The organism is Lacimicrobium sp. SS2-24, from assembly GCF_002201535.1.
In the GTDB taxonomy this organism is placed as follows: Bacteria; Pseudomonadota; Gammaproteobacteria; order Enterobacterales; family Alteromonadaceae; genus Lacimicrobium.
On record NZ_NIWW01000001.1, the window covers coordinates 518,274 to 633,616 of the forward strand.

Sequence of the window (115,343 nt, forward strand, 5' to 3'; positions counted from 1 at the left end):
GTCGGTACGACTGTCTATCTGGGGTTGGTAATAAGGCACGAACTCACTTCGGATTAAAGCGTCACGGATCTCCCGCTCAACCTGTTTAAAGCGCACCACCTCCTGATTCAGGTCTTCACAATAGAACACATGTTGGTTCTCACCCCGCTTTTTGGCGCGGTACATGGCAATATCGGCCTGGTTGATCAGTGTTTCAGGCTCGGCGCTGGTATCAGGATACATGCTGATACCAATACTGGTACTGATGTAAACCTGCTGTCCTTTTATTAAAAACGGCTGCTCAAGACATTGATGGATTTTCTGTGCCACCCGTGACACCGATTCAGCGCTGCGCACATCCGTCACCAGAATAACAAACTCATCGCCTCCAAGGCGGGCGACCGTGTCACTGTTTCTCAATACGGTACAGAAGCGGCCGGCCACCTCTTTTAGCATCAGATCACCGGCATCATGTCCCATCATGTCATTAACAGGTTTGAATTTATCCAGATCCAAAAACATCAGAGCAAAGCCGCTCTCGGTTCGCTGACACTGACTGATCTGATGGGGTAATAACTGCATCAGCAACGCCCGGTTGGGCAACCCGGTGAGATCGTCGTGATAGGCCATTTCCTCAAGGTGCAGCATTCGACTGTCTTTACTGTCGATGTCTGTATAGACCCCGACGAAGTAGCTTGGCTTGCGATGTTCATCGACAATGGCACTCAGGCGAACCTGGCGGGGATTCTCTTCACCACTGCGACTTTTATCCCAGATTTCACCAGCCCAGAAGCCCTTTTCTTCGAGATTTTGACGAATCTGCTCATAAAAAGGCTGTTCATGTTTAGATGAGCGGATCAGCCTAACATGATTGCCGGCAAGCTCACTCAGCGAATAGCCCAGCATCTCGCTGAAGGCACGATTGGCGTAAAGAATGGTTTCATTCGTATCGGTAATAATAATGGCGTCAGCAGCGCCATCGAACATCTGTTGGTAGAGTTGCAACTGTACCTGTGCGCCCGGACCATGCTGTGAAACCTGCCGCAGGCAGCAGTGGACCAGCGGCTCAGGCGACTCACTCATTCGGGTTAAAAAGCACTCAGCTTCTATGGCCTTTTTTTCCGGTGTCAGCCAGATCCAGTTCGCTTTCCCTTGTCCTTTACGAGAGACATCGGAAAGGGTGAGCTCGGCGTTGTTTAACACCTCCACCGAAAGCCAGTCACGCAAATGCTGATGGCAGAGTTGCTCAGCACTATCGCACCCTAGCAAGTGTAGGGCTGCTGTATTGGCATCGACTATATTAAAGGCACTAAGCAGCAGCATCGGCTGCGCCGACGAGTGAAAAAAATTCGTAAACTGACTGGTATTTCCGGACTCGGCCATAAGTCCTCCCGGGATATCTTTTTATTATAGTCGCCAATCGGCTCCTGCACGGCTCTCCTTGTCTGCGCAAACCCTTTATTTCTGGTTTTACAAAACCAAATATAACTCTACTGGAAAGCCAATTGTTATTGAATGTTTTTCATACATTTTTTGCAAAAACTCTATATACCAATAGCGCCCCTTGTTTAAGACTGGCAGCCGTTTACTGAAGGTGGGACAGACACAGTAAAAAATCCGCTGAATTGATGCAGATCTTTATTGCGCAGATTTGAATTTTACCTCTACACTAGAGCTGACTGGTTGGATGGCATGGTTGCTATCCACACGACATCAGGTGATTCTGGCTGTTGGCTCCTTGATGACGTAGAAAGACAACAGCCGTGAGAAACGAAGCAATGAAACTATATGTAGGAAACTTGTCATACCAAATGACGGATGCGGATTTGGAAGCGGCTTTTGCGGCTTTTGGTGCTGTCAGCTCCGCCAAAATCATCATGGATCGTGAAACCAACCGCTCAAAAGGATTTGGTTTTGTCGAATTTGCAGATAAGGCTGAAGCAGAAGCGGCTATTGAGAATCTGAACGGTAAAGAAGTTTCCGGTCGTGCCTTGGTAGTTAACGAAGCCCGTCCGCCTAAACCCAGGACCGGCGGCCGCTACTAAGCGCTAAACGTACACTGATACTCGGTGTGAATGAATTCCTAAAGCCCCGCAATCGCGGGGCTTTTTTTTCGTACAAAGAGGTTTACTCACACTCTATCGCCCCCCTCCATGCTTTTACCAAGACAAAGGTTGCCGGCTGTCCTTCTCCCGTATTCTCAGCATTTTTAACTATACTGTGAGCAGCCATATCCCAAGAAGAAAGGCTATAAGCTTATTCCAGATTAATTGATGAATATTTGTGCATTACTGAGGTAACATTATCTTTCTGTAATTTTATTACATTTTTAGCCACCACCGGAGAAACCGTCATGAGCGTTAAAAAACAATACCTGAAATCAAAACCTGTATGTAAAGTCACCTTTAAATTGTCCAAAGAAGAGGCCAGAACGGCCCATCAGGTCCGTCTTGTAGGTGATTTCAATGACTGGAACACTCAGGCTCCACCCATGAAGCGGCTAAAAAACGGGGCATTCACCGCCACACTGGACTTGCCAAAAGGCGGACAGTACCAGTTTCGTTACCTGCTTGATGACAAAGAATGGGAAAATGACTGGTGTGCTGATGATTATGTCCCCTCTCCTCTGTCATGGGATGATAACTCGGTGGTTCGGGTATAAGCTTTCACTGATCATCGCTCTGCCCAGTCAGCCCGCTTTCACGCGGGCTTTTCTTTTTTTGATAAGAGGCCTTACTCAGATTATTTTCGACAATGCAGGTAATTCCTTGTATTGTAATAAAATTACATAAAGTATCGTAAGGACTCACAATCCCTGTTTACGGAGGCAAAGCATGACAGAGGCAATTGATCATCAGTTGATGGATACCGTGCGTCAACTTGGCAGTATTCTCGGGGAGACCATCGAGAACCAGCTCGGCCCGCAATGGCTTGAGCGCATTGAACAGATTCGCAAGCAAGGTCGCAGCTGTGCTCAGGGAGAAACGGCAGCGCGCAAGGAGCTACAGGCGTTATTCAGTGAAATGGATGACGAACAACTGTTAACCGTTGGCCGTGCGTTTGCGCAGTTTCTGAATCTGGCAAACATTGCCGAACAGGAATTCAACAGTTCACAACATAACCACGATCCGCTGGCTGAACTTAAAGACAAACTCGGGCAACACCCCCAACAAGCTACAGATTTCTCAACCGCGCTGAAACAATTGAAAATTGATCTGGTATTAACGGCTCACCCTACAGAAGTGACCCGCCGCACATTGATCCATAAATACAGTGAACTGGCGAGCTGTCTGGCGCAAATTCATGGTAAAGCGCCCACAGAGCAGGAACGTAAAGATCTGCTAAATCGTATCGCCGCACTCATTAGTCAGGCCTGGCATACAGAAGAGATCCGCTCGGTACGCCCCACCCCGGTTGATGAGGCGCAGTGGGGCTTTTCCGTCATTGAGAACTCCCTCTGGGACGCAGTACCTGACTGCCTGCGTGAAATGAACCGCAGTTTTAAAACCCATTTTTCGCAACAATTACCACTGGATGCCAGCCCCATTCGCTTCTCATCATGGATGGGTGGTGATCGTGATGGCAACCCCTTTGTTACTGCTGATGTGACGGCCAGGGTATTGTTGCTGGCCCGCAAGACGGCGGCACGTTTGTTCTATCGGGATGTGAACAAGCTCCAGGTGGAGTTGTCGATGAGCGATTGCAATGAAGAGCTGCGGGAACAGGCCGGTGATCACCGTGAGCCTTACCGGTATGTGTTGCGTCAGCTTAAAGACAAGCTACAAGCGACCCACGATGGCATTGAACAGTATCTGGCCGGAGAGCGGGTGGATCAATCTACCTGGATAAGCCGTCAGCATGAACTTATAGAACCGCTGATGCTGTGCTATCGCTCTTTAAACGAAACCGGGCTGGAAATTGTCGCCAACAGCGAATTACTTGATACCATTCGCCGCGCCCATTGCTTTGGCATCCACTTACTCAAACTCGATGTACGTCAGCATTCAGAGCGCCATAGTCAGGTGATCAGCGAAGTGACCCGCTATCTGGGATTGGGGGATTACCTGAGCTGGAGTGAGGACGACAAACAGTCTTTCCTACTCAGAGAGCTGGCATCCAAAAGACCCCTGTTACCGCGAAAATGGCAACCATCAGAGGAAGCCCGGGAAGTCCTGCAGACCTGTCGTGTACTGGCAGAGAACGATCAGCATGGCTTTGGTATTTACATCATCTCTATGGCCAGTCAGCCGTCCGATATTCTGTGTGTACAATTGTTGCTTCAGGAAGCGGGTATCGACTGGCCAATGCCGGTCGCACCGCTTTTCGAAACCCTCGAAGATCTTAATCACGCCCCTGAGGTGATTGGTAAGCTATTGGATATTGACTGGTATCGGGGCTACATTCAGAGCCAGCAATTTGTCATGATCGGCTACTCTGACTCAGCCAAGGATGCCGGTGCCCTGGCGGCTGGTTGGGCACAATATGAGTCTCAGGAAAAACTGGTGGCCCTGACCGATAAGATGGGCGTCAACCTGACACTCTTCCATGGTCGCGGTGGCACCATTGGTCGCGGTGGTCTGCCCGCCCATGCGGCCATCTTATCTCAGCCTCCGGGCTCCCTTAAAGGTGGCTTTCGGGTCACCGAGCAGGGTGAAACCATACGCTACAAGTTTGGCATGCCAGCGCTAGCCAAACGAAGCCTGAAACTGTATGCCAGTGCGATTCTTGAGGGCATGTTACTGCCTCCGCCAGCCCCCAAAGATGCATGGCGCGAACTGATTACCAACATGGCGGCAAAGGGCCGGGATAATTATCGCCAGGTAGTAAGAGATGATCCTGAGTTCGTGCCCTACTTCCGCGCAGCCACACCGGAAGAGGAATTGGGCAAGCTGCCCCTGGGCAGTCGTCCCTCCAAGCGTAAGCCTGATGGCGGCGTTGAGAGCCTTCGCGCGATTCCATGGATCTTTGCCTGGGCGCAGAATCGCATGGTATTGCCCTCCTGGTTAGGGGTCATGAAAGCCGTTGAAACCGCGATTGAAGAAGGACAACAAGACACGCTGGAGCAAATGATTGAACACTGGCCATTCTTTAAAACTCGTCTTTCAATGCTTGATATGGTTTTTGCCAAAGCCGAGCCCCGCATTGCCGAAGAGTATGACAAAAGACTGGTACCTCAAAAGTTACAGCACTTTGGTCAGGGCTTGCGTGATGAGCTGGCTCACAGTCAGGCGCTGTTATTGCAACTGATGAAACAAAGCAGCTCCATGGAGCAGGATCCGCAGGGTAAAGAATCCATGCAAATCCGTGCAGGATATCTTGAACCGTTGCATATGCTACAAATTGAGCTACTGAGTCGTGTGCGCCAACAGAAGACGGCAAATCCGCTACTGGAGCGGGCAATGATGGTGGCGATTGCCGGCATTGCGGTGGGCATGCGTAACACCGGTTAGCCTGCCGGGAATAAACGGACGTCGGTGGATTAATGCGATTGCAAAGCTACGTCTGGGATCAAAAAAGCCCCTGCAACCTTGGTTACAGGGGCTTTTTTACTTAGTTTAATCGTCTTAGTCAGTTCAGGTTCTCTTCAAACAACTGATAAATTCTGCGGTATTCATCCAGCCACGAACTGGGCTGGCGAAAACCATGGGGCTCCACCGGATAAATAGCGGTTTCAAAATCGGTCTTTTCCAGCTCGATTAAGCGTTGCACCAAGCGCACCACATCAACAAAAAATACATTGTCATCAATCATGGGCGCATTAATCAGCAGCGGCTTGTCCAGCCCTTCTGCATAGTAAATGGGAGAACTGCGGGTATACGCCAGTTCATCCACCTCGGGGGTGTTAAGGATATTGCTGGTATAGGGCGTATTATAATAGGCCCAGTCTGTTACCGGACGAAGTGCCGCGCCACACTGAAACAAATCCGGCTCGGTAAACAATGCCATAAACGTCATAAACCCACCGTAGGAGCCGCCGTAGGTACAAATGTTATCGCGGCCTACATTGGCGTGTTCTGTCAGCCAGTTTACGCCATCTTTGAGATCCTGTGTCTCCGGTGTTCCCATCTGACGGTAAATGGCAGTGCGCCAGTCCCGACCATACCCCTGTGAGGCACGGTAATCCATATCCATGACCACATATCCTTGTTGTACCAGCATACTGTGGAACATGAATTCACGGAAATATACCGCCCAACCAAGGTGCGAGTTCTGTAGATAGCCTGCGCCATGGTTAAAGATAACCGCTTTTCTTGGTTCGCCATTTTGATAGTCTTCGGGCAGGTACACCTTGGCATAAATAGGTTTGTCTGTATGACTCGAGGGAACCGGTACAATTTTTGGCGCGCTCCAGGGTAGCGCTTTAAAAGCCTCACTGACGGTGTCCGTCAGTTTAACCGGTCTGGCGCCGATTTCGGCTTTTTGTACGTATAGCTCTTCAGGCATGGTAACCGTGCCATGGGTAATGAGAAACTGGCTTTCATCGGGACTCAGCACATATTGATTGTTGCCGCCCATGTCGGTCAGTGCCTCAATATCACCGTTTTGCAGGTTGACCCGGTACACTTCATAAATGCCCGGATGCTTGATATTAGCGCGAAAATACATGTAGCGATCATCCCGGGTCAGGGTGAGATCATCGACTTCATAGTCGCCATAGGTCATTGCCAACTCTTTGGCACCAGGGGTTTTGGTATACAAGTGGGCATAGCCTGATTGCTCAGATATAAAGTACAGCGTTTCACTGTGATTGAGCCAGCCAAAGCTATTGAACTTGTAATTGATCCAGGCGTCGTCATGCAGACGATGCTCACTCACCAGTTGGTTATTGCGAAAATCGACCGTGGCTATCCAGCGATCTTTATTGTCCCAGGCTTTGAGCATGACTGCGACCTGCTCACCATTGGCATGCCAGTTAATGGCACTTTGTGTCCAGTACCAGTCTGTGATCAGACCAACATCCCGTGGCAACCTGTTGACCGTGTAGGTTTCTCCCCTGGCTTCGGCGTTTTCTCGTTTGACCTCGGCCAGCACATCCTCATTGTAGCCGGGTAAGGTTTCATATCCGAGCTTCGCCTGACTATGGTCAGATAAGTCCAGCAACCACAGCTGTTGGCTGCGGGGTTTGGCGTCCACCACCATCCGTCGCACCGACTCGGTTTTAATGCGCCCATCTTCACCTATGTAGTTGGGCATAATGTCGCCCTCATCACGGCTGGGTATATCTTTCTGGATTGCCAGAATCATGCGCTTACCATCAGGAGAAAGGCTCGCCTGAACGGTTTCGTAGGCTTCATCAAAATAAAAGGGTTCCGGCACCATCATTGTGTTTTTGGCGTTAAGGGCCTGCTTACGATCAAATTGGGCCTGACGCGCTTCACGCTCTTTCGCCACATATTGAATCAGCTCAAGTTGTTTCTTCGCCAGATAATCTGCCGGCGGCTTTACCGCTTCTGGGGCCTCAGCAAACTTCCAGCTGACCAGCTGCTGTGTCAGCCCGGTGTTCAGATCTATTGCCTGAATACTGTTATTACTTTGGTAAGCCAGGCGTCCATCGAGGAGGAAAACAGGCTGCTGCTTTGACTGCTCGGAGCGGGTTAGCTGTTGCACCTCACCGGAGACCAAATCCTTTAAAAACAAATTTCCTTCAAACAACCATGCGACTTTGCTGTGATCCTGGTTAAAAACCCGATTTTTATTATCGGCCAGATGATACTCCGCCAACGCAACCGGACTGCCGTTGCCGCCCTCAGCAACACTGGTTTGCCAGATATCCTTAACCGGCGAGCCCTGCTGCTTACGCAAATAGCGCACCGATACGCTGTCCAGCCCCCAATACGCTGACTCTGGCTGCCGGCCCAACCAATCCGGGTCGGCCATGATTTGCTCTAGGGTGATGGTATCACCGGACGTTGCAACCGCCGCAGCAGCTTCGACCGATTTGACCTGGGTAACAGGTGCAGTTGACGTGTCAGTGGTGGCAGGCTGCTGGGTCGCAGCGCAGGCGCTCAGCCCGGCCGTGATCATCACCACCAAAAGTGTTCTGGAGCTTTTCAGCATTCTTATTATTCCTCAATTGGCATGGTAAACCCGCACATTAAAGCGCAAACTAATTCGCTCGTGCAAATATGAACTGATCTTTGTTGCACTTCACGGCGTAAAGTCCGAACATACTTTTACCCTAAAGATTAAGGTTGTCCCATGAAAAAACGTTTTATTGCCCTGTTTATCAGTTTGATGGCAGCAAGCGCCCATGCCAATCAATGTCCGGATCTGTTGAAGTTCGTCAAACGTAAACTTAACTCACAGGAAACGGTTAATTTGTGCGAAAGCTTCCAGGGCAAAACCCTGCTGTTTGTGAATACCGCCAGCTATTGTGGGTTTACCGAACAATTTGAGGGCCTGGAAAAGCTGTATTCCCAGTACAAAGATCAGGATTTTGTTGTGCTGGGCTTCCCCTCTCATGACTTTAATCAGGAAGATGAAGACGAAGCCAAAACGGCAGAGTTGTGTGAACTCACCTATGGGGTGGAATTCCCGATGTTCGAACCCATGCCGGTAAGAGGCGATGATGCCGATCCCCTTTATCGAATGCTCTCGGAAAAATCTGGCACGACACCGAAATGGAATTTTTACAAGTATCTGGTCAATGCACAGGGCGAAGTGGTTGAGTCATATAGCTCGTTCACCAAGCCGCTGGATGAAGACTTGGTGAAAACCTTGGAAGAAACGCTCGCAGCCAATAAAAGCTGAAGACAAAAAAAAGCCCCACCGGGCGGTGGGGCATAAAGAGCACACTCAACTAGGAACACACTTTTGTAAGGGTAAAAACCCTCACTCACTGCAATAATTCAGGCAACATGTTTTTCGATAAGTTCAAAAATTTTTTCGTCGGCATTGGCAAAACTTTTTTGGGCTGATTCTTCGCCCATCGCCAATCCTTCCGCATAGACAAACTCCACCTCTGTCATGCCCAGAAAGGCCAGTACATTTTTAAGATAATGGGTCTGAGTGTCTCGTTCGGTGCCCTGATAAATACCGCCGCGCGCCGCCAACACATAAACCTTTTTGCCTTCAATCAGTCCTTGTGGCCCCTGTTCGGTATAACGAAAGGTAATGCCAGCCCGAGCAATACGGTCTATCCAGGCTTTAAACACCGAGGGAACACCAAAGTTATACATCGGCATGCCAATCACCAGAATATCGCTTTGCTTGAGCTCATCAATTAATTGCTGTGACCTTTGCGCCAACTCCTTTTGCTCCGGCGTGCGCTGCTGCGCATCTGTCATCCACGCCTGCATTTCTGCACCATCTAAATGGGGCAATGCATCTTCGCTTAAGTCCCGTTGCACAAGTTGGATAGGTTTTTTTTGCTGCAGTTGCTGAACAAACTTATCCGTCAGCTGATGAGATTTGCCGTCAGCACCATTGAGGCTACTGTTGATGACCAGAACATTTTTCATGTTATCGACTCCGTTATTCTCAGAAATTTGATAACTGAGATTTTAATACGGATATATAGAAATAAAATCGCAATAATTAGGCTTAAATGTTCGAATTTTTGCAGGAATGTAGATCCCGTGGGTGTTAAATAAATGTGATCCCCCCCATGGCCCTCCCCGTAATCGAAATTGCACTAACAACAACGAGGAAATAACCATGAAAGGGATCACGCAACTCTTTGCGATCTCAAGCCTATCGCTTGTACTGTCCGGCTGCTGGCTGGACAGTGACAATGATACCATAGAAACGCCCGAGCCAGCACCTGCACCACCGCCTGCAGCCGCTGACACCTTTGTACGGGTAACACATGCGGTATCTGACGCCCCCGGTGTCAATGTGCTCGCCGGTGGCGACATCCTGGCCGGGCTGGAAAACGTCGATTATCAGGTTTCTTCTCCCTGGATAACCCTGGAAGAAGGCAGTTACTCGGTTCAGGTCGATGCCATTTTGCCCGATCAGAGCACGACTGCCGTCATCGGCCCGGTTGATCTGGATCTTGTTGGCGACACCACCTACGACGTTCTGGCCATTGGTACGGTGGAAACCATCGAACCCTTGATCATTGAAAACACTTTTACCGAAGTCACTTCAGGCAGCGCCAGAGTGCAGGTGGTGCATGCCGCACCCAATGCGCCCATGGTCGACATTTATGTCACCGCTCCCGGCGATGACCTCAGCAGTGCGCAGGCACTGGCAACACTGTCCTATCGCGAGTTCACCGGTCAGGCAGAAGTGGCAGAGGGAGACTACCAGATTCGTATCACGCCAGCAGGCAGTGAAGATGTGGTGTACGACTCAGGCACGGTTAATCTGCCCGATGGCGCTGATCTGATGATTGCTGCGACCACCAATGTGGGCTCAGGTTCATCACCTGTCACCTTGTTAGCCGCAGACGGTGAAGGGTCGATGAAAATCTGGGACGCGCAAAGCGGGGCCAACTTACGTGTGGTTCACGGCAGTCCGGACGCCCCCGACGTGGATGTGCTGGTCAATAATGCCGATGCGCCCATTCATTATCAGTTAGATGGCCTGAGCTATCCCAACGCCACAGATTACCTGCCCGTAACCGCGGCAGACCTGCTCGTGGATGTGGTTGCGGATGCGGATAACAGCATCGTCGCGCTGGATGACATTCCGGTAAGCCCGGCTACCGGCATGAGCTATACCGCCATCGCCACCAACACCCTTGCCAATATTAATCTGGCATTGTTAGCCGATGACAACCGCGCACTGGCCACAGCGGCAAAGGTGCGTCTGATTCACAACTCACCCACGGCCGCTGATGTGGATATCTATGTGACGGCCACCGATGACATCAGCGCATCTGATCCCGCCTTTGCTGCGGTGCCCTATAATCCTGACGATCTGGCCACAACAGGCTACGTGCAACTGGATGCAGGGGTTTATTATGTCACCATAACCCCGGCTGGCAGTAAAGATGCCGCCATCGGCCCGCTGATGGTTGAGGTATCTGCAGGTGATGTGCTCAGTGCCATCGCCATGGACGCCAGTGGCGGCGGTGCTCCCCTGCAGGCGGTTATCGTCAATGATAAGGTGCCTGAACCGGTTATGCTGGAGGCAACAGAGACATTCAGTGTCAACTTAAGTGGCGCTCAGGAAGTGCCCGCTGTCATGACCGACGCCAGCGCTAGCGCAACCGTAGCGCTGGATGAAGACAACCGTCTGTTCAGTGTTTCTGTCGATACCAGTAACGTTGAAAATGTCACCGGTGTGCACGTGCATGATGGCGATATCGGCATGAACGGGCCGGTCGCCTTTGCCCTGTCCGAAAGCGCAGAAAACACTTACACCCTAGATGCCACGAACCTGCTGGATGACCAGGTTTCGGCCCTCAAAGGCGGTGAGTGGTATATTAATGTTCACACCGACGCCAACCCTGATGGTGAAGTGAGAGGTCAGATCCTACCCGATGGCGTAGCCATCGTGACCTTTCCACTGAGCGGCGATCAGGAAATTCCCCGGGTTGATACTGCGGCCACAGGCAGTGGTTATGCAACGCTGGATGTGAATACGCTTGCCGTTAAGTTGGTGGCGGTTACCTCAGGCGTTGAGGATGCCACAATGGCCCACATTCATGCTGGCTATGCTGGTGAAAATGGCGGAGTGTATGTGGCGCTGGAACAACATCCGGATAATTTCAATGTGTGGATGACACCAGATGGTGCCATGCTCGATGAGGCCAATGCAGCACAGTTACTGGAGGGCGGTCACTATGTCAACGTGCACACCCCGGCCAATCCCAGTGGCGAGTTACGTGGTCAAATCACGCCCGCCAACATTGAAGTCTATGGTGTGGTAGCCAGTGGCGATCAGGAGGTCCCCGCCGTTGAAACCGATGCCAGCGGCGTAGGCGCGATTACTCTCAATACCAGTACCATGACCATCAAGGCGATTCTGAATCTGTCAGACATCAGTCCCAACGCTGGACACATTCACGCTGGCAATGCGGGTGAAAATGGTCCCGTTGTGGTGGCGCTGGAGAATCCTGAAGCGGGTTTATGGACCCTGGATGCCACGCTGACCAGCGAGCAGATGGCAGTCATGCAAGCCGATGGCTTGTATACTAACTTCCATACTGACGCCTTTCCTGATGGCGAAATTCGCGGCCAGATTACCTTGGGCTTCGAATAACACCATCCTGATAAAAAAACCGGTCATCAATGACCGGTTTTTTTATGCATTAATACTGCGCTGCTCAGGCTCCCCGAATACCCAGGCTCATGATATTGCCCTTCTCATCCAGTTCTCTGACCGTCAGGATCACCTGGCCCAGGCGCAGACTGTCACCCACCACCACTCGCCGGTGATATTTAAGACTGAAATACTCGGAGAGGCTGAGGTCGGCCACTTTTTTCGCCAGATCCCCCAGCGGATAGAAGTTATTCACTTCGGTCAGGGTCAGGTCACCATGCAAACTAAAGTCACCAAAAAATTCACTTTCTTTAAGTTTTCGCCCTTCCCCACTGGCAGCCAGCACCCGGCTGATACTGTCTATATCGGCGTCTTTAGCCAGCACCAGCAAGACATCTTTGTCTAACAAACGGCTGTTGGGATCCGGTGGTATCCAGATATGTTCGCGGATAACACCGGCAAAGGCGATATCCGCACTGAAGTTAAGTTCAAACCACTTATGCTCAAAAGCCGGCACATCCGCACTGATAGGAAAAGACATCACCTCAAGGGGATCTTCACTGGCGATGCTCTCCAGTGGCACCCGTTCTTTGGGATGCGGTGTTTCCGGCACCTCTAAACCTAGCCAGCGTGCTATGGGCGCCATGGTCCACCCCTGAATAAACAGCGAGGTAAGGACAACGAAAAAAGCCACATCAAAGTACAGCTCCTGATCCTCCAGACCGGAGAGCCAGGGATACAAGGCGAGGATAATTGGCACCGCTCCGCGCAATCCCACCCAGCTGATAAAAACCTGTTCGCGCCACGGGAAGGAAAACGGCAATAAGCACACCAGCACCGCAATGGGCCGGGCAACGAATATCAGCACCAATGCTACAGAAATGGCCAGTGGTGCGTGAGCAATCAGGTTAGACGGCGTGACTAACAACCCCAGAATTAAGAACATCAGAATCTGTCCCAGCCAGGTCAATCCGTCCTGAACCTGCAGAATATGAATAAGATGTGGCAGCCGTGCATTGCCGATGAGATAACCCATCAAATACACCGCCAGAAAGCCACTGCCATTGATATGACTGGTCAGTGCAAACACCGTAATGGCACTGGCCGCGGCTAACAGGGGTAAAAAACTAAAATTAAGGGGGATTTTACGGGCCATAAAGACAAAACCCTTACCGCCCAGCCAGCCCGCAATCAGCCCCACCAGCATCTGCCAGCCCACATCCAGCAGCAGCGGATAAAGATGCAGTTCAACCCCTGACACCAGTGCACCAGTCAATGCCATAGTCAGGATAACCGCCATAGGATCATTGGTGCCGGATTCAATTTCCAGAGTGGAGGCAACACGTTGTTTGAGGACTACGCCCCGGGATTGAAATATACCGAACACGGCTGCCGCATCGGTGGAACTTAAGATGGCACCAATTAACAGTGCCGTTGGCCAGGGTAAGTCAAAGAAATACACCGCGCCGGCGGCGGTTAGCGAACAGGTGAGCGCAACACCGACGGTGGCCAGACTGATGGCTGGCCACAAGGCCACACGGAAGCGTTCTTTTTGGGTACGCATCCCTCCATCGAAAAGAATAATGGCAAGGGCGGCAGAGCCAATCAGAAAGCTCAGTTCCGGACTATGAAATTCAATGCCACCTATACCCTCTTCGCCTGCCAGCATCCCCATAATCAGAAACACCAGCAACAAAGGCGCGCCCAGTCTGTCTGAAAGCACACTGGCGAGTATGCTCAGTACCAGTAACGCACCAATAAAAAGCAGTATGGTATTAATTTCTGCCATCCGTGCTCCCAGAGCGTCTCAGGGTTTAAACAAAAGCCTCTTGTGAGCCTCTACCCGTATCATCCAAGAAGTTTTTTGCAGGTTACTTGGGCTGCAAAAAACCTGGACCGCAAAAACTTGCCGCCAGGCCCACTTCTGAGAAGCTTTTCACGAATACCGCAGCCAGAGCGCTGTTGACCTATTGACGGCGCCGGCCACGCTTATTATTCCTCTCACTGCATATCAGTATGCCTGAATACGGCAATTAAATCGCATCCAATGCCTGTTTAAAATCGTCAATGATGTCTTCGATATCCTCAATGCCCACACTCAAGCGAATCATATTATCGCTGATGGCCATTTTTTCACGCTGCTCGGCACCCATTTCATAATAAATGGTATGGGCCACAGGAATCGCCAGGGTACGGGTATCTCCAAGGTGCGTGGCATTGAGTACCAATTGCAGGTGATTTAAAAAGGCGAAACAATCCAGCCCTGGCTTCAGATCGATGCTCAGAATACCGCCGTAATGTTTGAACAACGCCCGCGACAATTGATGCTGAGGATGATCGGATAATCCCGGATAATAGACCTTGTCCACTTTGTCATGGCTGGCCAGGAAGGTGGCTAATTTTAGCGCGTTGGTACAGCACTTCTCCATGCGCAGGGCCAGGGTTTCCAGTCCGACGGAGATTAAATGGGCCGAATCTGGTGTTAAACACCCTCCCATGTCACGCAGGCCCTTTTTCTTAATTTGCGTGATTCCCCAAAGCTGGGCAGGCTGATTCTTGTACGCCGGGTTAATGTTATTGAACTGCTGCCAGTCATACAGGCCGGTATCAATGACAGCACCGCCCAATACATGGCCATGACCGGCGACATACTTAGTCAACGACCCTACCAACAAGGAAGCCTTGGCAGCACGAGCATCAAAAAGATAGGCCGGCGTCATCGTGTTATCCACCATATACACCAGTTGATGCTGCTCACACAGCTCACCAATGGCCTGCAGATCGGCCACCTGAGTAACCGGATTGGCGATAGTTTCCAGATAGACCGCTTTGGTGTTGTCTTGAATTGCCGAGGCGACCTGAGTAACATCGGTTACATCCACCAGCGAGACCTCAATACCGAATCCGCGCAGCGTATCGGCGAAACTATTGGTGTTACCAAACAAAAACTGGCTAAGGATCAGATGATCGCCTTGGCGCAACAGGGTCAGCAGCGTGGTGGTAATGGCGGCCATCCCGGTAGCAAAGGTCAGCGCACCAACACCGCCTTCCATTTCTGCCAGAATGTTTTGCAGCGCATTAATCGACGCCGAGGATTGTCTCGAGTAGGCATGCCCATTCTGGCGTCCCTGAAATACGTCAACCAGATCCTCAACCTTTGGATATTCAAACAGTACCGAATTCGTCGTTGCCTGATGCACCGCACCGTCTTCAGGCGTATTTAACAGCCGATCTGCATGCACCAATTTGGTGGTAAAGCCTTTAAAATCCAACACTATCCCCTTAATCAATCTGTTCACTGCCTGCTCTGAGGTAGCGATTTATCTGCTCTTTCGCGGATGCCTAACCGGCTTTCTCCGGGTGGCGCCCATGCACACCAGCATAAAATGCCCTTATTTTAGCCATCTCTGCGTCTATATCATCGCCGATTTTGTACAAAGGCCCAAATCCAATCACTTTGCGCTTATAATCAAAATAAATAAGCAATACGGGCACATCGGCAGCCCTGGCAATATGTAAAAAACCCGTTTTCCATCGCGTTACGCGTCTGCGGGTGCCCTCGGGCGCGACACCCAGCACAGTGGGTTCGGCCTTCAGCCTGGCACTCACCTGCTCCACCACACCATGCGCTCCCCGTCTGTCCACCGCAATGCCGCCCATTTTGCGCATCCACCACCCAAATGGTCCCACAAACAAACTGTGCTTTCCTAAGAACGACACCTTCAGTTGCAAAGCAAACACCGTTGCCAGACCCAGCACGAAATCCCAGTTCGATGTATGTGGCGCCACACACGCTACTATGCGCTGTTGATTAGGAAACTGACCTTCCATCGTCCAGCCCATAAGACGCAATACCCAGCGCCCTAGCCACTGGCTAAAGCGGTTGCCACGTCGTGGAACATCCTGACCGATAGTAATAGGGAGTGGGTCTTTTTTCATATTGGCTACCCTGACTGTCAAGGATGGGCATGATCCAACAAGCACGGGGGCCTGTCGAGCACTAATAACGATCGTACTTAAAAACTGTCGTGCTACTTTTCTCGCCATTCATCCCGGCTTTGCACTGACTCACAGCGGCTCAATTGTCTAAACCCATGGGGATGAGGCACAATAGAGCTCCTTTTGTTCTTTTGGTAACGTCATGCTGCTATCTGTTGTACTTCCACGAAGCCTGATACTTGGCATTGTCTCGCTTTTTTTCACCCTGCCCTCAGTGGCACAGGAGAATGCCAGAGAATTGTTCGGCCACTACCAGTCGGCGCTGTTTCAAATCCGGATGATCGAAGTGGAGTCAGGTAATAAATCATCAATCGGATCGGGCTTTCAGGTCAGCGCAGACGGGCTCATGGTAACGAATTATCATGTGATCGCTGACAAGGTGTTTTATCCGGAAAAATACCGCATTGAATATCTCACCGCGGATGGCGAGTCTGGACTGCTGAGCTTACAGCATATCGATGTGGTCAACGATCTGGCTCTGGTACGCCGGGAGACTCAGAATAGCGACTACCTCCCAGTCGCGCCCTACTTGCCTGCTCAGGGTGACAATATTTACTCACTGGGTAATCCTCATGATCTGGGCATGATTGTGGTGCCGGGGACCTTTAACGGGCTGAAGAAAAATAGTTTTAATCAAAAAATCCATTTTACCGGCAGTATCAATCCGGGTATGAGTGGCGGACCCACCGTCGATGCCCTCGGACAAGTGGTTGGAGTCAATGTGGCCACCGCCGGGAATCAGATTGGCTTTCTGGTGCCGTTGGCCAGACTCAGACATTTGCTGGCAAGAGCCGAAGACGCGCCGCCGGCAGATTTTATCGCAGAAATTGAGCAGCAGCTGTTGGCAAACCAGTCCCGTCTGTTAGAGCCTTTTATAGAATCATCCTGGCCTGTGGCCGCACTTGGCAGAGCCAATGTCGCCGCAGAGGTAGTGAATTTCCTGCCCTGCTGGGGTAACTCTAACGCCAACGACAAAGAGGCCCGTTATCTGACCGCACAAAAACGCTGTCGTCTGGAAGAGGAAATTTACCTGAACAATAAATTGCGCACCGGCAGCCTGGAAATTGAGTACGAGTGGATCTCCTCCGACTCGCTCTCCGATGCAGCCTTTTACAACCTCTACGAACAGAGCCTGCAGTCTGCAGGTCCGGGGAATAATTCTGCTAAAGAATTCAGTACCAATTATCAGTGTGAACAACAGCGGGTCTACAACCAACAGGGAATGAAAGTACGCTTATTATTTTGCATCAGAGCCTACAAGGACTTTGAACAACTCTATGACGTGTTGATGCTTGGAGCCAGTTACGATCAGAAAAACCAGGGGCTGATCAGTCACTTTACCCTTGCCGGTGTGTCACGCTCTCTGAGCCTGGCCTTTACCAAACGTTTTATGGAGGCTATGGCATGGCAATAGTCATCGAAAAGCTTTCTGCCAATAACAAGCAGGTGAAGCATTATCAATTTGATCAATCCACGGTGAGTCTGGGTCGTGGTTACGAGAACCACATCCGTCTGACAGACCCTTATGTCTGTGCCGAACATGCACTGATCAAGCAGGATCCGGATAGTCACAAGATAGAAATTATTGACCTGGATTCCATCAATGGCATGAGCGTCAATGGCAGAAAATGCGATCGCGCAGTAGTGGATAAACACGACGTCGTAGTGCTGGGAAAAACCCGCTTACGCTTGTTCAACAGCAATAATACCGTTCCGCCAGCCATTAAACTCAGTGCCATCGAAACCCGTCTGGATATTCTAACCCACTGGCGCTTTGCACTGTTTATGGGGCTTCTCTACGCCGCCACCCTGGTGTTTGAAAGTTATCAACATACGTACACGGAATTTGAGCTGGGCAAGGCCTTACCGCGATTGTTTAGTGAGTTTATTCTGCTCTCTGTCTGGCCGCTGTTATTTGCTTTACTCTCCAGACTACAGAAGCAGGATGTCAGGCTTTCCAGCCTGTTTTCGGTACTCTGGATCATCGCACTGCTCAGTGAGGGGCTGTCTGAGGTGAATCACTGGATAAGCTTCAACTTCCCGCAGTTACCGGGTTGGGGGGTGGCAGAACACCTCGGTCTGACGCTGGTATTTGCCCTGCTCTTGTGGCTGACTCTGCTGCTCGCCTTTCATCAGGCTGCCGCTAAACGCAACCGCATTACTTTGCTGTGTTCGTTAATACTGTTGGCAGGCGTAGTGGGTTGGAACCAGTTAAAACAAGGTGAATTTTCCCCCCGCCCCAACTACAGCTTCAGTTTACTCTATGAAGATGCGGCTGTGACTAACGGCGTCGATACCGAGCACTACCTTAAACAGCTGCCTGATATATATGACAAAGCCGACAGGCTCAGAAGCAAACCCTGATGTGTATTTTGTTTCTTGCCCTCAATCAACACCCTGACTACCCTTTGGTGATTGCGGCAAATCGGGATGAATTTTTTGCACGGCCAACCGCAAGTTCGGGCTTTTGGGCGGATACACCGTCAGTGCTCGCCGGTCGGGATCTTCAGGCCGGCGGCACCTGGATGGGCCTCAACACCGGAGGGCGCATTGCAGCACTGACCAATATTCGTGCCCCTCAAAGCGTGGTAGCTGACCGGCAAAGTCGTGGCAAACTGGTGACGGACTACCTTCGTCAGGTACCCCATGCCGAGTCATCGAAGACATATCAGGCCTGGTTAGCACGTCATAAACAAGACTTTAACGGATACAACCTGGTTTTTGGGCACTACACCAAAGAACAGGGGGTAAGACTGCACGTGTATAACAATCACCAGAATCGCCATGAAGCCCTCAAGGATGGCATTTATGGCCTTTCAAATGCGGATATTGACAGTCCGTGGCCTAAAACCACCCGCGGCATCAATGCACTGGCTGAGGCGCTGACAGATGAGGCGCCGGATGATGAACGGCTTTTCACTCTGCTCAAAGACACCCAGCAGGCCGATGACGCCCTATTACCTGATACCGGCATTCCCAGAGACTGGGAAAAACGCCTGTCTGCCATCTTTGTCGAAGGTGAAGACTATGGCACCCGCAGCTCTACGTTACTCTTTATCGACAACAAAGGAGGATTTCGCTGGGCAGAACGCACCTTCGACCAACAGGGCCAAGCGGTTAAAACGCTGGAGATACACAGTCACTTTCAGGGCTGTTAATCAGAGTTTTATCATATAACCCATTTGTCTCTCGAAATTAATTCTATGGCTGGCATAATAAGCGCTCTTGCCGATCAACCTACCTGGCCACAGGTACATTATTACAGAGGGATATCATGTTAGAAGTGCTCAAGCAGTTACCTGCTGATCCTATTCTTGGTTTGTCCAGCGCCTATAAACAGGACACCAATCCAAAAAAAGTGGATTTGGGTGTTGGCGTTTATAAGGATGAGCAGGGCCGTACGCCCATTTTAAGTTCGGTTGCCAAAGCACAGAAGATCCTGCTGGCCAACGAAGATTCAAAAACCTATATCACGCCTCAGGGCGTGCCCGGTTACATCAGCGGCATGCTGGACCTGTTGCTGGGTAAAGGTCATAAAACGCTGATTGAAGAGCGCGTGGCTGCAGTTCAGGCGCCAGGCGGCTGTGGTGCCCTGCGCATTCTTTCGGAGCTGTTGAAGCGGTGCAATGGCGAGCTCACGGTGTGGGTCAGCGATCCTACCTGGGCCAATCATATCCCTCTGATTGGCAGTGCGGGCCTGAACATTGAAACCTATCCCTACTTTGACAAAGATCAGGCCGGTATTCGCTTTGATGACATGGTTGCCTGTCTGGAAAAGGTCAATAAGGGTGACGTCGTGCTGTTGCATGGCTGCTGTCATAATCCGACCGGTGCCGATTTAACCAAGGCACAATGGCACAAGGTGCTGGAGCTGGCGCAGGAACGTGAATTTCTGCCCTTTTTAGATATTGCTTACCAGGGATTTGGCGACGGAATCGACGATGATGTCTACGGTTTACGACTTTTAGCTGATAATTTGCCAGAATTAATTGTTGCCGCATCATGCTCGAAAAACTTCGGGTTATATCGTGAGCGCGTCGGTCTGGCCGCTATGATCACGGCCCGTCGTGAGGTGCGCGACGCCATCCAGACACAAATTCAGTCCATTGCCCGTGGCATTTACTCTATGCCACCTTCATATGGGGGCGCACTGGTAGACATCATTCTTAATAGTGAAGAGTTGAAACAGGAATGGTTAGGTGAAGTCAGCAGTATGCGCGAGAGAATGCAGACCTTACGGCGCCTGCTGGTGAGTAAGCTGGAAGAAAAAGGCGCAAGCAAAGACTTTTCCTTTATTAATACACAAAAAGGCATGTTTTCCTATCTGTGCATCAGCCCGGAGCAGGTGCAGCAGCTACGCCATGATTACGCCATCTACTTTGTGGACTCCAGCCGTGTGAATATCGCCGGTATCAGCACCAGCAACGTAGATTACATTGCCGATGCACTGACTGCGATACTCTGATTCTGCCTACAGCACTGCCACGTGGCAGTGCTGTTTTAATTCCTTTTTTCTGCGCGCCTATCATTGTTTTTCCTTATTTCGTCATAAATGCTGACTACACTGTTGTAAACGCTCATGCATACCAAACCTGTTGTGATCACAACAGCGTGTTGTTAAGAACGAGGTAATAATGAAAACCCTTGTGGCTCATTCATGGGAACACCTGCAGGAACTGTTATTCGACGGTTCATGGGACCCACTTATTGCCCGCTATCGCTCCCCTTATGTATTTCGCGGTTTGCCTGATTGTCGCTTTGAACTAAAGACCTCGCTGGCGCGACTGGGTGGACATTACGCTCAGCTTGAACGCCATCTGCTCAGAAATTTTAAGAAATACGGCCACGACAGCTTTGATACAAACCGCTCAATCTGGCACTGGCTAACACTGGCACAGCACCATGGCTTACCTACCCGACTGCTCGATTGGACCTACTCCCCCATGGTGGCAATGCACTTTGCCACTGCGGATATTGATTTGAGCGAGCAGGATGCGGTGATCTGGAAAGTGAATTACCACGACTCCTTCCGGCAATTGCCTGAGAATATGGCGATACAGCTCGAACAAACTGGCGGCAACGTGTTTACGGTAGAACTGCTGACCCAACTGGTGGGCGAGCTGGACGTTTTTGACCGACTCGGTGAGTCAGATTTTTTCCTGTTTTTTGAGCCACCGGCTCTGGATGGTCGCATCATCAACCAGCATGCCTTATTTTCTGTCGCCTCCAATGCGCAACTGGCCTTGAAGGAGCTGATAGAACAGACCCGGATTGATGCTCAGAAACTGATTATTCCGGCCAAACTCAAGTGGGAAATTCGCGATAAACTGGATCAATCCAACATTACAGAGCGGGTTCTGTTTCCTGGTCTCGAAGGGTTAAGTCAGTGGCTTAAGCGCCATTACAGTCCGAGAGACAACTGACATAACCAAGACATGGGCGGTTTCACCAAACTTACGTCATCGCCGGGCATTCATGGCTTTTTTATTTGGACGTCTGGCGTTCTTCCTGCCATTGTTTCTCCAGATGTTCAATCATGGCTTGAGGATAGTCATGCTGATACAAGCGGCGCATGGTGCCATCCGCGTAGCTTTGCATCAGTGCTTCCTGCCAGCGGGCGACTCTTGCGCCCGGGATATCCAGCGAAAATGCCAGATACAAATAAGAACGATACAGGGGTTTCCAGCGCTCTAACCTGACGTCACCGTAATGAACAGATTCGCCGTAACGCAATGCATTCAGTGCAATAACATCAGCTCTGTTACGCTCCGCCATGGTGTGACACTCATGAGCATTGGCAACCATTGAAAGATTGCGCCCGACTTCAAAGCCCATCTGATTAAAATACCCCAGTTGTGCTGAACTCCGATAGGCACAGGCCCTGAGATTATCGGTCCCATAATCTTGTGGATTCGCCACGACCCTGGGTAAGGTGTACAACTGCATATCAAAATACTTAATCGGCCCGACCCACTGGAATAACGCTTCTCGCTCGGGGGTGCGTACGGTTTCAAAAAGTACTGTATTGGGTTGTTGCCGGGCCATTTTCATCGCCCGCGCCCAGGGCAATAAACTGAAGCGGATTTTTTCGTTTAAGCGGGCTTGTAAGTGACGAATCAACTGAATAGTGACACCGTCAATTTGCTCGACTTCGTTAATATATTGTGCCGGTGGGCTGTGTTCTGTAAGAAAGTGTAGTTCCGGATCCGGGGCCTGCCAGGCCAGGCAGCCTGAGCTGAATAATAGAAACAGAGCCCAGCCGATAAAGACTTGCATGAAGGATTCACCGCTACAAAAAAGAGAATGTCATTACACTATAGCAGTCTGCGACGCAGGTCGCGCAGACCGCAACGGGAAAGCTTTGTGCGCTCACACCTCGCCCTTTGCTATTGGTGCTTTTCCCAGTTGGGCTTTAGTATACAATTAGGGATTGGTCATCACTGTGACAAACACGCTAACCTGCAGCATACCCATAAAGGGCAAGAGATCATTAAGCATGCCATCACCACAGTTTCTCATCCGGTGGATTAGTTTTTGCCTTTTCCTGTTGGTACCTTCGGTCAGCGGCGCACAACCGGTGTTGGATTTAAACCAGCAACCCGCGTTGACCGCAGGTGAATACAGTAATTACTTCCAGGAATCCGGGGAGCCGCTATCCCTTTCACAAGCCATCACACAATTTAAGACTTATCCGGTCAACCTAGGCACAAGTCAGTCCATTTCGCTGGGGATCAGTGTGGCGCCGGTCTGGCTGAAAGTACGTCTGCATACTGATGGTGAAGCGGGAAAAAGCTATCGATTTAGTACTGAAACCCCCTGGCTTGATCATATTGACGCCTGGCTGGTACACGAGGGAAGAGTGATTGAACATGTGGTAGGAGGCGATGCGCTACCCTATGCGCAGCGCCCCATGCAATACCGCTACTTTGCTTTTGAAACCGAATTGCCAGCCGGTGAAACACAACTTTATCTCAGAGTAGATACCCTTGGCCCCATGGCCATTCCTCTTCGAATCTCCGAATCAACGCGGGCTATACAAAGAGACATTTCCAGCAGTTACCAATATGGATTTCTGTACGGCATCATGATTGCACTGGCGCTGTATAATCTGATGATCTATCTCGGTATACGACACAGTGAATATGGCTTGTACGCCCTATACCTGCTGGGTTTTGTGATCAACAGCTTATCCTATACCGGGCAACTGCATACCTGGTTTACGCCCGATTGGGGTCCCTACTTTCAGGATTGGCTAGATATCTTTCTCATGATCACCTATTCCATCGCCGGCCTTCATTTTGCGCGCATCCTGCTCAAGACGCGCCAATATGCACCCACATTAGACAGAATTACCATCGGCGTCACGGTATTCATTCCTGCAGGCATGCTCATCGGGGCACTGTTAAATAATCTCACCCTGTCCTTATTGCTGGCGTTTATCCTCAACACCAGTTTTGCAGTATTGTTTATTATATTGGGAATACAAGCCATCAGACACCAGGTTGCCACGGCCAGATTATTTGTGATCTGCTCGGTAACCGCAGCTACCTGCATCTGCATTTCAACAGCCGCTGTCGCCGGGCTGCTCCCATACAATGATGTGACCTTCAAACTCATTGAGGTGGGCATGGCCTTTGAGTCAATTTGCCTGGCTTTTTTACTGGCGCAACGCTTCCGCCTGACCGAAACAGAAAAACGGGTGGCGCTGCATACTGCCCGCGTCGATCCACTGACCGGACTGAACAACCGGCGCGGGTTTGAACACGCCGCCTACCCCTTATGGCATCAACAGCTCAGATCGAAGCGCGATGTCTCTGTTATCCTGATGGATATCGATCATTTTAAGAAAATTAATGACCGCTATGGCCATACTCTCGGCGATGAGGTGTTACGCAGTGTCGCTTCGCTATTAACCCATAGTGCCAGGCGAAGCGACATCATTGCACGCTGGGGTGGTGAAGAATTTCTGATATTGCTGCCAGACACCAACAAAGAACAAGCCCGCAAACATGCCGAGCAGTTACGACGCTTAATTGAATCAAGCAAAATCGACAGCGACAAGGGCGAGATTCACTTTACTGCCAGCTTTGGTGTCAGCGGCAGTGCGCCTGCTGCCCTCAGACAAAACGACAGCTTTGGTGATGGTTTGGACGATCTCATCAATGCAGCCGATAACGCCCTGTATCAGGTTAAAGAAACTGGCCGCAATCAGGTTCAACTGGGAAATGCTACAGGGTAGTCAGATAAAAGCTCTCAACGTTCTGAGAAAGCCACAAGCCCATCAGTTTTCATAAAAACAAGCCTCGATTGGTTGTGTCTCGTTTTGTCAGCGTTGCATCAACAATTCAGCGGTTAGTATTACAGCCTCATGCCCCTTATACTGGTGGATAGTAAAAGTGATTGAGATAGCAGATGAATTGGGTTTATGCGGTATTACTGCTGACGTTTTGTGTGACGGTAAAGGCAGCAGAGCTTACCGTTGCTTTTGGTCAGAGTCGGCCCCCTTATGTGGATGAAGTGCTGGCCGATGGTATCAGTGTAAGACTCTTCGACGCTGTGGCCCAGAAACTTGAATGGCAATACCAGGCCATTTTTGTCTCCAACCTGCGCATGGACAAGCTCCTCGAACAAGGTCAAGTGGATATTTCGGTGGAAGTTCAGCCCAACAACCCGTCACTGTTTTATTCTCAACCGTTTATTGCCTATTACAACTATGCTATCCATCGTCACTCTGCTGACCTGGCACTTAATGATATCAACGACCTGCAGCATTTCAGCCTGTGCGCCTGGCAAAGCGCCAATGAACATATCGGTATTTCAACCTGGACAGAGAATAAAGCAGATTACTGGGAGTACCCGGAGCAAAAGTGGCAGGTGGCGGACTGGTTGAATGGGCGCTGCGAGGTGGTGTTAATCGATGAAACCCTGCTGAGCTGGCATCTTCAGCAATTTAAAACACGCCCAGAGCACAGCGATAAAAAGATACAACTGGATCGCCTCGGCAAAGCTTTATTGCCCATTGAGCAAAACCCTCTGTGGTTTTATGTCGGCTTTAGCGAGGCCTCGCTCAGAGACGCGTTTGACAGGGAACTCACCCGTCTGAAAAAAAGCGGCCGTTATGACGACATCCGCAATCACTTTACGCAAACAAAAGCATCAGCGCACCCATAGCGAAACAGGAAGAACAGGAAGAACAGGATGCTATGATACGAGCCCTATCCTCTCCGCTCACCTTTGACGGCTTATTTCATCTGCAATGCGCTACTGTCCGAGTCTACGTAGCGCTGAATCACCTCAGGCACTCTGCCCTCATCAATAAACTTCAGTAAAGCCTGATTAAACTTGTCTCTGACCGCCTGGTCATGAAAAGCCGCGTAGGCTGGCACCACAGGAGTCAACGCATGGGCCCTGACACTACTCTGTTCGTAATCCGGCACGCGTTCTTCGGCATAATAATGGAAAATGTAGTAATCAAGCACCACCAAATCGGTGCGTTTTTTAAACAGCAAACTGGGCAACACTGACATGTCGTGCATCTCACGGTAATGACTGTTTTTTACCAGTTTGGCAAAAGCCGGGCCGAAATACCCCGTCGCTCCCTGAAACGTTGCAATGCGGGCCCCTTCAATGTCTGCCAGTGCAGAATATTCTAACTCTCTCTGTGCCAGAGAAAATACCGTCGGGCGGTATTAAATAATTTCTGAGGACACAAAATAGTCTTTTTCATCAGCCTGAAAAAAGGTTGGTACGATAACATCAGCCTCACCGTTCATGATCATACGCCTTGCCCGCGCCAGAGGCGACGTCCGCTCAGTTCGCCAATTTATGTCGTTATAGGCAAAAAGCTGCCTATGCACAGGTGCTGCATACATGTACTGATAAAATCAGCATGGGGTCAGGAGTACTTAACGGATGATTAGCATTTATGCTATATTCTGCGCCCTTTATTCTGGCTAATCCTACTTATTCATGAGTGATTTTGAACAGCGTTTCGGCGGCACCCAAAGGCTTTATGGGCTTGCGCAAACCCAGTGGCTACAACAGGCTCACTTCTGCGTTATCGGCATCGGTGGTGTCGGTAGCTGGGTCGCAGAAGCGCTGGCGCGAACGGCAGTGGGTACGCTGACGCTGATAGACTTGGATGATATCTGCACGACCAATATTAACCGCCAGATCCATGCGCTGACTAACACCGTTGGCGAAGACAAAACAGAGGCGATGCGTTCGCGCATTCAGTTGATTAACCCCCAGTGTGACGTGCGCTGCATTGAGGACTTTGTGACACCGGACAATGTGCATGAGTACCTCAATGACATGGATTATGTGGTTGATGCCACCGATTCGGTGAAAGCCAAAGCAGCTATCATCGCTCACTGTAAACGCCGCAAATTGCCGGTACTGACCATTGGCGGAGCCGGTGGTCAGACCGATCCTACGCAAATAGCCGTTACTGATTTGAGTAAGACAAAGCAGGATCCCCTGGCTGCTAAAGTACGTTCACTGCTGCGTCGGGATTACGGTTTTACCACCAACCCCAAACGTCGCTTTGCCGTTGATTGTGTCTATTCCACCGAGCAGCTGTGTTATCCGCAACCCGATGGTACGGTCTGTCAAAACAAGGAATTTGCCGGCGCGGGCGTCAAGCTCGACTGTAACTCGGGCTTTGGGGCCTCAGTGGCGGTCACCGGCAGCTTTGGCTTTGTTGCGGCGGCAAGAGTGATGGAAAAATACCTGCAACGCTGTGAACGCAAACATCAGGAAAAGGTCGGCACCGAATAAGCCGCCACTGAAATGCAGGTGCAAGATTATTCCTGCGCTTCTGATACCGAAACAGCGTTAACTCAGAACCGGCTCTGAATGGCCTGCATCACCTGATGCAAACCGTTATTACGGGACTGACTTAAATGCCGCTCCAGGTTAATCTCGGCCAGGTAGGCGGGAAGATCAAAGGCTTTCACCTGTTCTGACGTTTTACCGGCCAGCGCTTCGCACACCAACGCCAGCAACCCGCGCACAATTTTACTCGCGGAGAAAGCCTGTAACTGTATCTGCCCCTGATGAGTCGAAACCTGCAGCCACACCTGGCTCTCACACCCCTGCACTTCATGCTCTGCGGTGCGCAAGTCTTCGGGTAATATCGGCAGGTGCTTACCGGCCAGCATTAACGCCCTCAGCTGATTATCCCAGCCTCTGGCCTGTTGCACGGTGCTAGCCAGTGTCCGGGATGAGGGTGGGTGCGGTGTGCAATCTGCCATGGTCTGATTATCCGCGTTGCTCTTGTGCGATGGCCTGCTGCATTTCTTCGATTTTTACCACAATGGCGTCTTCTTCGCGCACCACAGGAAAGAGCATTAACATGACCTCATCAGGGGCCCATAGTCCGAACCAGCGATGTTGCAGTTCCTCCAGCGTCAACACCGCTGCCCTGGCTTGAGGGAAATGTACCTTAGCCCAGGCCATAGCCGATGTCTGGTCTGGAAACAGCGGTGTGCAGGCATCGCCCTCGGCACTGAGCATGGCCCAGCCCTCTTTTACCGACAAGCCCCACAGCTGTCCCTGTTCCAATAACAGTAAAAAAGTCTGCTCGGCACGTTGTTCCGCGTCCAGCGCAGTTAAATCAGGTTGTTGTTGTGTCATAACCGCCTCAGTTCAAAGCTCACGCAAATACTACTCCTGTGGTGCTGGTATTCTCTGCTTACCTTTACCCACTGCGGTCAGCATCGAGCCAATCATTACCATCCCTGCACCAATATATGCCCAGTGATCCAGTTCACTGGGACTAAAATGCATGGGCCAGATACGCACTGCCGCTTCCATGCTTAAAAACGTGAATAATGGCGCCAGCGCAATGACCGCACTGACCTTAGATGCATGCCATACATGCAGAGCTTCAGTGAAAGCACCATAGCCCACTATGGTATTGGCGCAGCAGAACATCAATGCCCAGAATTGCAGTGTGCTCAGGTGCAGTACGGTTTCTAACTCAGAAACAGGCAGCAGCACCAGACAGCCGGCACAGTACAGAATAAGCGTTAACTGTTTGGCCGTTATGGCCCTGAGCAGGACTTTTTGCGACAGGGCATATACCGCCCAGGTAATGGCGGCCACAATAATAAACAGCACACCCTGTGTGTAGAGTCCCAGCGAGCTGAACAACAGCGGCAGGCGCTCATTGAAAAACAGCAACAACCCGCTGATCAGTACCAGCGCGCCAAAACTTTCAAGGCGGTTAAAGCGCTCTTTGTATAACAGAATGCCACCGAGCATCAGCAAAAAAGGCGCCAGCTGAATCAGCACCTGCGCCGTTTCCGGATTCAGATAATCCACGCCTTGCAAATACAACACATAATTGGCGATCAGGCCCACCGCTGCCATCAGCAGCAAAAGATTATTGCTGCGACTGATAGAGCGCATGGGAGGCAAGGCTTTGGCCTTGTACAACATCAGCCCAACGACAAGTGCCGCGAGGGTAAAGCGAAACCAGGTGATAGTAACTGCATCCATAGCTTGCAGGCACAGCTTCAGGAAAACCGGCAACATGCCCCATAACAACGCGGTAAGCAATGACAGGCCAAAGCCATACCAATGTCTGACAGCCACTGTCTGCATAGGGGAATTCGCTTATTGTTTGTTTTTGATTTGATGTTTTCTGACGGCCCGGCGCATACGTGATATCTGCACGTGATCCAGTTGTTTTTTATCTTCCACTTTAAGCAAGGTTTCTGTTTCCGGGGCCAACTGGGCCAACTTACGCAGACCGTTTACGGCCTTAAGCTCCAGTTCAACCCAACCGCCCTGAGGCAAGCGTTTCTGCAGCTCCACATCGCCATAACGCACCCGAATCAGACGGCTGACGGTGACATCCTGAGATTCCCACATGCGTCTGACTTCGCGGTTACGGCCCTCAGACAGGGTCACATTAAACCAGTGGTTCATGCTGTCTTCATCACCGGGGTGGCGACGTATGCTGGTAAATTTGGCTTCACCGTCTTCAAGCTTGACCCCGGCCTTGAGGCGTTTCAGCATTACATCGGTGACTTTGCCGTACACCCGTACCGCGTATTCACGCTCTACTTCCTTGCTGGGGTGCATTAATCCGTTGGCCAGTTCACCATCATTGGTAAACAGTAATAAACCGCTAGTATTTATATCCAGCCGGCCAACCGCTATCCAGCGGCCATTTTTAATGCGTGGAAGACGATCGAATACGGTGGGCCTGCCTTCGGGATCTTTCCTGCTGCACAGCTCCCCTTCCGGCTTGTTGTACATCAGCACCCGACACACGGCTTTCTGATTTTGCGGGCCAAGCGGATTGCCATCCACCCGGATTTTATCTTCCGGCTCCACACGCAGGCCCAGCTCGGCCACTTTACCATTGACCGAAATCCGGCCGTCGCTGATCCATTTTTCCATCTCCCGACGGGAACCGATACCGGCATTCGCCAGTACTTTTTGCAATTTATCGCTCACCTGCGCTCCACTCTATGCGGCCAGAGGACTGCTATGCAGCCACTGGCACAAAATTCACTGAATAATCGGCGCTATTGTACGTGCAGGACGAGGCTAATACCAATAAATGGCTATCATCGATGTCAGTAAAATATCACCCTGGCAAAATACAGCTGTGCCAGCTCATTTTCACCGTCCAGATCGTGCCTTGTTGTGGCCATTGCTGCAATGCTGAGGTATATGCTTCCTGCCTGGCCTCTTCAGCCAGTTGAAAATCCCCCAACAGACGGATCTGGGTCGCCAGTACCTGGCGGGAATGTTGCCGATATAATTGACTGAGATAAAGAACAAATGACGGCTTCAACCTTGTAGTGCCTGTTTTACAAATAGCAGCACTGAGTCGAAGCGCCCCGGCTGAATTCGACATTAATCCATAATCACATTGCGTACCCTGGTGATATCCTGGTCATGAACCAACGCCCGCTCAGCGCGCTCCATTGCCTGTGCCGCATACTTTTCAGCCGCCTTGCGGGTGGCGCCATCCTTTGACTTCGACAAGGCCCGTAACGCTTTTTGCAACCGTATTGCGACCTCCACGTTAGCCGCACCATAACGGGCGACGGGCGTAAAGGCATCATCAAACATATCATCCACTGAGATCAGCGGTACCTCAATACGATCGTAGCTGACTTCAGCAGTCTGTTTTTTCTGTTCTGAAGAGTCCGGCTCACTGTCTGTTTTCCCCCAGAGCACAAAAAGACGCACCATACGGCCGATAATATCGATACCCGTGCCAGGATCGTTAACCGCCGGAGACAGAGCACGACTGGCGATCTCGGCGAGCACCACCAGCGCAAAACGCGGATCATCTTCAAAGGTTCGTGATGTGCCGAGCATAAAGGTTCCGCAAAGCTTTTGTTTTTGCTGCTCGTCAAGCTTGTTCTGTGAACCCTTAACATAAGCCAGAGGCCGGTCAGGGGTAATAAAGGTACCGGGCAGTGCCGCCAGCCTGACCCTTATCTGCCATTTTTCAGCGCACTTCTGCAATCTGGCCATATCAATATGTTGTATATAACCTACTTCATCACAGTAAAGCGGTACACCCTCAACACATCCGCCGGTGGCAATCACACCACCCAAAGCGGGGGCCTTGCGGCGGCGCAACAGTGCCTGAGCGGCAACATCCTCGACAGAGTCTATAGTCGTGCCGACCCTGCCTAATCGGGCTATCCTGTCTACCCAGCGCACAAAAGTCAGGATCACAATGGCGAACACCAGAACGGTCAACACCAACAAAGTAAACAGTCCGGCGTCCTGATAGAAATCATTTTCAATCGCAGTCAGCGCCACAATGCTGAAAATAAAGGCACCGATAAAAGTCGATAAGGCGTTTTGAGATAAGTCATCGGCAATCACCAGTTTAACTGCTCTGGGAGTGGCAGTACTGCTTGCCGAAGCATAGGCCGATACCATCGACGCTACCGCCAGGGTGGCAATCACCATCATGCTGGATGACATTACGGATAACAGGTGGGATACGGATTCAAAGGTCACCTGTGGCATCCAGTTTGCCAGCTCGGTTCCTTCGGCAAACTTCGCCAGAAAAGCTACCGAAACAGACAACAAAGAAATGACAAGGGGCTTGAGCCACAATTGCTTGCTTAGTTGTTGTAGCAAGAACCTGATTCTGTCGGCGGATATAAATGGCATGTTGCTCTCCTGCAATGATCTGATTTAACCATGCTGGTTTTCAGCTCTGAAGCCCCGATGACTTGCAGGGGCCATTGTCCAACTCAACCCGTTGTATTCGATGCCAGCGAAGGTCGGCAGCAGACACCATGAATAAAGACCATTGGCGCTGAATTAATGTAATAAATCAGTATCGGACTGATCATCCTCCACCATCGGTTGACGCTTAGACTGGGTATCTGATTGCGCAACAGCAGATTCAGTTTCACCCATGTGGTCAGCCTCCTGGTGTTCAAACAACCCCGTCGATGGCAGCTGCTCAAGACTGCTTAGGGCAAAGTAGTCGAGAAAAGCTTTGGTGGTAGCATACAGCGCCGGGCGTCCAGGCACCTCTTTGTGGCCTATCACCTTGATCCAGTCTCGTTCACTCAGGGTTTTGATGATATTAGAGCTCACAGACACCCCGCGGATATCTTCAATTTCGCCGCGGGTAATGGGCTGGCGATAGGCTATCAATGCTAGCGTTTCGAGCATGGCCCGGGAGTAACGTGGCGCCTGCTCCTGCCATAACTTACTCAGCCACGGAGACAGGCTGTCCATCGATACAAAGCGATAACCTGAGGCCAGTTTTAACAGGTTGATGCCGCGCGGACGATAATCAAGCATGAGCTCATCGAGCGCCTTTTGCAGCCGACGCTGACTGACATTCAGTTCCTGTAACACCGTGTCCTGCAATTTCTGCTCGCTGAGCGGTCCTTCTGCCACAAAAATAGCCGCCTCGAGCAACTGCTTTAACTGCGCATCAGAAATTTTCATCATCTGATTCCTCGTTATGATAACCCCCACCTTTGGCCTGAATATGGATATCGCCATAGGCTTCGGCCTGTACCAGATCAACCAGGGATTCTTTAACCAGCTCTAAAATAGCCAGAAAACTCACCACCACCCCGGCTTTACCCTCTTTCGGTTCAAACAAGTCAGAGAAGGAGACAAAACGCGCCGTGCTCAGACGCTGAAGAATGTCGCTCATGCGCTGACGGGTGGAGAGGGTCTCGGGACGAATATGGTGATGCTCAAATGCCGCCGCCCGCTTGAGTGCTTCTTGCAGGCTCAGCGCCAGTTCATTTAAGGTGACTTTTGGCAAAACCACACTGGGTTTGCAGTTGTCCGCCACATTGGCCGATGCCACAAATAACTCCCGCTCCTGACGCGGTATTGAATCCAGCTCGTGGGCGGCCTGTTTTATCTTCTCATATTCCCGCAAACGTCGAATCAGTTCAGCTCTGGGATCGTCATCATCCTCTTCTGCCTCCTGACGTTTGGGTAACAATACCCGGGACTTAATCTCTGCCAGAATTGCCGCCATAAGCAGGTATTCGCCAGCCAGTTCCAGCTTCACTTCCTGCATCAAATCCACGTATTCCATGTACTGACGGGTTATCTGCAATATGGGTAAGGTGGCAATATCGAATTTTTGTTTGCGAATCAGGTACAGCAGCAGATCCAGCGGGCCCTCAAAGGATTCCAGAATCACTTCCAGGGCATCGGGTGGAATATAAAGATCCTCGGGCTTTTCTACCAGCGCCTGACCATTAACAAAGGCCAGTGGCAGCGGCTGCTGCACCGGCTCTGGTGGTGAAACCGGAGGGGGCTGTTGTTCAGACAAAAGCGGAGATGTCTCCTTCCCCTTCGCGCAGGATCACACAATCGCCTTCAGACATATCCAGCACAGTAGTGGGATGTTCGCCGATATTCCCGCCATCTATAATCAGATCGACGCGTTTTTCCAGATTATCACGGATCTCTTCAGGGTCTGATTCGGCCATGACGTTGCCCGGCAGGATCAGCGAGGTGGACATGATCGGCGAGTCCAGTTCCTCCAGAATAGCCAGTGTAATGGGATTATTCGGTACCCGCAGGCCAATGGTTTTACGCTTTGGATTTTGCAGGCGCTTGGGCACTTCCTTTGTGGCTTTGAGAATAAAGGTGTAAGGGCCGGGCGTATTGTTTTTAATTTGTCTGAAGGCCTGATTATCGACTTTGGCATACAAAGACAATTCCGACATATCTCTGCACATCAGCGTAAAGTTATGATCTTTACCGATATCGCGGATACCACAGATACGTTCCAGCGCCGGCTTATTATCTACCAGACAACCGATGGCATAACCGGAATCTGTGGGATAAACCACCACACCACCGCTGCGAAACACCTCACAAGCCTGCTTGACCAGCCGGGCCTGTGGATTATCAGGGTGTATTTGAAAAAACTGACTCATGTTCTCATCCATCTTGTGCGTTACGTGCTACTTAAGCCAATGTCCAATGCTGCCATATTGGCACAAGGTCATCGGCAAGAGAAAGGTTTTTACCCAATTCGGTCCAGCGGCTGGGAAAATGAAAATCAGAGCCCACCGAGGCTTTAAGGGCATAGTCTTTGGCATATTGAGCCAATAATTTGCGGGTATCGGCAGCAAGCTGCGGATGGCTGACCTCCATGCCATCACCACCGGCCTCGCTAAAGTCGGTTAGCAGGCGCTTGAGCCACTTACTGGTCATATCATAGCGTGCCGGATGCGCTAGCACCGCCTCACCACCGGCCTCTTTGATCCAGGCTACGACTTCATGAATCTCCGGCCAGGCCGGACTCACAAACGCCCGTTTTCCTTTTGCCAGATAGCGCTTAAACGCCTGCTCAAAATCCTTCACCACCTGGCGTTTAACCAGCACCCGGGCAAAGTGAGAGCGGGTAAGTTGCCCCGGGCCAGCAAGGGTTTTAGCGTCTTCATAAACCCCTTCAATACCGCATTTGGCAAGTTTTTCAGCCATTTGTCTGGCGCGTAACTCACGTCGCTCTCCCTGTGTGGCAACACGCTGGCAAAACCTGTCATCCTGATAGTCCAGATTCAGGCCCAGAATATGAATATCAAAACCGTGCCAGCGGGTCGAAAACTCAATGCCCGGGACAATCTGTAACGCCCGTTTCTGGGTGGCCTGATAGGCCATGGCCTCTGGTAGCGCCGCAGTGGTATCGTGATCAGTAATGGCCAGCACATCCACTTGCATATTGTGAGCGCGATCAATCAGCTCTTTGGGCGATAACGCGCCATCTGAGTAGTAAGTGTGGCTGTGTAGGTCTATTTTCATCTTTTATGCCCGGGGGTATTGACAGCGAGGCGAATTACAGGCTGAATATTGTATCAAAATAACGACGCCAACATGTCGTCAAATTTATATTACCGGATTGAAGAAACATACCCATGCAACACATGACACACGCACACATTAACTGGTGGTGGCACATCCCGACATAGCGGGCTTGTGACTATTTGTGTTTGCTGCAAATTTCAAAAAGGCCCGCGTATGCGGGCCTTTTGCGTTTTAGCGCTGAAATAAAGGCGGCCCGGAAAACCCTACAGCAAAACACAGGTTAGCCGGCGGGCAAAGTCAAAAACAGAAATAGATATAACAGCATAATAAGAGTGGTATATGAGTCTAGCTGAGTTAAGTGAACAACCAGGCAAAGTGGAAACCCTGATCCGTCAGAGCCGTTATCAGGACGATCCGCTGGATCTGTATCAACGGCTTTGTCATAACCAGGCCAACAGCCTGTTGCTGGAGTCAGCCGAAATCGACAGTAAGGATAACCTGAAAAGCCTGATTCTGGTGGATGCGGCTTTGCGCCTGGTTTGTCGTGGTCATCAGGTAGAGGTGCAGGCCCTGAGCAGTAATGGCGAGGCCATTCTTCCCCTGCTTAAGGAAAAGTGTCCGGCGAGTACGATTCAATCTTCACAACAGGGGTTGGTACTTGAATTTTCCGCCCCGGATCCTTTGCTGGACGAAGATCGTCGCCTCAAAGCCCACTCTGTTTTTGATAGTCTGCGCACCCTGATACAGCACATCACGCCGCTGCGCGATCACCCACAAAGCTTATTCCTTGGCGGCGCCTTTGCCTATGACATGCTCGGTGGCTTTGAAGATCTGCCTGAAGTCGGTGAAGGCGCCAATCATTGTCCGGATTTTGTCTTTTACATGGCCGAAACCCTGATTCTGATTGACCATCAGCACCGTAGCACCGAAATCATTGGCAGTGTTTTCTCCGGCGCCAATGTGGCACAAAGCTACTTTACGGTGAGTCAGCGTATTGAAGCGTTGAACAAAGAGCTGCAAAGTGAACAACGTTATCAGCAACCGCCTGTCAGTCCCGTGGCTGACAGCGAACTTGCCGTGGACATCAGCGATAAGGCGTATCAACAACATGTTCTGGATCTCAAAGAGCATATTCTTGCCGGGGATATTTTTCAGGTGGTGCCTTCGCGGACCTTCAGCCTGCCTTGCCCCGACCCACATCTGGCTTATGCCAGGCTGAAGCAGCAGAATCCCAGCCCGTACATGTTCTTTTTACAGGATCAAGGCTTCTGTATGTTCGGAGCCTCACCAGAGTCAGCACTGAAATACAGTCATCAGGACAATCAGGTGGAGATCTACCCCATTGCAGGCACTCGTCCGCGCGGACGCTATGCCGACGGATCACTAAATCGTGATCTGGACAGTCGCATCGAACTCGACCTGCGCGAAGATGAGAAAGAAAAGGCTGAGCATCTCATGCTGGTTGATCTTGCCCGTAACGACATTGCCAGGGTATCCAAGCCCGGCAGCCGATATGTCAAAGACCTGCTCAAAGTCGACCGGTATTCACAGGTCATGCATCTGGTTTCGCGCGTGGTGGGTCAGTTACGGGATGATCTCGACGCCCTGCATGCTTATCAGGCCTGTATGAATATGGGCACACTGGTGGGGGCGCCCAAGGTAATGGCCGCGCGCCTTATCCGCGAGGTGGAAAAACAGCGCCGTGGCAGTTACGGCGGTGCAGTAGGCTATCTCAATGGATGTGGCGACATGGACAGCTGCATTGTCATTCGCTCCGCTTTTGTGAGTAATGGCATTGCTCATATACAGGCCGGTGCCGGGGTGGTACACGATTCTGATCCGGTGGCCGAAGCCAATGAGACGCGCAGTAAAGCGCAGGCGGTCATCCGTGCCATTGTTGATGCCCATCAGGATGGTGCAAACCAGGAGGCGGCACTATGAATACCGTTACAACGCCAAAACCCCATATTTTTCTTATCGACAACTTTGATTCTTTTACCTACAACCTGGTCGATGAAATGCGCTGTCTGGGGTTTACCCTTACCGTTTACCGTAACAGCCAAAATGCCGACTTTATTGTGCAACAACTTGAGGCCTGTACCGCGCCGGCGATTCTGATGCTCTCACCCGGGCCCGGTGCACCGGCTGACGCGGGCTGCGTACCGCAACTGCTCAAACGGGTACAGGGAAAGTTCCCTGTGCTGGGGATTTGCCTGGGCCATCAGGCCATCGTAGAGCACTATGGTGGTAAAGTAGGCCGGGCAGAACAGGTTATGCACGGCAAGGCCTCCGCTATCCACCATACCCAGGAGCATATGTTTGCCGGCTTGCCCCAGCCGCTGCCGGTGGCCCGTTATCATTCACTGGTCGCCACACAGGTACCCGAAGAGCTGGTGGTGCTGGCCGAGTATGAAAACATGTGCATGGCCCTGTATCACCCTGAACACAAAATGCTGGGGTTTCAGTTTCATCCCGAATCAATTCTGACCGCCCTTGGCAGCCAGTTACTGGCACAGAGCCTCACTTACCTAGGAGACGCCTGATGCATCATGAGTTATTGGAACAACTTTATGCACATCAACCGCTGACACAAGAGCAGACCCGCGAGTTCTTCACCTCGGTGATTAGTGGCGAAATGGAGCCGATTGTGCTGGCATCAGCCCTGACTGCACTGAAAATGCGTGGCGAAACCCCGGCTGAAATTGCTGGCGCGGCGAGCGCACTGGTGGAACAGGCCAAGGCGTTCCCCCGCCCCGATTATGCTTTTGCTGACATTGTCGGTACCGGTGGCGATGGCTTTAACACGCTGAATATTTCATCTGCCAGTGCCATTGTCGCTGCCAGTTGTGGGGCCAGGGTAGCAAAACATGGTAATCGCAGCGTTTCCAGCAAGTCCGGTTCGGCAGATCTGTTTCGGGAGTTCGGCCTTAATCTTGCGATGTCTGCAACCACCGCCAGAGCCTGTCTGGATAAAACCGGTTTGTGTTTCCTGTTTGCACCTGAGTATCACGCCGGAATACGCCATGCCATGAGTGTACGTACGGCGCTAAAAACCCGTACCCTGTTTAATCTGTTGGGTCCGCTGGCCAACCCCGCCAGACCCACTCATATACTGCTTGGTGTGTATTTGCCGGAATTAGTCCGCCCTATGGCAGAAACATTGTCATTGCTGGGCTATCAGCGTGCGCTGGTAGTACATGGTAGCGGTCTGGACGAGCTGGCGTTACATGGCCCGACACAGGTAGCCGAGCTGCAACAGGGTGACATTCGCGAGTATCAGCTCTCGCCCACAGATTTTAACCTAAAGGAGTACCCCATCAGTGCTATTCAGGGGGGCGAGCCTGGTGAAAACAAAACCCTCATTGAAGCGCTGCTGGCCGGCAATGGGACCGAAGCCCACCGTCAGGCCGTTGCCATTAACGCTGGCGCGCTCTTGAAGCTGTTGGGGCTGGCAGAGACTTATCAAAAAGGGGCGGAGCGCGTCATGGCGCAACTGGACACCGACCGTCCCCTGACACTGATCCAGGATACCGCCAGGGTATCCAGCTCATCTTCACATTAAGATTAGATAGAGAGTCCGCAATGGAAAACGTGCTGCAAAAGATTGTCGCTGATAAGAAACAAGAAGTGGAAGCCCTCAAGCGAGCGCGGCCACTGGATAGTTTTGTGAATACCCTGACCCCATCTAAAAAGAGTCTCTATGATGCTTTAAGCCAGCCCCAGGCCGGATACATTTTTGAGTGTAAAAAGGCCTCCCCGTCCAAGGGCCTTATCCGTGAGCACTTTGATCTGGATGAGATCCTCGCAGCCTATACCCCCTATGCCAGTGCCATTTCTGTCCTCACGGATCAGAAGTATTTTCAGGGCTGCTACGAGTATCTGCGCTACGTTACTGAGCGGGTCAGCCAACCGGTGCTTAACAAAGACTTTTTTATCGACCCCTATCAGGTGCACCTGGCCCGTTACTATCATGCCGATGCCATTTTACTGATGTTGTCGGTACTCGACGACGAGCAGTACCGTGTGCTGGCAGAGCTGGCCGAACACTACGGACTGGATGTGCTGACGGAAGTGAGCAACGAAGAAGAAGCCGAGCGTGCAAATCGCCTTGGTGCCAGAATTATTGGCATCAATAACCGTAATTTACGTGATTTAAGCACCGATCTGGCGACGACTTCGCGCCTGGCGCCCCTGCTGAATCAGGAGGCACTGATCGTCTCTGAATCCGGCATCTATACTCATCAGGATGTGCTCAAGTTAGCCCCCCACGCGGATGGCTTCTTAGTGGGCAGCGCGCTGATGGCGGAAAAAGATCTCTCCCGTGCCGTAACCAGACTGGTGTTTGGTGCCATTAAAATATGTGGCCTCACGCGAACACAGGATGCTGCCGCGGTAAAAGCATCTGGTGCCAGCTATGGCGGACTGATTTTTGCTGAAAAATCCCCTCGGGCAATTAGTGTTGAACAGGCCATCAAGATTGTTGAGCAGGTCCCTTTTCAGTATGTGGGCGTGTTTGTTAATGAGGACACTGACACTGTCGTGGATCTGGCCCGGCGTCTGGAGCTGTGGGCAGTACAGCTGCACGGTAACGAAGACAAGGATTACATTGCCCGGTTAAAAACCGAATTACCCACCGGCTGCAACATCATCAAAGCCCTGGGTGTTGGTGAGCAACGGGAGTTACCCGCCATGGACAATGGTGATGTGGATTATTACCTGCTCGATTGCCAGGTCAAAGACCAGTTTGGCGGCACCGGGCAGCAGTTTGACTGGGGCATACTCAAAGACCTTAGTGACACCTCAAGACTGATCCTTGCAGGCGGCCTCAACGTTGACAATATCAGCGAAGCCGCACAAACCGGTGCTGCCATGCTGGATGTGAACTCCGGCGTAGAAAGCGCACCCGGTCACAAAGACTCAGATAAAATCACCCAATTATTCAAGCAATTAAGAGACTACTGATGACAGAACATTTAGACAGCAAATTTGGCCAGTATGGTGGCATGTATGTCCCCGAATTGCTCATTCCGGCGCTGGACCAGCTAGAGCAAGCCTTTGTGGATGCTCAGAAAGATCCGGAGTTTCAGCGCGAGTTTATGGCACTGTTAAAAGACTATGCCGGACGCCCCACCGCAATGACCCTGACCCGAAATCTGGTCAGTAACCCAAAGGTAAAACTTTATCTCAAGCGTGAAGATCTGCTGCATGGCGGTGCCCATAAGACCAATCAGGTACTGGGGCAGGCCCTGTTGACTAAACGTATGGGTAAAGAAGAGGTGATTGCCGAGACCGGTGCCGGACAACATGGTGTGGCAACCGCGCTGGCCTGTGCCTTGCTGGGACTCAAAGCACGCATTTATATGGGTGCCAAAGATGTGGAACGCCAGGCGCCAAATGTATTTCGTATGCGTCTGATGGGGGCTGAAGTGATTCCCGTAGAAGCCGGCTCTGGCACGTTAAAAGATGCCGTTAACGAAGCCATGCGCGACTGGTCAGCCACCTATGATAAAGCCCATTACCTGTTAGGTACCGCCGCCGGCCCCCATCCGTTTCCCACCATAGTGCGCGAATTTCACCGCATGATCGGCGAAGAAACGCGAGAGCAGATGATGGAAAAAGAGGGACGACTGCCCGATGCAGTGGTTGCCTGTGTTGGCGGTGGCTCGAATGCCATCGGTATGTTTGCGGATTTCATCGATGAACCTTCGGTAAAACTGGTCGGCGTGGAGCCGGCAGGCAAAGGCCTGCATACCCATGAGCACGGGGCCGCCATCGCCAATGGTACCAAGGGCATATTGCACGGTGCCTACAGTTATATCATGCAAACCGAAGACGGTCAGATTGAAGAGTCGTACTCAGTATCGGCGGGCCTGGATTACCCTGCGGTGGGTCCACAACACGCCTATCTGCACGACATTGGCCGTGCCGAGTACGCCTCTGTCACCGATGACGAGGCCCTTAACGCGTTTAAACTGCTGGCCAGTAAAGAGGGCATCATTCCCGCGCTGGAGTCCTCTCACGCCCTGGCCCATGCCCTGAATATGGCCGATGAAGCAGAGCAAGAGACACTGATCGTCGTCAACCTTTCCGGCCGGGGTGACAAAGACCTGGCCCATGTACATCAGATTCTGACCGGAGAAAAACAAAATGGATAGATACGCACAGATGTTTGAACGCCTGGATAAATCCGGTGAGGGTGCTTTCGTGCCCTTCGTAATGCTTGGCGATCCGGACCCTGAAACCAGTCTGGCCATTATTGATGCCCTGATAAAAGGCGGTGCTGATGCCCTGGAACTGGGCATTCCCTTTTCCGATCCCATCGCCGATGGCCCCACCATTCAAAAAGCGGCTATTCGCGCACTGAAATCCGACGTCCACCCAAAGGATTGCTTCACCCTGATTGCCAAGGTTCGCCAGCAACACCCGGATATTCCAGTGGGTTTATTGCTATATAGCAATCTCGTTCTGGCACCTGGGATAGATAATTTTTACCGTCAGGCCAGTGAAGCCGGCGTGGATTCGATCCTGATTGCTGATGTACCCATTCGCGAATCGGCGCCCTTTGCAAAAGCAGCGGCAGAACAGGGTATACACCAGATTCTGATTGCCCCACCCAATGCCAGTGACCAGACCATGGCACAGATTGGCAAGCTCTCCAGCGGCTATACCTATCTGCTTGGTCGTGCTGGGGTAACCGGCGCAGAAACGGCCGCCACCATGCCCGCCTCTAAGCTCATCGATAAGCTCAGGCAGGTGGATGCCGCCAGGCCAATTCTCGGTTTCGGGATTTCAAAGCCAGAACAGGTTCGCGACGCCATTGCTGCCGGAGCGGCTGGAGCCATTGCCGGATCCGCCACCGTGAAGATCATTGAAGAGCATCTACAGGATGTGCCTGCGATGTTGCAGCGCCTGACAGATTACGTGTCCGGCATGAAAGCCGGTACCACCCATAGCTGAATAAAGCTCTCAGTTATCAGCTTTCAGTCTTCAGTTTGGGTGTACCACCTGACTGAAGACTGGGGAATGGTAACTGACAACTTAAATCAGTATTCCTCGGCGACGTTGCGCCTCTGCCACAATTTCTGCTATTCCTGTTGGTTGGTGGTAATCATTACCCTGTCTTAGGCGAACAAAAGTCGGTATTATCAGAGCTATCAACCGTTAGAGTGAGTCGTTATGCAGTTTTTGATGGAATTTCTTCCCCTGCTGATCTTTTTTGTCGTGTACAAAATGCAGGACATTTTCTGGGCCACCGGCGCCCTGATGCTGGCCACCGTGGTGCAAATGCTGATTACCTATCTGCAAACCAGGGAAATCCCCAGGAAACAATGGGTATTTCTGATCATGATCCTGGTGTTTGGCGGGCTCACCATTGGCCTTCGTGACGAACACTTTATCATGTGGAAACCCAGTATTGTCTATGTGCTGTTTGCGGTAATTCTGCTGGCCACGCAAATGATGAAGCGCCCTGCCCTCAAAGGCTTGTTGGGCAGTGCCATGGTGCTGCCGGATAAGATCTGGACACAACTGAATATCTGCTGGGCGATTTTCTTTTTGCTCAGCGCCGCCGCGAACCTCTATGTGGCCTACACATTCAGCGAAAGTGTGTGGGTGAACTTTAAGGTATTTGGTATGACCGGGGTCACACTGATCTTTACCATCGCCACGATCATGTATGCGTATAAGTATATGCCAGAGGAGCAAACCGACAGTGCCAACGATGAGAACAAAGGATAGTATCTGATGTGGTATATGATTTATTCTGAAGATGTGGATAACAGCCTGTCTCAGCGCAAAAAAGCACGTCCTGACCATCTCGCTCGCCTCGAAACCCTCAAACAACAAGGCCGTTTGTTGATTGCCGGGCCCTGCCCCGCCATTGATGCTGACGACCCGGGAGAAGCCGGTTTCACCGGGTCACTGGTGGTCGCCGAATTTGAGTCACTGGATGAGGCGCAGCGCTGGGCTGATGACGATCCCTACAAAGCCGCGGGCGTGTATGCCAAAAGTGTGGTGAAACCCTATAAAAAAGTGCTGCCTTAATACGTTTTCAGGGTTCAGCTGTCAGTCTTCCGCTTGAGATGCTGACAACTGAAGCTGAAAACTGATAGCGTAGAAAGTGTTATGTTAATTATCAGCAGCAATGTCAGTATCAGCGACGACGAAGTGGAACTGAGCGCAATACGCGCACAGGGCAGTGGCGGGCAAAATGTCAATAAGGTCGCCAGTGCCATTCACTTGCGCTTTGATATTCGCGCTTCCTCGTTGCCCGAATTTTATAAAGAGCGATTGCTAAAGCTCTCCGACAGTCGGATCACCAGTGACGGCGTGATTGTCATCAAAGCACAAAGCTTTCGCACTCAGGAGCAGAATAAAGAAGATGCTCTTGCCCGGCTGATAGCGCTCATTAAAGAGGCCGCTAAAACGCAAAAAGCCCGGCGCCCCACCAAACCCAGCAAAGCGGCCAAGCGTCGAAGAATAGAAAGCAAGAAGAAGCTGGGCAGCAAAAAAAGTTTGCGAGGCAAAGTAGACTTCTGAGGATTATCGCGGCGTGCGGGTGGCCTTCAGGTCATAATTTTTCGCCAGTCCCAAAAGCGCATTATCCGGACCGCAAATCTCGCCACTGTGCTCATCCTTGCAACGAAAATCCAGCTGACTCATGCCTTTGCGCAAACTCAGACAGTCAAAAAGCTGATGGATGTCGACATCAATGTGCATGCGATCACGCTCCCAGCCTTGTTCCAGATAGTCGCTGATGATCTGTCTCAACAGAGCCATTGGAACGGCCTGTATCACCTGCTTTTTTGCCATCCTGAGTCTGAAATGCTGCCAGCGCTGCGCTAATGAATACCCGCTCATGGGCATGCCTCGTAAGAGTTAAAACAACAGCATGCCCTGAATCACCCGCATCAATCAAATTTAATGCTGATCAGCACCGGATCGTGATCAGAAACCCGATAGCTGTCAGCAGCATACAAGGCCTTGAGCTGATCTGGGGTCTTATTTTCCGTGTTGTAATCCAGCGCCCGCGGTTCATCGGCGTTGATATGCCAGATACGGGTATCCGTCACGTGCTTTACCATGGAAGGTGAAGCCAGGGCGTGATCAATGTATCCGGATTGTCCGCGGTAAACATAACTGTATGGCTGGGCTTCGGAATATTTGCCAACCAGATCCGTATAGCCTTCGCCGGTTAACAGGCGGATGGGATCTTCCATCGCATAGGCATTTAAGTCTCCCAGCACCAGGTGACGGTCAGCCAGTTCCGGTTCAGCGGCCAGCCAGTTTATTAGCGTATCGGCCTGAGCGACCCGTTTGGCATTGAAACAGCCCTGGCCATCTTCCTGGTCTTTGTCCAACCCTTGCGCCTTATGACAACTGCCTTTGGACTTAAAGTGATTCACCACCACGGTAAAAGCGCTGTCTGAGCGACGATGCAAAAATCGCTGCGCCAGTGGCGGGCGGTCAAAGACCTCGCTGTTGTTCATATAAGCGGCTGACGCCAATGAAACGTGCTGTGGCTGGTACAACAAACCTACGGCAATATCGTCATCACCTAAGGGCATCCCGGCGTCAACAAAGGCATAGCGGGCATCACCACTGGCCTGATTTAATGCTGCGGTCAGCTGTGCAATAGCACTGTGCTCAGTAAAGCCATCGTTTTCCACCTCCATAAGGCCAATAACATGTGCGTCCATCGCAGTGATGGCGGTCACCAGTTTTGTCAGCTGGCGCTGATATTCCTGCAGGTTATCGGCCCCCCTTGGCGTGGGAAATGCCCCACCCTCGCCATTACCGTTAAACAGGTTCAGAACATTCAAGCTGGCAATTCGCAGGTCACTGTCTGACGCCAGAGGCACAGCCGGTCTGGGGTTGGTTCGCACAAATTGTGGCGCCGAAGTGGGAAGAAGACTCACCTGCTGCCCGGAAACGCTCAGCACACCGGTCAGTGATATAACCTGATCTCCAACCCGTACCGTGTTATCGGCAGCCAGCTGTGGTGGTGGGTAGATAATCTGTTGCGGATATTCCTGCTCACTCTGGTCAAGTAGCCGAATTTGATTAAGGGCATTGTTGCGCGCAACCTGTTTAGCCTGCTCCGAACCGGGTAAATAGCGGTTTGTTGGCGCAAAAAGCCGCTCACTGGCAAGGGTCAGATCACCAAAACGATGCAGGTTGTATGTGTCGACCACGGTCAGAGGCTGTTCAATGCGAACCAGACGGCCGTGCAAATGCGTCAGTTGCCGAATATCGGAAAAGGGTAAGGCCACCACCTCTGGTTGTGCCTCAGACGCAGCGCGTTGTTCAGCACAACCGCTACTGAGGAAAAATGCGCTTGTAACAACACCTGTCAGAAACACGAAAATCAGGTTTTTCATTTAATACTCGCTCTACAATGGGCCATCCACGACACTAGGAATCAGTAAACTATTGGCAGACGCAAATCCCACATGCAGCGATCCCACAATGGCAGCCGATACCCAGGATATGCTGGATTTTGTAATTCTATCCATTTCACCTTAGTGAAGCCTTTCAATACTGCCAAACGATCTGCTCGCCAATAAAGTCCACTAAATTGTGCAACCAAGCTTAGAAAGAAGGTAGGTGTTATAAACATTCATAACTTCTTATACATATAGCTTTATGATCAACGAGTTAGATGAGTCGGGTAAATTTATTTAAACCAATAAGTAAGCTGGATAGACAACATGAGGGATCAAACAGTAAGGTTATCGGTGTGTTTCCAGGCAAAACAGTAATAATGACAAGATAGTGCCAGATTTTTTTGAAAAATCAGTTTTATGACAACAATAAAAAACCGATGCTGCCCAAGTTGGAAAACAGCATCGGTGAAAGCGGGAGACGCTTTTAAAACAGTACAGCTGGGCACCTATTCAAAGGTGCCTTTTACACAAGGTTGGCCTTTTGTCACCATCAACCGCCCTTTAGCATAAACCGCATCGATAGCTAACGAATCCGCATCAGCAATGATCAGATCGGCATCGCAGCCAATCTCAACGCGGCCTTTATGTGCCAATCCGAGAATCTCGGCAGGGCTGCGGGTAACCGTTGCCAAGGCTTTTTCCAGCGGCGCCTGGTACTTTTTGACTGCGTCGCAGAACGCACCATACAGTGATTCCACTTGCCCGACTTCCAGTCCCACTAAACGGCCTTGATTGTCAAATACCGGCAGACTGGCATTACCGTCAGAGCTGATGGTGAGATGAGCGGCATCCACCCCCTGTTGCAGGCAATAGGCTACTGCCTCTGCGGCTGGGATCTCACCTTCATAGATAAACTGCGCATTGGTACTGCTGGTAAAATCAATTCTCCCCCCCACCCGGGTCCACGCAATACCGGCATCGAGCAAGGATTGATTGCGGTTCATGTGTGTGGGATAAAACTGCGAGGCAGGAAGGTCAGATTGCTCTACCACCTCATGTAACAGTCTCAGCTGACTGGGGCTATCACCCACATGGATGCTGACGATCCCGGCTTTGCCTGATAGCATGCCGCCGACCCGCGCATCTGAAGCGATTTGCATCAGCTCTCTGGCAGTAGGCTGCGACGAACGGTGATCGGCAATGGCCACCTCACCAATACCGATAAACTTATCGATAAGCACGATATCATCGGTCACATTGCCGGTTATGGTACGCGGCGGCAATTGATAAGAGCCGGTATAGCAATACACACTCAGGCCTTCTGTTTCCAGGCCCCGTGCTTTGGCAAGCAGGTCTGGTAAGGTGCGCGTAGTGGCATCGGTACCCAGCGCCCCGATCACCGTGGTGACACCGCCGCGGGTCGCATCAGTCAGCGACATCTGTGGCGTCCGGGTATGAAAGCCCCCTTCACCGCCACCGCCGGTAATATGCACCAGACTGTCAACCAACCCTGGCATCAGTAGTTTATTACTGCCATCTACCTCTGTAACCAACTCAGATTCAAGAGTCAGGTGTGAATCCATGGCAACCACTTTGTCGCCCGCGATCAGCACATCCAAGGTGCCTTTATCCTCAGGGCTAAGTACCCTGATATTCCTTATTAGAGTAAGACTGTTCATTGATAACCTATCATCACAGCCGCCACCATCGCCGCGGCTGACATTAACATAAGACCGAGCACCGGCTTCCAGGCAAACCTGGCCCACACAGACCAGTCAATGCGTGCCACACCCAAACACCCGATAAGCGACGCTGAGGTGGGAATAATGGTATTGGTCAGCCCGTCACCCAGCTGAAATGCCAGTACCGCTATCTGCCTGGACACCCCGACCAAATCCGATAAGGGTGCCATCAGCGGCATGGTGAGGGCCGCCTGACCTGAACCCGATGCAATAAAGAAGTTAAATACCGACTGAAATGCAAACATAAACAGCGCCGAACCGGTTTCAGACACCGATGCCATGCTACTGCCAGCATGATGCAGCAAGGTGTTGAGTACCGATGGGCTGGTCGCATCATCGCCCCCCAGAATCAACACAATGCCCTTGGCCATGCCCACGATCAGGGCGGCAGGCAACAGCTCTTTGGCCCCTTTCTGAAACGCCTCTGACGCACCGTTCATGGTCATGCGGCCACCGGCGATGGCTATCACCGCCACTACGATCCCCATGGCAAAGAACTGACTGGCAATCTCGGGAATGTAATACTGATGCAGGGTTACACCCCAAATGACCCAGATGATGCCGGCCAGCAACGTCAGTAGTATCGCCACATCAATACGCCCGAAGCTGTTACTCAGGGCTTGTTGCTGCTGGTTGCGAAAGTGCTCATCGGCAGACAAGCTAACACTGCTACCAGGATTGGCTTTTACCTTGGCCGCATAACGCATGGTAAAGATCATGCCCACCAGCGTGAAGATGGCCCACAAGGTGACCCGGTACCCTTTACCCGACATCAGGGGCACATCGGCAATACCCTGTGCAATCGCCACACTAAAAGGGTTCATCCACGAGGTGGCAAACCCGATCTGTGTGGCAATATAAGTAATAAGCACCGCCGTAATCGCGTTGTACCCCAGCGCCACCATCAGCGGCGTGAGCACGATACAAAAGGCGATGGCCTCTTCGCCCATGCCAAATACGGCGCCCCCGAAAGAAAACAGTAAGAACATCAGTGGCACTATCAGCTTGTCCGCTTTTTGCGTACGCCGGATCAGCGCCATAATGCCATTATTGACGGCGCCCGATTGCATGATGATGCCAAAGGCACCGCCGACAATCAGAATGAAGGCCACTACGCCGATGGCTGCCCCCCATTTCGAGCCTGATACCATGCCCTCGAAGGCATAGTTAAAAAAGCCCTGACCGCCACCACTGGCGAAAATTTTTGCCCCTTCATTACGCTCGTCCGCATACTGAAAGCTGTCGGGCTGAATCAGTGTTCGGCTTTGCTCCTGACCATCAACCACCTTGATAACCTCGGTGGTTTCAAAATAGCCGGCCGGAATGATATGGGTTAAGGCTGTGGCAATAAGCACCACAAAAAACAGGATCACAAACGCATCGGGCATTTTACTGGCCAGCGATAACGATTGTGGCTGTGAAGTTGACTTTTCAGCTTGCATAACACCACCTGACTGATAAATCAGTCATTACATGTATGAATAGTATGTTGGCGGGGCAGATGCCCCGCCGCCGCGTTGAGTTAGAAGAAGTAACTCAAGGATACACGGTAAGTGGTGCCAAAAGCATCATGGTTGATACTGTCGAAGCCACGGGCCGAGCCATAAGCGCGGGGTGGCTCGCGGTCAAACAGATTGTCGATTGACAGACTGACACTGGCATTTTCGAAGTCATAACCGGCACTCAGACGCACGGTAGTCCAGGCGCTCACATCACGCTCGCCGTTTTCGTCCAGTTCACCCAGGCTTTCCAGCTCATCAATTTCACGCCCACGCAAACGAATGATGTCATCGGCGTAGGAATCGGTGTAGTACGCTGTTACACCGGCAAACCAATCGTCTGTATCCCAGAACAGTCCAAGGCTGGCAATGTTCTCAGGGTAACGCCAGGTACCGATCAGCTCTTCGATCTCATCGGAGCCAGGCTTGTTACGCTCAAAGCTGATGTAATGAGTTGCGTCAAATTGCAGTGACAGATCGCCGCCGCTGAATTCAAATTTGTGATCAAAGGCCAGATCCAAACCACTGACCGTCTGCGTACCAGTGTTTTCCAGCAGCAAAACGTGGTCACGATACAACGGCAGTTCTTCGAAGCGAGGCTGGTCAAAGTCAATCCAGGCATCCAGAATCTCGCTCAGGTTTGCACCTTGTTCCTCGATGGTCAGACCGGCAGAGTCAGTGACCAGACACAGATCGGGATCATAGGAGATACCCGTCTCACCTTCAGGAACCAGACCACAATGGCGCAGTGAGGCATCGCTGATGGCTCTGTCCAGAACACCGGTCATATCTGTATCCACCAGTTTTTCATGGTCGAAGCGCCAGTAGTCCAGGGTGACCGTGGTGTAACGGGTTGGACTCCAGGCAAAGCCCAGGCTCACAGAGTCAGACTCTTCTGCTTTGAGCGCAGGATTACCCAGTTCCAGTACGTTGTTACCGCGTAAATCACCGAAACCTTCACAATACAGATCCGCCACTGCCTGGTTGGCAGAACAATCAAAAGACGCACGAGTGGTACGTAACTTCACACCGGCCTGCGTCAGAGACGGCGCACGGAAAGAGGTCGCCCAGGACGCACGCATCACCAGGTCATCCGTAGGACGGTAGATCATAGACACTTTAGGGTTAAAGCTGTCGCCGAAATCATCATAGTCGTCATAGCGACCGGCCAGCTGCATTTCCAGCTGTTCAGTCAACGGAATATGGAATTCTGCAAACGCACCCCACTGTGTACGATCCGCTTCAGACAAGCTCGAACCGTAACCAAACACATCCACCAGGTAATCGTTTTCAAAACGCGCGCGGGCGTTCAGAGAAGGAATGTCGGTGATTTCTTCTTTACGGAATTCCAGACCAAATGCAGAGCGAATCACATCATTATTGAATTCCATCAGATCGCCGGAGAATTTCAGATCCCAGCCGTACACGGTGCTTTCGCCGTCACGGGTAGGCATCTCCTGGGCAAGGGCCAGAATGGCGTCATTGGCGCCGTCATTCTGCGCGAATGGATTGTACATGCCCAGCAAGTCAGCACCGCCGCAGCTCAGCGTATCGGTATCGTCATTGTAATCGGCAATCTGACCGTTTGAGCACAGCTCACCGGCAATGGCAGCATGGTACTTATAACGGTTATAGATACCGGCTGTGGCCACCTGCTCAGATTCTGATTTAGATAAAGTAACGGCCGATTCCCATTCCCAGTCGCCAACCATACCTTGCAGACCCGAAACCAGACGGAAAGAATCGGTCTCGATTTCTACGGTGCGGGGATCTTCGAAACGGGCATCAAACTGGAAACCATACAGTCTGCGACCATTGGGCGTTGTGAAGGGGTCAATGTAGAGGTTATCTAACAGTTCGTTACGCAGATCATCGGGATAGATATCCAGTGCGGTTTCATCAACAAATGGCCCTTCAGAATCGTCAATCTGGTTAATCGGCGCAGGCGTTGAATACGAAGTCGACTTAGTGTTGGTATAGAAGAAGTCGGTTTTCCAGTTCAGGTCACCAAAATCTTTATTGTAGGTAAAACCTGCAGACAAGCTTTCCAGCGGCGTTTCCAGCCAATCATCGCCATTACCGTAATAGGCACAGATTTCTTCACCGAACTCCGTGGTGACAAATTCGGTTTTACAGTCCGGGCTGCCGATCTCATTGCCGTCACGGGCAGAGAAATAGTAAATATTGGGTGTGCCCTTGGGCAGGTAGGAGTAACTGCTTTCCAGCACCGGGTCGCGGGTATAGCTGCGATCCGTGGCTTTAAAGTCTTTGCGGTCATAATAATCGGCGAAAACCATCAAGTCGCCACCGCCGACTTCATCACCCCAGATGAAGTTGATATTGGCCTTGCCCTCATCAGAGCTGGCAGTGCTGTTGCCATAAGACACATTCACTTCAGCGCCCTGGTAATCTTTTTTCAGGATGTAGTTGATAACCCCAGCGACGGCATCGGCACCATAGGTTGCAGAGGCACCGGTGGCCAACACTTCAATACGCTCAATGGCTGCCAAAGGAATACTGTTAATATCCACAAAGTTTTGGGTGCCAGAGGCAAACGAGCTGGCCGCAATACGACGACCATTAACCAGCGTCAGGGTCGCTGATGGGCCCAGGCCTCGCAGTGATGCAGCGGCCTGACCAGCAGGTGTAGAGGTAGACGTCGCACCACTTTCTGAGGTGGAGAATGAACCTTCACCACCGCGAGTCTGGGAGATAGTACGCATCAGCTCAAATACACTGCTGGCACCGGATTTCTTGATATCTTCGGCACTGATGATGGTCAGCGGCTGCGCCCCTTCCATGTCCACCCCACGAATGTGAGAGCCGGTGATCTGAATTTTCTCAACTGATTGTTCGCTTTCCGTTTCCTGTGCGTTAGCAAATCCTGTCAGGCCCATGCCCAGGCCAATACAAATAGCAGTATGCAACTTGTTGATTTTCATGATAATTACCCTGTTGTTACCATGCCAGACAGATCGACGACGTACAAAAGACGGACGTACCCTGTTGGCAATTTTTTAATAGTTAATGGTGTTTTGGGATGGTGGTACCAGGCAGCAGTGCGCCGCTCCGATTCACCTGGAGAAAACGGGGGAGGCTATTCGTCGAACCACTCAGACAAATAGAAGCTGTTGTAATGATAACTGGTCAGGTTGACCGCTTTTTTCAACATAATGACTTCGTTTTGGTTAACTCGTTTTGACCAATAATTATGCGATTTCGCGCTTTTTTTGGCGTTTCACAATCTCATTGACACCCTAATAGAATTACCTTTAGCGTAAAAGCATGTCAACAAAAATTTAACCTTCTCACACAGGAATCTCCGTTATGCGAGTGTCTGCGCTGTTTGCAGTTTCAATACTTTCCCTCTCAACCTCTTTTGTCGCCAATGCCGTCGATAATGCAGGCAATAGCAGTGAAAAACATGAAAAAACCAGTGATAACTACAACCTTATATTGGTAGGTGGAGGGCTCTCAACCTGCTCAAGTTATAGCCAAAGCAATTGCCATGGCGAGCCATTTTCCGCGAGCACGAAACAGCAGTCTTTTTATCAAATCAACGAAAACACCCTGAGGGCATTGTTAAAATCCCCGCCCTTTTTGCAACAACCTGAAGCATACCGACATGATTTTGAACGGGTAATTAAGAATATTTATGCAAAGCAGAAGAATAAAGTCCTGAGCAGCGAAGCGCTCGGCGATGCTTTTGCCAGAATCAATTTTACCCACCTCAATGGTTCTGTGTTTTACCAGGAACTCCCTGATGCCCTTTACTACGCTATGCTCGATTTCTTCGAGATGCCCCAGACAGATGACAAGGGCAACAGGAAAAAGGAAGTCACCTCCCTTGAGCACAATCTAAACCCCCACTCTACTGCCATTTACCGCCGCTTTGTGGACATGGCCAGAAGTCGGTTAAACGCTCCGGCACAAAAACCCAAAGTAGCGGTCATTACAGCCTCCAGTCGCGATCCCTTTGAAGTAGCAGATTTCTATACCTCCGTGTTCGAAGATGCTGGTGCTGAGGTGATCTGGCTGCCACTGGACAAAACCTATCAACAGGCGCGGGCGTTAGAAAATAAAGGTTTAGATGGATGCAGCCGACTTAACGCTATTCGCGCTGACAATGGCAGCTTTAATCGCGAGGCAATCTATCCACTGCGTACGGCGTTGCAACAGCAATATTGTCAGCAGCCACAGCAACTTTTACAACAACTGAGTACTGTTCAGGGGATCTTTTTTAACGGCGGAGACCAGAGCCTCACATTAGCCTCATTGCTGACGCCGGAGGGCAAAGACAGCATCGAATTAAAGCGCATTAAACAGCGACTGCAAGCCGGAGAACTGGTAGTGGGTGGCACCAGTGCAGGTACTGCGGTGCAATCAGGCGGGGTATTTGAACAGCGCCCGGTTCCGATGATTTCCAACGGTGACTCTGCCACAGCCTTTGCCCGTGGTCCCTTCGCCACTCCACCACCGAGTATTCGCTGTAGTGCCGACAATCCCTGTCAACATGGTCTGCAAGGTGGCGACCTGACCTACCGCGCACGTGGCGGTTCAGGCCTGTTCACGCTGGGCATTATGGATACCCACTTTTCAGAGCGTAATCGTGAGGCGCGACTGGCACTTTTAAGCACCTATACCGGTACCCGCTTCGGTTTTGGTGTGGATGAAGCCACAGCCTTAATGGTCAATACCAACAGTGAACCGGTACAGATGGAGGTAATCGGTCAGGGCGGTGTATTTATCAGCGACAGCAAAAGCGGTATCTACAAGCTCCAGGATGGCAAACGACAACTGGTGGCCAGCAGCCACTTTTTAAACCACGGCGACAAACTCACTTATGCCAAAGAGACCGGCGAACTGACCTTTGAGCTTGCGGGCAAGGCTGCGAATGAAGTACAAAAAGTAGAACCGCCGCTCAAAGAAGGCGTCTGGCGCAGGCTGCTTAGCCATAACTGTGGCACCCGGGAGCCCCTTAACTGGACCCTGGACAAGGTGGCCTATGTGACCATGCCCACTGAAGACACCCGCTTTGCCATTGGCGCGGTAGCAGGCGAACCCCGTTGCAGTTATACCCATCTCGCCTTTGGCGCAGAGAACTGACAACTTTGCTCAGGTGGCCACTTCAGCGATAACGCCCTTATCCCTGGCCACCTGATTTTTGCCCCGTTGCTTGGCGTCATACATGGCCGCGTCGGCCCGCTGAATGGACGACTCCAGATCATCCAAATCTTTCACCTGGCTTACCCCAAGGCTCAGGGTTATCTGGTTGGGTATCTCAGGGTTGGACATCCTCTCAACAGCATGGCGCATGCGCTCAGCCACTTTTAATGCGGTGTTAAAATCGGTATTAGGAAGCAGCGCCAGAAACTCCTCGCCACCAAAGCGGATCAGAATATCTTCTTCTCTTAGCAGCATTTTCAGGGCGTCGGCCACTGAGCGAATAGCTTCATCGCCGCTCATATGTCCGTGGGTATCATTGAGTTGTTTAAAGTCATCAATATCCGCCAGAATGACACAAGTACTAAACCCGTAGCGCTGGGCGGACGAAAACACCCCGGAGGTGATCCGGTTAAAGAAACGACGGTTGCGCAGCCCTGTGAGCTTGTCCGTATAGGCATCGTTTTTTAGTTTCTCCACCAAATCATAGATATAGCTGATAGCCACCCCACAAAACAGCAAGCACTCCAGCACCATTGCCACCAGAGTGGCAATATTGGTCAGTTCATTGCTATCAGGCTTGTTCAGGACAATGTACGTGGGCAGAACCAGCGTAAGCACCAGCCAGATAGACACCAGCGCGAGTTTTACTACACGGTCGCCATAGTTGCTGCGCCGGGGATGCTGATGAATAAACACAATAGTCAGCCATAAGGGCAAAGACAAATTAAAAAAACTATTGATATCCCGTGTCCAGGAGGGCATTTCTAGGAAAAACGTCAGCCATTGGGCAGCAGCGAAGAGAACAATGTGCAGGGTTGCGGCCACCACATTGAGCCACGATGGCAAACAGGCGAACCGTGCGCGAATACCAAAATAAAACAGGTACATGGCACTGAGTAAAAACAGGTTGGTGAGCAGGACAGACAGGGCATCGTAACCGCTGAAGCGCAATACGAAGGCGATAAACGCCAGAAAAGGCATGATGAAGGAGTACTGGAAGCAATACAGGGCTATCTGTTGATTGGCTTTTGCCTGCTTAGGCAAAATAAACACCATAAAGTAGAACGCCGCGGTGACCACAAAGAGTACGGCAGCGTTAAAGCCAAACTGTTGCAATGACACCTCGGATTACAATATTTAACAAATTATTAGCAGTCTAATACCAAATATGATGATATCCCAACCCTGTTTTAGAATCATTTTCCCTAAATTCTATGGCTTATACCTCTTTGCTCATCGTTTTATCCCTGCTGCTTGTGATTGTTCTCGGCTACGCCAGTGCGATTGTGTTGTTGTATTTTCGGGTCAAACACCACTACCAGCGTAAGCAGTTACGCTTTTACCGGCTCAGTGTTTACCAGCTATGGCAGTTTTATCTGGAGATTGTGCATGCCGTGGTGGTGATGAGCTATTGGCTGGTGTTTAAAAGCAACAGAAATGGACGCCACCGGCTCGTTGACAAGACCCAACCGGCTGTATTGTGCATACATGGCTTTCACATGAACGGGAGTTGTTTCTGGGGGCTGCGCCAGGCGCTGGAACGCCAGGGGATGGCCACCTTCAGTGTCAATTTAGGTCGCCCCTACGTGGATCCTAAAAAGTATGTGGATAGTTTGCATACAGCACTGGAAGAGAGTTTTAACAGTCATCAGCAACAGCCTGTTCACCTGCTGGCCCATTCCATGGGGGGGCTAGTATGTCGTATGTTACTGCAACACTACCCTGAAGATATCCATCGCATCAAATCAGTGATCACCCTGGGCACACCCCATCATGGAACCCAGGCGGTGGGCGATTTCACCCTGCCCTGGCTCAAAGAAATGTTTCATCCTCACAGCCCACTGCTGCATCAATTGCCGGAATTCAGTGACATGGCTCCGCAGCTGCCGGTGATGACCCTGGCATCGGTAAACGATCTGGTGGTGTTTCCCATACACCGTGCCCTGCTCAACAACACCACCCAGGTGAGGCTGTGCACCATCAGTCATATGGGATTGCTGATGAATCCGCGCGTTACCCGGCGCATCGTGCGCTGGCTTAACTGTTAAGGCCCGACTGAGGAGCATCCTGTGCGTTAGCGGGTGACGAATTCTGAGGCAGCTCTTTGACAAAATCGTTAAAGGCTTTTTGCTGATTTTCGTCGAGCTTACTCTTGCTCAGTATCTCAAGGGTGCGTTCGGCCAGTTCGAGCTGATCCGCATCCAGCCCTTCGTCACGGTGAATGGCAACCAGCACCTTCAAAATACTCAGCGACACCCGTACATTTTTGGGTGTCAGTTGCAGCGCTTGCTCAAGGGATTTCAGTGCCGGTACCTTCTTGTTTTTCTTAAACAGTTCCACGGCCATGCTATTGAGTTGCTTAGGTGTAAAGTGCACCTCTTCACGCTCTGAGGTTTCCTGTTCAATATATTTACCCACCACCTGACTGGTCAGGCCGTCACCGCCGATTTGTTTCTTTACCTTGTCCAGCAAGCTAATGGCTTCTTCACGACGGCCCAGTTCGTGGAACACTTTTACTTTGTCCAGATTGTCTTCCACCGACCGGGTCGCCTTAAGCGACACATGAGCATCCACAATACGTTCGGCGCGGTCACGCTCTTCCCGGGCATTATGAATACGGGCTTTGACCACTACTAACTGCTCTTTGAAATCTTCGTTGGCACCGTAGTTATTCTCCAGATCGGTGACATAGCGCTCTGTTTGTTTGAGCACTTTCAGTGACGCTTCACCGGTCAGGGTGCAGGCCAGATCGATACCAGAGCGAATCACGTTAAACATCAGTGCCGGAGAATCATGAATGGAGTTTTTGGCATATTTGGCCATGGCCTGCGTGGCTTTATACTGGCCCTGGTGATCATGAGTAAGCCGGGCTAAATCCCACAGCTTTTTGTTACGTTCAATATTGCGCGGCGCCAGCTCTGCGGCCTTTTTGATTTCCTCGTACGCCTGCTCATAATCTTCACGTTCGATATAGTATTGTGCCAGCAGATCATAGGTGGCAAAGCGGGTCTCGACTTTGTCGGTCAGCTTTGCCAGCAGCTCTTTGATTTCCTGCATTTTGTCCTGTTTGAGCAAGACTTTAACAAAGCCCAGGTATACCCAGGATGCGGTGTATTTTTCCATCAGGCCGCGGTAATAAGCTTCGGCATCGCCCAGCTCGTTGATCGCCAGTAAGCTTTCCCCTTTCATGCGCAATAGCTGCATCTGATATTTAGCCAGTGCCGGATTGAGCAAATGCCGGTCGGCGTAATAAATCGCCTTGCCGTAGTCTTTGTTATCCACCGCCTGATAAATGTTGTACAGGGTCTTTTTTACTTCCAGCACATGAGGAAGACGCTTTTTCACCTGTGCTGGTGACAAGGGTTTAACCCAGAAGTCATCGGGTTGCAGTTCGGCAATGCTGTTAACCAGACTTTCATCGGTATCAGCACTGAGAAAAATCAGGATGGTTCGCTTGGTAACATGGCCCTTAAATTTGAGCTCCTCGAGCAGATGGAAGCCATCTTTGTCACTTTTTACGTTAAAAGCACAGATGACCACATGAAATTTTTGCTGATCACACAGACGAAGACCAAAATAGGCATTCTCTGCACTTTTTACGGTGCGGATGCCGAGGTCGTAGAAGGTGGACTTGAGAATGTCATGTACCAATGTCTGATCATCAATAATCAGTACATTGAGTGCGTCCAAATTACTTAAATCATCTTTATCCATGCAATCTTAACTGCCCGCCCAGCGCTTACCCATGCAGAATCATACAATTCTGCCCAAACTCATACCTCAATATATGGTTTATCCGGTTTAAATTCCACAACATGCGCAAATCTGCGCAGCGATTGCTAAGAATTTAGTCAGTCAGCTCCAGGTGAGCGACAGAGTTCAACCAATACGGCTATTTTTTAACCTTCCCCCCTGTGCTTTGTGCCGGCTTCAGGTATAATCCGCCCACTTTTTTTCAGGCCCTCCTGAATTTTTTATGATGCCAGCAGACAGCGAGAGACAATGAGCGCAGAGATCTTTACCCCCAACAAAACCACCACCCTGGACACCCCAAAAAAGGTGCTGAATGAACAAAGTGCCAAAGAAGGACAAACCATGGATGTTGCCGGGGGTAATCGCATCGGTTTTATCTCGCTCGGCTGTCCGAAAAACCTGGTGGACTCTGAACGCATTCTGACCCAGCTGCGCACTGAAGGCTATGACGTGGTGAATACCTACAATGATGCCGACCTGGTCATCGTTAACACCTGCGGGTTTATCGATTCGGCGGTGCAGGAATCGCTGGATACCATTGGTGAAGCCCTGAATGAAAACGGTAAGGTGATTGTCACCGGCTGTCTGGGTGTAAAAGAAGACGAAATCCGCGAAGTGCACCCCAATGTGCTTGCCATTACCGGCCCTCACGCCTACGAAACGGTGGTGGAACAGGTGCATGATTATCTGCCCAAGCCTGAACATAACCCCTTTCAGCATCTGGTGCCGGATCATGGCGTTAAACTTACGCCGCGACATTTTGCCTACCTGAAGATCTCTGAAGGCTGTAACCACCGCTGTACATTCTGCATCATTCCCTCAATGCGTGGCGATCTGGTCAGCCGTCCGGTTGGTGAAGTGCTGGACGAAGCTCAGCGCCTCAAAGCCGCAGGCGTTAAAGAGCTGCTGGTAATTTCCCAGGACACCAGCGCCTATGGCGTAGATGTGAAAAACCGCACAGGTTTCTGGAACGGTATGCCGGTGAAAACCGGCATGACCGAGCTGTGTGAAAAACTCGGTGAAATGGGCATCTGGGTGCGCCTGCACTACGTGTACCCCTATCCCTCAGTGGATAAGGTGATCCCACTGATGGCAGAAGGTAAAGTGCTGCCCTATCTGGATATTCCCCTTCAGCACGCCAGCCCCAGAATTCTTAAGCTGATGAAGCGTCCCGCAGCGGCAGAGCGCACCCTGGAGCGCATCAAAAAATGGCGCGAAATCTGCCCTGAGCTGGTTATCCGCTCAACCTTTATTGTGGGCTTCCCCGGTGAAACCGAAGAAGATTTTCAGATGTTGCTGGATTTTCTCGATGAAGCTCAGCTTGATCGTGTTGGCTGCTTTAAGTACTCCGATGTGGAAGGTGCTAAAGCCAACGAATTGCCCGATGCCGTTTCAGAACAAGTGAAACAAGAACGCTACGAGCGCTTTATGCTCAAACAACAGGCCATCAGCACCGCCAAACTACAAAAGCGTATCGGTCAGCAAATGCAGGTCCTGATCGATGAAGTGGACGAAGAAGGCGCCATTGGCCGCAGTTACGCCGATGCCCCCGAAATCGACGGCATGGTGTACTTAAACGGGGATACCGAGCTTAAGCCCGGCGATATGGTCACGGTTACCATCGAGCATGCCGACGAGTATGACCTGTGGGGCACGCGTGTAGGCTCACAGGCATAAAGCCGACGGCTTACGCCTTATCCAGAATCACCGGCCCCGGACCTTGCGGGGCCAGTTTATCGTCCGGGTTATACACCGGGCATTTGCTCATCGACAAACACCCACAACCAATACAGCCGGTCAGCGAATCTCTGAGCCGCTGCAAGTACTCAATGCGCTCACTCAGTTGCTGATGCCATCCGCTCGATAGTGCCTGCCAGTCTTTTTTATCCGGTGCCCGGTGTTTGGGCAGTACCGAAAACGCCTGTTGTATCTCTGCCAGACTGATGCCCATTTTCTGTGCCGCCTTTATTACGGCTACCCGGCGTATCACATCGGGACTAAATCGGCGCTGATTACCCCCGTTACGCCCACAGGCGATCAGCCCTTTGCTCTCGTAAAAGTGCAGTGCCGATACACTTACACCACAGCGTTTTGCCACCTGCCCCACACTGAATTCCTGTGTTTTCATTTTTTGAAAAAAGCCCTTTACCTCAACTTAACTTGAGGTTTTAGCATACTCCTGCCATTAAAAAAAGGAGCAAGAAAATGAAAGACACGCCAAACCGCAACACCAAAACCACCAACAGCCCGTTCAAACGTTTTTGCAAGGGCTACTTTCGCCTGGTCAATCAAACCATGTATTTTAAGTAAGGAGACACATTATGATGCAGCTGGAACACCTGAATTTAGTGGTACGGGATCTTGAACAAAGCCTGCGCTTTTATCAGGCAGCCTTTCCGCACTGGCGCATACGGGGTAAAGGCGAGGCAGACTGGTACGGCACTCCAAGAAACTGGATCCATTTTGGCGATGCCTATCAGTATCTGACCCTGAACGACAACGGCTCCGGTGATAACCGCGATCTGACCTCAAACCGGGTAGGACTGGCACACTTTGCCTTTATCACCCGCAATCTTGAGGCTGTAATCACACGACTGAAAGACGCCGGATTCAGCCCGGCAAAGCAAGGCAGCGAAGACCCTTATCGGAGTAACATTTACTACCTTGACCCCGATGGGTTTGAAGTGGAGTTTGTGCAGTATCACAGTGATCTGCCCGAAAAGCGTAATCTGTATCTCTGATAAAAGCGTCAGCGCTAAATGGAGTCAGTGCAGATACAGAGTTTCGCCAATCGTCAGGGTGGTAAACGCCTTTTCCACCCCGGCCTTCGCCGCCGCCTGCTCTAACCGGGACTTGGGCTCAAATAAAGGCTCTGCACTGAGCTGAAACGTAGACCAGTGCATACCAATACTGCGTTTACTGCCGATTTCCTGGTGCACCTGTACCGCCTCCTCAGGATTGATATGATACTGGCGCATAAAATCGCGCGGTGAATAGGCCCCGATGGGGATGAGTGCCAGATCAAAAGGCCCGAAACGCTCGCCAATCTGTTTAAAGTCAATGGCGTTATAGCCTGTATCCCCGCCAAACCATATGCGCTTGCCGCTAATATTGATGACCCAGCTTGCCCACAGGGTATGGCGCCGGTCAAACAAACCTCTGGCCGACCAGTGCTGAGAGGGGGTGGCGGTGATCGTGACATCGGCAAACTGACCCTGCTGCCACCAGTCATAACTTTGGGTTTTAAAGGGTCCAGCGTCATTTTCAGCAAACCACTGCCCCACACCAAGCGGCAGATGATAGGTAATGTCCTTAGGTAAGGCATGGATGGTCTGCTCATCCATGTGATCGTAGTGATTGTGAGAGATCACAACATGATCTATCGGAGGCAAATCCCCAATGCCATAAGGCATGGGCGCGAGGCGCACGGGGCCGGCAAAGCTCACCGGCGAGGCCCGCTCTGTGAGTATGGGATCGGTGAGAATATGTACCTCCCCCATACTGATTAAAAAGGTGGAATGGCCAAGCCAGGTAACACGCAGGCCATTAGCGGGCTGTTTTAAATCCTCCAGCTTCTCTGCAATGGTAATCAGGTGTGCCTGACTTTGCTGATCCGCAAAGGGCACATCACCAAAGTACTTGGTCCAGGCAAAAGAGAACACGCTTTTGTCAGCATCATCGATATGCGGATTCTGATACACCGCGCCGTCGCGCTCCACCACTTTGCTCACACGCCCCTCAGGGGCCGTCGAACAAGCACTAAGCCAAAATACTAAAGGCAATAATAACAACCAGCTTCTGTGCATTAGGGTTTACCGCTCCTGCCACGTGTCTGCCTGGTGATTACGCGCCACTTTGTGAAATGATCACTTATTCCCTGGCCATGATGTTTATCGCGGCGGCACTGAGTGCCTCGGCGGCGGTCGCTATCACCGCATCGGCATCCGGAGCCCAGAATGGACTGTGCAATGATGGCAACCCTGTGCCATTTTCCTTGGCCGCGTTCCATTTCTGCTGCGGCACACCGCCGACCCAGAAAATCATGCTTTTAATGCTGGGATCCGCGCGGTAGTAACGGCCAAAATCTTCCCCTGCCATCACCGGCGGCACCTGCTGAATGCGTGCATCACCAAAACGCCCGGCAAAGTACTCGGCCATGTTTCGGGTAAAGTCCGGAGTGTTATAGGTAGAGGGTGTGTATTCATCTTTGACGGTCACCTCCGGCATCAGCGATTCCGGCATACCGGCGGCAATGGCCTCACCTTTGGCGATGCGGGCAATACCATCAAGCAGTTTCTGACGAGTTTCATCTGAATAACTGCGTACCGTAAGCAGCAGACGCGCCTCATCAGAAATAATATTGTGCTTGGAGCCCGCCTGGAAACTGCCAACAGTGACGACCGCCGGGTCTTGTGGGTCCAGCTCACGGCTGACCAGGGTTTGCAGTGAGGTCACAATGCGACTGCCCAGTACCACCGGATCTTTCGTGTCATGAGGATAAGCGCCATGGCCGCCGACGCCTTTGACAATAATATCCACGCTATCCACATTGGCCAGGGTGTAACCCGGCGTATAGCCAATCACACCGGCGGGCAAGGCCGCCGAGTTATGAAAGGCAATCACATAATCCGGCTTGGGAAAGCGCTCATACAGCCCGTCATTCAGCATATTCTTAGCCCCCCGCCCCCGCTCTTCAGAGGGTTGCAGGATCATCACCAGGGTACCGGACCAGTTATCTTTCTCACTTACCAGCGCCCTTGCCGCACCCAGCCAGCCTGCCATATGGGTATCATGCCCACAGGCGTGCATCACCGGGCTTTCAATACCATCTTCGGTGGTGGCTACCACTTTAGAGGCATAGGGCAAACCGGTTTTCTCTTCCACCGGTAAGGCGTCCATATCGGCACGGATCATCACCACCGGCCCCAGCCCGTTTTGCATTACCGCCACCACACCGTGGCCGCCAACGTTTTCTGTAACCGTAAAGCCAAGCTCACGTGCCTTGGCCGCCAGCCCCGCTGCGGTTTTTTCTTCATCACCGCTAAGCTCAGGGTACTGGTGCAGATGCTTATAAGTTTGCATCAGCTCGGGCAAATCCTGCTGCACCTTTTCACGCAGCGCATTGGCGCTGACATTGATGCTCAGCATGCTAAGACAAAGGGGTAATACAATCAGGGGTTTAAAGGCAGCCATGTTTTATCCTTAAGGGTTAAATCTGCATACACCTCAGCCTACAGCGAATCACCAAACTTGGCAAAAATCAGCACCCATCACTCACCGTAAAACGTTAGCAGAATTTAAGACTCAAGATCTGTACTCACCACAACATCAAGGCTAAACAGGCGGACATTCGTAAAACAGAAAAACTGCCGCAAAGCGCCGTTTTTGCCCTGCACTTACCAGGATAATGGGAACCATCAGGCTGGTCAGGGGTTACAGAACATGCTAGAAAAAAACAATGTAAAAATACGGCATAAAGCCTTATTTAGATACGGCGCTTCGCCACAGATTAAATTTTTTATCTGGACTGGGAGGTCGAGATGCAAGGGATATGTCGGCTTTTCCAATCTGAATCGACGTTAAAAGAAAGCCACTTCATTCCGAAGTTCATTGGAAAATGGGTAAAGAAAACAGGTGTTACTGGCTACATTCGGGAAAGTAACGAAGTCAATAAGCGTGCTCAGGATATTGCTAAAGAATATTGGCTTTGTGGAGGTTGTGAAGCGCTGTTTTCAGACTGGGAGAGAGAATTTGCAAACAAGGTGTTTTACCCATTTGCTGATAGAGGTGAATCTGTAGCAAATTATGGTGAATGGATGTCAAGATTATGTGCTTCTTTGTCTTGGCGAACTCTTACATATATACGTAGTAAGAATGAATCCGAGAAAAAAACTGACGAATACAACAAATCTCTAGATGCTGCTGAGCGATATTTACAGAAATTTTTGCTGGGTGAGGAATCGAACTTATATCAATATGAGCAACATGTATTTCCCCTAGAACGAATTGAATCTACAACTGAATCAGGGTTACCACCAAACATCAATAGATATTTTTTGCGTACAATGGCAATGGATGTTATTGGAAACTCAACAGATTTATATATATACACAAAGCTCCCTTGCTTCATTGTTTTGGGTGTAATTAAAGCAAAAGAACTGAAGAAGATGAGGTCTAGCAGAATTGCCATTAAACACGGGAAGATTAGCCCAAGAGAATATTGGTGGCCTGATGGTTTTATCAATTACATTGTTGAGAAGGCTCAGGCAGTATCAGATGCATATGACAAAATACCAGAAAAGCATAAAGCCAGTTTTGATGAGTTCATAAGAAAAAATCCGGATAAGGCAGCAAGCTCAAAATTATTCGAGGCGTTCAGCTATGATCACGATCAGTTTGGAAACAAAGTATTCAGATAACAAACCGCCGCCAGGGGTAAACCTACTCTGTGCTTCGGTTTACACCAGAGCGCGGTATTATGTGTCAGGAGTAACAGGAAAGCATAAGTATGGAAGAACTATTTATAAAGTACGCAGCAGCTTTCGATGCGTTTGATCCGGAAAAAATAGCCAGCCTCTACCGCTTACCTTGTGCTGTTTCTGATGCAGATGGCGTCCAGACATTTACTGATAAGGCTGCACTTATTAAGAAGTTTTTCGCCAACTGTAAAGCCATGCGTGGTTTTGGCTATCAAAAAGCCCAATTTAATATTCTTGAAAAACAGCAACTAGGAAAGAAGAAAGTTGCGGTTACTATTGGATGGCGCATTATGACTGTAGGTTCGCATATAGACTTTCGTACTCTGTATATTTGTCACCAAATCGAAAATGCCTGGTATATATTCAGCGCTAACGTATACGAAGGGAGTTCTAGCATTGATACATAATAATCCTGGTCTGCGGCTTGGAGCGTGTGGTGTCAACCTCACTTTTCGGATTTTGACTCCCCTAAAAAAAGCAGCTATCTTGAAATGGGTATCGGTTGATTAAAAAGGATTTCATTGTGAAAAAAGGAATATTATTCATTATTTGGTTTGTCCTATTGGCTATCGCTTTTTCTTTACTCGGTGGTTTAATCAATGGGCTTTCAAATAACATGCTATTCAGCAATGTAGATGTCGGCATTTTCATTTCACTTTCTCTCGCTCTTGTAATAGCTGGTGTGGGTGTATCAAAAAGCTTATTACCTGGCACAAAAGCTTAAAAGATAAACAACGAGCTGATAAGAAATGCTGGTAATAAGAAGGGTGAAATCCCAATTAACGACTATCACATGGGAAACGATGGCGGTTTCACTGACTAACCTGTGCCGTCATTTTTTGTTACTCAGTGCTTTTGAACTCGCCTCACCAACAGGGTAAGTTGAAGAGATGACTCACCCAAAAGGAAAATGCGCATTGTGGGAAAGCTGGCCGAAAACCATTCCATCATCCTGATTTTATTGCTGCTTGGGGCGGCAGGCTCTTACTACTATGGCTTTACCCAGGGCGTATTTGGGTTCTTGGTACTGGGCGTCTTACTTGAGATCGCATTCTGGGTGGGATTGTTAGAACCCGATGATGATTAATCACTACCCTTTCGCGCAGCAAGGCACAATGTGGGCTGCACCAGAGACTCTGCTGTATCCGGTGCACCAAACCATTGTTAACCTCAAAGATGCCCGGTTTTTACATAAATCAACGCTCCATCTTCTCGGGTATAAGGGCTGTGTTCACTCAGGTGTGGGCTGCGTATCCATGAGCCTGCTGGATACGCGCCGTGTTCATCATAGAAGGTCCCCTCAAGCACCAGGATCTCCTCGCCTCCCCAGTGACGATGACGATTGAATTTGGTGTTAGGCGCCCATTCCACCAGGGCGACATGTTCACTTTCAAAGTCATGTAAGGGCATCACCCTTAACCCTTCAACCAGCCCTGGATACCAGCTTTGCTGCGCGGTGGAAATGACTTTCTGCTCCAGATCCGCCTGGTCAAACTGATGCAGTTTGACAAAAATCGTCGCCCCTTCTTTGCCAATTCTGGGCTGATGAGAGGTGCCAATGGGATTGCGCACATAGCAGCCTTTTTCGTAATCCTGGTGCTCATCGGAAAACACCCCTTCGAGTACCAGGAATTCTTCTCCGCCTGAATGGGTATGCGCAGAAAACTCACTGTGTGGCTCATAGCGAACAATGGACGTGGCTCTGGCCACCTCATCCCCTCTCCGATCCAGCATCATGCGCTTTACACCCGGCATCGGCGAATCAACCCAGTGATAATCCTGTGGCCGAATCACCACCCGTTGCTGAAAATCCGCATTAAGGTGCATAACTATCCCTCATCTGTCTCTGGGCTAAAGCCCAATCGTTTTTACCGTGCCTTAGGGTCATAAGCTCAATCTGTGTATTGCCGTACAGGGCCTGTAACTAAAAAATATGATTACCCCTTGAGCACATTTACTCTTCATGCATGGTGTTCACTGCCCGATGGTATGGGAACAATAAACCATTTTTACAAACCATGCGTAAACTGATACTCCATACAGCCAATAATGAGATCACCATGCCCAGGTTTGCTTTTTTCATCTGCTTTATCGCTGTGTTTAGTATGCTTATCAGCCACCACGTGGAGGCCCTTGAAGAGCCCACCTACGAGCTCAATACAGAATTCGATGGTATCGAAATCCGCCATTATGACCCGTTTCTGGTCGCCCGCATGACCGTCAGCAGTGATTTTAATAACGCAGGGCAAGAGGCACACGATGTATTGCTGGACTATCTGTCAGGAAACAATAGCCAGAATCAGAAAATGCGCATGGCCGTGCCGGTGAATCAGGAACCGGCCTCGGGAGAAAAAATCGCCATGGCGGTACCGGTGATGCAAGGTCAAAACCAGCGCCCGGATCAGTTTACCGTCAGCTTTGTATTACCCTCAAAATACACCCTTGAAACCATCCCTCAACCCAATGATCCACGTGTTACCGTGACCGAGATTCCTGGTAAAATCATGGCAGTGAAGCGGTACAGCGGTTTCTGGACACAAGAGAATTACCGTGACAACGAGCAGACTCTGTTGTCTGCGCTAAAAAGGCACCAGATTAGACCCATAGATCAGCCTGTTTACGCGCGTTATAACCCGCCCTGGTGGCCCTGGTTTATGCGCCGCAATGAAGTGATGGTCAGCATTGAACCCTCAGCCGCATCTACACTGGATAAAACGTCACAGAACTGAAGGATTGCAGCCGCAACGACTTATCTTCTGAGCAAATTCAATGCCGCCACAATGATGACATTTCCAACAACCAGGTGAAAATGGCAGGTTCATTCATAAGCAGCGCGGCGCCCTTTGCACCGCCAAAATGACACGCCGTTGCCAAGTTCTAGTTGAGTGGAGCAATCACATTAATCATTGGATGTTTCTATTCGGGTAGACAACCAGTCGATAATCGCCGCGGTATCAGAGATATCACCAGTGAAAGGTAAATCAGGCTGATGACTTTGGTTAACCCCCCGCTCCCGGCCTCGATGAATCGCCGTTGGGTACACCAACTGGCCAATACCACTGGGCAGTTCCGCCGATACCACCTCAAGATAAAAGGTATCGCCAGAGGTCTGTGTACCAATATGTGTGACGCCCTCAATCGCTTCCATCAGGTCGGCGAAGTCTAAACAGGCACTTACACAATCAAAATCGGTTAAAAAGAATACGTTTTCAGGCAACGTTCTGGACGCGGCGTTGGTTCTCTCAGGTTGAGGCTGAAGCTGAACAAAGAACGGTTGTCCAGTTGCATTAGCCTGTTGTAACCCGTCTCGAATTTCCGAGACCTTTTTATACAAATCACTGTCCGAGCCAAACTTAAGCCGCAGCCCTAACATAGCAGAGTCTAGACGATCGAGGTTGTTATCTGATGCACGCCAGTCAGTGCTGCTGAATCGAGGGATACGATCGGCTACAAACCCATCTCCCCACAATGCCTTTGCCACATCATAGCCCGCAGCACTCGCGCCACCAAGATTGCCACGCACGTCAATTACCAGCGCTTTTGCACGCTCGAGCCGTTCTCGTTGTTCCTCTATTGACTGAATTAAGCTCGCTAGCTCCTCACTGACACTGTCACCACTATCGAAGAAGCTGGCAATTGATACCCAGGCAATCTCATCACCAACAAACTGTAGCGCCGTAGACGGGTCAACCCGAGGCTCTACAGAATGGGTAAACTCGGTCAGTATGGTGGGTTCAAGAGGCTGCCATTTCAGTGGGTACGTTTCTACTTTTCCTCCAATGTCAAAGTCACAGGCCGCAAGTGGCGGCAAAAAGGGATTACCTGCATCAATCAGAATCCAGGGCCAGTCTCCTGCCTGTAACGCCGGTAACCAGCTTCTGAAAATATATGGCTTTACCCTCTCTTCGTACAGGGTCTTAGGCGATTTACCATCACAGGACAGCAGACGAGCATCCACCGGTGGGGATTTGTCAGCATCACGGCTGACGACTCTCAGTTGCCCGTTGTCACCAATGGATACGAAAAAACCAGGCCACTGCCGGTTTCGGGGAATTGCTCGATAGAACTGAGCGGCCAAATGGGCATCTTCAAAGGGCATGGTCATCGCCCGCGTTGCGTAATAGTAACCTGCTGGACTATTGGCCCGTTCTGCCAAGGATGAGGCAAACCGGTGGGCCTTTTCAAGGGTCTGCGAGAACTGTGGGTTGGCCTCATCCCTTGCGCCTGGGTGGTCATTGCTCAGTGTTTGGTGAATAAAATCAATATCCTGAATAGCACTCTCGCGCCAGTCAGGTTCGCGAACAAAGGCCCAATAATAATAAGTTGCTGCAACCAGAATGATGGCCAGAATAATCCATCGTTTGATGCCTTTTAGTTTCTTCAACACACTATCTTCCATTGACCTGCCCTTCGGCTCATACGGTACGCCGTTTACCCGGAAGCTTACTCGCTACCGTATAGCATTTATTTAAATTCAGTCAACTGAGGGGGGCGAAGAGAAGCACAAAGCAGCAAACATACAATGCTCACGTACGGGGTTTGCTCACGCCAGTTGAAATCAAAGCCTAAACCGATGTTTTGTTTGGTGCAATCAGTATCTCTTTGGCGTTTACAGCTTGGCAAACACACAGGCCCTTAGCGGCTTACGCTTTCCACCTTACTTTTTTATCGGTACGAGCAGCACTGGCAAGGAACAAGATCGGATCACATACTCGGCCACACTACCCACCAACAGGTCGTACAGAGCACCATGACCATGACTGCCCAGTATGATCATTCGCGCCTGCTCAGCATCAGCTTTTGCGATGATTTCCTTAGCCGTCTGTCCTCGGAGAATGGCAATATTGGCTTTAATGTCAGTTCTGGAGAGGTTGTTTGCCAACTCAGTCAATTTGCGTTTTGCCTCATCGTGTTTGTCTACCAGGTGTTGTTTCACACTCTCCGGACCCGGCTCAAAGCCGACAAAATCAGGATCTGGCTCTTCCACATGCACTAAATAGACTGACTCCGATGGTTTGGCCATATCTGCTACGGCGTCAATCAGTGCGCTGGTTCCGCTAGAAAAATCAATTGCGACAACAAGGCTCATAAGGTGTCATCCTTTTTTCTGTCAGGGCCAATAATGGTTTTCAGAGGCTTTTCACGAACAGTCTGATAGACTCGTTCAATATGTGCAGGCACCCGTTCGCTCCAGTCATCCTGGCTCTGGCGCGATAAGTGTGACCATTCGGGAATCTCCAGATCGGTCGACAGCTCCGGATGATCAAAGCTATCCAGATACGGCGCGTTCAATTCACTCATCACAGGTTTCCAGAACTTTTCAGTATAATCATTCAGCAGCTCTTTCCTGAGATAATCGCCGCTGGAAGGCATGCGAATAAACACGATATCTCCGCCTTTCTGCCGCTGTTTTTCCACCAGCGGCCTGAAAAAGTCGATCAGTCCCTGATTCATCTCCTGGCGTTTTTCTTCAGGAACAGGCTTATCGAGATCAATACCCCGCGTCCAGAAGTTAATAACCTGCTGATTATCAAAAGAGCCTACCTGTTCCACCGGCGGCCACATATCGGTCTGGCGATCGGCAAACACATCGCCTAGTTTCCAGCCTTGTTGATTGAGCACTTTGGCCCCCTCTCGCTGCGGTAATTGGATATAGTGATCTTTAAGCTCGGGTAAGGAAAAAGCTTCATCCAGAAAGGCCAGATACTCAGACAAAAAATCATGCAGGTAGAATCCGGAGATATCTGACGGTGAAGGCTCCTTATAAAAGTCCAGCGCCGGGCCACCGAAATAGCCAGGGCCTATCCAGTTAACGAGAAATGGTGTTATGCCCACCAAAACCAGACCATCGAAGTCCGTATTATTGACCACATCTTCCACAAAAATAGCCGGGCTAGTTCCCGGTAGTGCCAGTTGTATAGGACGGGTACCGAATTGCTGCTGCATAATATCCAGATCGGTGGCCCACAGAATGCGACTTGAGCCAGTGATAACAATACGAATGTCATTCGGCGCATCCAGTTTTTTACGTTCCTCTGCCCACATTTCTTTAAAGCCTGACTGATAGGTACCGGGAATATGGTGCATTGATCTTGCCAATGCCTCCCAGGCAATAATCGCCGCCACTACAATCAGCGCAGCAACAAAGGTGGCATTGACCCAGGGCTGTGTGGGTATTTCGCGATACCTGACAGCACTATTTTCATGCTCAGAATTGGAAGTAGATGAAGGCATTTCCGGTTCCTTGAGTAAAAATAATGGCAATGGTCATAACAGCCAGCACCGCGGTAACCAGCCAGGCCGGGAAACGGGCGACGACGTCTTCGAGGTTGGTGTCGCGCATTTTCCAGTGTGCCAGTAATAACAGCGCCATGATCACGCACACTTCAATAATATAAAGATAAGGCAATGGCGTGGCAGCATCCTCTGGTGCAAATCCCAGCATGGCTGAAATCATATTACCTGAGGTGGTGAAATCCGCGGCTCTGAAAAATACCCAGGTAATATTGATAGCAAGAAAGGTCAACAGTGCCATCACCACTCTGAACCAGGATTGACTGACCACAGCCAGACTCCCCCACCTGGCCGAACAAAAACGCTCCATGGCCAGAAAGCTCCCGTGCAGCCCTCCCCACACCACGAAGTTCCAGCTGGCACCGTGCCACAGACCGCCCAGTAACATGGTCAGCATCAGATTAATGTAGGTACGGGTGTTGCTCATGCGATTGCCACCCAAGGGAATATATAAATAATCCCTTAGCCAGGTTGAGAGTGAGATGTGCCAGCGACGCCAGAAATCAGAAAATCCAATCGCCGCATAGGGAAAACGGAAGTTGGTGGGTAAGGAAAAGCCCAGACACAAGGCCACACCAATGGCGGTGGTCGAGTATCCGGCAAAATCAGAGAAAATCTGTCCGGCAAAGGCAAAAGTACCTAACCAGGCATCGGTAAAACCAACCGCACTTTTGGCATCAAACACCGCTTCAGCAATGGGCGCAAGAAAACCATCGGCAATCACCACTTTTTGGAACAATCCCAGGATCACCAGTGCCATCCCCCAGAAAAACTGGTTCACTCTGGCATAATGCGGGGTAGTAAATTGCGGGATCAGATGACCCGGGCGCACGATGGGGCCGGCCACCAGTTGCGGAAAAAAGGTTACAAACAGCGAAAAGTCGAGAAAAGATCTGGCAGGCTGCGCGCGTCGGAAATATACGTCCAGACTGTAGGCCATGGTCTGAAAGGTGTAAAAGCTGATCCCCATCGGCAGAATGATGGACCACTCAGGCACCTGATAGTCTATGCCTACCGACGCCATCATCGCCTGCCAGTTTTCCAGCAAAAAGCCGCCGTATTTGAAATACCCCAGAATGCCCAGGTTAGTGGCCAGGCTCAGCCAAAGCAGGCCCTTGCGTTTACGCTCATCCTGTTCGTTGTAAATCCATCTGGCCACATGCCAGTCTACAACTGTGGAGATCCACAGCAAAATAATGAATAGCGGGTTCCAGGCAGCGTAAAACAAGTAACTGGCAATCAGCAGACTGATCTTCTTAATTCGCCAGGATAAAGGCGAGTAATGTAGCGCCAGAACAATGGCAAAAAAGACAATAAAGGTCAGGGAATTGAACAACATAGGGAGCCGCACTCCGGTTTTTATGGTTATTGTTGGCTTCGCACCCTTTCAAAAACGCAAAAAGACGACCTTGTGCGGTGTATTAAAGCTAGCAGGGTTATACCCAAACGCAATAAACTGATTACGATGTGGAAATAAAGCCCATGCTTGCACTTTGGTGCGGCCTCAAACCAGGTGTTCTGCTCTGAGGTAATGTCGGTAATCCAATACAGGGGCAAGCTGAAGGCAGTGCTTGGGCAAGAACGTTTTGACGCCGTGGTGATTAAATCAGGAAGATGTCGCTGTGAGTCAGAGCTTATCCGGGTCAGCCAACTGGACTTCTGTAGGTGTGGTTTTTTCAGGAGTGAGCAGCGTGGAAGACCCTTTGACTTTCTCAATCTGTCGGAACACATCGCGCCAGCTCAGAATGCCCACCCACTCTCTCTCAGCATTCACCACCGGCAGGCAGGAAATACGGTGGCGATTAAACAACCTGACCGCCTGTAACACCGATTCATTTTCCAGTATTACCACCAGTTCACGGCTCATGATCTGCGAGACTTTTCGTTTAAAGGCTGCTTGGTCGTAATCATTCGCCATGGGCGTACCAATGCGCGGGCTCAGGCTCTTGAGTAAGTCACGGTCGGAAATAATACCCAGCAGAGTCTTTCCCTTTACCACCAGCACATGGTGAAAGCGGTGCTGTGCAAATATCTGGTATACCTTACCCAGATTATCGTCCAGCCCCACAGTGACCACGTCAGAGGTCATGATTCTACTGACTTTCATCGCCTTAACCTAAAAAGTATATGCATATCAATACTATAATCGCTTGCCAATATATTACAGCGCTTTTTAAGCGCGCTTTTTCTGATCAGGCCGGATCCAATACCAACTCAGCATGACCAACAATCCAAACAGAGTATATGCCAGCGTAAAGACCCAGGTCGGGGCCTGATAATAGAGTAATTCCGACACCCAATGGGCGATAAAAGCGCCATCATAGGTGACATCCCGGGCCTGCTGGCGCAGCGCCATTTCCCATCCGGTTAATGGACAGTTCTGCCCCAGCCAGGACTGGATCACCACAAAACCAATGGCAGCTAAATGCAGGATGCGAAGACGACGGTTTCTGATCCAGTGCCAGTCACGCCAGTAGCCGATAAAAATCAGCACCAGCGTCAACACCACAAAAAGGACAAAGGCAAAATGAAGGATGAGGATGGCATCAGCTGCGAGCAGGTACAGTTGCTGTGAACTCATGTTGCCCTCCTTCAGTAAACTCCGTCTGTCGCAGCCCTAATGCCCTCCGTGCGCAACTTTGGCATTGAGCAAGGGCAGACGAGTAGGGTTACTGCCCGTTAACCCCCTGCCCGTTCATTGTCATCGGCATCCAGCGTCTGACTCTCAAGCATCTTAGTACTGAGTTTTTTACTGCTTTGTACCCCTAAGCTCTTAAACTCCTCAACCCGGCGCACCAGATTTCCACGCCCTTCCGAGAGCTTATTCATGGCGCCATCATATTTCTTCTGCACGGTCTGTAAACTGTTACCCAGACTCTCAAGATCTTCGGCAAAACCGACAAATTTGTCGTACAGCCTGGCCGCTTTGTCGGCAATAATTTTGGCGTTCTGATTCTGGTATTCGTACTGCCAGATATTGTTTATGGTGCGCAGCGCCACCAACAGATTCGTCGGGCTGACCAGCATAATGTTGTTATCCAGTGCCAGCTTAATCAGATCAGGGGCATGGTCGATAGCCAGCAAAAATGCCGCTTCGACCGGCACAAACATCAGCACATAATCCAGCGTTTTCACGCCCTCTAGATTCTGATAGTCCTTGTTACCCAATCCCTTAATATGATTACGCAGAGAGGTGATGTGCTCATTCAGATAACGCTCACGACTGGCGTCATCTTCTTCATTAAAGTAGCGCTCGTAGGCGGCCAGTGACATCTTGGCATCAATGATCACATCTTTGTCACCGGGCAGGTGCACAATCACATCAGGCTTATACGCCTTGCCCTGTTCATCCTTATACTGGCCCTGGGTGTCATATTCATGGCCTTCGCGCAATCCAGATTCGCTTAAGATACGCTCCAGCACCACCTCACCCCAGTTGCCCTGCTTCTTATTATCGCCTTTCAGGGCACGGGTTAAGGCCGCCGCTTCTTCGGTAATCTGCACATTGAGTTGCTTGAGATTGAGGATTTCTGTCTTCAGTGAAGCGCGCTCCTGCCCCTCTTTGGTGTACTGATCACTGACCTGCTTTTTAAAGCCCTCAATCTGATCCTTCAATGGGGTCAGTAAACTGTCCAGGCTTTGTTTACTGGCTGTCGTGAAGTTTTCTGTTTTCTGCTGGAAAATCTTATTGGCCAGATTCTCAAACTGCTGTTTGAGGTTTTGTTCGGCGTCTTTAAGCAAAGCCAGCTTTTCTTCTGCGGCTTTTTGTTCCTGCTCGAAGCGTGCTTTTTGCGATTCCAGTGCGGTGCGTAGTTCACCCAATTCATCACTGGCTGACTGCCACTTATCCTGCCATTGCTGTGATTGTTGCTGTAGCTCAGGAATACGCTGTGCCTGCTGACGATACTGGCCCAGCTCAGACTGTAATTGCAGCTGTTGCTCGTGGGTATGCTCAAGCTTGCGCTTCACTTCATCCAGTTGCTCGTATGCCTGATGCAGACTGTGCTGATCCTGCTGGTGCTGTTGCTGCACATGATTGAGTTCGGCTTGCAGCGCCTGCTCTTTCGCCCGAGCGCGGCGTGACACCATCCAGCCACTGACTAACGCACCCAGGGCCAGCCCTCCAGCGGCAAGGGCCAGCTCCAGCATTTGCAGATTTAACGCCATGCTCACTTGCTCATGGCGCTGTCGAGTTCTTCGATTCTGGCTTTCCAGATAGCCGGGCCCGTTTCATGGGCATTGGCGCCGGTGCTATCTACCGCAACGGTTACCGGCATGTCTTCCACTTCAAACTCATAAATGGCTTCCATACCCAAATCTTCAAACGCCACAACACGGGATTTCTTAATTGCCTTAGACACCAGATAAGCCGCACCGCCTACCGCCATCAAATACACCGCCTTGTGTTTGGCAATACTGTCTACCGTTGCCGGGCCTCGCTCGGCTTTACCAATCATGCCAATCAGGCCGGTTTTATCGAGCATCATGTCGGTGAACTTGTCCATGCGCGTGGCGGTCGTCGGGCCTGCCGGTCCCACGACCTCATCGCCGACTGCATCCACAGGGCCCACGTAATAGATGAAACGATTAGTTAAATCCACACCCTCAGGCAGCCCTTCACCATTATCCAGCATGGTTTGAATGCGTTTGTGAGCCGCATCACGACCGGTCAGCATCTTGCCCGACAGCAACACGGTTTCACCCACTTTCCAGTCCTGAATGTCTTCTTTGGTGACGGTATCGAGGTTCACCCGACGAGTGTTCGCCCCCACTTCCCAGGTCACTTCAGGCCAGTCTTCCAGTTTCGGCGCCTGCAGCTCCGATGGTCCACTGCCATCGAGGGTAAAGTGCGCATGGCGGGTAGCGGCGCAGTTAGGGATCATGGCCACAGGTTTAGAGGCCGCATGAGTTGGCAGAGACTTAATTTTCACATCCACCACCGTCGTCAGGCCACCCAGGCCCTGTGCGCCGATACCCAGATCGTTGACCTTCTTGAAAATATCCAGGCGCAGCTTTTCTTCAGTCGTTTCGGCGCCACGGGCCATCAGTTCCTGAATATCTACCGGATCCATCAGGCTTTCTTTGGCCAGTACGGCGGCTTTTTCTGCCGTACCGCCAATACCTATTCCGAGCATGCCCGGCGGACACCAGCCTGCCCCCATAGTGGGCAGGGTTTTGACCACCCATTCGGCGATATCATCAGACGGGTTGAGCATCACCATTTTAGATTTGTTCTCACTGCCGCCGCCTTTTGCGGCAATCATCACTTCAATTTTGTCACCGGGCACCATATCGATATGCACCACTGCAGGGGTATTGTCTTTGGTGTTTTTACGGGCGCCGGCAGGGTCCGCCACAATCGAGGCGCGCAGCGGATTATCAGGATTCAGATAGGCGCGACGTGTGCCCTCATCCACCATTTCCTGAACGGTCATATCGGTTTTATCCCAGCTTACCTGCATGCCAATTTTGACAAAACAGGTGACAATACCGGTATCCTGGCACAGCGGGCGCTTGCCCTCAGCAGACATGCGCGAGTTAATCAGTATCTGCGCCATGGCATCCTTGGCGGCTTCGCTTTCTTCGCGCTCATATGCCTGCTCAACGGCTTTGACATAATCCAGTGGGTGATAATAAGAAATGAACTGCAGTGCATCTTCAATGCTATCAATAAAATCCTGCTGACGGATCTGTGTCATGCTTGGCCCCTTAGCGAGTCTGGTCTTTGTTGTTTGAATATTTGGTTGGCGTATTATATACCCATGTCAGCGCAAAATGCAGGCTTCAGCGGGAGATTAAAACACTTTAAAATATACCGCTGCCGACCCATTCTTGCTGCGACTCACTGCCTTTATCTGGCGCTTTTCGGACGTTTTTTAACCGGTTTAATCGTGTATGGAAAAACGGTATCAGGATGGCATGTTGGCACTGTGAATGGTCTGCGGTATTTTATGCCCTTTTACAGACATCCGAGTGTTGCGGCTGTTTTACTCACGGCACAGGGGCCAGTGAAGGCAGACAGTGTCTCAGGCTCGCTTCACCCTGACACGCATTTCATCCTCTTTTTTAGGTAGTTACGTGAATAAACATTCCCTCGAATCACAGTTAGACCTGCCATGCCTGTTTGGCCACTATTGCGATCAGGACTGGGCCATGTTGCTCGATTCTGCCGGCAGCGCACATGTTAACGGCGAATTCGACGTGATGCTGGCCGAGCCACTGGCCTGGGTGACCACCAAAGGACCACGCAGTCACATCTATGCCCATCAACAACACCAGAACAGCGACGCCGCCCCCCTTGAGATTGTTGAGACACTGGTAAAGGAATACTTTTCCGATGCGTCTTTGACCAGTGTTAAAGATTTTCCCTTCAGTTGTGGTGCCGCGGGTTATTTTTCCTATGACCTGGGCCGTCGTTTCGAACGACTCCCTGAACGTGCCGAGGCCGATACCCAGGCACCGGATATGGCCATCGGCATCTACAGTTGGGCGGTGGTGAAATCCCGCCAAAGCGGTGAAACCTGGCTGCTCAGCCATCCTGATTATCCGGCGCCAGCCCCTGATACGCTCAACCGGCTGGCCAGAACATCGCCTCAGGCACACGCCCCCTTTAAACTCACCAGTGCCTGGCACTCCAACATGAGTAAACAGGATTACAAACAAAAGCTGGCGCGCATCCATGAATACCTGCTCGCCGGTGACTGCTATCAGGTTAACCTGGCCCAACGCTTTAAAGCAGACTATCAGGGTAATGAATGGCTGGCCTACCAGCAGCTTCGTGAGGCCAATCAGGCGCCCTTTTCTGCTTTTATGCGCGTGCCCGATGCGTGTGTCATGAGTATCTCACCAGAGCGATTTTTGTCAGTACAGGAGGGCAAGGTACAGACCAAACCCATAAAAGGCACCCGCCCACGCAGCACCGACCCCGATGAAGATCAGGCGCTGGCGATGGCGTTGTCTGAATCAGAAAAGGATCGTGCTGAAAACCTGATGATTGTGGATTTGCTTCGAAACGACATCAGTAAGCATTGCCAGAGCGGAACGGTAAGAGTGCCCCAGTTATTTGCCATTGAAAGTTTCCCCGCGGTGCATCATCTGGTGTCCACCGTAGAGGGTGAACTGCAGGCCGACGCCAGCCCGCTGGATTTGTTGCGCGGTGCCTTTCCCGGTGGTTCTATTACCGGCGCACCCAAAATCCGCGCAATGGAAATCATTGAAGAGTTGGAGCCACACCGACGCAACATATACTGTGGTAGCATAGGGTATCTGTCAGCCGATGGTCGTATGGATACCAGCATCTGCATACGTACCCTGTTATGTGAAAATAATCACCTCTATTGCTGGGCCGGGGGCGGTATTGTGCTGGACTCCGATGCGGAGATGGAATATCAGGAAACCTTGCACAAGGTAAACAAAATTTTACCACTGTTATCTGAAAATACAGCCAATAACTAAGGGATTGAGTGTCATCCTGCGATGAACAAAAGCACTTTTTTACATCAGTTTTATAACGTTCGGCAGGTTCAGTACGAACCCGATTATCCGCTGAACAAGCCTGGCTATCCGGCGGCGGTACTGATGCCTTTGATCAACAGAGAGCAGATGACCATGCTCTTCACCCGCCGAGCCAGCCATCTGCGCCATCATGGCGGACAGGTCAGCTTCCCTGGCGGACGCATGGAACTGCAGGATGACAACCTGCTGGCTGCGGCGCTGCGGGAAACAGAAGAAGAAATTGGTATTGATAAAGAGCAGGTGGAGATCATCGGTCAGTTGGGGTGTTATCGCACCATCAGCGGTTTCGAAGTGACCCCGTACATCGGCATTATTGAGCCGCCCCTGGCGCTGAGACAGGATCACAATGAAGTGGCGTCAATCTTCGAAGTGCCCCTGAGTTATCTGATGAACAGGGATCATCATATGGTACATTATGCCCAGCGTCGCGGGCATCACCACCCTATCTATTTTATTCACTGGCAACAACAGCATATCTGGGGCGCGACAGCGGCGTTTGTGCGTAATCTGTCTAATCACCTTGGCTGAGTTAAAGGCGTAACACTTTTCTTTACACCTTATTAACTGAGCTAATCTGACGGATTACTTTTGTCTGTTTGTTGTTTACTGCACAATTCGCCATCCTATAACAACGATAAATCATCAAGAGAGCCCTATGATCAGTGTATTTGACATGTTCAGTGTTGGTATCGGCCCGTCCAGCTCCCATACGGTTGGCCCGATGCGTGCCGCCAAGGCATTTATAGAAGAACTCAAAACCCGCGACCTGTTTACCTCTGTCGACAGGATTAAAGTGGAGCTGTGCGGATCATTGGGACAAACCGGTAAAGGACACGGAACGGGCAAAGCAGTAATTCTGGGTCTGCTGGGCCACGATCCCGAAACCGTCGATGTGGATGCGGTGGAGCAGATGCTCAAAGAGATTGAACAGAGTCAAAAGCTAAACCTTAATGGTGAAAAACTGATTAAGTTTCCGCGCGAAGGTGCCATTGTTTTTCACCGGCGCAAGACCCTCAAACTCCATTCCAACGGACTTATCTTCAGTGCCCGCAACGGCGATGAGGTGCTGTTCAGCCAGACCTACTATTCCATCGGCGGCGGTTTCATCATCAAAGAAGAGGATTTCGAGGATGAAAAAGCCACCGCGTTGAAACACGAAGAGAAGCCCGTCCCCTATCCTTTTGAGACCGCGGCGGAGTTGCTCGGACACTGCAAAGAGAGTGGCATGCGTATCAGCTCACTGATGCTCAAAAATGAACAGGTTTTTCAGAACGAAAAAGACATCCGTGCCAAGCTATGGCACATCTGGCGGGTGATGGATGAGTGTATTGAAAAGGGGAAACAAACTGAGGGGATCCTGCCCGGTGGGCTGAAAGTCAGACGCCGTGCGCCCGATTTATATCGCAAGTTGCAAAGTGAGAAAAGCGCCGATCCCATGGCGGCCATGGACTGGGTTAACCTGTTTGCGCTGGCCGTCAATGAAGAAAATGCCGCAGGCAGCAGAGTGGTGACCGCACCGACCAACGGCGCGGCCGGGATCATTCCCGCGGTACTGTGTTATTTCGACAAGTTTGTTCGCCCGGTGGATGAAGACACGGCGGTGCGTTACCTGCTTACCGCTGCCGCCATTGGCATTTTATATAAGAAAAATGCTTCTATCTCAGGCGCCGAGGTTGGCTGTCAGGGTGAAGTGGGTGTAGCCTGCTCCATGGCCGCCGGCGCGCTCACCGAAGTGATGGGCGGCAGTGTTAACGCCGTGGAAAATGCCGCCGAAATCGGCATGGAACACAACCTGGGTTTAACCTGTGACCCCGTGGGCGGACTGGTGCAGGTACCCTGTATTGAGCGTAATGCCATGGGTGCCATCAAAGCCATTAATGCCGCGCGACTGGCACTGCGTGGTTCAGGTGAGCACAAAGTGTCACTGGATAAGGTGATCAAGACCATGTGGGACACCGGCAACGACATGAAATCCAAGTATAAAGAGACGGCCCGTGGCGGCTTAGCCGTGAATATTATTGAGTGTTAATGAAACGGGCGCGGGCTATCCTGGCACCGTAACATCCGGGCAATATAGTCAGGCATCCAGCGCCCTTCTCTTTCAGTAATATCCGGTATCTGGTTAAGACGCCTTACTCCTGGGTACATGGTGTTGCAGACGATGGTTCATGTCTTCCACCACCCGCACTTTAAAACTGCCCTCCCCCTGTTTGTTCAGTCTGGCTTTGTACTCGGTAATGTCGAGCACTTCCATATTGACGCTCAGCGTTTTAAATATTTTTGGAAAACGCTGTCCCGGCACCTGCACATGATGCAGGCCTCCACTATAAACAAACAGCAGTTTACCGCTGTCTAACCGGGTCAGGATGTCTGCCACACCACCTCTGACGGTCATCGGGTTACCGTCTTTATCCAGTCCGTTGCGACGCTTCATGCGTCCCTCCGGAAGGATGGCTGTAATAACATCCTCCGTGACATGAGAGAGAAAATGTTGCCAGGATTCATCCTGCTGCCGGGTAATGGGAATACAACCGGGTAACAACACCTTTAAAATTCGACCCGTCATGGGACGCTCCAACGTAATATCGGCCCCCGGCACCACCACCTTGTGGGCAATTTTCCACACAAAATGCCAGGGTGCAAACCGAATAAACAATGGCTCAAATAAGCTGGTGTGATTGAGAAAGACCACCAGTCGCACCTCTTCCAGCGCTTCCTCCTTGCTTTCACTTAACCAGTTAACCCTGCCCCGATAAAAAAGATGGGCGAGGATTTTTACTTTTGCCATCAGCAAAAAGCTGAGGAGTTTATTCATATTCCAGCCTGGGTTTGTGGAGATGGTTTTCAGACCATTGTATCTAATCGGGGTTCTGTTCAAGGAATTTTTTTTGCGGTCGATATCTTGTCTGTAAGCAATGGTTCTGGGGTGAACAATGAGCGTAAATATCAAAAACCAAATTAAGAGTCTGTGCATGGCCACGGTCACAGTCTGTTTCTGTGTCACACTCACCGCCTGTATGCAGGGCTTTTCCGTTGCCGAAACTGCCGCACAGGTGCCTGCCTCTAAAAATGTACCTGAGATGGCGCTGAAACGGGTCAATCAGACCTTTAAAACCTCATTTATGATGGGAGATTGGTATTACCAAGGCGCTACTGCGGTAAAAGGCGGTATTGACGCCTATATTCAGGTTCCGGCTAAACTGGATATGAAACCAGAATACCAGCGCGATTACCTGCGCCAGTCAGTATGCCCCAAGGCTGACAACACCAAGCTATGGCAGGAGCTTTCAGGCCTGTCGCTGTCAGTGCACCTGTATACATTCAACAAGCGGTTTAGTATTCATGCAACCTGTGACAACCCACTTGCCTGAGTGTCAGATGATGATCAAACAGGGACCTCAGGGTCCCTTTTTTGTGCCTGCCATCAAGCCTGATTTACTGTTCAGCCTCAATTCAGCCCATGGGCTTATGCTGGATAACAGGATACACTTTGGCAGTACAGGTTGTGCAGATTCAGATCATGAGTAACAGTCAGATGAAATTAGTCAAATTACTGCCATTGTTAGGTGCCTTGTGTGTCATTGCTGCGCCGCAGGCCAAAGAGACAGACCAGGACCAAATCGACAAAGCCAGTGCCGCGCAAAAAGCCCGTCAGCAAGTTAATGGACGGGTACTGAAGGTCGATCGCACCAAAGACAACTACAGAGTCAAAGTACTGAAAAAGTCCGGTCGTGTAGTGTCTGTGGACGTCGATCCTAAATCCGGCAAGGTGAGCAACAAGGATAAGAAGCGAGACGGCCAGTAAAAACGGGCTGAAAAGGAGCAGAAGCGGGTATGCGAATATTAATTGTGGAAGATGACAGTCGCCTGTTGACCCAACTTGATAGGTTAATGCAGGAAAATGGCTACAGCGTGGATCTGGCCGATGACGGTGAAAAAGCGTTGTACTTGTTTAACGAGTATCCCTATGACCTGGCGATCATCGATATTGGTCTGCCAAAGCTGGATGGTCTGGAGCTTATCCGCCGCGTACGTCAGCAAAAAATTGTCAGCCCGATCCTGATCTTAACCGCCCGCGACCGTTGGCAGGAAAAAGTGGAAGGGCTGGAGGCCGGTGCCGACGATTATCTGACCAAACCCTTTTACAATGAAGAGCTGCTGGCGCGCGTCAAGGCACTGATACGCCGTGCCGCAGGACAACCTAATCCGGCTCTTGAACGTGGTCCGATTCGGCTGGATACCCTCTCAGAAGAAGTGTCTGTTGAGGGACAGGCTGTGGAACTGACCGCATATGAATACCGGGTACTGGAATACCTGCTGATGAACCCCAGTAAAATTGTCTCAAAAACCGAGCTGACCGAACATATTTATGATCAGGACTTTGATCTGGACAGCAATGTGATTGAGGTATTTGTGGGACGTCTGCGCAAAAAACTCGACCCGCAAAACCGCATCAAGCCCATCGAGACCCTCCGTGGCAGGGGCTATCGGATCAATCGCCAGCTATGACCAGATGGTCGCTGAAGCGGCGCAGTCTGGTCGCCGCCATTCTGGTGCTGACGATATTTCTTCCCCTTGCGGCACTGGTGCTGGAGCAGGCATTTAGCAACAGTCTGAGTCAGTCGATGGAAGAGCAACTGCGCTTACAGAATCTGGGACTGATCTCTGAGTTTGAAGTGATCGGCGGTGAAATTCAGATGCCCGAGCAGTTGTTTAATAACAGTCTGAATATCCCCGGATCAGGCACCTATGCGATGATATCCATGCATAAACTGCCCCTCTGGGAGTCCAATTCAACCCTCAGCTGGACAGAAATCCCCGAGCTGGAACGTCCAGTTGTAGGGAAAGAGCAATTTATTTCCACGGAGTTACCACAGGGTCACTTTTTTCAGTTTAGCTATACCGCTGAATTCGAGGATTCCGGTTTCATGTTCCCGGTCACTTTTCATATTTTACAGGACAGACAACTTTTTGATCAGGAGGTGGGTGCCTTTCGCACAACTTTGTGGCGCTGGCTGGGGCTGATTTTCGTGCTCCTCATCGCCTTGTTGGTGTTCAGCCTGTACGCCGCGCTGCGCCCAATCAGCGAGCTGGTTAGTCAAATCAGCGAGACCGAGGCCGGTAACCGCGATCGCCTCAGCGGTGCTTTCCCGCCAGAACTCGAGCGCCTAAAAAGCAGCCTCAATCATTTGCTCGATTCAGAACTGCAGCAACGACAACGCTACCACAACAGCCTCGGAGATCTGGCCCATAACCTGAAAACTCCCCTCGCTCTGTTAAAAGGTAACGAACAGGTTATGGCCTCAGCCGGTGAGCCGGTGGAGCAGATTGACAACATCATCAGCCGTCAGCTTAAACGTGCCGTCGCCGGCGCTGGCAGTGGCTGGCAACAAAAGGTGGCACTTGCCCCACTGTTGCGCCAGCTCAGCCAGGCGATGAATAAAGTGTATGCTGACAAACACCTTAACATTGAACTCAGGCTCGACAGCGAAGGAGAACTGGCCGCCGATAAAACCGACCTGATGGAGCTGTGTGGCAATCTACTGGACAACGCCTGCAAAGCCGCAAAGGAACAGGTCATCATAGGGTTACATCAACACGGCAAAGCGTTACACCTGACCATCGAAGACGATGGTCCTGGTATTGCCGCCGACAAGCGTGAGCAGATCCTCAACCGCGGGACGCGACTCGACTCCTATGCCAGTGGACAGGGCTTTGGCATGACCATCGTTATGGATTTGATTACTGCCTACCACGCCCGTCTGGACATCGAAGATGCGCCCTCAGGAGGTAACCTTTTCCGCGTTCGTTTCAGCACCGTCACCAAGTAAAACGGCAAACCAACGCCCGCCCTCTGTGGACTCCAGGGCAATCTTGACGATCATGGTCAGCGGCACCGACAGCAACATCCCCACTGTACCCAGCAGCCACCCCCAGAAGATCAGGGATAAAAACACTACCAGAGTCGACAGACCCAGGCCTCGCCCCATAAAGCGAGGCTCAATGATGTTGCCCATTAATGTGTTCAGGGCGATATAAAACAGCGCCACTGCACCGGCCATGGCCGGGCCAAGCTGCACAAAGGCCAGTAGCACCGGGGGAACCGCGGCGAGAATCGAGCCGATATTCGGAATGTAATTAAGCAGAAAAGCCAGCACGGCCCACAGCATAAAGTGGTCAAGCCCCATAAAGTACAGCACTACACCTACCAGGGTACCGGTGAGTAAGCTGATGAGGGTCTTAATCACCAAATAGTTTTTCACTGAGGCGAGAAACTTGTCTACCTGTTGAATTTTCATGGCCGGGTCTGCCAGGGCAATATGTACCTTTTTGGGTACCGTGTCGGCTTCGAAAAGCATAAAGACCACGGTCAGCAAAATCAGGAAAAAATTGGTCATCACCGAGCCCAGGCTGGTCAGCAGATTGCTGGCCATGTTCATGGCCAGTCCGGGGTCGAGATAAGACAGCAGCTGATTGCGGTCAATCTGAATATTCAGTGATGACAGCTGCGAAGCTACCCACGCCAGTTCATTGGCAAGCTGCGCCTTGTAGTTGGGCAGATTAAGGGTAAATTCGTTCATGGACTGACCGACTAATCCCGCCAGCATAAATCCAAAAATGACGATAATCAGTATAACCAGTAGCACTGAAATCAACTTGGGAATGCGATACTCAGATGCACGCCGGATAATGGGGTTGCAGGCAATGGCGATAAAGATAGAAAGTAAAAAAGGCACCACAATGCCACTGGCGGCTTTAATGCCTGCCAAAACCACTATCAGAGAAGCCATGGTCAGCAGCACTTTTAGACTGGAGCTGTTTTTTATATCCATTATTCACAAGTCAAGATTCAATGCTTATGGCAAAATTAACAGAAACACCGACGCTTTGACAGCAAATGGCGTTGGGAATTAACAGACTGAGGAAGTTAATAAAAATGACGCTAAATCCGGCGATAATCCGTATAAAAAACCTGCGCCTGCGTACCTATATCGGTATCAAACCCGACGAAATCGAAAACAAACAAGACGTGCTCATCAACGTAAAGATTTGCTATCGGGCGGAACAGGCCACCAACTCTGACGACATGCAGGATGCACTCAATTACCGCACTATCACCAAACGTATTATTGAGTTGGTTGAGCATAATCGCTTTTCTCTTTTGGAAAAGCTCACCTCAGAGATTCTTGCCATCGCGGCAGAACATCCCTGGGTTACCTTCGCCGAAGCAGAGGTCGATAAGCCCCATGCCCTGCGTTTTGCTGATTCCGTCTCTCTGTGCTTATCTTGTGGTAACCTTGAATAACGCCAAATCAACGAGACTATTATGCGTATTCTGATGACAGGCGGAACCGGATTGATCGGTTCCAGATTGCTTTCGCGTTTCCCTGAAAGCCACAAGATTACGGTACTCACCCGTAATCTGGCAGAGGCACAAATGGCCCTGGGACGACGCGCTACCTGGCTGTCGTCACTCAAATCCCTGAGCAACCTGGACGAGTTTGATGCTGTTATCAACCTCGCCGGCGAGCCCATTGCAGATAAACGCTGGACGACAAACCAGAAAGAAAAAATCTGCCATAGCCGCTGGGATATCACGCAAAAGCTGGTGGATCTGTGCCAGGCTGGCACACAACCGCCGAAAGTCTTCATCAGTGGCTCCGCCATTGGCTACTATGGCCGCCAGGGAGACGAAATCATCAGCGAGTATCACCAGCACTGCCATGATGAATTCAGTCACCGCTTGTGTAAAAAATGGGAAGAGACTGCCCTGCAGGCTGAGTCCGATATGACGCGGGTATGTTTGTTAAGAACGGGGATTGTGCTGAGTCGCCGTGGTGGTGCACTGGTTAAAATGCTCCCCCCGTTTAAGCTTGGACTCGGTGGCCCTATGGGCAACGGAAAGCAATATATGTCGTGGATCCATATCAGTGACATGGTGGCGGCCATAGAATTTCTGCTCGAACAACCGGATTGCCAGGGTGCCTACAACCTCACCGCGCCAAATCCGGTTACCAATGCCGAATTTAGTAAAACACTGGCCAGCGCACTGCACCGCCCTTGTCTGTTTCCTATGCCGGCCTTTGTGGCGAAATTGCTGTTCGGAGAAATGTCTGATCTGCTTTTGTATGGACAGCGCGTCTTACCCAAGCGCTTACAGGAAGCCGGATTTAGCTTTCAGCACCAGCATTTAAATGAAGCCCTGCAAAGCCTGCAATTGTGAGACGCTTTCCCCCCTATGTAGCGGATGTGAGCGCGGCGTTGGCGTGCTGGCCAACGCCCATCTCCTCACTACACCATTTTTCTGAGCAGCTGACTGGTATTAAGCGACAACAGCCGCCAGCAACTGATGGCACCGAGCAGTCCCACCACCAGCGCTCCGGTCAGCGGTGCCAGCAACCAGTATTGCCAGTGCACGGCAGTCTGCATGTTAAACACCTGACTTTGCAGTAAGTATAAGGCCAGTTCATTGGCCAGCGCCGCCATGGTCCCGGCCACCACACCAATGATAATAAACTCTGCAATCACACTCATTCTGATCATCCGTCCCCTGGCTCCCAGCGTCCTTAAGATGGCCAGTTCCTGCTGACGTTCATCCATGGTGGATTGCACCTGAGCCACCAGAACCAGTGCGCCCGCACATAGCACCAGCACCAGAATAAACTCAACCGCCAGTGACACCTGCGACACAACACTGCGCAGCTGATTGATACGGGCATCCACGTCGAACAAGGTTACGGTAGGAAACGGCGACATTAACTGTCCTAGCAGGGCCTTTTGCTCTGTGGGCAGATGAAAGCTGGTAATATAAGTGGGCGAAAAAGCTTCCATGGCTGCGGGCTCAAGCACAAAGAAAAAGTTAGGTTGCATGGTTTGCCAGTTAACTTCACGCAGGCTGCCTACCTGTGCCTCCACCACTTCACTGCCAATATTAAATCGCAACATGTCGCCGAGCTGAATATCCAGCCGCTCGGCCACCTGAGACTCCACCGACACCTGATAGAGCTGCTGTGCATCATCCGGCTCGCCATGCCAGCTGCCGGCCACCACCCGGTTCTCATGTTGCAGGGTATTGCTCCAGGTCAGATTGGCTTCTCTGCCAAGGCCACGACGGCCGCGTTCGTCATCCTCTTTGGTCACCTCGGTGCGGATGGTGTCATCGTTAATGGCAACAAAACGCCCCCTGACCACAGGATAAAAGTTTTCCATCTGCACGCCACGGGTCTCAAAGTGAGATTCAACTGTGGGCCGCTGCTGATCGGTAATATTGATCATAAAGTAATTCGGCGTGCCTTCTGGCAACTGCTCCTGCCATTGTTTAACCATGTCATTGCGCATTACCAGCACCACCAGTAACAGCATGATGGTGATGGCGAAGCTGATCAGCTGCACAGAATTATCCATGGCGCGGCGCTGAATTCTGGCCCAGGCCAGTTGCCATGCGCCCATACGCCCCTGCCCCAATTTGCGACCCAGCCAGATCAGTCCCATAGTCACAACCAACAGGGCAGCAGCCAGCATCAAACCGGTGACCAGCAAGATGAGAGAGATTTTAAGGTCGCCACTGTAGGCCCACATCAGCATAAAGATGGCGCTGCCAGCGGCAATAAACTGACTGATTCTGGAACCGACACTGGCACCGAGATCGCGACGCAATACCCGCAATGGCGGTACAGAAAAAAGCTTCATCAGCGGATAAAGGGAAAACAGTAAGGCACACACAACCCCGGTAAAGACTGCAATGATAAAGGGTCGCCAATGCCATGCATCCAGTGCCACCGGGACTTTATCGGCGATCAGTTCGGCGACCACATGCTGGGCCGCGAAACCGATGCCCGCCCCCAGCGCAATGCCCAGTGTGGCGATAAAAATAATTTGCATCAGGTAAATCTTACGCACCATGGCCCCCGGTGCGCCCAGGGTTTTCATGATGGCCACGGGATCGTAATGGCGGTGACTGTAGCGCTGCGCCGCGACCGCGATGGACACAGATGCCAGCACAATGGCAAGCAGGCTGGCCAGAAGGAAATACTGCTCTGCGCGGCGCACGGAACGGCCCAGTGGCGAATCATCATCTTCTACAGAGCGCCAGTAATGCAGTTCACTGTCCAGTTGTGGTTCCAGCCACTGGTAATAATCATCCAGGGCCGCGCTGTCTCCACTGAACATATAATCATAATCGGTACGACTGCCGGGACCGGTGATGCGTGTTGCTGCCAGGTCACTCAATGGCATGAGTACCAGTGGATCGCCACCAAATACGTTGAAGCCACCGTCAGGCAATTCGCTGATCACGCCACTGACAACAAAGTTTTTCTCCCCGATTTCAACCTTATCACCCTGTTGAATACCCAGAACCTGAAATAAACGGGAGTCCAGCCACACTTCACCCGGTCCGGGGAGCGTCTCAACCGCTTTGCCAAGACCAAAAGGCTGGTCTGCCAGCTTGATGGTGCCTTTGAGTGGGTATGCATTACTCACCGCCCTCACATCTGCCAGCATCAGTTCGTCGTTGGCAAACACCATAGAGCGCATTTGCACGCGCTGTGCCGTGTTCAGGCCTTGCGTACGCGCTTGTTCAAGCCAGGTGTCAGGGACCGGTTTGTCTGATCCTAATAAGCGATCTGCGGCAAGAAACTCGGCGGTACGGTCTGTCAGCGCACTTTGCAGCCGTTCGCTGAACAGCGACAAAGACAAGACTGCGGCTACCGACAAAATGATCGCCAGTAAAATCACCGTCAGCTCACCACGGCGGGCCTCATGACGAAATAAACGCCATGACAAAGTCAGAACAGCAGCATTGGGATTAGCTGACATAGCGCTGCTCCGCAGAAGCTTTTTCTTCGCTTTCCTCAGTGAGTGAACCCGCATGCATGTGTAACTGGCGGTCACAGCGCTGTGCCAGCTCTGTATCATGGGTTACCAGCACCAGCGTGGTGCCCGCCTGACGATTGAGTTCAAACAGCAGCTTTTCAACCTTGTCGCCATTGGCCGCATCCAGGTTGCCAGTGGGTTCATCAGCAAACAGAATCTTCGGGCGGGTGATAAAGGCTCTGGCTATGGCCACACGTTGCTGCTCACCGCCACTGAGCTGGTTAGGGTAATGACTGGCCCGATGCTCCAACCCTACTTGCTGTAACGCTTCCAGAGCCGCCTGACGGGGATTGGCCAGGCCGGTGATTTCTGCCGGTAGCATCACATTTTCCAAGGCTGTGAGGCTTTGTACCAACATAAAGCTCTGAAAGATAAAGCCCACTTTTTCTCCGCGCATGCGGGCTCGGGCTTCTTCGTCCATTTTATGCAAGGGGGCTTCATCGAGAAAAATTTCTCCGTCGGTGACTTGATCCAATCCGGCCAATAACCCTAATAAAGTAGACTTGCCCGAACCGGACGCACCGACAATGGCAACCGACTCACCGGAGTTGACATCAAAACTGATTGGCTGAAGGATCTGAAGTTCGCCTTCGGTGGTACTCACGATTTTTGTGATAGCCCTGGTTCGAATCATATTTATTGGAGTCCTGTGCACTGTGTTTTCATATGTAAAGATTATCCTAGTTCTTATACCCGTATTGCTGTTTTCAGATCAACTCAAGGCTGAACAGTTCAGGTTACTGATCTTAGGTGACAGTCTAAGTGCTGCCTATGGTATGCAACAAGAACAAGGCTGGGTGGCATTGTTACAAAATGCGTTGGCCCCAAAAGGCATTAAGGTCATCAATGCCGCCGTCAGCGGTGAAACCACCGATGGCGGTCTTGCCCGTCTGCCCCGGTTACTGGAGCAACATCGTCCCACACACTTGCTGATTGAACTGGGAGGCAATGACGGGCTGCGGGGCTATCCGGTCAAGAAGCTACAGGCAAACATCACCGACATGATCAATCTGGCACAGGCGCAAGGGACTGAGGTGTTTCTGCAACAGATGCAAATTCCCACCAACTTCGGCAGACGCTATAACCAGATGTTTATGGACAGTTTCACTACCCTTGCCGATAAGCACGACGTGCCGCTGATCCCCTTTTTCCTGACAGACATTGCCCTGCAGGACAACATGATGCAAAAAGATCGCATCCACCCCAGTGTGCAGGCCCAGCCACATATCGCCCGCTTTATGCAGGACCAGCTTGAGCCGCTGTTGCTGGACGCACCCTAATAGCCAGTTCAAGGTGCTGACAACATCGGGACAAACACCACTAACATGGTCTATGATTAAAAGACGGTAACACAACGAGGTCAATAGTGATGGAAATTGGATCAGCGGTTGGCAGCAATGTGCAAACAGTTCAACCCCAGCCCGCTCAACAGCAAACTCAGGCGGCTGACCAGCAGCAGCGCCAGGCAGAAGTAGAAGTGGCGCGACTGGAAACGCCTTCACAAGCCCCTGATCCCGGGCAACGGGTGGGTAGCGTTATTAACACCCAGGCATAAAAAAAGCCCGTCTGAAGACGGGCTTTTTTATGCTATGACAGGTCAGGGCCTCACATATCCCTGAGGTTTATCCTGACTGAGTGTCAGATAGCGGTCCCTGAGCTTGGTTTGTCGAGATTCAAGCTCAACCTCCTCGCCGTTAATCAGCACCCTTTCTGGTGCTTCCATGACCTGCAACGGGTCTCCTGACCAAATGACCACATCAGCCACTTTGCCAGATTCCAGGCTGCCGTAATCTTTTTCCACACCCAACAACTGGGCCGGATTGATGGTCAGCGCAGCAAGGCCCTGCTGCCAGGGTAAACCATTGGCTACAGCATTTCCGGCGTGTTGAGTGGCCAAACGCAAATTGTGCGTATCCATGCCAATGGACACCTTCACACCCGCGGCGTCTAAGCGCCCCGCATTAGCCAATGTGGCCCCAAGTTGATCGAAGCTGCCGGGCAGGTTGGCTTCCGGGTCGAGTATCACCGGTATCTTCGCCGCCGCAATATCTTTGGCTACCCGCCAGCCCTCCGTGGCGTACAGCAGCACCAGTTGAAGCTGAGGATAGTCTTGTTTGAGGGCGATAACCTGAAGGATGTCTGATTTGCGCCTTGCATCGATAAACAAGGGCATATCACCGGCCACTACGGGTAACAGGGCGTTAGCGTCTTCTTTGCTAAGAGCCCCGTGCCAGTCATCCTTAGGTGTCAGCGGGTTACCCTGCAATGCACTTGCCTCAGCAAGCGCACTGAGTAGTTTGGGCCACAATACTGCGCGACTGCCACCGTTATCATCAGCACCACCATGATCAACGGCCACGGTCATAAAGGCTCGTGGCTTGACCAGACTCTCGTCGATACCGAGGCTGAACACGGCTCCCTGACCGCCAAACAAACTGTGGGTTGATGACATTCCCGATGCGGCCAGCGTGAATCCCTCAATACGGGTCACCGGAATCAGTGTCGAATCAGGGTTAAAGGCATAACTGACATCTATCGCTGCACCATAAGGCGCGTAATCCTGGCTTTCTGCGCTGGCGTCGACAGTGCCTGCAGACATCCCTACTTCAACCAGTCCCAATGAGGTAAAGGCGCCGATGAGGCCAGGTGTCACCACTTTGCCCGTGGCATCGATGACCCGATAACCTGCCGGAGCATCCTGGCGTTCATTGACCGCCTCGATACGCCCGTCTTTGATCAGAACCATGCCTTTTTCGATACTGCCCTGTTCTGACAGGGTATGCACGTAGCCGCCCACAATAGCAATGTTTTGTGCCTGAACTGCCCCACAACCCAGTGCTGTTATTAATGCAATCGCCAGCTTTTTCATTTCACATCTCCTTCACCAGGTTGACCCAATTCAAAATCCTGTACCGGCCAGCTTGCCGGATCCTGGCGGTCATACGCCAGACCACCATCGATATAGACCCGCTCGGCCTGAGCGTAAGTGGAAAAAGGATCGGTACTCCATAGGACGATGTCAGCGTTTTTACCCGCTTCCAGTGAACCTGTCTGGTCGAAGATACCCAGAGATTTCGCCGGGTTTGCCGACAACCACTGCCAGGCTTCAGCTTTGGAAATGTCGATACCAGCGCGTAAGCCATCTCCAAGCGCCTTAGCGGCCTCCTGATTCAGGCGCTGAATACCCAGGTCATCATCGGAGTGAACAATCGCGCAGGCACCGCCCTGATGAACCATGGGCACATTTTCGCGGATACCGTCGTAAGCTTCCATTTTGAATCCCCACCAGTCAGCCCACATGGCAGAGCAGACATTATTTTCTGCCAGCAGATCGGTAATCTTATAAGCTTCCACGGCATGCTGGAATGAGGCAATCTGGTAATTAAACTCCTTCATCAAATCCATCATAATCGCCATTTCATCGGCGCGATAGCAGTGCATATGCACCATAATCTCGCCATCGAGCACACCCACCAGACTGTCCATGGTCAGATCCCGTTTAGGTGGCGTCGGATTCTTTCCGGCCTCATGTTCTTCGCGGTATTTCTCCCATTTACGCTTGTAATCCTGTGCATCGGCCCAGGCCTGACGGTAGCCCGCAACATTTCCCATACGGGTAGCCGGGCCGCCTTTGTCGCCATACACCCGTTTAGGGTTTTCACCACACGCCATTTTCATGCCATAGGGTGCGTCAGGAAATTTCATCGACTGCATGGTTCTGCCGGGCAGATTCTTGACCGTCACCGCGCGACCACCCACCAGATTGGCTGACCCGGGCAGGATTTGCAACGCCGTTACCCCGCCAGCCAACGCACGACTAAAGCCGGCGTCCTGCACCCAGATGGAATGCTCGGCCCAAACCCCGGCAGTTACCGGCTTGGTCATTTCATTACCGTCAGAATGAGAATGGGTACCGGGCGAGGGATAGACCCCGAGATGACTGTGCACATCAATAATGCCTGGTGTCACCCACTTACCACTGCCATCAATGATTTCGGCGTTGTCCGGGATCGCGATATCAGTGCCCACAGCCACCACTTTACCCTGTTCAAACAGCACCGACGCGCCTTCAATCTGACCGCCAATACCATCTAGCAACGTCACATTGGTAATGGCAGTGGTGACTGAAGGTAACGGCGTATAGGTGCTGGGATAGGGATCTTTGTCAATCTCAACCAGAGGGGGTTGTTCATCACTGGCCTGTTGACCGCAGGCCGCAAGCATGGCCAGCGACAGGGCCGCAAATAAAAAACGGGGGGAACCTTGCATATAGTTATTATCCTCTAAGGTAGGTAAACAGCGCCATTCTCTGGGAATGCACTAAATCATAGAACACAGCGCGCAGACCTGTCATTCCGACATTCAGCCTGGCAGCTTGAATTGCTAAGTCTATTTAGAGCAAATAATCGAGCGGGGATCAATATGTCTGCGACAGAGCCGCGTAAATCACGGTTGAGTCTGCTGCAGATAAGGCAAAATCTGCTGCGCCGTTTTCAAGGTGCGAATCTGATTAAACAGCAGATCAGCACCACTGTACTGACGTTTCAGATAGCCAAGCCACTGCTTCAGACGATTCGGGTAATAGCGTCCTTTGTCGCCGTAAATCTCATACCCGGAGTAATCTGCCAACAGCACCTTAACCTGCGTCCAGCTCATCGGCTCGGCGCCACGGATGACCTGTGCCAGATTAGGTAGTGCCAGTGCACCACGTCCCAGCATAATATCGTCGCACCGGGACTGCTGCTGACAGGCCAGTGCATCGGCCGCACTCCATATTTCACCGTTGGCCACCACAGGAATACTCACCTGTTCACGAATCCGTGCGATCCATTCCCAATAGGCAGGCGGCTTGTAACCCTCAACCTTGGTTCTGGCATGCACCGTAATCAGATCAGCCCCTGCAGCTTCCAGCGCCAGCGCATTATCGATAGCCAGAGATTTATCCTCAAACCCCAGGCGCATTTTAGCGGTCACAGTTTGCGTCGGCCCCACGCCCGCTCTGACGGCACTGACAATGGTATATAGCGCCTGGGTTTCCTTGAGCAGAACGGCGCCCCCTTTGCTTTTATTGACGGTTTTGGCCGGACAGCCAAAGTTAAGGTCAATACCATGAGAGCCCAGCTCCAACGCCCGCACCGCATTGTCAGCCAGACATTGTGGATCCTGACCCAGTAACTGCACCCGCACGGGCGTACCGGCCGGAGTGCAGCCCTGAGTATGCAGTTCAGGGCACAACCGATAAAACACTTTGGCCGGTAATAGCTGATCCACCACGCGCACGAATTCAGTAATGCACAAGTCAAAGCCGCCAATTCGTGTGAGCATATCGCGCATTAAATGATCAACTACCCCTTCCATCGGGGCCAGAGAAATCTGCATCTGTGGTTAGCCGGAATTCACTTGGTCTGAAAAGACGCGCAGTGTAGCATGTCAGCTACGTGCTGACAGTACAGACAATTCTTAGATGACATTATTAGATTTCCTCGCCATTGGCTGGTTTTTTATCATTTGGATCGGCTATACCCTGTTTGCCAAAAAACAGGCCCGGTTCAGGCATTGTCTGGCGGCCGAACTCAGAGGTAAGCGCAACCAATGGATGGTGCAGATGTTACAACGGGAAAACCGGGTGGCCGATGTCTCTATCATCTCCACACTGGAGCGTAACATCACCTTTTTTGCTTCCAGTTCATTGCTGATACTGGCAGGCTTGCTCACAGCCATGGCCTCAGTGGAAAAACTCAGTGTCATGTTGGCACAGCTGGCACTGTCCTCTCCCAATACACACCTGCAAATTCAGCTTAAACTGCTGTTATTGGTCGCCATCTTCGTGTTCGCCTTTTTCCAGTTTACCTGGTCATTGCGCCAATATGGCTTTGCCGGGGTACTGGTTGGCGCCGCGCCGGACGGACGTAAACTCAGTGAAGAGGACGTGCAAGATTATGCCAATCGCGCCGCCAAAGTGATTGATCAGGCAGGCCATTCTTTTAACTACGGCCTGCGTTCTATCTATTTTTCACTCTCAACCCTGACCTGGTTTGTAGACGCAAGGCTGTTTATGCTTGCCTGCGTGATTACCATGGTCATTCTCTACCTGCGGGAGTTCCACTCCAAAGTTTTAAAGGCACTGAAAGAATAAGGGTACAGGGTGATGTGAATCGTGATTGCCTGAACAGGCTATACGCTGCAAAAAAGATGGGGTAGTTGTGTAAAGGCTAGCAACAGTCAGTGCGGGTGCGCACTCTCTGGGGGACTACTGACGCGCTGTCATCATATTTTACACTTACTTGGGGCAGGAATGATTGCGAAAGCGCGCTGCGGTATGGCCGATAAAGGCACCCAAAGCACCAAGGCCAAAGGCATACAAGGGCATCATCACAAACGCCATATTAATACCGGTAAGGCTGAAGGGGTTTACACCCTCTTGCCACAGCCAGGAGCCATGTCCATACATCAAGGCTATACTGGTGCCGGCGATGAAACCTCTGACCTCAGAGTATTTGCCCTCTTCTGCCAGGCTACGTTCGTGTTTCAACCACAACCAGGCCACCATCAAAGGAGAAATTACCCATGGAAACAATGGGTTAATTATTATTCCCTGAACAAGATAACAAGCTACCGTCAGTCCAATTAACCAGATCCTGACTCCCCTGTCCGCCCTCATGGTATTCCCCCGCACAAGACATGTTATTGACGTTAATCTTATTTTTTAACAAAACGGAGGAAAAATAAGCAAGAAACAGTCCAACACTTTAGTTTCAGAAAAGGGAATGTCCGCTGTTTTTTTAATGGTTGAGTACTTTTGCAGGCTCAATACGGGCAGCTTTAAATGCCGGATACAGGGTGGCAAGCACGCTCAGCGACAGTGCGATAACCGCGGTAATAATGACTTCGGAGCTATTCACCTGAGAAGGCAGAAAATCGATAAAGTAGATGTCACCGGACAATAACTGCATGCCAATGATCTGCTCCAGCCACAAGGCAATTTCAGAAAGGTAGACCGATACGACCACGCCACTGGCAATACCCACCGCCGTGCCGATGATGCCATTAAAAATACCCTGCAACATAAAGCTCTGGACAATCAGACCGTCCCTTGCGCCCAACGTTTTAAGCATGGCAATCTCATGCCTTTTGTCGTTCACCGCCATCACCAGTGTGGATACGATATTAAAACAGGCCACGGCAATCAGCAGCGTTAATGCCAGATACACTACAGCCCGCACCAGTTGAATGTCTTTGTAGAGGTGCCCCTGGGTGCGCGTCCAGTCTGAAATATACACATGTTGATCAAAGGCAAACCCCAGCTCTTGCATCAGCGCCGGCGCATCGAAAGGATCATCGAAGCCAAACTCGAGTCCCTGTGCACCGGATTTAACGCCAAGAATATCTGACGCCTGCTGTAAATGGATCATGGCCATATGATTATCCAGCTCGCCACCAATCCGCACACTACCGGCCACCTCAAACCAGACCGACCTGGGCGGTTTAAAGCCTCCTTGCAGACTTTGCTGGGGCATCAGCAACTGCACCTTTGAGCCGGGCGAGACCTCAAGTTTTTCCATGACCCCCTGCCCCAGCAATATGCTGTTTTGTGCAGACACAAATTGTTGCCATTGCATCTCCGTCGTCATACCTTGCAGGCGCGACTCGGCTAATGTCCGGGCCTGAATACCGGTGACTTCAACGGCTTTCATTTTATTACCGGTCTGAATCATGGCCATCATCTTGGTAACAGGCGCAAGGTAAGCGATACGAGGGTCTTGTTGTAGAGCCTGTTGGTGCTGTTGCCACTGGCGCATCCCATCTGCCGAAACAGCGATCAGTTCGCCATGAGGAATAACACCAAGAAGTCGCTCTTTTAATTCTTTTTCAAAGCCATTCATGACAGATAACAGCAAAATCATCACAAAACAGCCAAGTGCGATACCCACAGTTGATGACGCGGATATGAAGGAGGCAAAGCCATTCTGGCCTTTACCCTGACGAAATCGCCAGGCCAGTTGTACTGATAACATGCTCATGAGGAAATCAGCTTCCCCTCATGCAACGTCAGCGCACGGTCGAGTCGCTCAGCCAAATGTAAATCATGGGTGACCACGATAAAACTGGTTCCCAGATCCCGCGTCAGGCCCCGCAGTAATTCGTACACTCCCTCTGCTGTCTTATTATCCAGATTTCCGGTGGGCTCATCAGCAAGTACCAGTGCAGGAGCGTTAACCAGTGCCCGGGCAATAGCGACCCGTTGTCGCTCTCCCCCTGAAAGCTGAGCGGGGCGATGTGAGCCGCGATGTGCCAGTCCCACCTTATCCAGCATGCTGGCAGCCTGCTCGGCTGCCTGTGCGGCAGAGGTACGGGAAATCAACAATGGCATGGCTACATTTTCCAGCGCCGTAAACTCTGGCAGCAAATGATGAAACTGATAAATAAAGCCGAGACTGCGATTTCTGAACTGCGCTTGCTGACGGGTGTTAAAACGGTAGATATCCTGGCCCTTGAACAGTACGTTTCCTGAACTGGGTGTATCCAGCGCGCCTAACAGATGTAGCAGGGTACTTTTACCGGAGCCGGAGCTGCCGACCACGGCAAGTTGTTCACCCCGTGCCAGGGAGAAACTGATATTGTTCAACACCTCTACTGCAACCGGACCTTCATCGTAATGCTTGCACAGTTGTACGCACTCTAATAATTTTTCTTCAGACATGTTTTTCCCTATTCTGCACGCAGCGCATCGGCCGGCTGAACGGCAATCGCACGCATCGCCGGATACAAGGTGGCAACCACGCAGAGCGCCAGAGACAGCAAGACCATTGCGCTGACCTGAGGCCACTGCAAATCGACAGGCAGGCCGGCTCCCGGGCCGGGCATAACCTGAACGCCCGCCAGCCCCAGCAAGTTATTCAGTTGCCAGGTTAACAATGACCCCAATAGCAGTCCCATCAGCGTGCCTTTGACCCCGTTATATAATCCGTTGAGCATAAAAATACTCATCAGCGCCCCTGTAGTCATGCCCTGAGTGCGCAAGATGGCGATATCACCGTGTTTTTCGGTCACCACCATGACCAGGGACGAGACAATGTTGAAAGCGGCCACGGCGATGATCAGCATCAACATCAAAGACATCATGTTTTTCTCCATTTTCACCGCATCAAACAAGGGGCCCTGGCGTTCACGCCAGTTTTCGCTGCTCAGTCCTTTTTCATCTAATACCGCTTTGACCTGAGTCCAGGCGAAGGGATCGTCCAGATACAATCGGGTTTGCGCCCTATCTTGCGTGGCACTGCGTAATAGTCTGGCTCCATCATCAAGGTGGATCCACACCACTTTGTCGTCCAGCTCAGAGCCCACATCAAATAAACCGGTTACCGTAAACTGACGCTGACTCGGCATACGCCCAAAGGGAGTAAAAACACTGGCATCGGCGGACATCAGTCTGACCGAATCCCCTATTCCCAGAGACAACGCCAGCGCCAGAGGCCGCCCAATTATCATACCGTACTGTCCCGACACCAAATCCTGCGGCGCACCGGCGACCATGTTACTAAGAATGATATCATCCTCCGGCAGTTCCGCCGGGTTAACGGCCTGCACCTTTACCCCGCGCAACCCCACGGGAGATTGCAACAGTCCCTCAGATTCAATCAATAATGAGGCCGCTCGGACTTCAGGAAGATTTAGCAGCGAGGCCTGCGCGGCGCTGTCAATGTGGCGCGTGTCGACAACAAAGTGTGGTGTAATACCCAGAATGCGCGTCTTCAGATCCGCTTCAAAGCCGTTCATCACCGACGATGTAGTAATCAGTGCCGCCAGGCCAAGCGCTATGCCTGCCACCGAAAACAGATTGATAAAAGCAATAAAAGGATTGCCTTTGCTGGCTCTGGCATAACGTAAGCCAATGAATGCGGAAACGGGGTAATACACGATATTAATTAGGGCCAGAATGGAGCCTGACAGAGGCTGGATATTTATTGTTGGCCGATAATAGGTGTAAGCTAGGGCACAATCAAGGCCCGCATCTCATTGGAGTTCCCATGGAAAAGCTGACGCTGGAGCAGAAACAGCAGCAATTTGATGATTTTTTCCGGATTAAGCATCCTATTCAGGCGAGCATGCGTGAACTGGGCGAAGACTTCGTACTGCCGGAACCCGAAAAGCTCAATGATGCGATGCCCTACGCTTTTCGCATAGCCAGTGAAATGTCAGCACTGGAAACCGCAGCACTGAGACCGCTGCGTAATCTCGGCGAGCATGCGGCAGAACTGGTGAGCTTCCTGAATCATCAATCCCGCAAAATTGATTTAATGATGTCCTATGTGTTGCAGCAGCAAATGGCAGAAGAGCACCAGTATCGCACGGCGGCATTTGGCGGAGGCGGATTGATCCTGATCAGCGATAAACCGGTACCCCTGCAGCAACAATGTGAATTGCGTCTGTTTCTGGAAGAAGAAGCCTGCGGGGTTTTCTGCTACGGGGAAGTTATCGCTTGCGAGAAAATCGAAGATCAGTACCATATCTCGCTGTTTTTCAGCCGCATCAGAGAAGAGGATCAGGAATTGCTGGTAAGGGCAAGCCTGCACCTGCAGACCCAACAGTTGAAAAAACGCAAACAGGCACATCAAAACAATTAACCGGTCACGGTGACCACCCGGTTGAACACGACTAAAGCCAAGGGACAATGACCTGAGCACTATGAGCAGTATTTTTACTCCTGACCTGCCCTCAAAATCGGGCGATATCCTCCACTGGGGCAATCTTCACGGCAGCAGCCTGGCCCTGGCGATCACCAATGCCGCTGAACAGCTGAAAGGCTCGGTGTTGTTGATCACGGCCGACACGCCCTCCGCCCTGAAACTGGCTCGTGAACTACAAAGTTTTGGCAGCGATATTCAGGTCAAAGTCTTTCCGGACTGGGAGACCCTGCCCTACGACACTTTTTCGCCTCATCAGGACATTATTTCCCAGCGCCTGGAAACGCTGTTTCATCTGACACAACCTCAACCCTGCATTTATGTAGTACCGGTTAATACCTTGCTACAGCGCCTGGCGCCTGTAGACTACCTGGCCAAATACCTGTTACTGCTTGAACAGGGACAGCACCTGGACCTGGATAAATTCCGTGTGGGACTGGAACGGGCTGGTTATACCGCCGTAAGCCAGGTTATGAGCCATGGCGAATTCTGTGTTCGCGGCAGCATTATCGATCTCTTTCCAATGGGCAGCAAAACACCCTACCGTATCGATCTGTTTGACGATGAAATTGACAGCATCCGGGTCTTCGACCCGGACTCGCAGCGCTCTGAAGACACCGTGTCGCAGATACGCATGTTGCCGGCCCACGAGTTTCCCACCGATAAACAGGCCATCGATCAGTTCCGCTCTCAGTTTATGCAGCGGTTTGATGCCAGTAATGCCCGGGAGTCTGTCTATCATCAGGTCAGTAAAGGAATTATGCCCCCCGGCATAGAGTACTACCTGCCGCTTTTTTTTGAGCATACCGCCACCCTTTTTGACTACCTGCACCCGGACAGCCTGGTGCTGATGCACGGGGATCTGGTCAATGCGGCAGAATTTTACTGGGCTGATGTGCAGGAGCGTTACGAACAGCACAAGTACAATCCGCTCAGGCCTTTGCTGGCGCCGGCGGAAATTTTCCTGCGCGTGGAAGAACTGTTCGCGCAGATCAAACAGTGGCCACGCGTCAGCGTCAGTCACCAGAGCCTGGAAGAAAAAGCAGGACGCAGTAATTTCAATACCGCGGCACTGCCGCAAATCGCCGTAAAACCACAGCTCAAAAGCCCCATGGCGTCCTTGCAAACACAATTGCAGGCGTGGCAGCAGCAAGGGGTGAAAGTGCTGTTCAGCGTCGAGTCTCAGGGACGCCGGGAAAGCCTGCTGGATATGCTCAAAAAGATTCAGGTGAGCCCCAAATCGGTGATGGATTTAAACGCCTTCCTCGGTGGTCATCAGCCACTGGGGATCATGGTCAGCGATCTCGAACACAGTTTTGTGCTCGAAGAGAGTGATGCCCGCCTGGCCCTGATCACAGAAAGCGAATTACTCGGCCATAAGATCAGTCAGCGGCGACTGCGTAAAAAGCAGCAGGCAACAGATGAAGCGGCGGTGATTCGCAATCTGGCCGAGCTAAGCATAGGCCAGCCCGTGGTGCACCTGGAGCATGGCGTGGGGCGCTACCTGGGACTACAGACACTGGATGCAGGCGGGGTCGCTACGGAGTATCTGACCATTGAGTACGCGAATCAGGCCAAGCTGTATGTGCCGGTTTCCTCTTTGCATCTTATCAGTCGTTATAGCGGCGGCGATCTGGACACGGCCCCCTTACACCATCTGGGTACCGAGGCCTGGAGCAAAGCGCGGAAAAAAGCTGCCGAAAAAGTACGCGATGTGGCCGCTCAATTACTGGATGTCTATGCCAGACGGGCAGCCAAACCCGGGTTTGCTATCAAAATAAACTGGGATGAATACGAAAGTTTCGCCAACAGTTTTCCCTTTGAAGAAACCGCCGACCAACAACAGGCCATCAATGCGGTAATTCAGGACATGGGCAGTCCCACGGCCATGGACAGACTGGTCTGTGGTGATGTGGGCTTCGGTAAGACAGAGGTCGCAATGCGTGCTGCCTTTTTGGCAGCAAACAGTGGGAAACAGGTGGCGATTCTTGTCCCCACGACCCTGCTGGCTCAGCAACACTACGAAAATTTTAAAGACCGCTTTGCCGACTGGCCTTTTCGTATCGAAGTGGTCTCCCGCTTTGGCAGCGGTAAGGCTCATAAAGAGGTTATTCAGGGCCTTAATGATGGCAAAGTGGATATCGTGGTGGGTACCCACAAGCTGTTACAGGACGACGTGAAATTTGCCGACCTGGGCCTGGTGATCATCGATGAAGAACACCGCTTTGGCGTGCGTCAGAAAGAAAAATTCAAGGCCCTGCGCGCAGATGTGGATATTCTCACCCTCACCGCCACCCCGATTCCGCGCACCCTGAACATGGCACTTTCAGGCATGCGTGATTTGTCGATTATTGCCACAGCACCGGCCAAACGACTGGCGATTAAAACCTTTGTGCGACAGCGAGATAAACAACTCATCCGTGAGGCCATCATGCGCGAGATCCTGCGTGGCGGGCAGGTGTACTTCTTACACAATGAAGTGGAAACCATCGAAAAAACCGCGGCGGAGATCGAGGAAATTGTTCCTGAAGCAAGAGTCGGCATTGGCCACGGTCAAATGCGCGAGCGCGATCTTGAAAGAGTGATGTCTGATTTCTACCATCAGCGCTTTAACGTGCTGGTGTGCAGCACCATCATTGAAACCGGTATCGATATTCCCTCGGCCAACACCATTATCATGGACAGGGCCGATCATCTGGGACTGGCACAGTTACATCAACTAAGAGGGCGCGTGGGACGCTCACACCATCAGGCCTATGCCTACTTGCTGACCCCTCATCCCAAGCGGATGACCAAAGATGCCCAAAAGCGCCTGGAGGCCATTGCCTCACTGGAAGACCTTGGTGCAGGCTTTGCGCTGGCCACCCATGATCTGGAGATACGCGGAGCCGGTGAGCTTCTGGGCGATGATCAGTCCGGACAAATCGCCACAGTGGGCTTCTCATTGTATATGGATATGCTGGATAAGGCGGTAGAGGCATTAAAACAAGGTAAGGAGCCCGCTCTGAGTGAGGCGCTGTCGTCTCATACTGATATTGAGCTGAGAATTCCGGCACTGCTGCCTGAAGATTACATCAGTGATGTCAACATTCGCTTATCCTTATATAAGAAGATCGCCAACTGTAAAAACAGTGATGAGCTGGATGACATGAGAGTGGAACTGATCGATCGCTTTGGCCTGTTGCCCCAAGCCGCTAAAAACCTGATGGCCCTGGCTGACATGAAGCTGGACGCCAAACGACTTGGCATCAGCAAAATAGAGGCCAGCCATCAGGGTGGCTTTGTGGAGTTTGATCAACAGACCCCCATTGATCCTGGCTTTATCATTGAACTGTTGCAATCCCAGCCAGCCATATATCGGCTCGACGGCCCACAGAAGCTCAGGTTTAATATCGCAACCGAAGAGCATCAGCAGCGTGTTACACTGGTGCAGGATATGCTTAACCAATTTAAACGGAAATTACAGGCGGCCTGATGAAGCAGTTGTTAATGAAGCCAGTATGGTGGTTAGCGTTCTCCCTCAGCTTTAGTCATCTTGCACAGGCAAATGACTGGTGGTTCGATGTGGAGGTAGTGTTATACAAACAGGACCAGTCGCTGGAAACCTTATCCGAACACTTTGAGCAGCCGGCTGGTATCGACATTAGTGGCAGCACGGATCTGCTGAGTACTTATCTGCGCCCGGACATCCGCAGCTTACGTGATAACCTGCAATTATGTGATTCACCACCACACGCGCCGCCAACACCAGTTCGATTTGAGCTGCCTCAGACTGAACTGGAACCGCTTTTAAAGCAGATTGAGACAGTGCAACAGCAACGCATGGCTCGCCAGTCACTCAGAACGGCGGTCAATACCAATAGCGCGAAAATTGTCGGCAGACTTCCCGGTGCGCAAGATTCACAGACCCAGCCGCTTTCTGTAGGTCCGCATTTTCAGCCCTCCCGATGGATGCGTGCAGATTGTGTATTTAGCGTCGAACAACGGTATTTAGCCGATATCCCCTCCCCCCCTGAGCGGCAACAACCTCTGCTCAAGGTGGTGCCTCAGATCATTGATGAAATTGAACGACGTTTTGCCAATCAGCCCTACCTGTTGCCTGCCAGTGAGTTTACGTTGCGCGATATTGCCCGCGATCTTCATCGACAACGGGGAATCCGGCCATTGCTCCATTTAGCCTGGCGCCAGCCCGTATTATTCGGGCGCAATCAGGCAGAAAAATTCCGCCTGTTTGCTGGCAAAAACTTCGCCATGGCCTACGACAGTCTTGGCTATCCCCTTGAAGAAGAGACTGCGTCAACTTTGATAGAGGACAGCGCGTCATCACCCGATACCGGACTAATCCAAAAGGTGGAAGCGGCCTTGAGCCAGCCCCTGATTCTGACCCAGCAGGACGCCGAGCTCCCTTCCATGGGCGAGCAAACCGATGCACTCTGGGAGCTTGACGGCTGGTTCCGGGTCTACCTGCAATACATTAATCGTGTGCCCTATCTGCACATTGATTCAGAGTTAGTTTACCGGGCTGAGGGGCCTCTGGGGCTGATGGATGTGAGCGACAGCGCGATGGATGGCGACAGCATAAATATTCAGAAGCAAAGCACCGTGGCCATGGCACCCCAGTACCATTTATACACGCTGCCCTTTGCCCAACTCAGGCGGGTGATCAGCACCCAGATTCATTATTTTGACCATCCCATGTTTGGCATGGTGGTGCAGATCCGTCGCTACCATAAACCCGATCCGGACACAGAGGACGCGCTAGCAGAATGAAAATTTACACCAAAGGCGGCGATCAGGGCACCACTCATATCTATGCAGATAAGCCGGAAAAGCTCGACAAGCACGATATTGTGCTGGAAACCTATGGCAGTCTGGATGAACTCAATGCCCAGCTTGGCCTGCTGGCTAGCCAGGTCGCCGAAACCGAAAAAAAGCAGATTCAAGGGGTGCAACGCCAGCTATTTCAGATAGGTTTTGCCCTTTCTGCCAGCGCCAAACTGACGGAAAACGACATCCTGTCTTTGGAGCAGCAAATTGATATCTGGCAGGCGCAGCTTGCTCCGCAAACCCATTTTATCCTGCCTGGCGGCAGCACAGACGCGGCCCAGTGTCATATATGCAGAACCATTGCCCGGCGCGCCGAAAGACATCTGGTGGCGATGAGTAAAACCCGTGATGTCCCCGCAATCTGTCTGAAATACCTTAATCGCCTGTCAGACTGGTTGTTTGTGTTGGCGCGCTGGCTCAATAAACTGGCCGGTGTACCGGAACTGGCGGTGTGAAGCAAACAGGCTAAGACTCGCCCGCCAGTCGGGCTTTAATGACCTTCTGCAAGCCCTGGTATAACAGTCCGGCGTAGAGCTTTCTGAATAACACGATACCACCCAGTATCCCCGCCAGCATGCTGATAATGCGAACAGAATACATAGGGACAATCAATGGCGGTAACAACGCAATCAGGGCTGACACCAGCAAGGTGATTATTAAGCAGCCGATCATCTTAATGTTCATGCCCGGTTGGCGAAAGGTTTCGTAGCGGGCTTCTTCAAGCAGGATATACTGACGGGTGTCTGACATCCCTTTTAGTTCCGGAAAATAATTCAGGTAGTTATGTTCCATAAATCCTCCTTGATAGAGTGTGGCCGGTGTTAAGCACAGGCAGAGAGACTGCGCTATGGTAACCGGAGCAACAGCGAACTCAGATCTGACGATTGATAACCTGTGATCGCCACATATACCTATAGCAGTTGCACAGAGTTGATCAACACGGCTTAGCGCTTTTAGCGTATCCAGCCCCGATGCACTTTTCTGAACAGCTCTGTATCGGCACGTTCAAGCCATTCAAAAGCCATCATTTCCTGATTGATTAAAATAGCACCGGCCTGTTGCATCCTTATTAGTGCCTGATCTTTGTGCTGAGGTTGCCGTGAGCCTACCGCGTCGCTCAGTACATAAACCTCATATCCGGCAGCAATAAGATCCAGTACGGTTTGCAATACACATACATGGGCCTCGGTTCCCATGACCACAATCTGGCCTCGCTGCGAGAGGCTCAATTGTTTTACAAAAGCGGGCTCCTGCCAGGCACTGAAGGTTAATTTCTGAATTACAGCCTGCTCGTCCACAAGGGAGATCAATCTGGCTGCTGTAGGACCTATTCCCTGAGGGTACTGCTCGGTGACCAGGTGAGGCACCCCGACTTCTGAGGCGACTTGCAATGCCCATTCTGCCGCGCGGGTCAGCGCTTCGGCATTATCAATGACGGGCAGTAATTTCTCTTGCATATCAATCAGTAACAGCAGGCTTTTGGCTTTATCCAGTATCATCAGACCCCTTTTTGCTTTAGCTCGTTGAGTGCACTCGTCGCGCTATCTTATAACAGCAATAGTGGGGCAAGAAGCTGAAAACTTTGTTACGCTGAATACAGTATCTGAATCTGTTAAGGTCGCTTTTTTGCCGTTAAGCCATGCTCCCCCTATCCGCACTGCCGTCATCGGATTTGGCCTTTCTGCGCGGACCTTTCACCTGCCGTTTATTCGGGCATTAGCATCGTTTAACCTGGTGGCACTGTGCACTTCACAGCAAGCTCTGGCTGCACAGCATTATCCTCATGTACGCTGCTTCGAAGACCCTGAGCGCATGATTGAAGAATCCGGAGCAGAGCTAGTGGTGATCACAACTCCCAATCACCTGCATTTTCCCCAGGCCAGGCATGCGCTGCAACAAGGGCTGCACGTGCTGATTGAAAAGCCTATGGTCATCGATACCGAACAGGGCAATGAACTGATAGCACTGGCTAAGCAGCATAAACGGGTATTGGCCCCCTATCATAACCGCCGCTGGGACAGTGATTTTCTGACCGTTAAGCGCTTGCTGAAAGAACAAACACTGGGGGAGATTAAAGTGTTTGAGTCGAGTTTCAATCGCTTCAGACCAACACCACGTAAGCGCTGGCGAGAACAGAATATTCCCGGTGCCGGTATACTCTATGATCTGGGCCCCCATTTAATTGACCAGGCCCTGATGCTGTTTGGTGAGCCTCAGGCTGTCAGTGCGCGTATCGACCGGTTAAGACCTGGCGCCGAAGCGGATGATTATTTTCACCTGCAACTGCATTACCCGGGACTTGAGGTTATCCTGCACAGCGACCCCTATAGCTGCGGTCCTAACCCGCGCTTTCGCATTAAAGGCAGCGCCGGCACCTTTATTAAAGAGGGCCTGGAACCTCAGGAACCACGCCTGCGAGACGGTATTCAGCCCGATACGCCAGACTGGGCCGCAGAGTCACCACAAGACTACGGCACCTTGTACGGCGCCGACAACAGACAGACCTTGGTGAGTGAATGCGGTGGCTATCAGCACTTTTATCATAACCTTGCCGATGCCATTCGCCTGCAAAGACCGCTCTGTGTTACTGCTGACGAAGCATTGTGTGGTATAAAACTCATTCAGCAAGCCTACGCCAGGCCCAGGTAATGATGAGGTATCTTTACGACGTGTTTTTAGGTATTCGCCTGTTTAGCTCTGCTTTGATTGGGCTGAGCTCCCTGTTGCTTTTGACCTTTTTCAATCAGGCCATGGCTGAGGAATTCGTTCAGCCAGATGTGCAGCTGCACTTTAAACGCTTTTCCCTGGATCAGGGCTTACCCTCTGCCTATATCAATAGCCTCACACAGACAGACGATGGCTATATCTGGATTGGTTCCCGCTCTGGTCTGAGCCGCTTTGACGGTTACACCTTTGTGAATTACAAACTGACCAGTGAACTGGAGCACGCTGGTATCAGCAACGACGTGATCGAAGTTGTCGCCACCAGCAATACCCAACTGTGGGTTGGCACGGATAATGGTCTGTATCGCTTTGATGTGAGAGAAGAGCGTTTTATACCGATTCCCTTTGATGATAATGAGCGCCACACCATACTCAGTATTAACGTGTACAGCGACAACCAACTTTGGGTCGGCACAGATCGGGGCTTGTATGTGGTTGATAGCCAGTCCATTTCACCTACTGCAGCAGCGATTAGCGCCTTGCAGGCCAGTGTGAAATTCGTTATTCCTCATCAGAACAAACTCTGGATAGGCACCAAATCCGGACTTTACGTGATGCCGTTGCAAGGTGAAACTGCCCTGACCAAGGGGCCTGTGCGCAAAATTCCGTTAGTGGAGGACTCAAATTTCGATGTCCGAAACGCGCGCTTATTTGACGCGCTGCTGGATGATAACCAGCTTTATCTTGCCACCGATGGTGACGGCTTGCTGGTGGTGGATACCGCCACCGAAACCATCACGTCACAATATCTCAGTGACCAGCCCTTTATCCAATCCAACAGTATCTGGTCTGTCAAAAAGCAGGGGGACTGGTTGTGGCTGGGCTATTTTTATGACGGCCTGAGTGCCTGGCAGCCTCATTTATCACAACATTTTCACAGCGCCTATGACGCGCAAATCACCTACTCCATTCCTTTTAACAATATCAGTGAACTGCTGTTTGACCGTCAGGGGCTATTGTGGGTCGCCACCACAAACGGCCTGGCGGTAGGTGATGTCAGCAATCGTCATGTCCTGCATCTTGGTGAGTACCAGGGTATTACCAATAAACACCTTTGGTCTACTCTGTTTAGCAAAGACGGTCTGTGGTTTGGCAGTGAGAGCGGTCTCAACTATTACGATCGAAAAGAAAAAAGACTCATTACTTATCCACCCAGTCGTCAAAAAGAACAGTTACCCAAAAGCATTATTTGGTCCATTGCAGATGCCGGCAGTGAGCTGATACTGGGCTCAAATCGAGGCTTACTGCGTTTTAATAAGAAAAGCCGTCGTGTGACACCAGTGCCTCCACCGAATCCATCGTTGCAGGATGCTCCGATATACAGCTTAAAAGCCATGGGAGTGAATCTACTGGTAGCCTTTGACAACGGTGATTTGGCCAGCTGGGATAGTAAAGAGCGACGCTACACTCACTACCTTAAAGATGCCGCAGCAGACTACATCACGACAATGGTTGACTCTGAGCAGGGGTATATTGCCGGAAGTCGCAGTGGCCTCTATCAAATCAATCACATGCTGAACAAATCCAGTCCTATTGTGCTGGTCAACACCGAGTTGGCCATCGATAAGCTGCACATCACCAGCCTGGTACAACATCAGCAAGTCATCTGGGTTGCCACCATGAATCAGGGTGTGCTGGCCATTACCTTCAAGGATAATAGCTGGCACCTCGTCTACCATCTCACTGAAAAAAACGGGCTACAGGAAAATCAAGTCCGCTCTTTGGCCCTGAGTCAGCACAACGCCCTGTGGATTGCCGGTACTACGCAAATCATGCAGTTGGATCTCAACACATTGAAAGTAATCCATTTTAGTCACCTGACGCACTGGCTGAATATGGAGTACCACGCCAACACCGTTGCGGTGAGTGAGGATGGTGCCATCGCCTTTGGCGGCAATCAGGGCCTGTTGATGTTTAACCCCAACGATCTGCAAGCGAGCGCATTGACCCCCACGCTCAACCTGGCTGCCTATCAGGTCATGGACACCACTTACCATCAGCACACTGACACACTCACGCTGTTGCCGGGGGAAAACTATGTCGCCTTTACTCTGGCAGCCCTGAATTACTTGTCGCCACAGTCGATGCACTATCAATATCGGCTGCCGCCTTTAAACACGACCTGGCAGAACATGTCCTCACGGCAACTGAGTCTCAGTCAGCTGCCTTATGGGACCTACCAGCTTGAGGTACGAGCGACCCATAACGCCTCAGAGTGGCAGGCACCACCGCTGACGCTGAATATTGAGGTGCAAGCGCCCTGGTGGTGGTCTGCAATGGCCCAGATAGTCTACCTGATTGTCGCCGTGGCAGTGCTTTTATGGTTGCTCTATTATGTGCACCGGCGCTTGCTGTCTCTGCGCTTTTTTGCCCGTCACGACAGTCTTACCGGGCTGCCAAACCGTCTTTACTTTGAGCAGGAGTTGCGTCAGCGTATCGCCCAGGCAAAACGCCAACAGACCTCTTTAGCGTTGGTGTACATTGATTTGAATGGGTTTAAACAAACCAACGATGAGTACGGCCATCAGGCCGGCGATCTGATCCTGACCCATTTCAGTAAAACGGTGCAGCAGGCCATTCGTCAAGCTGACTTTTTCAGCCGTTTAGGTGGTGACGAGTTTGTGTTGATGCTCGATCAGATTGACAGGCGTCAGACGATTATTCAGTTAATTGAAAGAATCCATACCCTTCTGGAAAAAGGCGTCAAATGGCAGGGTCACAGTTTAGATATTAAAGCCAGTTTTGGGATTGCCACCTACAACCCGGCCAACCCCGTTGAAAATGACGAACTCATTCGCAGGGCTGACAAGGCCATGTATGAATGTAAACAGAAAGGTCTGGCCTACTGCTTTTATTCCAAGCAGGACTAGCACGGTTCTAGACCATTACGGTTTCGTCTGTTGAAACCCCAAAGTTCCGCTCAGGCCAGCCTCTTAAACAGAGGTGGGCCTGCGCATGTCAGCGTTAGTGGTCGATGGCCTCAGCTGCTTCCATTTCCCGCTCCAGTCGCTGGCTTTCATCTGCTCTGGGTTTGGTAAATCTGGCCAGTGCCAGGTACAACACCGGTGTCAGATACAAGGTGAACACCACCGCCAACCCCAGACCACCGAAGACCACCCAGCCAATGGCATTGCGTGACTCTGCACCGGCACCTGTAGAGAGAATGAGGGGTAACCCCCCTAAAATGGTGGAAACCAGTGTCATCGCGATGGGTCGAAGGCGTATATTGGCAGCTTTTTCAACCGCATCTCTGACTGCCAGCCCCTTGTCCCTGAGTTGATCGGCAAACTCTACCAACAAAATAGAATTTTTTGCCAATAACCCAATCAGCATTACCAGACCGATCTGAGAATAGATATTGATGGACGTATTGGTCAAAAACAGTGCGTATAGGGCAGCAGCAATACCAAACGGCACCGTCAGCATGACCACCACTGCACTGTTAACACTTTCAAACTGTGCGGCCAGCACCAATAGTACAATGACAAAGGCCAATACATAAGTCAGGGTCACTTCACGGGCGGTCTCTTCATAGGTCAGCGCTTCTCCTTTAAAGACCATATTTACGCCATCAGGCAGGTGCTGTTGAGCCAGTGCTCTGAGAGACACCACCGCCTCCTCAATGGGAAAGTCTCCGGGTAGTTCCATGTCCATTTCTATAGCGCGGCGCTGTGCATAACGTTCCAGTTCTGCGGCGACCCCTTCCTCAGAAATCGTCGCCAGACTCGACAACGGAACCAGATTACCGAATGCGGATTTCACATACAGATTGGCCAGATCGCTGGGGTCATTGATGATCAGGTTTTGTGCCTGCAACATAATGGGCACAGACTGATCGCCCACATTTAAATCCGCAACATCATCACCGTTGATGGCCACCCGCAGCGTACTGGCGATATCAGACAGGGCTACACCCAACTCTTCGGCGCGACGCCGATCAATGTTAACCCTGAGTTGTGGCTGAGTCGGCTGATAAGAGATATCTACCCTGCCAAGCTGTGGCAGGCTGCGTTCTATTTCCTTACTGAAATCCAGCGCCGCCGCGTAAATCTGTGCATAGGTATTGCCGGTCAATGCCAACTCCAGCCCACCGCCCTGGCCCCGTAAATTTAGACTGTTAGACCCACCGGCTCTGGCGGGTGCACCGGGTATGGCCGCCAGGGGACCCCGGATTTCATTGATAATCTGCTGTTGCGAGCGCTCCCGCTCTGCCCAGTCGGTAAGAGGAACAGTAATAAAAACGATATTAGGATCCCATTGCCCGACCCGAGTATAGATTGAATCGATTTCCCCCTGACTCACGTAGGGCAGTAAGATCTCTTCCATTTTACGGGCCTGGCGGTCCATAAAGTTCAGCCCAACCCCATCCGGACCTCTGGCAAAAATACGAATGCTGCCCCTGTCTTCAGTGGGCAATAGTTCGTTCTCAAGTTGCAGGTATACGCCAGCTGCACCGCCTGCTGCCAGTACACAAAACAAAAAGGTCAGTTTGGCATGATCGAGTGCCCAATGCAGAGAGCGCGAATACGCCGACAGCAGCTTATTACCAAAGGCTGCGAACAGGTGGCCCTGATCTTTTTTCACCGGTAGTCGCGCGGTCAGCGCTGGCACCAGCGACAAGGCCACAAAAGAAGAGATGATCACGCCTCCTGCCAGCACGCCACCGAACTCTCGAAATAATCGCCCTGCCGTTGATGGTAAAAAGGCAATTGGAATGAATACCGCTGCCAGCACTGCAGTGGTGGCAACCACAGCAAAGAACACTTCCCGGGTGCCGATGACGGCGGCGGCTCGGGCGCCGAGACCCATGGCTCTGCGCCGCTGAATATTCTCAGACACCACAATGGCATCATCTACAATTAGGCCGGTTGCCAGCACCAGTGCCAGTAAGGTCAGAATATTGATGGAAAAGCCCATGGCCCAGATAATGGCCAGCGCACCGACGAGGGAAACAGGAATCGACAACGCCGGTACAATAGTGGCTCGCCAGGAACCAATGAACACCCAAAGCGTGGCAATAACCAGCAAGATGGTGAGCCCAAGTGACGTCATCACTTCAGTCACAGAGCCGCGAATAAATTCCGCGTCATCAGAAGTCACCTGTAAATGAATGTCGGGAAAGCGTTGCTGCAACTGCTTCACCATTGCCAACACTTCATCGGAAATCTCAATGGTATTGGAGCGGGCCTGTCGGATGACACCAATGGACAACACCGGTTTACCGTTAAGCCGGACCATAGAGCGGGCATCAGCAGGACCAAAATACACATCCGCCACATCGCCGATGCGGGTATCGCCACTGATGATAATATTCTCTACCTGCTCAGCGGTGACTGAGGTGGCGTCGGCGCGCACAATCAGTTGCTGATCGGTAGATTTCAGGCTTCCCGCCGGTACATCAAAGGGGGCCTGTGCCAGTGCGTCGGCCACATCGGTCACGGCCAGGTTAAAACTGGTTAAGCGCAAGGGATCCAGTCGTACGCGCAGCACCCGCTGGCGATCACCATTGAGTCGCACATCGGCCACACCGGGTATACTCAGAAATTGCGGTGCCAGATCCGTCTCAACCCGTTCCGTTAAGGTTTCCAGATCCAGCGTTTCACTGGATACCGCCAGGCTCACCACCGACTGCGCATCGTTATCCGCCTTGATGATAGCCAGTTGCTCCACGTCATCGGGCAACCGCCGCTGCACCCGGCTGACCGACTCGCGGGTTTCATTGGCCGCGTTATCCAGATCGATACCGGGACGAAACTCCACCACAATTCTTGAACTGTTCTCTTCACTCTGGGCACGGATGGATTTTACGCCACTGACCCTGGCAACAGCGCCTTCAAGGTGGCTGGTCACTTCGGTGTCGACGGTCTCCGGTGACGCACCAGGAAAACTGGCCGTAACCGTAATAATAGGTCGATCCACATCGGGTAATTCGCGCACCTCAACACCATTAATTGCGGCAAATCCGGCAATGATAATAAGCAGATTTAAGACAACAATTAAAACAGGACGACGGATAGCCAAAGACGGCAGATCACTGGTTTGCAGGTACTGTTTAAGGCTCATCGTGATTTACACCTTGGCTGCGAAAACGACGGGCTGGTTTTCACGCAGACTCTGCACGCCTTCTACAATCAACAGATCATCAGCACTGATATCAGCCGCCACCAGAATGTAGCCTTTAAAGCGCTGCTTAATCTGTACATCTATCCGTTTAGCTTTCTCGTTCTCAACGATCCAGATGTAGGCACCGGTTTCTCCCCAAAGCAGAGCACTCTCGGGTACCACCGCGTAGCGATCTCCCTGAATCAGCAAATTAACCCGAAAACTCATGCCTGGGCGATAACGATCTTCACCGTTATCGATTAATGCGCGTACTCTTACCGTGCGGGTTTGTGGGTCAATACGCGAGTCAATCTGTGACAGCGCAGCAGGAATCGTCTGAGACGGATTATTCCAGGGGCGCAGGGTCAGCGAACTGTCTGCCTGGAGCATATTCAGGGCATCTTCCGGGGCCTGGAAATGCACAAACAGCTCCTTACGACTGTCGATACTGGCAATGGCTGTTTGCAAATTGATTCTGTCACCCACCTCTATGTCAGTCAGCCCCATCACACCATCAAAGGGCGCCCTCACTTGCCTATCCTCCAGTTCCACTCTGGCCTCACTGAGCGCCACTTCAGCGATATCCCTTGTGGTGATGGCGTCATCCAGCTGGTTTTGCGCAATCGCCCCTTGCTTGCGGCTTTCTTGTAATCGTTTAACGGTGCGCTCGGCGTCGGCCAATACAATCTGTGCCCGCTGCACGGCAACACGTTGGCGGCGGGAGTCCAGCTCCAGTAAAACTTTGCCTTGTTTGACCCAGTCACCGGGGCGAAAATGTACCGCGGTAACCCGGTCTGTGACTGCTGGATACAGCACCACTGACTTGGTGGCCTCTGCGGTACCTACCGCATCAACCCGACTGCTCTGTCGCTCAAATTTAACCGGCTCCACAACTACCTTGACCGGCCGGGCTTCCCGGGACTGCGCCATAGCAGATGCAGCGAATACCGAGTAAACACAACCAAACAAAATCAGTGATGGCAGCGACAGCTTCATTCAAGCTCCTTATATAATGGATAATGTCAGGGAAAGGGTACGCACTATGGCACCCTGATGATCAGTTTCTTCGCTAATATACGACCAACAACGCGTGAGACTGGATGACCTGCCTGAAAGACCCGCTATAGGCTGCTCTGAAACTCATCAGGTTAATACCACATACACCACGGTTGTGGTGACCAGCGCAATGACCACATTGAGCACCATGCCCTCTTTTGCCATGGTGCGAATAGACACTTTATCTGTGCTGTAAACAATGGCATTGGGCGCAGTGGCAACGGGTAGCATAAAGGCGCAACTGGCGCTGATGGCAGCCGGGATCATCAGTAATTTAGGATCCACACCCACTGCCATTCCTGCTGTGGCCAGAATCGGCATCAGTAAGGTGGCCGTGGCGGTATTGGAGGTGATTTCCGTAAGAAATGTGACAAACAGGCAGAGGATAAGAATCATCGCTAACAGCGGCATGTCAGAGAGTCCGGCAAGCGCCTCGCCCATGGCAACACTCAGACCTGAGCTGTCAAAGGCTTTGGCAATACAGATACCTCCGGCAAACAGCAGTAGCATGCCCCAGGGGATATCGTTAGCGGTTTTCCAGTCGAGTAATTTTTCTCCTGGCTGTTTCCCCGTTGGGGTTAAAAACATCGCCACCACACCGGCCAGCGCAATGGTACTATCCCCCACCCCATCCAGGCCCAGCCACTGCGTCCAGTAAGGGCGAAAAATCCACGCCAGCGCCACTGAGGTAAACACGATCAACACCCGTTTTTCCTCACTTTGCCACTGACCTGCAGCCGGAAGCTCAAGGTTATCCAGCGCTCCCAGTCCCCGGGTCAGCCACAGCGCCATCAGCGGAATACCAATTAGTACAATGGGCAAACCAAAGCTCATCCACTCAAGAAACGTCAGGGGGTGCCCCTGCACCTCGTTGTACACGCTCATAAAGATAATGTTAGGTGGCGTGCCGATTGGCGTTCCCACACCCCCAAGGCTGGCCGAATAAGCAATTCCTAACAAAATCGCGGCCGCCAAACTGGGATTTTGAATACGCTGAATAACCGCAATGGCAATGGGTAGCAGCATCAATGTGGTGGCGGTATTAGAGATCCACATGGATAAAAACGCGGCCGTTAACATAAAACCCAGCACTAATCGCCGGGCGCTGTGGGCACCTGTGAGACTGACCATATAAAACGCAAAGCGACTGTGAACATTGGACTTTTCCAGCGCTTTGGAAAGCATAAACGCGCCCATCAGCAGGATGATGACATGGCTGCCCAGCGAAGACGCAGCCTGCTGATGGGTCAGCACGCCGCTGAGCGGAAAGGCAGCGAAGGGGATCAATGAGGTGGCAGGTATCGGCAGTGCTTCGGTGATCCAGTAAAACGCGGTCAAAAAGGTAATCGCCGCCGTCCAGGTGATAGCAGAGGAATGCCCCTGCCACTGCAGCACCATTACCAATAGCAATGATAGCAGCGGACCTGCCAGTATCAGGCGTGTTTTAATCAGCATAAAACGTCCTGAGGTTATTTTGCACATCACGCCAGCGATCGGTGGACTGCAACGCAGACATATCCGGCGAAACTCCTTTGAGCATGCTTTCCAGTCTGTTGCCTTTGGCGTAGCGGTGGTCCAGTTTATCCAGTACCTGAATTGCCCCGGCGCGATCGTTACACACCAGCACCATGTCACAGCCCGCTTCCATTGCGGACATGGCGCGATCGTGAAAATCTCCCATCATCACCGCTCCCTGCATAGACAAATCATCAGAGAAGATGACCCCGTTAAAACCCAGTTCATCACGTAAAATATCGGTTAGCCAGCGCCGTGAAAAACAGGCCGGCAACGGATCAACCTCGGGGTACACCACATGGGCCGG

Annotated in this window: 103 protein-coding genes (2 of these 103 cut by a window edge); 49 read left to right on the forward strand and 54 right to left on the reverse strand. The window is 51.3% G+C overall.

From position 1 onward, the window contains the following. Positions 1-1,362 carry the 5' portion of an EAL domain-containing protein gene (locus CCY32_RS02310; protein ID WP_088328939.1) on the reverse strand. The gene continues 693 nt to the left of window position 1, outside the view, so 1,362 of the gene's 2,055 nt are visible here — the first part of the coding sequence; the start codon lies at positions 1,360-1,362; its stop codon lies off the left edge, out of view. Between the two features lie 380 nt (positions 1,363-1,742). On the opposite strand from CCY32_RS02310, the gene CCY32_RS02315 reads away from it, so the two are divergent. The 3 genes from CCY32_RS02315 (at position 1,743) to ppc (ending at position 5,429) form a co-directional block, all read left to right on the forward strand. After that, the gene (locus CCY32_RS02315) at positions 1,743-2,024 is read left to right on the forward strand and encodes an RNA-binding protein (protein ID WP_246840503.1); all 282 of its coding nucleotides are present in this window, start codon (positions 1,743-1,745) and stop codon (positions 2,022-2,024) included. A gap of 308 nt (positions 2,025-2,332) precedes the next feature. Continuing rightward, positions 2,333-2,641 (forward strand): isoamylase early set domain-containing protein, encoded by a 309-nt coding sequence (locus tag CCY32_RS02320; protein WP_088328941.1) that lies wholly within the window; start codon positions 2,333-2,335, stop codon positions 2,639-2,641. A 172-nt stretch (positions 2,642-2,813) separates the two neighbouring features. Continuing rightward, the gene (gene ppc, locus CCY32_RS02325; RefSeq protein WP_088328942.1) at positions 2,814-5,429 is read left to right on the forward strand and encodes a phosphoenolpyruvate carboxylase; all 2,616 of its coding nucleotides are present in this window, start codon (positions 2,814-2,816) and stop codon (positions 5,427-5,429) included. A gap of 118 nt (positions 5,430-5,547) precedes the next feature. Here ppc and CCY32_RS02330 read toward each other — a convergent pair whose 3' ends face one another. Beyond that, the gene (locus CCY32_RS02330; RefSeq protein ID WP_088328943.1) at positions 5,548-8,037 is read right to left on the reverse strand and encodes a prolyl oligopeptidase family serine peptidase; all 2,490 of its coding nucleotides are present in this window, start codon (positions 8,035-8,037) and stop codon (positions 5,548-5,550) included. 141 nt (positions 8,038-8,178) lie between these two features. Here CCY32_RS02330 and CCY32_RS02335 point away from each other — a divergent pair, with 141 nt between their 5' ends. Beyond that, positions 8,179-8,730: a glutathione peroxidase gene (locus CCY32_RS02335; protein WP_088328944.1), complete on the forward strand. Its 552-nt coding sequence runs from the start codon at positions 8,179-8,181 to the stop codon at positions 8,728-8,730. Between the two features lie 98 nt (positions 8,731-8,828). Here the strand turns inward: CCY32_RS02335 and CCY32_RS02340 are convergent, their stop codons facing one another. Beyond that, on the reverse strand, positions 8,829-9,440 hold the full coding sequence (locus CCY32_RS02340) for an NAD(P)H-dependent oxidoreductase (protein WP_088328945.1): 612 nt from the start codon (positions 9,438-9,440) through the stop codon (positions 8,829-8,831). Between the two features lie 196 nt (positions 9,441-9,636). Between CCY32_RS02340 and CCY32_RS02345 the strand changes: the two genes are divergently transcribed. Further along, positions 9,637-12,132, forward strand: coding sequence for a CHRD domain-containing protein (locus CCY32_RS02345; RefSeq protein WP_088328946.1), 2,496 nt, complete (start codon positions 9,637-9,639; stop codon positions 12,130-12,132). A 64-nt stretch (positions 12,133-12,196) separates the two neighbouring features. Here the strand turns inward: CCY32_RS02345 and CCY32_RS02350 are convergent, their stop codons facing one another. The 3 genes from CCY32_RS02350 to CCY32_RS02360 form a co-directional block, all read right to left on the reverse strand. Beyond that, the gene (locus CCY32_RS02350; protein ID WP_088328947.1) at positions 12,197-13,921 is read right to left on the reverse strand and encodes a potassium/proton antiporter; all 1,725 of its coding nucleotides are present in this window, start codon (positions 13,919-13,921) and stop codon (positions 12,197-12,199) included. A 244-nt stretch (positions 13,922-14,165) separates the two neighbouring features. Beyond that, a complete protein-coding gene (locus CCY32_RS02355) occupies positions 14,166-15,404 on the reverse strand; it encodes a cystathionine gamma-synthase family protein (RefSeq protein ID WP_088328948.1) in 1,239 nt (412 codons plus the stop codon). A gap of 70 nt (positions 15,405-15,474) precedes the next feature. Further along, complete coding sequence (locus CCY32_RS02360) at positions 15,475-16,071, reverse strand: lysophospholipid acyltransferase family protein (protein WP_088328949.1); 597 nt, start codon at positions 16,069-16,071, stop codon at positions 15,475-15,477. 202 nt (positions 16,072-16,273) lie between these two features. Here CCY32_RS02360 and CCY32_RS02365 point away from each other — a divergent pair, with 202 nt between their 5' ends. The 5 genes from CCY32_RS02365 (at position 16,274) to CCY32_RS02385 (ending at position 21,554) form a co-directional block, all read left to right on the forward strand. Beyond that, positions 16,274-17,545, forward strand: coding sequence for a serine protease (locus CCY32_RS02365; RefSeq protein WP_088328950.1), 1,272 nt, complete (start codon positions 16,274-16,276; stop codon positions 17,543-17,545). Further along, on the forward strand, positions 17,536-18,495 hold the full coding sequence (locus tag CCY32_RS02370) for an FHA domain-containing protein (protein WP_088328951.1): 960 nt from the start codon (positions 17,536-17,538) through the stop codon (positions 18,493-18,495). Before CCY32_RS02365 ends, CCY32_RS02370 begins: the two co-directional genes overlap by 10 nt. Then, the gene (locus CCY32_RS02375) at positions 18,495-19,289 is read left to right on the forward strand and encodes an NRDE family protein (protein WP_088328952.1); all 795 of its coding nucleotides are present in this window, start codon (positions 18,495-18,497) and stop codon (positions 19,287-19,289) included. The genes CCY32_RS02370 and CCY32_RS02375 overlap by 1 nt, the downstream gene beginning before the upstream one ends. Before the next feature lie 116 nt (positions 19,290-19,405). Further along, positions 19,406-20,596 carry an amino acid aminotransferase gene (locus CCY32_RS02380; RefSeq protein ID WP_088328953.1) on the forward strand — a complete coding sequence of 397 codons (1,191 nt, stop codon included), beginning with the start codon at positions 19,406-19,408 and terminating at the stop codon, positions 20,594-20,596. Between the two features lie 169 nt (positions 20,597-20,765). After that, positions 20,766-21,554: an FRG domain-containing protein gene (locus tag CCY32_RS02385; RefSeq protein WP_088328954.1), complete on the forward strand. Its 789-nt coding sequence runs from the start codon at positions 20,766-20,768 to the stop codon at positions 21,552-21,554. 61 nt (positions 21,555-21,615) lie between these two features. Here the strand turns inward: CCY32_RS02385 and CCY32_RS02390 are convergent, their stop codons facing one another. Next, positions 21,616-22,407: a transporter substrate-binding domain-containing protein gene (locus tag CCY32_RS02390; RefSeq protein ID WP_088328955.1), complete on the reverse strand. Its 792-nt coding sequence runs from the start codon at positions 22,405-22,407 to the stop codon at positions 21,616-21,618. A gap of 220 nt (positions 22,408-22,627) precedes the next feature. Here CCY32_RS02390 and CCY32_RS02395 point away from each other — a divergent pair, with 220 nt between their 5' ends. Both CCY32_RS02395 and CCY32_RS02400 read left to right on the forward strand, forming a co-directional pair. Beyond that, positions 22,628-24,370: a diguanylate cyclase gene (locus tag CCY32_RS02395; protein ID WP_088328956.1), complete on the forward strand. Its 1,743-nt coding sequence runs from the start codon at positions 22,628-22,630 to the stop codon at positions 24,368-24,370. A 173-nt stretch (positions 24,371-24,543) separates the two neighbouring features. Next, positions 24,544-25,302 carry a transporter substrate-binding domain-containing protein gene (locus tag CCY32_RS02400; protein ID WP_088328957.1) on the forward strand — a complete coding sequence of 253 codons (759 nt, stop codon included), beginning with the start codon at positions 24,544-24,546 and terminating at the stop codon, positions 25,300-25,302. 71 nt (positions 25,303-25,373) lie between these two features. Here the strand turns inward: CCY32_RS02400 and CCY32_RS02405 are convergent, their stop codons facing one another. Continuing rightward, complete coding sequence (locus CCY32_RS02405; RefSeq protein ID WP_348638932.1) at positions 25,374-25,658, reverse strand: hypothetical protein; 285 nt, start codon at positions 25,656-25,658, stop codon at positions 25,374-25,376. Positions 25,659-26,100: 442 nt separating this feature from the next. Here CCY32_RS02405 and tcdA point away from each other — a divergent pair, with 442 nt between their 5' ends. Further along, positions 26,101-26,910 carry a tRNA cyclic N6-threonylcarbamoyladenosine(37) synthase TcdA gene (tcdA, locus tag CCY32_RS02410; protein WP_088328959.1) on the forward strand — a complete coding sequence of 270 codons (810 nt, stop codon included), beginning with the start codon at positions 26,101-26,103 and terminating at the stop codon, positions 26,908-26,910. 62 nt (positions 26,911-26,972) lie between these two features. Here tcdA and CCY32_RS02415 read toward each other — a convergent pair whose 3' ends face one another. From CCY32_RS02415 to CCY32_RS02460, 10 genes are all read right to left on the reverse strand, one after another. Continuing rightward, complete coding sequence (locus tag CCY32_RS02415; protein ID WP_088328960.1) at positions 26,973-27,386, reverse strand: SufE family protein; 414 nt, start codon at positions 27,384-27,386, stop codon at positions 26,973-26,975. 7 nt (positions 27,387-27,393) lie between these two features. Beyond that, positions 27,394-27,768: a DUF2750 domain-containing protein gene (locus CCY32_RS02420; RefSeq protein WP_088328961.1), complete on the reverse strand. Its 375-nt coding sequence runs from the start codon at positions 27,766-27,768 to the stop codon at positions 27,394-27,396. Positions 27,769-27,798: 30 nt separating this feature from the next. Beyond that, a complete protein-coding gene (locus tag CCY32_RS02425; RefSeq protein WP_088328962.1) occupies positions 27,799-28,740 on the reverse strand; it encodes a DMT family transporter in 942 nt (313 codons plus the stop codon). A 12-nt stretch (positions 28,741-28,752) separates the two neighbouring features. Beyond that, positions 28,753-29,601: a 23S rRNA pseudouridine(2605) synthase RluB gene (gene rluB, locus CCY32_RS02430; RefSeq protein ID WP_088328963.1), complete on the reverse strand. Its 849-nt coding sequence runs from the start codon at positions 29,599-29,601 to the stop codon at positions 28,753-28,755. Positions 29,602-29,734: 133 nt separating this feature from the next. Then, positions 29,735-29,944: a hypothetical protein gene (locus CCY32_RS02435; RefSeq protein WP_088328964.1), complete on the reverse strand. Its 210-nt coding sequence runs from the start codon at positions 29,942-29,944 to the stop codon at positions 29,735-29,737. A 62-nt stretch (positions 29,945-30,006) separates the two neighbouring features. Next, positions 30,007-31,290, reverse strand: coding sequence for a DUF2254 domain-containing protein (locus tag CCY32_RS02440; protein ID WP_088328965.1), 1,284 nt, complete (start codon positions 31,288-31,290; stop codon positions 30,007-30,009). Between the two features lie 153 nt (positions 31,291-31,443). Continuing rightward, positions 31,444-32,088: an SMC-Scp complex subunit ScpB gene (gene scpB, locus CCY32_RS02445; protein ID WP_088328966.1), complete on the reverse strand. Its 645-nt coding sequence runs from the start codon at positions 32,086-32,088 to the stop codon at positions 31,444-31,446. Beyond that, a complete protein-coding gene (locus CCY32_RS02450) occupies positions 32,072-32,935 on the reverse strand; it encodes a ScpA family protein (protein WP_088328967.1) in 864 nt (287 codons plus the stop codon). Before CCY32_RS02450 ends, scpB begins: the two co-directional genes overlap by 17 nt. After that, entirely contained in the window at positions 32,928-33,548 is a 621-nt protein-coding gene (locus CCY32_RS02455) for an L-threonylcarbamoyladenylate synthase (protein WP_088329234.1), read from the reverse strand. The genes CCY32_RS02450 and CCY32_RS02455 overlap by 8 nt, the downstream gene beginning before the upstream one ends. 31 nt (positions 33,549-33,579) lie before the next feature. After that, complete coding sequence (locus CCY32_RS02460; RefSeq protein WP_088328968.1) at positions 33,580-34,416, reverse strand: PHP domain-containing protein; 837 nt, start codon at positions 34,414-34,416, stop codon at positions 33,580-33,582. Between the two features lie 342 nt (positions 34,417-34,758). Here CCY32_RS02460 and CCY32_RS02465 point away from each other — a divergent pair, with 342 nt between their 5' ends. From CCY32_RS02465 to arfB, 9 genes are all read left to right on the forward strand, one after another. After that, positions 34,759-36,360: an anthranilate synthase component 1 gene (locus tag CCY32_RS02465; protein WP_088328969.1), complete on the forward strand. Its 1,602-nt coding sequence runs from the start codon at positions 34,759-34,761 to the stop codon at positions 36,358-36,360. Next, positions 36,357-36,962: an aminodeoxychorismate/anthranilate synthase component II gene (locus tag CCY32_RS02470; RefSeq protein ID WP_088328970.1), complete on the forward strand. Its 606-nt coding sequence runs from the start codon at positions 36,357-36,359 to the stop codon at positions 36,960-36,962. Before CCY32_RS02465 ends, CCY32_RS02470 begins: the two co-directional genes overlap by 4 nt. Then, positions 36,962-37,981: an anthranilate phosphoribosyltransferase gene (gene trpD, locus CCY32_RS02475; RefSeq protein ID WP_088328971.1), complete on the forward strand. Its 1,020-nt coding sequence runs from the start codon at positions 36,962-36,964 to the stop codon at positions 37,979-37,981. The genes CCY32_RS02470 and trpD overlap by 1 nt, the downstream gene beginning before the upstream one ends. Positions 37,982-38,001: 20 nt before the next feature. Further along, positions 38,002-39,381 (forward strand): bifunctional indole-3-glycerol-phosphate synthase TrpC/phosphoribosylanthranilate isomerase TrpF, encoded by a 1,380-nt coding sequence (trpCF, locus tag CCY32_RS02480; protein ID WP_088328972.1) that lies wholly within the window; start codon positions 38,002-38,004, stop codon positions 39,379-39,381. After that, positions 39,381-40,574, forward strand: coding sequence for a tryptophan synthase subunit beta (trpB, locus tag CCY32_RS02485; RefSeq protein WP_088328973.1), 1,194 nt, complete (start codon positions 39,381-39,383; stop codon positions 40,572-40,574). The genes trpCF and trpB overlap by 1 nt, the downstream gene beginning before the upstream one ends. Further along, entirely contained in the window at positions 40,567-41,376 is an 810-nt protein-coding gene (gene trpA / locus CCY32_RS02490; RefSeq protein WP_088328974.1) for a tryptophan synthase subunit alpha, read from the forward strand. Before trpB ends, trpA begins: the two co-directional genes overlap by 8 nt. Before the next feature lie 231 nt (positions 41,377-41,607). Continuing rightward, the gene (locus CCY32_RS02495) at positions 41,608-42,156 is read left to right on the forward strand and encodes a septation protein A (protein ID WP_168171410.1); all 549 of its coding nucleotides are present in this window, start codon (positions 41,608-41,610) and stop codon (positions 42,154-42,156) included. Between the two features lie 6 nt (positions 42,157-42,162). Then, positions 42,163-42,462 carry a YciI family protein gene (locus CCY32_RS02500; RefSeq protein ID WP_088328976.1) on the forward strand — a complete coding sequence of 100 codons (300 nt, stop codon included), beginning with the start codon at positions 42,163-42,165 and terminating at the stop codon, positions 42,460-42,462. Positions 42,463-42,543: 81 nt separating this feature from the next. After that, on the forward strand, positions 42,544-42,957 hold the full coding sequence (gene arfB, locus CCY32_RS02505; RefSeq protein ID WP_088328977.1) for an alternative ribosome rescue aminoacyl-tRNA hydrolase ArfB: 414 nt from the start codon (positions 42,544-42,546) through the stop codon (positions 42,955-42,957). A 3-nt stretch (positions 42,958-42,960) separates the two neighbouring features. Here the strand turns inward: arfB and CCY32_RS02510 are convergent, their stop codons facing one another. The 5 genes from CCY32_RS02510 to CCY32_RS02530 all read right to left on the reverse strand — a co-directional run bounded on the left by CCY32_RS02510 (position 42,961) and on the right by CCY32_RS02530 (position 50,942). Next, complete coding sequence (locus CCY32_RS02510; protein ID WP_088328978.1) at positions 42,961-43,278, reverse strand: hypothetical protein; 318 nt, start codon at positions 43,276-43,278, stop codon at positions 42,961-42,963. Between the two features lie 50 nt (positions 43,279-43,328). After that, positions 43,329-44,798 (reverse strand): ExeM/NucH family extracellular endonuclease, encoded by a 1,470-nt coding sequence (locus tag CCY32_RS02515; RefSeq protein WP_088328979.1) that lies wholly within the window; start codon positions 44,796-44,798, stop codon positions 43,329-43,331. A gap of 512 nt (positions 44,799-45,310) precedes the next feature. Then, a complete protein-coding gene (gene iadA / locus CCY32_RS02520) occupies positions 45,311-46,483 on the reverse strand; it encodes a beta-aspartyl-peptidase (RefSeq protein WP_088328980.1) in 1,173 nt (390 codons plus the stop codon). Beyond that, positions 46,480-47,988: a putative basic amino acid antiporter YfcC gene (yfcC, locus tag CCY32_RS02525; protein WP_088328981.1), complete on the reverse strand. Its 1,509-nt coding sequence runs from the start codon at positions 47,986-47,988 to the stop codon at positions 46,480-46,482. Before yfcC ends, iadA begins: the two co-directional genes overlap by 4 nt. An 80-nt stretch (positions 47,989-48,068) precedes the next feature. After that, positions 48,069-50,942, reverse strand: a complete 2,874-nt coding sequence (locus CCY32_RS02530; RefSeq protein WP_246840519.1) for a TonB-dependent receptor — start codon at positions 50,940-50,942, stop codon at positions 48,069-48,071. A 430-nt stretch (positions 50,943-51,372) separates the two neighbouring features. Between CCY32_RS02530 and CCY32_RS02535 the strand changes: the two genes are divergently transcribed. Further along, the gene (locus CCY32_RS02535) at positions 51,373-53,151 is read left to right on the forward strand and encodes a cyanophycinase (RefSeq protein WP_088328983.1); all 1,779 of its coding nucleotides are present in this window, start codon (positions 51,373-51,375) and stop codon (positions 53,149-53,151) included. A 9-nt stretch (positions 53,152-53,160) separates the two neighbouring features. Here CCY32_RS02535 and CCY32_RS02540 read toward each other — a convergent pair whose 3' ends face one another. Continuing rightward, on the reverse strand, positions 53,161-54,327 hold the full coding sequence (locus CCY32_RS02540) for a GGDEF domain-containing protein (RefSeq protein ID WP_088328984.1): 1,167 nt from the start codon (positions 54,325-54,327) through the stop codon (positions 53,161-53,163). 98 nt (positions 54,328-54,425) lie between these two features. Here CCY32_RS02540 and CCY32_RS02545 point away from each other — a divergent pair, with 98 nt between their 5' ends. Beyond that, entirely contained in the window at positions 54,426-55,259 is an 834-nt protein-coding gene (locus CCY32_RS02545) for an alpha/beta fold hydrolase (RefSeq protein ID WP_088328985.1), read from the forward strand. Here the strand turns inward: CCY32_RS02545 and CCY32_RS02550 are convergent. Then, positions 55,249-56,925 (reverse strand): response regulator, encoded by a 1,677-nt coding sequence (locus CCY32_RS02550; RefSeq protein ID WP_088328986.1) that lies wholly within the window; start codon positions 56,923-56,925, stop codon positions 55,249-55,251. The two genes, CCY32_RS02545 and CCY32_RS02550, sit on opposite strands and share 11 nt — an antisense overlap. A gap of 288 nt (positions 56,926-57,213) precedes the next feature. Here CCY32_RS02550 and rimO point away from each other — a divergent pair, with 288 nt between their 5' ends. Beyond that, on the forward strand, positions 57,214-58,641 hold the full coding sequence (rimO, locus tag CCY32_RS02555) for a 30S ribosomal protein S12 methylthiotransferase RimO (protein WP_088328987.1): 1,428 nt from the start codon (positions 57,214-57,216) through the stop codon (positions 58,639-58,641). A 10-nt stretch (positions 58,642-58,651) separates the two neighbouring features. On the opposite strand, the gene soxR is transcribed toward rimO, so the two are convergent. Next, positions 58,652-59,092 (reverse strand): redox-sensitive transcriptional activator SoxR, encoded by a 441-nt coding sequence (gene soxR / locus CCY32_RS02560; protein ID WP_088328988.1) that lies wholly within the window; start codon positions 59,090-59,092, stop codon positions 58,652-58,654. Between the two features lie 193 nt (positions 59,093-59,285). Here soxR and CCY32_RS02565 point away from each other — a divergent pair, with 193 nt between their 5' ends. Continuing rightward, on the forward strand, positions 59,286-59,705 hold the full coding sequence (locus tag CCY32_RS02565) for a VOC family protein (protein WP_088328989.1): 420 nt from the start codon (positions 59,286-59,288) through the stop codon (positions 59,703-59,705). 24 nt (positions 59,706-59,729) lie between these two features. Here CCY32_RS02565 and CCY32_RS02570 read toward each other — a convergent pair whose 3' ends face one another. Both CCY32_RS02570 and CCY32_RS02575 read right to left on the reverse strand, forming a co-directional pair. Continuing rightward, positions 59,730-60,695, reverse strand: coding sequence for an MBL fold metallo-hydrolase (locus CCY32_RS02570; protein ID WP_168171411.1), 966 nt, complete (start codon positions 60,693-60,695; stop codon positions 59,730-59,732). Positions 60,696-60,834: 139 nt separating this feature from the next. Then, a complete protein-coding gene (locus tag CCY32_RS02575) occupies positions 60,835-62,157 on the reverse strand; it encodes an amidohydrolase (RefSeq protein ID WP_210401664.1) in 1,323 nt (440 codons plus the stop codon). A 347-nt stretch (positions 62,158-62,504) separates the two neighbouring features. Here CCY32_RS02575 and CCY32_RS02580 point away from each other — a divergent pair, with 347 nt between their 5' ends. The 4 genes from CCY32_RS02580 (at position 62,505) to CCY32_RS17160 (ending at position 64,530) form a co-directional block, all read left to right on the forward strand. Beyond that, on the forward strand, positions 62,505-63,383 hold the full coding sequence (locus tag CCY32_RS02580) for a hypothetical protein (protein ID WP_088328991.1): 879 nt from the start codon (positions 62,505-62,507) through the stop codon (positions 63,381-63,383). 89 nt (positions 63,384-63,472) lie between these two features. Beyond that, positions 63,473-63,850 carry a hypothetical protein gene (locus tag CCY32_RS02585; protein ID WP_088328992.1) on the forward strand — a complete coding sequence of 126 codons (378 nt, stop codon included), beginning with the start codon at positions 63,473-63,475 and terminating at the stop codon, positions 63,848-63,850. A 116-nt stretch (positions 63,851-63,966) separates the two neighbouring features. Then, positions 63,967-64,167, forward strand: coding sequence for a hypothetical protein (locus CCY32_RS02590; RefSeq protein ID WP_141096161.1), 201 nt, complete (start codon positions 63,967-63,969; stop codon positions 64,165-64,167). Between the two features lie 186 nt (positions 64,168-64,353). Next, positions 64,354-64,530 carry a hypothetical protein gene (locus CCY32_RS17160; RefSeq protein ID WP_210401665.1) on the forward strand — a complete coding sequence of 59 codons (177 nt, stop codon included), beginning with the start codon at positions 64,354-64,356 and terminating at the stop codon, positions 64,528-64,530. 83 nt (positions 64,531-64,613) lie between these two features. Here CCY32_RS17160 and CCY32_RS02595 read toward each other — a convergent pair whose 3' ends face one another. Further along, complete coding sequence (locus CCY32_RS02595; protein ID WP_210401666.1) at positions 64,614-65,270, reverse strand: cupin domain-containing protein; 657 nt, start codon at positions 65,268-65,270, stop codon at positions 64,614-64,616. Between the two features lie 233 nt (positions 65,271-65,503). Between CCY32_RS02595 and CCY32_RS02600 the strand changes: the two genes are divergently transcribed. Further along, a complete protein-coding gene (locus CCY32_RS02600) occupies positions 65,504-66,172 on the forward strand; it encodes a heme-binding protein (protein WP_210401667.1) in 669 nt (222 codons plus the stop codon). Positions 66,173-66,342: 170 nt separating this feature from the next. On the opposite strand, the gene CCY32_RS02605 is transcribed toward CCY32_RS02600, so the two are convergent. The 8 genes from CCY32_RS02605 to CCY32_RS02640 form a co-directional block, all read right to left on the reverse strand. Beyond that, on the reverse strand, positions 66,343-67,830 hold the full coding sequence (locus CCY32_RS02605; protein WP_168171412.1) for a S41 family peptidase: 1,488 nt from the start codon (positions 67,828-67,830) through the stop codon (positions 66,343-66,345). Between the two features lie 270 nt (positions 67,831-68,100). Further along, positions 68,101-68,532 carry a universal stress protein gene (locus tag CCY32_RS02610; RefSeq protein WP_088328996.1) on the reverse strand — a complete coding sequence of 144 codons (432 nt, stop codon included), beginning with the start codon at positions 68,530-68,532 and terminating at the stop codon, positions 68,101-68,103. Next, complete coding sequence (locus CCY32_RS02615; protein ID WP_088328997.1) at positions 68,529-69,677, reverse strand: hypothetical protein; 1,149 nt, start codon at positions 69,675-69,677, stop codon at positions 68,529-68,531. The genes CCY32_RS02610 and CCY32_RS02615 overlap by 4 nt, the downstream gene beginning before the upstream one ends. Next, positions 69,652-71,076: an MBOAT family O-acyltransferase gene (locus tag CCY32_RS02620; RefSeq protein WP_088328998.1), complete on the reverse strand. Its 1,425-nt coding sequence runs from the start codon at positions 71,074-71,076 to the stop codon at positions 69,652-69,654. Before CCY32_RS02620 ends, CCY32_RS02615 begins: the two co-directional genes overlap by 26 nt. Before the next feature lie 288 nt (positions 71,077-71,364). After that, a complete protein-coding gene (locus tag CCY32_RS02625) occupies positions 71,365-71,844 on the reverse strand; it encodes a CBS domain-containing protein (RefSeq protein ID WP_088328999.1) in 480 nt (159 codons plus the stop codon). Between the two features lie 66 nt (positions 71,845-71,910). Continuing rightward, on the reverse strand, positions 71,911-72,318 hold the full coding sequence (locus CCY32_RS02630) for a DUF2784 domain-containing protein (protein ID WP_088329000.1): 408 nt from the start codon (positions 72,316-72,318) through the stop codon (positions 71,911-71,913). Positions 72,319-72,416: 98 nt separating this feature from the next. Then, positions 72,417-73,826, reverse strand: a complete 1,410-nt coding sequence (gene rmuC, locus CCY32_RS02635; RefSeq protein ID WP_246840520.1) for a DNA recombination protein RmuC — start codon at positions 73,824-73,826, stop codon at positions 72,417-72,419. 80 nt (positions 73,827-73,906) lie between these two features. Further along, positions 73,907-75,436: a fumarate hydratase gene (locus CCY32_RS02640; protein WP_088329001.1), complete on the reverse strand. Its 1,530-nt coding sequence runs from the start codon at positions 75,434-75,436 to the stop codon at positions 73,907-73,909. A 379-nt stretch (positions 75,437-75,815) separates the two neighbouring features. Here CCY32_RS02640 and pabB point away from each other — a divergent pair, with 379 nt between their 5' ends. The 3 genes from pabB to CCY32_RS02655 all read left to right on the forward strand — a co-directional run bounded on the left by pabB (position 75,816) and on the right by CCY32_RS02655 (position 79,281). Beyond that, on the forward strand, positions 75,816-77,192 hold the full coding sequence (pabB, locus tag CCY32_RS02645; protein WP_246840504.1) for an aminodeoxychorismate synthase component I: 1,377 nt from the start codon (positions 75,816-75,818) through the stop codon (positions 77,190-77,192). Positions 77,193-77,213: 21 nt separating this feature from the next. Beyond that, a complete protein-coding gene (locus CCY32_RS02650; RefSeq protein WP_088329002.1) occupies positions 77,214-77,780 on the forward strand; it encodes a CoA pyrophosphatase in 567 nt (188 codons plus the stop codon). 127 nt (positions 77,781-77,907) lie between these two features. Beyond that, positions 77,908-79,281 carry an L-serine ammonia-lyase gene (locus CCY32_RS02655; protein WP_088329003.1) on the forward strand — a complete coding sequence of 458 codons (1,374 nt, stop codon included), beginning with the start codon at positions 77,908-77,910 and terminating at the stop codon, positions 79,279-79,281. A 93-nt stretch (positions 79,282-79,374) separates the two neighbouring features. Here the strand turns inward: CCY32_RS02655 and CCY32_RS02660 are convergent, their stop codons facing one another. Continuing rightward, positions 79,375-80,067, reverse strand: coding sequence for a 1-acyl-sn-glycerol-3-phosphate acyltransferase (locus CCY32_RS02660; RefSeq protein WP_168171413.1), 693 nt, complete (start codon positions 80,065-80,067; stop codon positions 79,375-79,377). A 157-nt stretch (positions 80,068-80,224) separates the two neighbouring features. Here CCY32_RS02660 and CCY32_RS02665 point away from each other — a divergent pair, with 157 nt between their 5' ends. The 4 genes from CCY32_RS02665 (at position 80,225) to CCY32_RS02680 (ending at position 83,083) form a co-directional block, all read left to right on the forward strand. Beyond that, positions 80,225-80,623 (forward strand): hypothetical protein, encoded by a 399-nt coding sequence (locus CCY32_RS02665; protein ID WP_141096162.1) that lies wholly within the window; start codon positions 80,225-80,227, stop codon positions 80,621-80,623. A gap of 164 nt (positions 80,624-80,787) precedes the next feature. Next, positions 80,788-81,057, forward strand: coding sequence for a PepSY domain-containing protein (locus tag CCY32_RS02670; protein WP_088329239.1), 270 nt, complete (start codon positions 80,788-80,790; stop codon positions 81,055-81,057). 29 nt (positions 81,058-81,086) lie between these two features. Then, positions 81,087-81,761 (forward strand): response regulator transcription factor, encoded by a 675-nt coding sequence (locus CCY32_RS02675; protein WP_088329006.1) that lies wholly within the window; start codon positions 81,087-81,089, stop codon positions 81,759-81,761. Further along, positions 81,758-83,083: an ATP-binding protein gene (locus CCY32_RS02680; protein WP_088329007.1), complete on the forward strand. Its 1,326-nt coding sequence runs from the start codon at positions 81,758-81,760 to the stop codon at positions 83,081-83,083. The genes CCY32_RS02675 and CCY32_RS02680 overlap by 4 nt, the downstream gene beginning before the upstream one ends. Here CCY32_RS02680 and CCY32_RS02685 read toward each other — a convergent pair. Continuing rightward, positions 83,036-84,085, reverse strand: a complete 1,050-nt coding sequence (locus CCY32_RS02685) for an AI-2E family transporter (RefSeq protein WP_088329008.1) — start codon at positions 84,083-84,085, stop codon at positions 83,036-83,038. The two genes, CCY32_RS02680 and CCY32_RS02685, sit on opposite strands and share 48 nt — an antisense overlap. A 104-nt stretch (positions 84,086-84,189) precedes the next feature. Between CCY32_RS02685 and folX the strand changes: the two genes are divergently transcribed. Together folX and CCY32_RS02695 are read left to right on the forward strand one after the other, a co-directional pair. After that, positions 84,190-84,558, forward strand: a complete 369-nt coding sequence (gene folX, locus CCY32_RS02690; protein WP_088329009.1) for a dihydroneopterin triphosphate 2'-epimerase — start codon at positions 84,190-84,192, stop codon at positions 84,556-84,558. A gap of 21 nt (positions 84,559-84,579) precedes the next feature. After that, on the forward strand, positions 84,580-85,476 hold the full coding sequence (locus CCY32_RS02695) for a TIGR01777 family oxidoreductase (protein WP_088329010.1): 897 nt from the start codon (positions 84,580-84,582) through the stop codon (positions 85,474-85,476). A 68-nt stretch (positions 85,477-85,544) separates the two neighbouring features. On the opposite strand, the gene CCY32_RS02700 is transcribed toward CCY32_RS02695, so the two are convergent. Together CCY32_RS02700 and CCY32_RS02705 are read right to left on the reverse strand one after the other, a co-directional pair. After that, complete coding sequence (locus CCY32_RS02700) at positions 85,545-88,070, reverse strand: FtsX-like permease family protein (RefSeq protein ID WP_088329011.1); 2,526 nt, start codon at positions 88,068-88,070, stop codon at positions 85,545-85,547. Next, positions 88,060-88,761: an ABC transporter ATP-binding protein gene (locus CCY32_RS02705; RefSeq protein WP_088329012.1), complete on the reverse strand. Its 702-nt coding sequence runs from the start codon at positions 88,759-88,761 to the stop codon at positions 88,060-88,062. The genes CCY32_RS02700 and CCY32_RS02705 overlap by 11 nt, the downstream gene beginning before the upstream one ends. A gap of 22 nt (positions 88,762-88,783) precedes the next feature. On the opposite strand from CCY32_RS02705, the gene CCY32_RS02710 reads away from it, so the two are divergent. Next, entirely contained in the window at positions 88,784-89,407 is a 624-nt protein-coding gene (locus CCY32_RS02710) for an arylesterase (RefSeq protein WP_348638933.1), read from the forward strand. A gap of 89 nt (positions 89,408-89,496) precedes the next feature. Further along, the gene (locus tag CCY32_RS02715; protein ID WP_088329013.1) at positions 89,497-89,682 is read left to right on the forward strand and encodes a hypothetical protein; all 186 of its coding nucleotides are present in this window, start codon (positions 89,497-89,499) and stop codon (positions 89,680-89,682) included. A gap of 42 nt (positions 89,683-89,724) precedes the next feature. Here the strand turns inward: CCY32_RS02715 and CCY32_RS02720 are convergent, their stop codons facing one another. The 3 genes from CCY32_RS02720 to CCY32_RS02730 all read right to left on the reverse strand — a co-directional run bounded on the left by CCY32_RS02720 (position 89,725) and on the right by CCY32_RS02730 (position 93,506). Then, positions 89,725-90,996: an amidohydrolase family protein gene (locus CCY32_RS02720; protein WP_088329014.1), complete on the reverse strand. Its 1,272-nt coding sequence runs from the start codon at positions 90,994-90,996 to the stop codon at positions 89,725-89,727. Further along, positions 90,993-92,351, reverse strand: coding sequence for an amidohydrolase (locus tag CCY32_RS02725; protein ID WP_246840521.1), 1,359 nt, complete (start codon positions 92,349-92,351; stop codon positions 90,993-90,995). Before CCY32_RS02725 ends, CCY32_RS02720 begins: the two co-directional genes overlap by 4 nt. A gap of 222 nt (positions 92,352-92,573) precedes the next feature. Then, positions 92,574-93,506 carry a tRNA-dihydrouridine synthase gene (locus tag CCY32_RS02730; protein WP_088329016.1) on the reverse strand — a complete coding sequence of 311 codons (933 nt, stop codon included), beginning with the start codon at positions 93,504-93,506 and terminating at the stop codon, positions 92,574-92,576. Between the two features lie 85 nt (positions 93,507-93,591). Here CCY32_RS02730 and CCY32_RS02735 point away from each other — a divergent pair, with 85 nt between their 5' ends. Next, positions 93,592-94,263: a DUF599 domain-containing protein gene (locus tag CCY32_RS02735; protein ID WP_088329017.1), complete on the forward strand. Its 672-nt coding sequence runs from the start codon at positions 93,592-93,594 to the stop codon at positions 94,261-94,263. Between the two features lie 144 nt (positions 94,264-94,407). Here CCY32_RS02735 and CCY32_RS02740 read toward each other — a convergent pair whose 3' ends face one another. The 4 genes from CCY32_RS02740 to CCY32_RS02755 all read right to left on the reverse strand — a co-directional run bounded on the left by CCY32_RS02740 (position 94,408) and on the right by CCY32_RS02755 (position 98,045). Next, positions 94,408-94,665 (reverse strand): hypothetical protein, encoded by a 258-nt coding sequence (locus tag CCY32_RS02740; protein ID WP_141096163.1) that lies wholly within the window; start codon positions 94,663-94,665, stop codon positions 94,408-94,410. A gap of 244 nt (positions 94,666-94,909) precedes the next feature. Beyond that, entirely contained in the window at positions 94,910-96,148 is a 1,239-nt protein-coding gene (locus tag CCY32_RS02745) for a lipoprotein-releasing ABC transporter permease subunit (RefSeq protein ID WP_246840505.1), read from the reverse strand. Next, positions 96,145-96,828, reverse strand: coding sequence for a lipoprotein-releasing ABC transporter ATP-binding protein LolD (gene lolD, locus CCY32_RS02750; protein ID WP_088329019.1), 684 nt, complete (start codon positions 96,826-96,828; stop codon positions 96,145-96,147). Before lolD ends, CCY32_RS02745 begins: the two co-directional genes overlap by 4 nt. Positions 96,829-96,836: 8 nt before the next feature. Further along, on the reverse strand, positions 96,837-98,045 hold the full coding sequence (locus CCY32_RS02755) for a lipoprotein-releasing ABC transporter permease subunit (protein ID WP_088329020.1): 1,209 nt from the start codon (positions 98,043-98,045) through the stop codon (positions 96,837-96,839). Between the two features lie 110 nt (positions 98,046-98,155). Between CCY32_RS02755 and CCY32_RS02760 the strand changes: the two genes are divergently transcribed. The 4 genes from CCY32_RS02760 (at position 98,156) to CCY32_RS02775 (ending at position 104,094) form a co-directional block, all read left to right on the forward strand. After that, positions 98,156-98,752: a PilZ domain-containing protein gene (locus tag CCY32_RS02760; protein WP_088329021.1), complete on the forward strand. Its 597-nt coding sequence runs from the start codon at positions 98,156-98,158 to the stop codon at positions 98,750-98,752. A gap of 61 nt (positions 98,753-98,813) precedes the next feature. Beyond that, positions 98,814-102,287, forward strand: coding sequence for a transcription-repair coupling factor (gene mfd / locus CCY32_RS02765; protein WP_088329022.1), 3,474 nt, complete (start codon positions 98,814-98,816; stop codon positions 102,285-102,287). Continuing rightward, a complete protein-coding gene (locus CCY32_RS02770) occupies positions 102,287-103,582 on the forward strand; it encodes a CsiV family protein (protein WP_088329023.1) in 1,296 nt (431 codons plus the stop codon). Before mfd ends, CCY32_RS02770 begins: the two co-directional genes overlap by 1 nt. Continuing rightward, complete coding sequence (locus CCY32_RS02775; protein ID WP_088329024.1) at positions 103,579-104,094, forward strand: cob(I)yrinic acid a,c-diamide adenosyltransferase; 516 nt, start codon at positions 103,579-103,581, stop codon at positions 104,092-104,094. The genes CCY32_RS02770 and CCY32_RS02775 overlap by 4 nt, the downstream gene beginning before the upstream one ends. Positions 104,095-104,104: 10 nt before the next feature. Here CCY32_RS02775 and CCY32_RS02780 read toward each other — a convergent pair whose 3' ends face one another. Both CCY32_RS02780 and CCY32_RS02785 read right to left on the reverse strand, forming a co-directional pair. After that, positions 104,105-104,431 (reverse strand): hypothetical protein, encoded by a 327-nt coding sequence (locus CCY32_RS02780; RefSeq protein WP_088329025.1) that lies wholly within the window; start codon positions 104,429-104,431, stop codon positions 104,105-104,107. 161 nt (positions 104,432-104,592) lie between these two features. Further along, positions 104,593-105,138, reverse strand: a complete 546-nt coding sequence (locus tag CCY32_RS02785; protein WP_088329026.1) for an isochorismatase family protein — start codon at positions 105,136-105,138, stop codon at positions 104,593-104,595. A 61-nt stretch (positions 105,139-105,199) separates the two neighbouring features. Between CCY32_RS02785 and CCY32_RS02790 the strand changes: the two genes are divergently transcribed. Beyond that, entirely contained in the window at positions 105,200-106,288 is a 1,089-nt protein-coding gene (locus CCY32_RS02790) for a Gfo/Idh/MocA family oxidoreductase (RefSeq protein WP_246840506.1), read from the forward strand. After that, positions 106,288-109,233 carry a ligand-binding sensor domain-containing diguanylate cyclase gene (locus CCY32_RS02795; RefSeq protein ID WP_088329027.1) on the forward strand — a complete coding sequence of 982 codons (2,946 nt, stop codon included), beginning with the start codon at positions 106,288-106,290 and terminating at the stop codon, positions 109,231-109,233. Before CCY32_RS02790 ends, CCY32_RS02795 begins: the two co-directional genes overlap by 1 nt. 94 nt (positions 109,234-109,327) lie before the next feature. On the opposite strand, the gene CCY32_RS02800 is transcribed toward CCY32_RS02795, so the two are convergent. The 4 genes from CCY32_RS02800 to nagZ all read right to left on the reverse strand — a co-directional run. Continuing rightward, positions 109,328-112,426, reverse strand: coding sequence for an efflux RND transporter permease subunit (locus CCY32_RS02800; RefSeq protein ID WP_088329028.1), 3,099 nt, complete (start codon positions 112,424-112,426; stop codon positions 109,328-109,330). Between the two features lie 6 nt (positions 112,427-112,432). Further along, entirely contained in the window at positions 112,433-113,461 is a 1,029-nt protein-coding gene (locus CCY32_RS02805; protein WP_088329029.1) for an efflux RND transporter periplasmic adaptor subunit, read from the reverse strand. 147 nt (positions 113,462-113,608) lie between these two features. Further along, the gene (locus CCY32_RS02810) at positions 113,609-114,919 is read right to left on the reverse strand and encodes an SLC13 family permease (protein WP_246840522.1); all 1,311 of its coding nucleotides are present in this window, start codon (positions 114,917-114,919) and stop codon (positions 113,609-113,611) included. Between the two features lie 46 nt (positions 114,920-114,965). Continuing rightward, positions 114,966-115,343, reverse strand: the 3' end of a protein-coding gene (gene nagZ / locus CCY32_RS02815; RefSeq protein ID WP_088329031.1) for a beta-N-acetylhexosaminidase. The gene runs 636 nt beyond the window's last position; the window shows 378 of its 1,014 coding nt (coding positions 637-1,014); the start codon falls outside the window, past its right edge; its stop codon occupies positions 114,966-114,968.

Excerpts from the sequence above, each read along its gene's own strand:
- CCY32_RS02320 (WP_088328941.1), top strand. The coding sequence starts at position 2,333 with ATGAGCGTTAAAAAACAATACCTGAAATCAAAACCTGTATGTAAAGTC.
- ppc (WP_088328942.1), top strand. The coding sequence starts at position 2,814 with ATGACAGAGGCAATTGATCATCAGTTGATGGATACCGTGCGTCAACTT.
- CCY32_RS02330 (WP_088328943.1), bottom strand. The coding sequence starts at position 8,037 with ATGCTGAAAAGCTCCAGAACACTTTTGGTGGTGATGATCACGGCCGGG.
- CCY32_RS02335 (WP_088328944.1), top strand. The coding sequence starts at position 8,179 with ATGAAAAAACGTTTTATTGCCCTGTTTATCAGTTTGATGGCAGCAAGC.
- CCY32_RS02340 (WP_088328945.1), bottom strand. The coding sequence starts at position 9,440 with ATGAAAAATGTTCTGGTCATCAACAGTAGCCTCAATGGTGCTGACGGC.
- CCY32_RS02345 (WP_088328946.1), top strand. The coding sequence starts at position 9,637 with ATGAAAGGGATCACGCAACTCTTTGCGATCTCAAGCCTATCGCTTGTA.
- CCY32_RS02350 (WP_088328947.1), bottom strand. The coding sequence starts at position 13,921 with ATGGCAGAAATTAATACCATACTGCTTTTTATTGGTGCGTTACTGGTA.
- CCY32_RS02360 (WP_088328949.1), bottom strand. The coding sequence starts at position 16,071 with ATGAAAAAAGACCCACTCCCTATTACTATCGGTCAGGATGTTCCACGA.
- CCY32_RS02365 (WP_088328950.1), top strand. The coding sequence starts at position 16,274 with ATGCTGCTATCTGTTGTACTTCCACGAAGCCTGATACTTGGCATTGTC.
- CCY32_RS02370 (WP_088328951.1), top strand. The coding sequence starts at position 17,536 with ATGGCAATAGTCATCGAAAAGCTTTCTGCCAATAACAAGCAGGTGAAG.
- CCY32_RS02375 (WP_088328952.1), top strand. The coding sequence starts at position 18,495 with ATGTGTATTTTGTTTCTTGCCCTCAATCAACACCCTGACTACCCTTTG.
- CCY32_RS02380 (WP_088328953.1), top strand. The coding sequence starts at position 19,406 with ATGTTAGAAGTGCTCAAGCAGTTACCTGCTGATCCTATTCTTGGTTTG.
- CCY32_RS02385 (WP_088328954.1), top strand. The coding sequence starts at position 20,766 with ATGAAAACCCTTGTGGCTCATTCATGGGAACACCTGCAGGAACTGTTA.
- CCY32_RS02390 (WP_088328955.1), bottom strand. The coding sequence starts at position 22,407 with ATGCAAGTCTTTATCGGCTGGGCTCTGTTTCTATTATTCAGCTCAGGC.
- CCY32_RS02395 (WP_088328956.1), top strand. The coding sequence starts at position 22,628 with ATGCCATCACCACAGTTTCTCATCCGGTGGATTAGTTTTTGCCTTTTC.
- CCY32_RS02400 (WP_088328957.1), top strand. The coding sequence starts at position 24,544 with ATGAATTGGGTTTATGCGGTATTACTGCTGACGTTTTGTGTGACGGTA.
- CCY32_RS02405 (WP_348638932.1), bottom strand. The coding sequence starts at position 25,658 with ATGTCAGTGTTGCCCAGTTTGCTGTTTAAAAAACGCACCGATTTGGTG.
- tcdA (WP_088328959.1), top strand. The coding sequence starts at position 26,101 with ATGAGTGATTTTGAACAGCGTTTCGGCGGCACCCAAAGGCTTTATGGG.
- CCY32_RS02415 (WP_088328960.1), bottom strand. The coding sequence starts at position 27,386 with ATGGCAGATTGCACACCGCACCCACCCTCATCCCGGACACTGGCTAGC.
- CCY32_RS02420 (WP_088328961.1), bottom strand. The coding sequence starts at position 27,768 with ATGACACAACAACAACCTGATTTAACTGCGCTGGACGCGGAACAACGT.
- CCY32_RS02425 (WP_088328962.1), bottom strand. The coding sequence starts at position 28,740 with ATGCAGACAGTGGCTGTCAGACATTGGTATGGCTTTGGCCTGTCATTG.
- CCY32_RS02440 (WP_088328965.1), bottom strand. The coding sequence starts at position 31,290 with ATGCCATTTATATCCGCCGACAGAATCAGGTTCTTGCTACAACAACTA.
- scpB (WP_088328966.1), bottom strand. The coding sequence starts at position 32,088 with ATGATGAAAATTTCTGATGCGCAGTTAAAGCAGTTGCTCGAGGCGGCT.
- CCY32_RS02455 (WP_088329234.1), bottom strand. The coding sequence starts at position 33,548 with ATGAGTCAGTTTTTTCAAATACACCCTGATAATCCACAGGCCCGGCTG.
- CCY32_RS02460 (WP_088328968.1), bottom strand. The coding sequence starts at position 34,416 with ATGAAAATAGACCTACACAGCCACACTTACTACTCAGATGGCGCGTTA.
- CCY32_RS02465 (WP_088328969.1), top strand. The coding sequence starts at position 34,759 with ATGAGTCTAGCTGAGTTAAGTGAACAACCAGGCAAAGTGGAAACCCTG.
- CCY32_RS02470 (WP_088328970.1), top strand. The coding sequence starts at position 36,357 with ATGAATACCGTTACAACGCCAAAACCCCATATTTTTCTTATCGACAAC.
- trpD (WP_088328971.1), top strand. The coding sequence starts at position 36,962 with ATGCATCATGAGTTATTGGAACAACTTTATGCACATCAACCGCTGACA.
- trpCF (WP_088328972.1), top strand. The coding sequence starts at position 38,002 with ATGGAAAACGTGCTGCAAAAGATTGTCGCTGATAAGAAACAAGAAGTG.
- trpB (WP_088328973.1), top strand. The coding sequence starts at position 39,381 with ATGACAGAACATTTAGACAGCAAATTTGGCCAGTATGGTGGCATGTAT.
- trpA (WP_088328974.1), top strand. The coding sequence starts at position 40,567 with ATGGATAGATACGCACAGATGTTTGAACGCCTGGATAAATCCGGTGAG.
- CCY32_RS02495 (WP_168171410.1), top strand. The coding sequence starts at position 41,608 with ATGGAATTTCTTCCCCTGCTGATCTTTTTTGTCGTGTACAAAATGCAG.
- CCY32_RS02500 (WP_088328976.1), top strand. The coding sequence starts at position 42,163 with ATGTGGTATATGATTTATTCTGAAGATGTGGATAACAGCCTGTCTCAG.
- arfB (WP_088328977.1), top strand. The coding sequence starts at position 42,544 with ATGTTAATTATCAGCAGCAATGTCAGTATCAGCGACGACGAAGTGGAA.
- CCY32_RS02510 (WP_088328978.1), bottom strand. The coding sequence starts at position 43,278 with ATGAGCGGGTATTCATTAGCGCAGCGCTGGCAGCATTTCAGACTCAGG.
- CCY32_RS02515 (WP_088328979.1), bottom strand. The coding sequence starts at position 44,798 with ATGAAAAACCTGATTTTCGTGTTTCTGACAGGTGTTGTTACAAGCGCA.
- iadA (WP_088328980.1), bottom strand. The coding sequence starts at position 46,483 with ATGAACAGTCTTACTCTAATAAGGAATATCAGGGTACTTAGCCCTGAG.
- yfcC (WP_088328981.1), bottom strand. The coding sequence starts at position 47,988 with ATGCAAGCTGAAAAGTCAACTTCACAGCCACAATCGTTATCGCTGGCC.
- CCY32_RS02530 (WP_246840519.1), bottom strand. The coding sequence starts at position 50,942 with ATGGGCCTGACAGGATTTGCTAACGCACAGGAAACGGAAAGCGAACAA.
- CCY32_RS02535 (WP_088328983.1), top strand. The coding sequence starts at position 51,373 with ATGCGAGTGTCTGCGCTGTTTGCAGTTTCAATACTTTCCCTCTCAACC.
- CCY32_RS02545 (WP_088328985.1), top strand. The coding sequence starts at position 54,426 with ATGGCTTATACCTCTTTGCTCATCGTTTTATCCCTGCTGCTTGTGATT.
- CCY32_RS02550 (WP_088328986.1), bottom strand. The coding sequence starts at position 56,925 with ATGGATAAAGATGATTTAAGTAATTTGGACGCACTCAATGTACTGATT.
- rimO (WP_088328987.1), top strand. The coding sequence starts at position 57,214 with ATGAGCGCAGAGATCTTTACCCCCAACAAAACCACCACCCTGGACACC.
- soxR (WP_088328988.1), bottom strand. The coding sequence starts at position 59,092 with ATGAAAACACAGGAATTCAGTGTGGGGCAGGTGGCAAAACGCTGTGGT.
- CCY32_RS02565 (WP_088328989.1), top strand. The coding sequence starts at position 59,286 with ATGATGCAGCTGGAACACCTGAATTTAGTGGTACGGGATCTTGAACAA.
- CCY32_RS02575 (WP_210401664.1), bottom strand. The coding sequence starts at position 62,157 with ATGGCTGCCTTTAAACCCCTGATTGTATTACCCCTTTGTCTTAGCATG.
- CCY32_RS02580 (WP_088328991.1), top strand. The coding sequence starts at position 62,505 with ATGCAAGGGATATGTCGGCTTTTCCAATCTGAATCGACGTTAAAAGAA.
- CCY32_RS02585 (WP_088328992.1), top strand. The coding sequence starts at position 63,473 with ATGGAAGAACTATTTATAAAGTACGCAGCAGCTTTCGATGCGTTTGAT.
- CCY32_RS17160 (WP_210401665.1), top strand. The coding sequence starts at position 64,354 with ATGCGCATTGTGGGAAAGCTGGCCGAAAACCATTCCATCATCCTGATT.
- CCY32_RS02595 (WP_210401666.1), bottom strand. The coding sequence starts at position 65,270 with ATGCACCTTAATGCGGATTTTCAGCAACGGGTGGTGATTCGGCCACAG.
- CCY32_RS02600 (WP_210401667.1), top strand. The coding sequence starts at position 65,504 with ATGCCCAGGTTTGCTTTTTTCATCTGCTTTATCGCTGTGTTTAGTATG.
- CCY32_RS02610 (WP_088328996.1), bottom strand. The coding sequence starts at position 68,532 with ATGAGCCTTGTTGTCGCAATTGATTTTTCTAGCGGAACCAGCGCACTG.
- CCY32_RS02615 (WP_088328997.1), bottom strand. The coding sequence starts at position 69,677 with ATGCCTTCATCTACTTCCAATTCTGAGCATGAAAATAGTGCTGTCAGG.
- CCY32_RS02620 (WP_088328998.1), bottom strand. The coding sequence starts at position 71,076 with ATGTTGTTCAATTCCCTGACCTTTATTGTCTTTTTTGCCATTGTTCTG.
- CCY32_RS02625 (WP_088328999.1), bottom strand. The coding sequence starts at position 71,844 with ATGAAAGTCAGTAGAATCATGACCTCTGACGTGGTCACTGTGGGGCTG.
- CCY32_RS02630 (WP_088329000.1), bottom strand. The coding sequence starts at position 72,318 with ATGAGTTCACAGCAACTGTACCTGCTCGCAGCTGATGCCATCCTCATC.
- rmuC (WP_246840520.1), bottom strand. The coding sequence starts at position 73,826 with ATGGTGTCACGCCGCGCTCGGGCGAAAGAGCAGGCGCTGCAAGCCGAA.
- CCY32_RS02640 (WP_088329001.1), bottom strand. The coding sequence starts at position 75,436 with ATGACACAGATCCGTCAGCAGGATTTTATTGATAGCATTGAAGATGCA.
- CCY32_RS02650 (WP_088329002.1), top strand. The coding sequence starts at position 77,214 with ATGAACAAAAGCACTTTTTTACATCAGTTTTATAACGTTCGGCAGGTT.
- CCY32_RS02655 (WP_088329003.1), top strand. The coding sequence starts at position 77,908 with ATGATCAGTGTATTTGACATGTTCAGTGTTGGTATCGGCCCGTCCAGC.
- CCY32_RS02660 (WP_168171413.1), bottom strand. The coding sequence starts at position 80,067 with ATGAATAAACTCCTCAGCTTTTTGCTGATGGCAAAAGTAAAAATCCTC.
- CCY32_RS02665 (WP_141096162.1), top strand. The coding sequence starts at position 80,225 with ATGGCCACGGTCACAGTCTGTTTCTGTGTCACACTCACCGCCTGTATG.
- CCY32_RS02670 (WP_088329239.1), top strand. The coding sequence starts at position 80,788 with ATGAAATTAGTCAAATTACTGCCATTGTTAGGTGCCTTGTGTGTCATT.
- CCY32_RS02675 (WP_088329006.1), top strand. The coding sequence starts at position 81,087 with ATGCGAATATTAATTGTGGAAGATGACAGTCGCCTGTTGACCCAACTT.
- CCY32_RS02680 (WP_088329007.1), top strand. The coding sequence starts at position 81,758 with ATGACCAGATGGTCGCTGAAGCGGCGCAGTCTGGTCGCCGCCATTCTG.
- CCY32_RS02685 (WP_088329008.1), bottom strand. The coding sequence starts at position 84,085 with ATGGATATAAAAAACAGCTCCAGTCTAAAAGTGCTGCTGACCATGGCT.
- folX (WP_088329009.1), top strand. The coding sequence starts at position 84,190 with ATGACGCTAAATCCGGCGATAATCCGTATAAAAAACCTGCGCCTGCGT.
- CCY32_RS02695 (WP_088329010.1), top strand. The coding sequence starts at position 84,580 with ATGCGTATTCTGATGACAGGCGGAACCGGATTGATCGGTTCCAGATTG.
- CCY32_RS02700 (WP_088329011.1), bottom strand. The coding sequence starts at position 88,070 with ATGTCAGCTAATCCCAATGCTGCTGTTCTGACTTTGTCATGGCGTTTA.
- CCY32_RS02705 (WP_088329012.1), bottom strand. The coding sequence starts at position 88,761 with ATGATTCGAACCAGGGCTATCACAAAAATCGTGAGTACCACCGAAGGC.
- CCY32_RS02715 (WP_088329013.1), top strand. The coding sequence starts at position 89,497 with ATGGAAATTGGATCAGCGGTTGGCAGCAATGTGCAAACAGTTCAACCC.
- CCY32_RS02720 (WP_088329014.1), bottom strand. The coding sequence starts at position 90,996 with ATGAAAAAGCTGGCGATTGCATTAATAACAGCACTGGGTTGTGGGGCA.
- CCY32_RS02725 (WP_246840521.1), bottom strand. The coding sequence starts at position 92,351 with ATGCTTGCGGCCTGCGGTCAACAGGCCAGTGATGAACAACCCCCTCTG.
- CCY32_RS02730 (WP_088329016.1), bottom strand. The coding sequence starts at position 93,506 with ATGCAGATTTCTCTGGCCCCGATGGAAGGGGTAGTTGATCATTTAATG.
- CCY32_RS02735 (WP_088329017.1), top strand. The coding sequence starts at position 93,592 with ATGACATTATTAGATTTCCTCGCCATTGGCTGGTTTTTTATCATTTGG.
- CCY32_RS02745 (WP_246840505.1), bottom strand. The coding sequence starts at position 96,148 with ATGAGCATGTTATCAGTACAACTGGCCTGGCGATTTCGTCAGGGTAAA.
- lolD (WP_088329019.1), bottom strand. The coding sequence starts at position 96,828 with ATGTCTGAAGAAAAATTATTAGAGTGCGTACAACTGTGCAAGCATTAC.
- CCY32_RS02760 (WP_088329021.1), top strand. The coding sequence starts at position 98,156 with ATGGAAAAGCTGACGCTGGAGCAGAAACAGCAGCAATTTGATGATTTT.
- mfd (WP_088329022.1), top strand. The coding sequence starts at position 98,814 with ATGAGCAGTATTTTTACTCCTGACCTGCCCTCAAAATCGGGCGATATC.
- CCY32_RS02770 (WP_088329023.1), top strand. The coding sequence starts at position 102,287 with ATGAAGCAGTTGTTAATGAAGCCAGTATGGTGGTTAGCGTTCTCCCTC.
- CCY32_RS02775 (WP_088329024.1), top strand. The coding sequence starts at position 103,579 with ATGAAAATTTACACCAAAGGCGGCGATCAGGGCACCACTCATATCTAT.
- CCY32_RS02780 (WP_088329025.1), bottom strand. The coding sequence starts at position 104,431 with ATGGAACATAACTACCTGAATTATTTTCCGGAACTAAAAGGGATGTCA.
- CCY32_RS02785 (WP_088329026.1), bottom strand. The coding sequence starts at position 105,138 with ATGATACTGGATAAAGCCAAAAGCCTGCTGTTACTGATTGATATGCAA.
- CCY32_RS02795 (WP_088329027.1), top strand. The coding sequence starts at position 106,288 with ATGATGAGGTATCTTTACGACGTGTTTTTAGGTATTCGCCTGTTTAGC.
- CCY32_RS02800 (WP_088329028.1), bottom strand. The coding sequence starts at position 112,426 with ATGAGCCTTAAACAGTACCTGCAAACCAGTGATCTGCCGTCTTTGGCT.
- CCY32_RS02805 (WP_088329029.1), bottom strand. The coding sequence starts at position 113,461 with ATGAAGCTGTCGCTGCCATCACTGATTTTGTTTGGTTGTGTTTACTCG.
- CCY32_RS02810 (WP_246840522.1), bottom strand. The coding sequence starts at position 114,919 with ATGGTGCTGCAGTGGCAGGGGCATTCCTCTGCTATCACCTGGACGGCG.